Origin of the sequence: Staphylococcus caseorum (assembly GCF_049943195.1) — a bacterium.
GTDB lineage: Bacteria > Bacillota > Bacilli > Staphylococcales > Staphylococcaceae > Staphylococcus > Staphylococcus equorum_A.
The window spans coordinates 1-88597 of sequence record NZ_JBNFUA010000002.1 but is presented as its reverse complement, the minus strand read 5'-3'; the positions used below and the strand labels follow the sequence as shown (position 1 = coordinate 88597).

The following is an 88597-nucleotide window of genomic DNA, read 5'->3' as shown; positions in this document are numbered from 1 at the left end:
AATAAAAACCTCATTTCCGTTTATTTAGAAGTTGAGGCAATAAAACAATTTTTACGTAAGTTACATGTTTTGTGCTTGCACTTAGATGATTAGATATATATAATACAAGTATCAAAAAAATATATAAACAAACGAATGCGAATCGTTTTATTACCAAGAGCCGATGCTACGCCAATAGCATTGGTTCTTTTAATTTTCATAAAGTAATATTAACACTTTTAAACACGCATATAAAGCGTTTTAAAAATCGTTAGGATAATATTAAGGACCGGAAACCTTAGAATAGATTTATTTGGTGCCTAATTAACTAGCAAAAAATAGTTAGTAGGCGCCTAATTAGGTGCTTAGGTACTAAATTAGTCGGTAAAATTAGGTAGTAAAAGATGAAAATTTTATTGTTAGGTGGTAAAATTTAGGTACCTAATTTAGTGCCTAAGGATGATTTGTATGAAAACTATTAAAATACTTGCTGATGAATTGAATGTAACTAAACAAACTATTGTTAATAATGCTAAAAATTTAAATATTACTTTTTCAAAAGAGAATGGTATTAATTATATTAGTGATAATGATTGTTTGAAAATTATAGAAAAAATAACAAAAAAAGAAAGTACTGTAGAAAAAAGGGAAACAGTTAAAAAAGAAATACCTAATGAAAACACTCCCGAAACTAAAAATGCAGAGTACAGTAATTTCGGTACTTCTGAGACATTAAAAACAAAAGTAAACGAATTAGAAAAACAAATAGAAATCTTTAAAACCCGAGCTGAAAATGACGAAAAATATATTAAGAACCTAACAAAACAATTAGATCAACAGAATAGTAATGTTAATACATTAAACAAACTATTGGAAAATCAACAAATATTGGCTTTAGAAAGTAATAAAAAAATTCAAAAACTAGAAAACCAATTAGAGGAAGAAAGACAGCTTAATTATTCCTTTGATACATCTTCTAATGATAGACAAAATGTTAATGCACAAGAAGCAAAGTTTACCGAAGAAACTAAAGATTTTAATCAACAAGCAGAAAAGGAACAGCCTACAGAGTTACAGCGTAGAGATATACCTGAAGAGAATGAAGATGAAAATCTCAACGACGAACGATCCACAAAAGACGATAAACAATTCGAAGAAATAGATAATGAATACGAAGATAAGGAAGAAAAAACACCTAAAAAAGGTTTCTGGAGTCGGTTGTTTGGTAATTAACACAATAAAAAGCGCTACAAGCTTATGAACTTGTAGTGCTTTTTTATGCCATAACTTCTGATAATCATCGATTATGTTAATTCTAAACTCCAATAATTACTCAATATGCCAAAAATTAAAAATTAAAATGATTTAATTTAGCGTCTATTACGTGATTAAACATATTGCATCACTATATCTAATAAAACGTATTTCTTAACTTGACTTTAGGGAAGCCTAATATTATAATTAGGGTATGTTAATTATTTAACATATATAATCTTTACTGTATTGAAAAACTTTGGATGAGTTACTTTGATACAGTTCTCCTAATTAATAACATTTTGTCTGAGAATGATCTCAAATATTCCCTTTGCACATTTTGAATACGTTAAAGTTTGTTATTAAAAACACTGGTTTAATTTTTAATTAAACCAGTGTTTATTTATGATTCGTATTCTTATTTTGAGGGCTGGGAGAGAATAATTGTTGCTTTGTACTGTACTTTTTATTAAAAAGCTTCATAGTTAATCATCCTTTTTAAAATTGTTTTGTTCTTAAGTATTCAGATAAACGTTGAACAAATTTATCTGATACGTGATTTTCGATTAAATCAACCTCTTGGTTAACTTCAGAAGAGTTGATATTTAATACTTTTATGAAAAACTCTTTAATAATCTCATGATTGTTAGTCATTCCTATCGTATAAGTTAATCCTTTCTTAGTTAACATAACACCACGATAATGTTCACTTTTGACAAAACCTGCTTCGGTTAGTCGATCTAACATTTGGCTAATTGAAGGGGGCGCTGCTCCTAACTTTTTAGATAACATTTTATTAGACACTAGCTCAATGTCTCCACCTAATTGGAAGATAATTTTCAAATATTTCTTTTGCGCATCAGTAATCATGATCCCACCTACAATTTTGATTTTTTAAGCAGAAATAGTTAGCCAAACTTCAAATGTTCATTTGACTAAATAATATATTTAGGATATCCTAAATATATTATTTACGCAAGTGAAGAAAGAAGGGATAGCGTGTTAGATGTACAAAACTTGTCAGTGGTTTATGATAATCAAACCCAAGCTTTACAAGATGTTTCTTTACAAATGATAGAAGGACAAATTGTTGGGATTATTGGACCAAACGGAGCTGGTAAGTCAACTTTGATTAAGGCGATGATTAACTTAATATCGCATAAAGGACAAGCATTTTTAAATGATCAACCAATACATAAACAACTTAAAAATCTTTCATATGTCGAACAAAAGAGTAATATAGATACAACGTTTCCTATCAAAGTTTTAGATTGTGTCATTTTAGGTATTTATCCTAAATTAAAACCATGGCAGTTACCTGGAAAAAAAGAAAAAGAAATGGCAGTGAAAGCACTTAACAAAGTGGATATGTTGGGATATGAAAATCGACAAATAGGGGAGCTATCTGGGGGGCAATTCCAACGTGTTCTAATTGCTAGAACATTAGTTCAGAAAACAGATTTGATATTACTTGATGAACCTTTTGTTGGCATCGATATTACAAGTGAAAATATCATTGTTGATTTATTAAAAGAACTAGCTAAGTTTGGAAAAACAATTTTAATTGTTCATCATGATTTATCCAAAGTAAGTAAATATTTCGATAGCCTTATTCTTTTAAATAAACATTTAATCGATTTTGGTTCTGTAGAAAATGTGTTTACGGGAGATAACTTAGCACAAGCCTTTGGCACAAATATTTTGATCCCTTCTGAAAGTGGGGGTAAAAATGATTAGTCAATTTATACATGAGCTATTTCAGTTTAGTTTTCTTCAAAGAGCACTTGTAACTTCTGTTGTCATCGGAATCATCTGCGGCGTTATTGGTTGTTTCATCGTATTAAGAAGTTTGGCGCTAATGGGAGATGCTATCTCACATGCGGTTCTACCTGGTGTAGCTATTTCTTATATGATGGGCATTAATTTTTTCTACGGTGCGGTAATCTTTGGGATTATGGCAGCTTTAGGAATCGGTTTCGTTAACCAAAACAGTAAAATCAAAAGTGATTCAGCGATAGGCATTGTGTTTTCTGCCTTTCTAGCTTTAGGGGTTTTACTTGTTACGAAAGCGCAATCCTCCATAGATTTAACGGAGATTTTATTTGGTAATGTACTGACAGTTAAAGAACAAGATCGAACATTAACATTTATTGTCGCTGCGATTGTCTTAATTATTGTAGTGATCTTTTATAAAGAATTTTTATTATCAACGTTTGATCCAACCATGGCTGCAGCTTCAGGTTTACCAACAAAATTCATCCACTACACAATCATGGTGTTATTAACGTTAGTAACTGTTGCCTCATTACAAACCGTCGGTGTTATTTTAGTTGTTTCTTTATTGATTACGCCAGCTTCAACAGCTTATTTACTGACTAAAAGACTATCAACCATGATTCTTTTATCAGCGTTGATAGGCGCTATTTCATCTGTTATTGGGTTGTTCTTTAGTTTTACACTTAACTTACCTTCAGGTGTGGTTATTGTATTAGTTATTACAGCTATATTTATTATCACATTCTTCTTAGCACCTAGAAGTGGGCTATTGTGGAGAATAATTAAATATTAACTTAGGAGGATTTTTATAATGAAAAAAATGATATTATTTTTATTCACTATTACACTTTCTGTTGTTTTAGCAGCTTGTAGTAATGGAGATAAAGACGGGGATTCAGGTAAAGAATTAGAATCAGTAGATAAAGATAAAATCAAAGTGGTCACAAGTTTTTCTATGATTGATGATATGGTTAAAGAAATTGGCGGAGAGCACGTTGAAGTTAAAAATTTAGTGCCTACAGGCACTGACCCGCATGATTACGATCCTAAACCAGATGACGTTAAACATATCTCGAGTGCCGATTTGGTTTTCTATAATGGGTTGAATTTAGAAGGCGGCAGTAAAGGTTGGTTATTTAAAGCTTTAGAGTCTTCTGATTTTTCAAAAGAAAATGCGATAAAAACATCAGAAGGTGTTAAACCTAAATACATTAAAGATGAAGATGGCAAAAAAGAAGTGAACCCCCATGCATTTATTGATCCGAATGTAGGAGAAAAAATGGTTAAAAATATCACGAAATCTTTATCTGAAAGAAATCCAAAAAATAAAGATTATTATAAAGAAAATGAAAAAGCATATTTAAAAAAATTACATAACATCGAAGATGATTATGAAAAACAATTAGGCGATATTCCTAAGAAAGATCGTGTTTTTGTAGCGAGTGAACAAGCTTTCCAATATTTAACAGATCAGTATGACCTAAAAGAAGGTTATATTTGGGCGATAGATACGGATGAAAATGGTTCTCCAGAACAAATCAAAGACTTAGTGAAATTCATTGATAAAAATGAACCATCTCATTTATTTGTAGAATCAAACGTAGATAAGCGTCCAATGGAAACCGTATCTAAAGAAAGTGGCGTATCAATTTACAAGAAACCAATTTACTCTGATGAAATTAGTAAAAAAGGTGGTGTAGCTGATACTTATCTTAAATATTTAGAGTATAATTTAGATGTTTTAACCAATGGTTTAGAAAAGTAAAAATTTTAAAAAAGCAGAGCTATGTCTTTATAGACAATAGTTCTGCTTTTTATCATTTATAAAAAAATATATTTTAAATTTTACGAAATAGTATAATGTTACTAATATTTTCAATCCTCAAATGAGAATGAATATCCTTTGATAACGGTATTTAAATTAGATTAAAAGGGATCTATATTATATTGTAATTTAGATTTATTATAATTTGTTGGGGAGGCTTTATATGTTTAGAAAGTATAAACAACATGCTGCACTAATCAATACTATAATATGTGCATTTTTAATTTTAGTAGGAATTATTTTAAACTCATTAGATTTATTTACTTATTCTATCAAAATTTATTTATTACCTTTTATCATTGGAGGATTCTTAAGTGCAAAAGAAGGGTTGAATGAATTAATTAAAGACAAACTGTAACTTTACTTGATATATGAGAATTACTTTACCTAATAAATGAGAAAAGGATAGCTCTGTCACTTTGCTTGATATATGAGAATTATTTAACATTATAAATGAGAAAAAAGCAACGCACTTTAAATAAGATACGTTGCTTTTTCGATTGATGAATACCTATAATTAAACTATTCATCTATTATTTATGATTTTTTGTATATACAAGATGTCTAGTTTGTTAAAGAGAATTAAGAAAATAAATCTCGAAAATAATAGAGGGAAAATCAGTTTTTGATATCAAAATTATACATGTCAACGATATTACAAAATATAATACAAACTATAAGATGATATCAGTATTTGTTATGCATTTAGAATATTAAAATTCCTTCATTACACTCTTGGCGGTTTCACTTATCAACTTATCATTTGGCTTATCACTTTTATTGTCTTTATTCGTAAAAATGACTAAAACAATAGGTTCAGATTGGCCCTTAGGATAAACAAAAGCAACATCATTTCTAGAAGCATATGTTATTGCTTGACCACTTTTATCAGCAACCTTATAGTCTTTTGAAACACCGTCTTTAATTAAAGTATCTCCGCTTTTATTATTTAACATTAAATCAAGTAAGAATTTTTTGTTTTCTTTGCTTAATTTTCCATTTGCGATAAGTTTATTTAAAGTCTTACCGAAAGCAGCAGGTGTTGAAGTATCTCTTTTGCTCTTTGGTGAATAGTAATTTAATTCTATCTCATATCTAACTGGATTTGTTACTTTATCTCCTAGTTCTTTTAGACGTTGTTTAACTTTTTTGATTCCACCGATTTCTTTTATAATTTTATTGTTTGCTGTATTATCACTATATGTCATTGAAGCCTCAATAAGTTCTTTTAAAGTGATATCTTTTCCTACATATTTTTCTAAAATAGGAGAATAAGCAACTATATCATCTTTGTTAATATGTACTTTTTTATTTAACTTATTATAAGGTACTTGTTCTAACAAAATAGCACTATTTATCGCTTTTGAAGTCGAAGCATAGGCAAATCTCTTATCTGAATTAAATTTTACTTCCTTACCACTTTTAGTATCTAAAGCATAAACACCAATATGAGCATTATATTTTTTCTCTAAATCATTTAACTCTTTGGCATGTGAACTATTTGAATTACATGCACTTAAAACTAAAGCAATTGCAATTAAAAATATTAACTTTTTCAAAATAAACCCTCCGATATTACAGTTGTAATCTTTATAAACTAATAATATTACAATTGTAATATTATTAGTTTATTATAAATATTTGAAAGAAGGTGTCAAAATGGCTAAATTACTAATAATGAGCGTAGTAAGCTTTTGTTTTATATTTCTATTGTTATTATTTTTTAGGTACATATTAAAACGCTATTTTAATTATAGTTTAAATTATAAAGTTTGGTATCTAACTGTGCTTGCTGGATTAATTCCTTTTATCCCAATTAAATTCTCTTTTATAAAATTTAATAATGTGAATAATCAAGCGCCCACAGTTGAAAGTAAGTCACACGACTTGAACCATAACATAAATACCACCAAACCTGTTCAAGAGTTCACAACTGATATCCATAAGTTTAATTGGGATTCAATTGATAATATCTGCACAGTTATTTGGATAGTTTTAGTTATTATTTTAAGTTTTAAATTTTTGAAATCCTTATTATATCTTAAATATTTAAAGAAACAGTCACTTTATCTAAACGAAAATGAAAAAAATAAAATAGATACGATACTTTTCAACCATCAATATAAAAAAAATATTGTGATTCGAAAAGCAGAGACTATTCAATCTCCAATAACTTTTTGGTATGGGAAATATATTATTTTGATTCCTAGTTCATATTTTAAAAGTGTAATTGACAAAAGACTAAAATATATAATATTGCATGAATATGCTCATGCTAAAAATAGAGATACTTTACATTTAATTATCTTTAATATCTTCTCTATTATTATGAGTTACAATCCATTAGTACATATTGTAAAAAGAAAGATAATTCATGACAATGAAGTAGAAGCCGATAGATTTGTCCTTAATAATATTAACAAAAATGAATTTAAAACTTATGCGGAATCTATTATGGACTCCGTATTAAATATTCCATTTTTTAATAAAAATATATTAAGCCATTCATTTAATGGTAAAAAGTCATTACTCAAAAGAAGATTAATTAATATAAAAGAAGCCAATCTGAAAAAACAGTCCAAATTAATTCTAATTTTTATTTGTATTTTTACTTTTTTGCTCATGGTAATTCAAAGCCAGTTTTTGATGGGGCAATCCATAACTGATTATAATTATAAAAAGCCCTTACAGAACGATCACCAAATTTTAGATGAAAGTAAAAATTTTGGTTCAAATAGTGGATCTTTCGTCATGTACAGCATGAAGAAAGACAAATACTATATTTATAATGAAAAAGAAAGTAGAAAAAGATATTCTCCTGATTCAACTTATAAAATTTATTTAGCGATGTTTGGCCTTGACCGTCATATCATAAGTGATAAAAATTCACGTATGTCATGGAATCATAAACATTATCCTTTCGAGTCTTGGAATAAGGAACAAGATTTAAATACAGCAATGCAAAATTCAGTTAATTGGTACTTCGAACGTATTAGTAATCAAATACCAAAGAACTATACTGCGGCTCAACTCAAGCAATTAAATTATGGTAATGAAAATTTGGGAAGTTATAAAAGCTATTGGATGGAAGATAGTTTGAAAATATCTAATCTTGAACAAGTAATAGTTTTTAAAAATATGATGGAACAAAATAACCATTTTAGTAAAAAAGCAAAGAATCAATTATCTTCTTCATTATTGATTAAGAAAAATGAAAAGTATGAACTGTATGGGAAAACAGGTACAGGTATAGTAAACGGGAAGTATAATAATGGGTGGTTTGTAGGTTACGTAATTACAAATCATGATAAGTATTATTTTGCTACACATTTATCAGATGGAAAGCCGTCTGGGAAAAATGCTGAATTAATAAGTGAAAAAATATTAAAAGAAATGGGTGTTTTAAATGGCCAATAAGCAAGTTGAAATATCTATGGCTGAATGGGATGTTATGAATATAATATGGGATAAAAAATCAGTATCAGCTAATGAAATTGTAGTTGAAATTCAAAAATATAAAGAAGTTAGCGATAAAACGATTAGAACATTAATCACAAGACTATATAAAAAAGAGATTATAAAACGATACAAATCAGAGAATATTTATTTTTACTCATCAAATATTAAAGAAGACGATATTAAAATGAAAACTGCTAAAACCTTTCTTAATAAACTGTATGGAGGGGATATGAAAAGTTTAGTGCTGAATTTTGCGAAAAATGAAGAATTAAATAACAAAGAAATTGAAGAATTGCGAGACATTTTAAATGATATTAGTAAAAAGTAATTAGAGGTATGTTTCAAACATAATACATATGTAAACTATGCTTGACTCTTATTAAATTAGTTTTGTTAATGACATTTAAAATATATTATTAAAGATGAGAGTGTACAGAAAATAACCATTTTCTGTACACTCTCTTTTTATGTCGAAATAAGTGAGTATTACATATATTTGTGTGTTCAAAAACCCAACAAAAAATCTATGTTCACAAAAGACCTTGGAATTAAGTTATGGTACACTGGATATGTATATAGGAGGTTTGTATTTTGAAAATAGGTTATGCAAGAGTTTCAACTGGATTACAAAATTTGAATTTACAGGAGGATCGATTAAACGCATATGGTTGTGAAAAGATATTTAGCGACCATATTAGTGGTTCAAAAAGTAAAAGGCCTGGTTTAGATAAAGCAATTGAATTTGCGAGATCAGGAGACACGATTGTTGCTTGGAGACTAGATAGACTAGGACGTAACATGGAAGATTTAATCACATTAGTTAATGAACTTAACGAACGAGGCGTGAGTTTTCATAGTTTAGAAGAAAATATAACTATGGATAAATCAAGTTCTACAGGACAATTATTATTTCATTTATTCGCAGCGTTTGCAGAATTTGAACGTAACTTAATTTTAGAACGTTCTTCGGCTGGTCGAATTGCAGCTCGTGCCAGAGGACGTTATGGTGGAAGACCTGAAAAATTAAGCAATCAAGATTTGAATTTACTCAAAACACTTTATGATAATGGTACACCAATTAAGACAATTGCAGAACAATGGCAAGTTTCACGCACAACAATTTATCGTTACCTCAATAAATTGGAGGAAAAGGAAGATGAAAAACAAGGAGAAATACCTCACTAATTTTTCTGAAACCAAGCGTAAAGAGGCTATACAAAAGTACGATGTTATTAAACCTTTTATATTAGGAAACAAATCCTTATCGAGTATTTCTAAAAATACAGGCATTGCGTTAAGTACACTTTATAGGTGGAATAAGTTATATAAAGAACAAGGACTTAAGGGGCTAATTTATACGACAAGAGCCGATAAAGGGACACGTAAAATAGAACCAAAGATAATTGATGAAATTGAACGCCTTGCACTTAAAAATAAAAGAAATAGTATTGCTACAATTCATAGGAAAATCGCTAATTATTGTAAAGAGCATAATTTTGATACACCAAGCTATAAACAAGTTTATAGTGTTATTAAAGCAATGCCTAAATCTGTGATTGATTTTTCTCATCAGGGTGAAAAATACTATCACAATAAGTACGATTTAATACAAATAAGAGAATCATCAAGACCAAATGAAATATGGCAAGCCGACCATACTTTGCTAGATGTCTATATATTAGATCAAAAAGGTAACATCAATAGACCGTGGTTAACCATTATTATGGATGATTATAGTCGTGCAATTGCAGGCTACTTTTTAACATTTGATAGTCCTAATGCCAAGAATACTGCCCTAACACTACATCAAGCTATTTGGAATAAGAGTGATACAAGATGGCCAATATGTGGGATTCCTGAAAAGTTCTATACTGACCATGGAAGTGACTTTACTTCACATCATATGGAACAAGTCGCTGTTGATTTGAAAATTAATTTAATGTTTTCAAAAGTTGGCGTGCCACGAGGTCGTGGAAAAATAGAAAGATTCTTTCAAACAGTCAATCAAACATTCCTAGAGCAAATTCCTGGATATATAAACAATAACGATGAGTTTAAAAATTTACTAGAATTTCAAGAGTTCGAAGAAAAATTACGCCAATTTTTGATTGAAGACTATAATCACAAAGAACACAGTTCTATTGGTTGTTCACCAACAAGTCGATGGAATAGTAATCTCTTTTTCCCCAATATGCCCAGTAGTTTAGAACAACTCGATTTACTCTTACTAGAGATTCCTAAATCTAGAAAAATCCATTCAGATGGTATTCATTTTCAAGGATTTAGATATAGTAATACGAATTTAGCAGCTTATGTAGGTGAATATGTACTGATTCGTTACAATCCCAATGATATGGCTGAAATACGCGTGTTTTATAGAGATGAATTCCTTTGTACAGCTATATCTCCTGATTTATCTGATTATTCAATTGATATAAAGGATATACAACATGCTCGTAGTCAGAGAAGAAAGCACTTGAAACAAAACGCTATTAGCCCTAGTACGACTGACTTAATAAAAGAAGAAAAAAATCAAAGTTATTCACCTCACAAGATAGACAAAAATGTCAAAAAGCTAAAGAGGTATCATAATGACTAAAAAACAGAAGTTCATTGAAACAAAAGAGTACAAACGATTTGCTGAATTTTGTGATGCTTGTATTAAATATCAGTATATTGGTATATGTTATGGTCAACCAGGTGTGGGTAAAACATTATCTTCACGATATTATACCAATTGGGATATTATTGAAAACCAGGTTAACCATAGGGGCTGGAAAGATTTAGCTAATAAAACAACGGACGATATATTATCTGTAGACAAAATATTTTATACTGCACCAGCAGAAAAGCAAACAAGATTGAGTAGTGACTTACACAGTATTAATGGAAGTATTGATTTGGGTCAAAAATTACATGTTTTAAATAAATACGAGCATGAACATAGTGAAAATTTTAGTGATGCATTCCAAGACATTGAACTCATTATAATAGACGAAATTGATAGACTTAAAGTGCAACATTTAGAGCAATTAAGATCTATCTATGATGAACGTGACCTAGCAATGGTATTCATTGGTATGCCAGGTATTGAGAAAAAACTATCTCGTTATCCTCAACTATATTCTCGTATAGGTTTTGCACATGAATTCGATAATTTAAGCAAAGATGAAACACATCATATATTAGAGTATAAGTGGCAAGATCTAGGAGTTGATTTAAAACTTGAAGACTTCACTGACTATGAAGCTATAACAACTATTATTAAAATCACTAAGGGTAATTTTAGACTTATTCATCGCTTGTTTGCGCAGATAGATAGAATTATGGATATAAATGGCTTAGATAAAATCAGCACCGAGGTTGTAGAAACAGCAAGAGACAGTTTGGTCATAGGTATACGATAATAGAAAAAGCAACGTACCATATTAAAGTACGCTGCTTTTTCTCATTTATTAAGTGAAATTATTCTCATATACCAAGTAAAGTGACAACTTAAGCCAGAATCACAGTTCAAACAAGGGTATACAGGATTTTCTTGGATCTTCTTCTTAATGATTATTCAAGCAGCAACCATAATCACTATGGAATTCCACTATGGTACAATTAAGAACTTACTTTATAGAAACTACTCAAGAATGAGTATTATTTTAAGTAAATTTAGCGCTTTATTTATTTATTCATTAGTATTATTTATTGTTACTACTTTGATAAGCTTAGGTTTAAAATTAGTGCTATTTTCTGATATGGATATTTTAAAACAATCTGGTGACAATTTATCACTGTTACAAGAGCACTTGTTAACTGCTTTAGCTACTTATATTGGTATGTGGTTAATATTGAGTTTAACATTATTAATTTCTTGCCTTTTAAAATCACCAGGTGTTTCGATTGCTGTAGGAATTGTCTTCTACTTTGCTTCTTCTGTTATTTCAGGCATACTCTTTGCGGCAATTGCTCAATGGGAATGGTTAAAATGGAATCCTATCAACATGTTAAATTTAAGTACACAAGTATTAGATAACGAAGTATTCAAAAAAATGACTAAACTAGAGTTACATGAACTATATATTGGGAACATTGTTTATATTATTATCTTTTTAGCATTAGTTATTTTCGCTTTTAAAAAGAAAAATGTATAATTTTAGATATGCGATTTTGCATTCCTAACCACTATGATGTTATAATGTATTTAACAAAAAGTAGTTCCATTGGAACACCGAACCCCCAACCTACTGGAATAGGTTGGGGGTTTTTTTGGTGGGCTATGTCGCCTTATTATTTATTGCGGTTGTTTAGCCAAAACGTAAAACCCGCAATTATGCATCCTGAAACAACAGGTGCAATTATACTAACAAAAAGTAGTTCCACTGGTCTCACCTCCTTCCGTCGAATATATCGCCGGAAGTTAAGACGACTCTGTTATTATATCATTTGTGAATTGTTAAGCATATGCACTTCCGATAAGTTGAATTATGTAAAAATCAAACTTATACCCCATTATAGGCCATAACTTTACGTACGTTTTTAAGTACGTTATAATATAGAATAAAGAAAGGACGTGACTAATAATGAATATTAAAACGCCTACTAATGCGAGAAAAGAATTCTATGAACTACTTAAACAAGTTAATGATAGCCACGAACCCGTTATTATAAGCAGTTCTAAGAGTGAAAATAACGCCGTAATCATAAGTCAGAAAGATTGGGATAGTATTCAAGAAACGTTATATCTTGAAACAACAGGGACTATGGATAAAGTACGAGAGCGTGAAAAGGATAACAGTGGCTACACTAACGTTGATGATTTAGACTGGGATAACCTCTAAATGGATAATTACAGTATTGCTATTAAAAATTCAGCAAAATCTGATTTAAAGAAATTTAAACAATCACAGTTGAAAACACAATTCTTAAAAATTGTAGACACGTTAAAAGAAGACCCTTATTTTCCGAGCCAATCTTTTGAAAAGTTGCAACCTAAACACTTAGGGCGCTATTCAAGAAGAATAAACCATCAACATAGAGTGGTTTACGCAGTTGATGAAGATGATAAGGAAGTTTTTATCCTTTCTGCATGGTCACATTATGAATAAAAGCAGCTAATTTTTAGTTATGGGTTATATATTAAAATAGCATATTGGGATTTATGTAATACAATATTATTATTAATTTGTATAGAAAAAGGACAACATACTAATGTATGCTGCCCTAATGATCCCGTTAAAAAGACGGTGGCTTGTCAGTAAATTAATGAATAACTATTCTACCTACTCGGTCAAAAGTTGGGAATGGTTATTTTTTTGGTCTTTATTACTAAATAATCACTTAGTAAATAATAAATCGAAATTTAAGATATGAAAGATTAATTAATCATGTTGATGTATTTGATTATATATCATTACTAAATTGGTTGGATAAAATAAATATAACAAAACCATATGTTATAATCAGAAAAATAAAAAGTGGTTTCCATTCATATATGAGTGTTAATTTTAAAAATGATGCAGTAAAACAAATGTAACGAATTGATGAAATTATTTAGGGAACTATTAATATAGTTCTCTTTTACCTACAAGTGATATAAAAGATGCAGTAAGTTAATAACGTATATTTCAAATATCTTTAGAGGAATTTATATTATGTATAGATTCCTCTTTTTTATAACATTTAATTAGTATTTCAAAAACTAAACCTCCTGCATTAACTTATAACTAAGTTTAATTGCATTTAATAAATCAAAAATAAAAATGTAGTTATTTGATTTCGCCGATTGTAAAATTAAGCTAGACACATAAGAAAAGCCACTCGTGATACACTCAAAATTAATTTCCAACCAAAGAAATCATAGGAGTGATCACGAATGACCTACACCCATCTTAGCACGGATGAATTGATAATAATAGAAGCCTATTTCCATCAAAATAGCTCTGTCACAAAGATTTCAAGACAGATGGGCCGGGCCCGTCAAACAGTGCACAATGTGGTGACTTTTCTGAAAGACGGGCACACGGCACTGGATTATTACAAGCGCTATAAGCAGAACAAGAAACGCTGTGGTAGAAAACAGACTGTACTACCCGCCGATCAACATCTCTATGTTGAAGAAAAAGTCGCTCAGGGCTGGACCCCCGATGTGATTACTGGTCGCGAGGAACACCCAATTAATTGTTCGGGACGGACACTGTACCGGCTATTCAAACGTCAGCAGTTTGATATTTCTACACTGCCGATGAAAGGCAAGCGAAAACCAAACGGTCATAAGGAACGCCGGGGCAGACAGACATTCAAACGGAACATTTCTGAAAGAGAGACGGATTATCCGGCATTCAACGAAGAATTTGGTCATCTTGAAGGCGACACGATTGTCGGTGTCCACCATAAAAGTGCCATCATTACATTGGTTGAACGCCTGTCAAAAGCCATCATCACGCTAAAACCCGAAGGCAGAACAGCGAAGGATATCGAAACCACGCTCAACACATGGTGTCATCAGGTGCCCAGAAACCTGTTCAAATCCATTACATTCGATTGTGGCAAAGAATTCTCGAATTGGCGGTCAATCAGTAATCAGAATGATCTTTCCATCTATTTCGCTGATCCGGGCACCCCTTCCCAGCGCGGGTTGAATGAACATTCCAATGGGTTATTGCGGACAGATGGATTGCCTAAGGGGATGGATTTCAATCAGGTGGACCAGCGGTTTGTTTCCTCCGTCTCTACCAGAAGGAACCATATCCCCAGAAAGTCATTGAATTATCAAACCCCGTTGGAAGTATTTATGAGTTACATGGATGTAGGTAAACTGTCTAGCTTATTTTGACAAACGAAGCTTTAATTAAAAAGGGAGAGAACATCATGCTTACTGTAGCTTTAGCGAAAGGAAGATTACTAAAAAGCTTCATTGCTTATTTGAATGAAGTAAATGAACAAGAACTTGTACGCGCATTGGAACAGAGAGAGCGTCAGTTACTCATCTCTGTAGGAGAAATCCAATTTGTTTTAGTTAAAGGGAGCGATGTACCTATTTATGTCGAACAGGGCGTTGCAGATGTAGGCATCGTAGGTAGTGACATTTTAGAAGAAGGTAATTACACAATCAATAATTTACTTGATTTGCCTTTTGGTGCTTGTCACTTTGCATTAGCAGCTAAACCAGATACAACAACTTTTACGAAGGTAGCTACCTCTTATACTAAAACAGCTAGAAAATATTTTGAAGCTCAAGGATTAGACGTAGAATTAGTAAAACTATCTGGTTCTATCGAATTGGCATGTTTAGTCGATATGGTCGATGGTATTGTAGATATCGTCCAAACAGGTACCACTTTAAAATCGAATGGCCTAGTTGAAAAAGATACAATTAAAAACATTAATGCCAAATTAATTACAAATAAACAATCTTATTTTAAAAAATCAGCCGAAATAGACGATTTTATACAAACATTGGAGGTGTCTCTCATTGATTATAAATAAAGCTACATTTTTAAAGGACTATTTAAATCAATCCGCATTAAATGAAGGGTTATATCCTCTAGTTAAGGATATTTGTGACAATGTAAAGCTTCAAGGTGACCAAGCTTTAAAAGCTTATAACCAACAACTTGATCACGTAGAGACATCAGAACTTGAAATTCCTTATGAAGCTTTAGAAACGGCTTATAATCGCATTGACGATACATTACGTGATGCGCTTCAGCAAAGTCACTCACGTATTAAAGCTTATCAAACTTCTATAAAATCTACAGCACAACAAGGCTCAAATGAATGTTATGAAATGTATCATCCATTAGAACGTGTCGGTGTATATGTACCGGGCGGTAAAGCAAGCTACCCTTCTACTGTGTTAATGACTGTCACATTAGCTAAGGTAGCTGGCGTTAAAAATATATTTGTTGTCACACCACCGCAAGCCCAAGGACTACCTGATATTGTTTTAGCAGCTTGCTATATTGCAGGTGTCGATAGAGTATTCCAGGTTGGTGGCGCACAAAGTATCGCAGCGCTTGCTTATGGTACAGAAACAATTCCAAAAGTAGATAAAATTGTAGGTCCCGGCAATCAGTATGTTGCCTACGCAAAAAAATACCTCTTCGGTCAAGTAGGTATTGATCAAATTGCTGGTCCAAGTGAAATCGCCTTAATCATAGATGAGACGGCTGATTTAGATGCTGTAACTTACGATGTATTTGCTCAAGCAGAACATGATGAACTTGCGAGAACGTTTGTGATTAGTGAAAATAAAGCGTTATTACAACAACTCGAACAACGCATCCAACAAACTTTAAGCCAAATAGAACGTCAGCCTATCGTTGAAGCAAGCTTAACAAACAATCATTTTTTAATTTCAGTAGATAATTTTAATGAAGCATGTGATTTAATGAATCAAATCGCCCCAGAACACGCATCAATTCAAACAGCTTCACCACGTGATTATCTAAATCATGTGCGTTATGTGGGCGCACTATTCTTAGGACATTATTCTCCAGAAGTTATCGGTGATTATGTAGCGGGACCGAGTCATGTCTTACCGACCAATCAAACTGCGAGATTTACCAATGGTCTATCCGTTAATGACTTTTTAACACGTCATTCTGTGATTGATTTATCTGAATCTACATTTGAAAAAATTGAAGGTTCTGCACGTAAGCTCGCTCATACAGAACAACTTTTTAACCATGAACAATCTATAGAAATCAGATCACCAAAGGAGCCACGTAATGATTAGAATCAACAAAAATGAAAGTCCACTTCGTCCATTATCTGATTCACAATTGGCAACAATTATTCAGGAAGCAACATTTAATTTCTATCCAGATGACGAGTATGAACGTTTTAAAGCAGCTTACGCAAATTATTATAATCTTTCAGCTGAGCAAATTATTGCAGGTAATGGTTCTGATGAATTAATTCAAAAATTAATGCTGATTATGCCAGAAGGCCCAGCACTTACATTGAACCCAGATTTTTTCATGTATCAAGCCTATGCTTATCAAGTTGATCGCCCAATTGAATTTGTAAATGCTGAACCAGATTTATCATTCGATTTGGAACGTATTTTGCAACGTATAGATGAAGTTCAGCCAGCGTTCTTTATCATGAGTAATCCGCACAATCCGTCAGGCAAGCAATATAGCCTGACGTTCTTAAAAGCAATTGGAGATAAAATGAAAACATTAGGTGGTTATTTCATCATAGATGAGGCTTATTTAAATTTTGGTAATACTTATCAAATAGAAATGCAGCCCCACATTTTACAAATGCGTACACTTTCAAAAGCATTTGGCATCGCTGGCTTAAGATTAGGCATGCTTATTAGTACGTCCGAAACAATACAAGAAATTAAAAGGATTGAACACCCTTACCCATTAAACACAATTACATTGCATATTGCTTTATATATGTTTGAACATACAGAAATGCTGAACAATTTTATAAATCATCAAAGACAACTTGCTATAAAATTACGCAATATGTTTGATGACTTAGTATCAGATATCATGGTCGTATTTCCTTCCTCGACGAACTTTGTTTTAACAAAAGGAACTGCAGCACAAAGTTTGGGCGCATTTATTAAAGCGCACGGTTTCCTACCTAGAGTCTATGACGAAAACGAAATGGCTGATTATGTTCGTTATTCTATAGCTACAGATGAACAGTTAGATGAATTAGCAGCAATCATTAAAAATTGGAGGTCTCAATATGATTTATCAAAAAACACGTAACACTGCCGAAACACAATTAAGTATTTCACTTGCAGATGATCAACGTACAAGTAAAATTGATACGGGTGTGGGTTTTCTAGATCATATGCTTACCCTCTTTACTTTTCACAGCAAATTGTCAATTACAATAGAAGCGAATGGTGATACGGAAGTCGATGATCACCATGTGACTGAAGATATTGGTATCGTACTTGGTCAATTATTATTAGAATTAGTTAAAGAACGCAAAAGCTTTCAACGCTATGGCGTAAGTTATATTCCTATGGATGAAACACTTGCACGCTCAGTTATAGATATCAGCGGCCGTCCGTATTTATCATTTAATGCAGACTTAAGTAAAGAAAAAGTAGGTACCTTTGATACGGAACTTGTAGATGAATTCTTTCGTGCATTAGTGATTAATGCACGATTAACAACACATATCGATTTATTACGTGGCGGTAATACGCACCATGAGATTGAAGGCATATTCAAATCATTTGCACGTGCACTAAAAGAAGCTTTAGCAAGTAACGATTCAGAAGGCATTCCCTCTTCTAAGGGTGTGATTGAATGATTGCTATCATAGACTACGGTCTAGGAAATATTAAAAATGTACAACGTGCAGTCGAACATTTAGGCTATAAAACGATACTGACAGATAAGCAAAGTGAAATAGAAGCTGCAGATATCATCATATTACCTGGTGTGGGTCATTTTAAAGATGCAATGCAAGCGATTCAAACACGTGGTTTAGCAACAGTGTTACAGTCAATTACAGATAAACCAATTATAGGCATCTGTCTTGGCATGCAACTCTTATACGATTGGAGTGCAGAAGGAAATGTTGAAGGTTTAAAACTTTTCCCAGGAAATATTGTTCCGATTCAAACACCCTATCCTGTGCCACATTTAGGCTGGAATAATTTAATTAGCAACCACCCTCAATTGGCACAAGATGTATACTTCGTACATTCATATCAAGCTGAAATGTCTGAACATGTTGTAGCTTTCGCTGAATACGGTGATCCCATTCCAGCAATTGTTCAATATAAACACTATATCGGCATTCAATTTCATCCAGAAAAAAGTGGAGCCGATGGATTAGCAATACTCAACCAAGCATTGAAAGGCGGTTTCTTATTATGATTAAACTCTGGCCAGCAATTGATTTAATCAATGCTACAAGTGTGCGACTAACTGAAGGTAAATATGATTCAGAAGAAAAAATGCCACGTAGCGCTGAAGAAAGCATCAAATTTTATAACCAGTTTAAGTGTGTTGATCGTATTCACATTGTCGATTTAATCGGCGCAAAACAGCAATCATCTATTGAAAGAAATTATATAAAAGAGTTAAGACAACTTACTGACAAACCAATGGAAGTTGGTGGTGGTATTAGAAGCATCGACACAATAGAAGCATATTTCAATGACGGTATTGATTATTGTATTGTTGGTACGAAAGGGATTCAAGATTTAGCATGGTTAGAACAAATGGCAAATCAGTATCCAAATCGTATATACATTTCTGTTGATGCTTATCGTCGTGATGTAAAAATCAATGGTTGGGAACAAGACGCTCAACTAGATCTATTTGATTTAGTTAACAAAATCGAACACTTTCCACTTGGTGGCATTATTTATACAGACATTTCTAAAGATGGTCGACTTGAAGGACCTAACTTTGAAATAACAGGACAATTAGTTGAAGCATCTGACAAACAAATTGTCGCTTCAGGTGGTATACGAAACCAACAAGACTTAACACAGTTAGAATCACTAGGCGTCTATGCTGCAATCGTCGGTAAAGCAGCGCACAATGCTGATTTTTGGGAGGGATTATCATGATTAAAAAGAGAATTATCCCCTGTTTAGATGTAAAAGATGGTCGCGTAGTTAAAGGGGTTCAATTTAAAGGGTTACGAGATATTGGCAATCCAGTAGACTATGCACTTTATTACAATGACCAAGGTGCAGATGAGCTTGTCTTTTTAGATATTTCTCGAACTGAAGCAGGTCATGATCTTGTACTTGATGTCATTGAGGAAACTGCCGAAAAATTATTTATTCCACTTACGGTTGGCGGCGGGATCGCTACTTTAGATGATATCTCACAATTACTTAATCATGGTGCAGACAAAGTTTCACTGAATTCAAGCGCACTTAAAAATCCAGAGTTCATTAAACAAGCGAGTGAAAAGTTTGGAAGTCAGTGCATTTGTATCGCTATTGATAGCAATTATGATGACGAACTGAACGACTATTATTGTTATACTCACGGTGGTAAACAACGTACTGATAAGCGTGTATATGATTGGGTCCAAGAAGTAGAAGCATTAGGCGCAGGTGAACTACTCATCACAAGCATGACACACGATGGTATGAAACAAGGCTTTGATGTGAAACATTTACATGACATTGAACAACTTGTAAATATTCCTGTCATTGCTTCAGGTGGTGGCGGAAAACCAGATCACTTTGTTGATTTATTTAAACAAACAGATGTCTCTGCAGGTCTTGCGGCAAGTATATTACACGATAAAGAAACCACTGTAGATGAAATAAAACAAACGATGGCACAAGGAGGTATTCCCATTAGATGACACAACAACCTGATTTTAGTAAAGGACTCTTACCAGCAATTTTGCAAGATGTTGATACAAAACAAGTGCTCATGCTTGGCTATATGAACGAAGCAGCATATAACAAAACTTTAGCAGATGGCATTGTTTGTTTCTATTCTCGCTCTAAAGAACGTTTGTGGACCAAAGGCGAATCTTCTGGACACACGCAAGTAGTTAAAAATATTCATTTAGACTGCGATCAAGATACACTACTCATCGATGTTGTGCCAAATGGTCCAACTTGCCATACTGGGAGCCAAAGTTGCTTTAATACCGACGTTCCTTTTAATATCCAACAATTAGAACAAACTGTAACTTCAAGTGCACAATCCAATAAAGAGAACTCATATACACAATATTTGTTAAATGAAGGTCTTGAAAAAATTACCAAAAAATTTGGTGAGGAATCGTTTGAAGTTGTTATTGGCGCGATGAAGTCTGATCGTCATGAAGTGACAAATGAAACTGCAGATTTAATGTACCATCTATTCGTATTATTACATGCTTTAAATATTAAATTTGAAGACGTCGAAGCTGTATTAGCACAACGTCATCAGACCTCAAATAACTTCAAAGGCGAACGTAATGATATAGACAATTGGTAAAAACAACACTTACTTTACTTCGACGTGAATCCTATTTAATTTTGATAACGTAGCAAGTTGATTGCTACCATTCGATTTTAAATCATAAAAAAGAGAGCGGTACAGAAATCAAAATTTGATTTCATATTTCCGCTCTCTTTCACTTTATATTTTATTTGTTTTTCAAAAGTTCTTTTTTGAAAAATTCTGCTTGTTTTTCTACTGAGATCAAATCAGCATAAATGGCTTCATCCATTGAATAATAAATCACATTGTCATTTTGTACAGCTTCGTTATTATGCCATATGTTCGACTTAACAAATTCATTGTTCAGTTTCCCACCATCTTTTGTTGGTAAAAGTAAATAATCGCCTGAATAGTCATTGAATTTTTCTTTAGGTACTTTCATGAATTTTTCTTTTGGCATCGCTTCTTTAGCTTCAGGATCTTCTTTTAGTTTAAACCCTTCGTAAATTGCTTCACTGCCTCGTCCAAACCTAGGTCCAAATTGATAAATATCTTTTGCTTGAATATCCATAATTGAAAAAGTTTTATCTTCCCCAATGGCTTTTTTAATTTCTTCACCATCTTTTGCTAACTTTTTAGATAGTTCATCAGCTTGTTTCTTAGCTTTGCTTTCTTTGTTTACTAACTTACCAATTTCAATATGAGTATCTTTATAGTCCATATTTTGTACTTTTATAGGTACTGTTGGTGCTATTTTAGATAATTTTTTATTATTTTTATTTTCTTTATATGTAATAATCAAATCTGGTTTCAACTTAGCAGCAGCTTCTACATTTTCTGGATTAATTTTCTTAACTTCCCCCATGTCTAAATACTTAGAGTCTGGAAATACATTCGTAATACCAACAGGTTTAACACCTAGTTTTTTTAAGTTCCCGTAATTTGCTGTTAAAACTAAGACTCTCTTCGGATTTTTAGGTATTTTAACTTTACTACCATCCTCAGTAGTATAAGATTTCATACCCTTATCATCTTTTGCATCTGATTTATTAGATTCATTGCCACTACTACATGCCGCTAAAAATATTATAAAACATAACATTAAACATAGTATTTTTTTCAAATTAATAACCTCTCCCATTGTATACTACCTTCATTATAATTGAATTGATTATCAATTGCAATTTAATTATACTTTTACAAGAAATAAATATATACTTTATTTAATAGGATAAATAAAATTACTGCTCTTTTAATTATCTTTTGATATCGCCGATTGTAAAATTAAGCTAGACACATAAGAAAAGCCACTCGTGATACACTCAAAATTAATTTCCAACCAAAGAAATCATAGGAGTGATCACGAATGACCTACACCCATCTTAGCACGGATGAATTGATAATAATAGAAGCCTATTTCCATCAAAATAGCTCTGTCACAAAGATTTCAAGACAGATGGGCCGGGCCCGTCAAACAGTGCACAATGTGGTGACTTTTCTGAAAGACGGGCACACGGCACTGGATTATTACAAGCGCTATAAGCAGAACAAGAAACGCTGTGGTAGAAAACAGACTGTACTACCCGCCGATCAACATCTCTATGTTGAAGAAAAAGTCGCTCAGGGCTGGACCCCCGATGTGATTACTGGTCGCGAGGAACACCCAATTAATTGTTCGGGACGGACACTGTACCGGCTATTCAAACGTCAGCAGTTTGATATTTCTACACTGCCGATGAAAGGCAAGCGAAAACCAAACGGTCATAAGGAACGCCGGGGCAGACAGACATTCAAACGGAACATTTCTGAAAGAGAGACGGATTATCCGGCATTCAACGAAGAATTTGGTCATCTTGAAGGCGACACGATTGTCGGTGTCCACCATAAAAGTGCCATCATTACATTGGTTGAACGCCTGTCAAAAGCCATCATCACGCTAAAACCCGAAGGCAGAACAGCGAAGGATATCGAAACCACGCTCAACACATGGTGTCATCAGGTGCCCAGAAACCTGTTCAAATCCATTACATTCGATTGTGGCAAAGAATTCTCGAATTGGCGGTCAATCAGTAATCAGAATGATCTTTCCATCTATTTCGCTGATCCGGGCACCCCTTCCCAGCGCGGGTTGAATGAACATTCCAATGGGTTATTGCGGACAGATGGATTGCCTAAGGGGATGGATTTCAATCAGGTGGACCAGCGGTTTGTTTCCTCCGTCTCTACCAGAAGGAACCATATCCCCAGAAAGTCATTGAATTATCAAACCCCGTTGGAAGTATTTATGAGTTACATGGATGTAGGTAAACTGTCTAGCTTATTTTGACAAACGAAGTTTATTAAAGTATATCTAACGTTCTTAATTAGCGTCACATTTTATATACATTAATTGGTTGTTTATTAATAAACGAACTCAATTAAGATGCTTAAAGTTTATTAATATAAAACTTATAACATTATATTAATGGTAATTAATAGAACAACTTATATTGTTTATTCTTACCTATTAAATATATCAGCGACTCCTTTTAGACTCCCTGATAACAGGATAAGGAGGAACAATGCCATGGCCATGGCACCCAGCATAGCTGGGGTTCTCTAAACATATCCTTTAACACTATAAATGCTGATGTGATAGTGTTTATATAATAATTTATAACGCGACAACAATAGATCTTGTATATTTTTACATGGCATTTTTATGAGAATTTATCGAACGGCATATCCCTTGTCCCACAAGAGGTTTAAAAACGAGGACTCTTTAGAGTCGTTATAGACTCCCTAAAGGAGTCTGGATTTTATGTATTTTATTTAAATTAACGACTATTTGTGAAATACTTAACATGTATTATTTACATAATTTATTCGTCTTAAATTAACCTTTGAAATTATTTTTATGTAGTAACTTATGTTGATACATTAACGGTACCAGAATAAAAAAGTGTTCAGTTAAATATTTTAACTGAACACTTAATGTTTAAATAAATGTATTTATATCTTCATTTATTTGGTTACCTTTATTATTGTCATTAGTTATTGATTTGTTTGTATCATCGTCATTGATTAACTGTTTTATGAATTGATCATTTTCTCAGTAATTTGTTGTGATAGATAATCTTCTTTATAACGTATTATTTCGTTTTCTTTATCTAATATAAAGTTTGAATTTTCATCAATTTTAACTTCTCCATAATTCAATTCTTCAAAGTTAATGTTTTTATATAACTGATTTAGTTTCTTTTATATACCTTCTATTTGTTTAATTTTTCTAGGCACTACCATAATAAAATGGTCCTTCCTATTTTGGTTTGTCGTTTGATTTGATTCCAGTCTTACTACTTATTGATGATAATTCATAAATTTTATCAGTACTAAAATGATTAAGTTGTTTTTGCTGAGCTTTTAGTCCTTCTTGAATATCATTTTCTTATTCTATTTCACTATATAATTTTACACATCTACAGTATCGTTTCTTATATTTTCAATATCAGTATTTGAAATGTCTGTACTTTCACTTGGTGCGTTATCTAAATCAGTCATTGAAATAGAATTACTAGCTCTTTTTTCGTCATCTTCATCTAAAATAATCGAATTTATAACTAGGGAAAATTACAGAATTTAGTGAATGAGAAAGCCCACGGTTTTAACCGTAGGGATGAGAACGAAAATTTCAAAATGTAATATAACTTATATTCGTATGTTTTATATCTTTGAAAAATTAAATCAGTTTTCAAAAAAGGATTTAATAGCATCCCTAATATCTTCTTTAAGCTTTTCATCATTTTTATATCCATTCAAATTAATATATTCCGCATCCTCTTGTACATACTGTAAGAACTGCTTAAACGTATCAATATAAGTTTTATAATGTTCACATTGTGCTTCTAAAAGCTCAACATCTTCTTTTGGTACGCTTGTCTCTAAAGCCATTTCAAGTTTTTGTTTTTCTTTTTTTAACTGTTCAGTATGCTCATCTGTGTTATAGACAACTGTAGGTTTGATACGATTACCTAAAGCCGCAAGCCGTGTATAAGCTGTTGGATTTAAATCTCTATCTTCTGCTAATGCTTTTACCTTTTTATATTCTTCTTCAGTCAAATTGATATTGATTGTTTTAGCTTTTCTATGACTTTTATTAGTCATTTTTGACCCCTCCACAACTAAGTAATCACTCATTTATTCATTCAATAATATAGTTAGTAATTACTCAATATTTTTATAAAAAATAAACTAAGCAAATACTTATCTATTTTAACAAGTTATTAGCTTAGCAATTACTTAGTTTTACTTTACCATATTTAACTAAGTAATTACTAACAAATTATAGAATGAAATGTTGCTTAATTTAGAAGGGAAACAAGGAGTCCTTTAGGGAGTCTCTAGAGACTCCAAAGAGTCCCTGCTTCGAAATCCCTTGCGCCCCAAAGGATAAAAGCATTGTAATTTTCCAACGAAAATGCCATGTAAAATTTCATCGATTCCTTTGTGTCCGTCATTAAACATAATGCATAAATACTGTAATATCAGCGTTCAGAGTCTTTAAGGATAAGTTTAGAGTGCCCCAGCTATGCTGGGTGCCATGGCAATGGCATTGTTTCTCCTTATCCTGTTGTCCGGGACTCCTCCGCGACTCCTTTGGTTAAAGTCTTAGTCAACATAAATTCATTTTCAACGCTCTAAAAACTTAATTTACTCTCTTTCATCAAATGTGTGTTAAACTTCATTTTTCATCATTACAGACTCCACTAACAAACTTCCAATAAAAAATGACCTACTGCATTAATTCTTAATACATGTAGGTCACTTTTTACTCACATTATTTATTTATAAAATTCGAACACTATGTTGGTTAGCTCAGATTCAATATTTAAACCTAACAATAAAATACTGCTTACTAATATCATAAATTAAAGTTTTTTTATTTGTTCTTTAATTCCTCTCTTTTATATTTAAGCAATTCTTTATTAGCATCTAATTGTAGTTTTTGTTGTTGTTTGAAGAGTATCATCAAATCTTCAATCAAGTTTTCTTTCTTACTAATGTCCCTCTTAAGATATTCATTATTTTTTCTAATTTCCTTGATCCTTTTCTTTAGTAAATCTTTTTCCATATGAAGAACGTTAATTTCTTTCTCTTTACCTTTTAAACCTCCATTTGATTTTTTTAATAGTCTCTCTCTTATAAAGTTTTCTACGTCTATATCAATTTTATAGACATTTTTTTCTTTAATTACTGATAAGTTCTGAGGTAGGTTTTGTAAATAATTCCAAATTGTTGTTCGTGATACATTTAGTTCTGTCGATAATTGACTTATACTTTTCATCATGAAAAATCTCCTTTTTGATTTTTCACTACTTCTATTTTAACTTTTTACCACCTAGTGTGATTTTAACAGTTATCAAATTGATAGTCGTATAAACAATATCAAAAAAACATAAAAAGAACGCTATTTCTATATAGTATCAAGACAAGAAGAAACTCGTTTCACTCGTTTCAAAAACCCTCCTGATTTTTAGAGAAAAACTCTCTTATTTCATCGTCTTTAATAAAATAATATGCCATCTTTCCATCTTTATAAAAATCAAGTACCTCATTTTTATATAAAAGCCTTAAATGATGTGAAGTTGAAGCAACACTCATTTTCAATATCAAAGAAATATCACAAACACACAACTCATCTTCTTTAATCAAAGATAATATGATTTTCAATTTCTTCTCATCACAAATTTTTTCTAAAATGTTAAGTAATTTCTTAGATTTATCATCTTCTAAAAAACTTAAAGCATTGTTAACTTTATCCTCATGTACACAGATCACATCACAAGCATTTTCATAACTCATATAAAATCACACCCTAAATTAAAATATAAATCCTAAAATTGTTTGAATAGTGTCATTTTCAATAATAATAAATAAACCTAAAGCTATATAAATAACAGCCATAATCCAACGACTAAATTTCTCAACAATTTCTCCAACTCCTGGAATATTAGCTAATTTTTGTGCAGTAAATACCAAGAAGAAAATTAAAATTAAAAAGACAAACAGAGTAATTAATAAATTAGTAACACTTAATGTCACAAAATACGGAACAAATAAACCAATATTATCAGCACCACAACTTGCTATCGTAACAATTGCAACCGTACCAACTAATTTAGACAATCCTTTTTCATTCAATTCTTTTTTAGCTCTCTTTTCTCCTTCACAATCATCATAAATAGCTACTTTAATTCCTAAATAAATCGGTATTAACCCTAATAATCCTAATATCCATTTTTCAGGAACATAATTTAAGACAAAGGCAAAGAATAAACTTACGACAATCAATGTCACAGATCCTACATATTGACCAATATAAATATCTCTATATTCTTTTCTAGTCTTTGCTCTAGCAAAAAATATTAATAAAATTACTAATAAATCAACTGCTGTAGCAATATAAAGAACAGCAGCAGTGACAACCGTTTGAATCATACATACACCTCATTCAAAAATATTTTTGAATGTATTATAACTAATATTTTTAAATAATCATAGGTGCTTTATTCCAATTGCTTTATTGACGTTGAGCCTCGGAACCCTTAACAATCCCAAAACTTGTCGAATGGTCGGCTTAATAGCTCACGCTATGCCGACATTCGTCTACAAGTTTAGTTAAGGGTTCTTCTCAACTTCAATAAATTTTCTCGGCATAAATGCGTGTCTAATCTTTTTTAGAACGACTAATCAAAAAATAATCTAAAAAATCACAAACCAAAATTTAAAAAATAAAAAAGCCTAAATACTCTCTCGATTTGTGAGAAAGTATTTAGGCTTTTTGAATTAATAAATTTCTTACTTCTTATGTTTATTTAACAATTAGTACTGGGACAGAACTTCTTTTAGCAATCTTATGTGTAACATCTCCTAAAACATGTTTAATATTCCAATCGACTCTATGATTACTCATAATTACTAAATCAAATTCACCATTATTTATATCTCCAGAAGTAATTTTTTCTAAGATTGTATCTTTAATATGCCCAAAATCTACATCTATTTTATATTGAATATCTCTTTTTTCTAATTCACGTAAAAATGGAGTAAGTTTTTTTTCTTTTTCTCTAATAATATCTTTTTTATGCTTATTATAATATTTGACATTAATTGCAAGATCATTTTCTGTTACAACGTGATAAATTACAACAACTGAATCTTCATCGGTGGCTTTTTCTAAATAGTCAGGGATAGCACTAAAATCATTTTCGAAATCATAGGGTAATAATATATTTTTGAACATCTACACCAGCCTCCTATTACTTATTATTTAGATGTCTATTACTTATATATACCCTGAATATATATGCTTATTCTGGTTCTTTTGCAAAGTAAAAAAATATAGCTAACCACTAATTTATCATGTCAGTGTTCGCTTAACTTGCTAGCATGATGCTAATTTCGTGGCATGGCGAAAATCCGTAGATCTGAAGAGACCTGCGGTTCTTTTTATATAGAGCGTAAATACATTCAATACCTTTTAAAGTATTCTTTGCTGTATTGATACTTTGATACCTTGTCTTTCTTACTTTAATATGACGGTGATCTTGCTCAATGAGGTTATTCAGATATTTCGATGTACAATGACAGTCAGGTTTAAGTTTAAAAGCTTTAATTACTTTAGCCATTGCTACCTTCGTTGAAGGTGCCTGATCTGTAATTACCTTTTGAGGTTTACCAAATTGTTTAATGAGACGTTTGATAAACGCATATGCTGAATGATTATCTCGTTGCTTACGCAACCAAATATCTAATGTATGTCCCTCTGCATCAATGGCACGATATAAATAGCTCCATTTTCCTTTTATTTTGATGTACGTCTCATCAATACGCCATTTGTAATAAGCTTTTTTATGCTTTTTCTTCCAAATTCGATATAAAATTGGGGCATATTCTTGAACCCAACGGTAGACCGTTGAATGATGAACGTTTACACCACGTTCCCTTAATATTTCAGATATATCACGATAACTCAATGCATATCTTAGATAGTAGCCAACGGCTACAGTGATAACATCCTTGTTAAATTGTTTATATCTGAAATAGTTCATACAGAAGACTCCTTTTTGTTAAAATTATACTATAAATTCAACTTTGCAACAGAACCTTCTATAAATCACTTAAAGGTAAACAGGTATTAGTTTATTCAGGATTATTTAAAGAGGCTAAAAAGAAATTAAAAAATGGGGATTTAGATTATTTAAAAGAAATTGATCCAACCGAATATATCTATCAAATTTTTTATATTTGGAAACAAAAAGAGTATTTAGCTAGTGAACTTTATGACTTAACAGAACAAGAAAAAAGAGAAATCAATCACAAAATGATAGACGAAATCGAGGAAGAACAATAACAAAATATAAGTGCTAACAGCTGACCTCCCGATAACACCATGTAGTTATTGGGAGGTCAGCTGTTGAATTATGCACGAGTATTTTAAAAGTTATTGTGATGACGACGATAAACGATTATCAAAAGTATAATGTTAAAATGCTTTATTATACTAACGTTATATAAACATTATACTTTCGTTATACAAATTTTAACCCTGTTAGGAACTATAAAAAATCATGAAAATTTTAATTTGCATGTAACTGGGCAGTGTCTCAAAAATTCGACACTGGTTTTGCTCGAATTTTAGTTTGTGAAATTAAGATATATTTATTTGGCTCATATTTGCGTTTTAAAAGCTTATGTAGATTTTTAGGCATAAAACTATATGATTTACCCCTAAATCTTTAAAATGCCCCCTTAAAATTCAAAATAAAGGTATTTAAAATTTAAATAGTTCTTATGATAAAGTTTGCTAAAAAGGAGTGATTCTATGGCTGCTATGTGGTTATCGATTATAGGTATGTGGTTTTGTATTGGAATGGCATTTTTTGCTATCAAAGTGAGTAAGAATAAAAAGTAGACCACGCATTTATGCCGAGAAAATTTATTGATGTTGAGAAGAACCCTTAACTAAACTTGCAGACGAATGTCGGCATAGCGTGAGCTATTAAGCCGACCATTCGACAAGTTTTGGGATTGTTAAGGGTTCCGAGGCTCAACGTCAATAAAGCAATTGGAATAAAGCAATATTTATTTAGTTGTTAATTTTGAAATTAGTAAAAATATTATCCAAAATGCTACTCCGAAGCTTATAAATATACCAAAAACTTTTAAATAGTCTAAAAAAACATTTAATTTAAACCATCCACTGAGGAGTAAAATTGGATAGATTGTAACAAGCATTAGAACGAAATGAACAATGGTTTTTTGTTTCAAATTTAGCGTATTAATTTCGTATATAAAAGAGCTTAATCCTAAAATTAATATTATAAGACTTGTAATAAATGTACCTTTTGCTTGGTAATTTTTTTCTTGTAGCAATAGAATTAAGGAAATAAAACTCATTACAGCAAAGGGAATTATAGCTCTATAAAAAATTTGTAGAATCATAAAATCAACTCCGTTTTTTTGTTTTTTTTAAAACGAGTGAAACGAGTTTCAAATACCTTTTAAATCTCCGCCTTATTCTTATTAATCTTAATCGCTTTAATAAATAAATAAACAGCATTTATTCCCATCAAAATAACATATGGAATGAATATGTATAAATTTTCCGAACCAGATATAAAAACTAATCCAATTAAAAAGAAAATATTTAAAATAGTTGCTATAACGTAGCCTTTATCTAACACTGTGTTTCTATTCAAAAAAATCACTCCTCTTTATTTTTTATGTTACTAAACATAATTGCTTTATTCCAATTGCTTTATTGACGTTGAGCCTCGGAACCCTTAACAATCCCAAAACTTGTCGAATGGTCGGCTTAATAGCTCACGCTATGCCGACATTCGTCTGCAAGTTTAGTTAAGGGTTCTTCTCAACATCAATAAATTTTCTCGGCATAAATGCGTTTCCTAATCACAATATGCTTTTGTACCTTGATGAAAATATAGTTTCCAATCTTTTTAATAAAAAACCCATATTGAACTTCTAACACTTTTAGAATTAGAAGTTTTATCTAATAGAATATATTTACATAACTTAGTTTGAGTAGATAAATCAACAACAACAAAATCCTCAATTTCATAAATATTAGAATCTAAATCAGTATTACAAAAATCTCCTTTTTTAAACTTCTTACCTGATTGACCAAATTCTTCAAAATCAGGATGAAGAATTTCTAAAAAATTTCCGTTCTTACGATTTTCGGAATCCAAATGAAAATATTCATATTCAATCATAAACAGACACCCTTTGGTTCTGTTGCAAAGTAAAAAATATAGCTAACCACTAATTTATCATGTCAGTGTTCGCTTAACTTGCTAGCATGATGCTAATTTCGTGGCATGGCGAAAATCCGTAGATCTGAAGAGACCTGCGGTTCTTTTTATATAGAGCGTAAATACATTCAATACCTTTTAAAGTATTCTTTGCTGTATTGATACTTTGATACCTTGTCTTTCTTACTTTAATATGACGGTGATCTTGCTCAATGAGGTTATTCAGATATTTCGATGTACAATGACAGTCAGGTTTAAGTTTAAAAGCTTTAATTACTTTAGCCATTGCTACCTTCGTTGAAGGTGCCTGATCTGTAATTACCTTTTGAGGTTTACCAAATTGTTTAATGAGACGTTTGATAAACGCATATGCTGAATGATTATCTCGTTGCTTACGCAACCAAATATCTAATGTATGTCCCTCTGCATCAATGGCACGATATAAATAGCTCCATTTTCCTTTTATTTTGATGTACGTCTCATCAATACGCCATTTGTAATAAGCTTTTTTATGCTTTTTCTTCCAAATTCGATATAAAATTGGGGCATATTCTTGAACCCAACGGTAGACCGTTGAATGATGAACGTTTACACCACGTTCCCTTAATATTTCAGATATATCACGATAACTCAATGCATATCTTAGATAGTAGCCAACGGCTACAGTGATAACATCCTTGTTAAATTGTTTATATCTGAAATAGTTCATACAGAAGACTCCTTTTTGTTAAAATTATACTATAAATTCAACTTTGCAACAGAACCATATAATTGATGTTGATAATATAAAAGTAAAAACTTTAAATTTCTTCTTCATATTCTCATCTCCAATCTAATATTTTTATTCAACACTGAAAATACACGTAGATATTTTTAAAAAAAACACCCCACAAAAATGTGAGATGCTAATTGTATTTTCCGAAAAATAAGATATTACATATAACTATTAATATCTTATTTCATGCATATACCTATGAGTTTTCTTCTCATCTTTGGATATATCATTTAACAAACCTTTATTATCTTTTAATAAGTTTTTATGTTCTTTTAACTTTGTGTCATCTTTTTTAGATTTATCTTCAATAATGTCATTTTTAAGGTCATGTATTTGTTTCTTAACCATTTGTCCTTCGTGTGTTTTATTATCAGCAACTGGTTTTTCATATTTCACATCAAAAAACACTTGATTTCCTAGATCTTTCTTTAAGTCAGATTTAACATTTTTATCGTCTTCGTGTTTGTAAGACCATAAAATATAATTATCTGAATAATGACTAACTTTGCCCTTATCTGTTACATCAACTAATTTGTTATTTTCTTTCTTATAAATTCTCATTGATGTTGGCTTTACGAGTTTATTATTTTTTTGCAAGGGTCTCATTGTAATTGTATACCCTTTTTGATTTTTTTCGATTTTATCAATATTCACTTCATTTTTTCTTTCCCAAGATAGTTTTTCAAGTTTCTTTTGCTCATCACTTTTGGCTTGTACTTCTGAATCTTTGAAAATAAAAAAGCTGAATATCATACTGAATATTAAAACAAAAGCAACAATTGTAGATGCTTTAATAGAATTATATCTATTCAATAATTTTGCCATGTAATAATCTCCTTTACTAATCAATTAAATATTTTATTAAGATAAAATATTATATCCATTAACTCCTATACCTATATACTAATAAACTTTAATTATATAGGTAACGTTAAATTAGTCTTCTTTTTTCCAAACATTATCATCTTCATCTTTTAATTTATCTCCATTTACTTTAAATTTTATATCCTCATCATTTTCTAGTTTTACAGAAAATGTATCTTTTTCAACGTTTTTAACTTCCCCCTCAACCATCAATCCCATCGATTTTATCTCTGCATCATCATCTTCTATTCTTAGCGTCATTTTTGTACCATCTTCTTTATATGACCATTTACCTTGTGCTTTGTCTTGAGCATTACCACAAGCAGCTAGTGTGAAGCCTAATACAATAACTAACGATAATAACAATACTTTTTTCATAATATCCTCCTTGATTTAATAATTATTTATATCTACAATATATTCTTTATAGTATATAAAACTTTAAAAACGGAGGAATCAAAATGGAGAAGGTCAAAAATTTTTTCAACAAATTTAAATGGTACATACTAGCTGGACTCGTTCTTTTAATTATTATTATTGTTGTCATTACGCTTTTGGTAAAAAATCACAAAGTGAGTGTTGAAGATGATGTAAAAGTTAATTTTGAAGGTTATAATAAATCGGGTACAGCAGAAATTACAGATGACTCATACGATAAAGTAATGAATAAGCTTACAGTACGAGCATTAAAACAATCAGGTTTTAAGAATAAAGAAGTAATAGAAAAAATAAAAAATAATAATGACGAAGATATAGATATTGATGATTTCAATTATGATCAACAAAAAAAATAGAACATGCCAAAAAAATTATGGAACATGTAGATTTTGATATATATAATGATAATAATCTAAAAAATGGTGATAAAGCTAAAGTTAAATTAGAAATTGACAAAGGATCTTCTAAAGATTACCAACTAAAAGCTAAAGAGTTTACTAAAGAATTTAAAGCCCATGGGTTGAAGGAACCTAAGACTTTAACTGCAAAAAGTTTAATTAAAGCTTTAAACCCAAAATTCACAGGTGTTAATGGTTCAGGTTCTCTTAATTTAATAGATAAAGATATACCTAAATCATTAAAAGAATTATCAATTTCAGATTATGAGTTCACTGTACCTGATAATGGGAACTTAAAAAATGGTGATTCAGTTAAAGTAACAATACCTCAAGATTTAATAGATGATATTAACAAAAATGGTTCTAATGTATTTAAAGGTAAAAACACTGATGAAATTGAAGTAGATGGTTTGGATGACTTAAACAAACTAGATAATCTCGATGATATTGTTGAAAGAAACAATAAGTTAGCAAAAGAGGGACATAAAAATACTAAATACACTAAATATCAAAATGAACCTCTAGATAACTATTATAAAGTTAATTATGAAACTTCTAATGATGACTATTTTGATTCCAGTGATGAAAATTCTACAGAAAAAGTTTCACCGTCTTCTGACGTTGATCCTGCATATATAACTTTAGTAACTACTTATAAAGTGACACAAACTTTCGATGATGAAGATTCAGACATTAATTACACATATGAAGGATATCAAGATTACACTTTAGAAGACAATAGACTTGTAAAATCATCTGCAACAGATAAAGTAGGTAATTCAGTATCTAAAGATAAATTAAGTGAACTAAATGATGAACTACAATCTGAGGAATATTCAAAAATCCAATAACAACTTGATATAAAAATGGTCTAATAATTTAAATTAATATTATTAGACCATTTTTAATTGATATAGCCACTCAAAACATCTTATGTATAGTTATAAATACAAGAAGAATAAATAGCTCAATCACATTGTTCGTTTGCTACAGCATGAATATAGAGGTCGAACTAAAGATTCTGACCTATATTCACGCTAAAAATTCCCTCAAAAGCAATATAACTAATTTTAATTATTCTTTATTCTTGAGGTAAATGAATAAAATTGGTCGTATAAGCAATTGAATGTTTAGGAATGAGCGTACGTTTCTCTAATTCATTATCTTTTGGATCTTTGATGCCATCGCTTTTCACTAATAATATTTCGTAAGTATATTCTTTAACAATGTACCCCGTAAATGATTCTCCATTATTCAAAACGATTTTTACTTTTTTATTATTAAAAAACATATATGGTTGTTTTGGATAATCATAGTCTTTGTAATGTTTTAGTCTCGCTTTTTGTTTATTATTCATCATTTTATTCCCCTTTGTATTAATAATTTAATAGTTTTCTCTCTATACTTAGAATACCAATAATTTCCCTTTCTTGGCTATATTACTAGCAGCTACAATATCATTATTTTGATGCCTGAATCCACATTTTGTACATTTAAACTTATTTTTATTAGTTCTGTTGTACTGATTTCTATTATGGCATATTGGACATTCAATAGACGTGAAACTTTCATCAACGATCAGTATTTCGTCATTTTCATTTTTTCGCTGCTTAATCGCAAAATAAGTCAAGTCAAATACCAAACTAGGAAAAGATAAATGGCTTGAACCATGATCACCTAATGCAAAGACGGTTTGAAAACGATTGGACGTTTGTTCTAACATTTCGTTAACTACTTGATTGATATGGCTTTTAAGTCCTGTTTTCAGTTTAGAATAAGCTTCGCTATTATCATATTGCTTATTAGCAATACGTCTCTCGTATTTTCTAAAAAGATGGAAGAGCGTGTTATGTTTATCGACAAAAACAAAAGATCGATCTATATTTGACGCTGTTAAATAATGGTATTTACCTAAATCGATACCAATAATATGAGCTTTTTCTTGTTTTATATAATCGTTAATCGCTTTGATATGCTTATATTTACAGTTTTCTAGCTTTTCTGGAAAACGTCTATAATAGCTTAAATACCAATTCGGAACTTGAATGACCCTCATATCCTCTTTTGTCATGTGAGGTAAAAAACTTTTAACTAACGAAAAATTCATCGCCTATCATCCCCCCCTTTTTTCTTGTATTTTATGTTTTAAATACGTTGAGTGGACTGTTTTCAAAGTTTTTTCTACGCATATTCGTTGAGTGCATTTCTTCTAATTCGGACAAAATAGAGCGCATTAAATATCCTTGCATGGCTTCAACAGTTTCTTGTTTTTTAACCATTGTGCCTTTGAATCTTTTAAGTACCATAAATAATTCATCATCCATATCTTCCAACATATACACTTCACCATACAAATCATTAAACGAACGCTTAGCTTTTAGTATAACTGATTTAATGATTTGTATTTCTTTAGCACTAAAGTTATTCATGTATCTCTTTGTGTCTTCGGGCATTTCCTGAAGTTCTAAATGTTTTAAAGCTTCTTCATCGGATTGTTGTTGTAAATGATCTGTATGATTTGGATGATTAGGTTTTGTATCTTCTATATTTGCTCCTCTTATATCATTCGTATCATTCATATCACTAGAATCAATATCACTAATATCAGTGTCATTAAGTTCAGTATCATTAGTGTCCGATTTTGGGATTTCTAGAGGTTCTATTTTGGGATTTCTTGAAATCCGATTTTGGGATTTCTTGAAATCCGATTTTGGGACGTCATTGTTATGACAAGGTTCACAGGTTGTTTCTTCTTGATTTTTAATTTCATAAATATCATCTTTAGTAATTGATGGATTCTTCAAATATAATTTATTTGGTTTACCTTGCCCACATCTAATTTGATCTAATAGACCAGATTCACTTAGTTCTTTTTTTATTTTCCCTAATTTAGTGTTGTGAACATTTAAAATACCTTTCAATTTTTCATTTGTGAAAATGAAAAATATATCGCCATTATCATCAAACCAATTGTTTTTTATTGATAATTCTAATCTGTCTTTTAACAAAGCATACGCAATTTTTGCATCATTACTTAATTGCATATATTTCTCATTAGTAAAAAACACTTTTGGGAGTTGATAAAATTTTTCTCTATATTGTTGTTGGATATTAAATCTTTCTTCAGTCATAATAAAAAACCTCTTTCCATATTTTGATTTGGTAAGAGGTAATAAAACGCTTTTATATATATTTGTGTTTATTTACTAGTTTCAATACTTGCACTAAGTAATCATTCATTATATAATACAGGTATCAAAACATTATAGATAAATAAACGAGCGCAAATCGTTTTATTACCAAACATTTAAGGGCAACTACTAGCAATAGTTGCTCTTTTTATTTTGTTATAAATTAATATTAACACTTATATACCTATAGAAACAATTTATTTTGTAACTTTTTATGAGTAACATGTTACATGTAACAAACAACACAAAGAATATATAAGAATGAATTAAGAACAATGAGATTATGTAGGAGGGTTATTTTGAATATAATAACAGTTGGAAATTTTAAAGGTGGCGTAGGTAAAACTACAGTATCTACATTACTTTCTTATATTGCATCTGAAAACTATAACAAAAAGGTTCTTTTAATAGATTTTGATCCTCAAGGTAACGCTACTCAAATTATGAAAAGAACTTATCCAGAATTTAAAGAGGAATCACTTTCATTCATAAATATGCTAAAAAGTGGAAATATAGATGAAAGTATCATTAGATTAACTTCTAATTTATCATTATTGCCCGCTGATTCGTCTTTGGCTAATTTATCCGATATTATTTCAAAAACAGACATTTTGAAAAAAAGATATATTTTAAAAAATGTGGTAGAAAAAATTGAAAAAATTTATGATTTCGATTATGTATTTATAGATGTGCCACCTACTATAAATTCAGATTTTACTAATAATGCTGTTTACGCAAGTAATTATATTTTAATGGTATTTCAAACACAACAATCAGCTTATGAGAGCAGTCTTTCTTTTGTTAATTTTCTAAGAGATAGAAAAAAAGAGTCAGATTTACCATTTGAATTAGTTGGTGCAGTTCCAGTATTAATAAAAAAAAATGGACGAGTAGATAAACAAATATTAGAGATGTCTAAATCTGCGTTTTCTGAAGCATTATTTGAACACCAAATATATCAAAGAGAAAGAATAAAAAAGTTCGCTGCTGATGGGATAAAAGATAAAGATATGCATGATAAAAAAGTCATACATATGTTCAACAAAGTATATGAAGAATTAGTTAGTAGAATTAAATTAATTGAGGAGGAATGAAATGTATGGCTGGATTTTTAGATAATATAGATACTTCGGAAGTGAAATACACAGAGAATTATAGACCTATATCTAAAAGTACAACAATGAGAGTAGATACTGATATTAAGAAAAGGCTAAACCAAATGGCGTTAGATAAAGATACGTCTATAAAATCAATAATTGATAAAGTTTTAGAAGAATTTTTAGAAAATAATAAGTATTAAAAAGTTAATTTATAGTAACTTTTCAAATAAAGAAAATGCTAAAATGCGTCACTATACTAGTGACGCATTTTTTGTAACTTCTGATAATCATCGATTATGTAAATTTAGGTTTAATTTAGATAAATTAAAGGTATTAATAAAATAAAGCTCCCCCATATAACTTTTTAATTACACACTTACTACAGTTAGAAATATTTCTAACTGTAGTTTTAAATTTAGATATGCGTATAAGATGATGTGATTAAATATATGATTCATATATTTAAAATCAGAAATGATAGTCTTGAGACTTGCATAAGTCTAAAAATAACTTTTTATGCAATCAAAGTTGTATTCATATTTACTATAAAACAGGAGAGAGTATAAATGGATATATTAATTAATTTAAGAAAAAGACATGAGCTAACACTTAAACAACTTAAAGATGAATTAAATAAAATTTCTGACTTATCATTTGATGAAAAAAGATTATGGCAATTTGAAAAGGGAGAAAAAACTCCTACAGAAATAGAAGCAGAAGTGTTAGGACATTATTTTAATTTGCCTTATGAAGAATTTATATATTTTAATTAAATATTAATATTATATAAAGATAATAAATTTATTATGTGGCTCAATAGGATATACACTACCAGCCACCCTTGGTATAAAAATTGCAGATAAACATCGTAGAAATGTGTTATTAATCGGTGAAGGTGCATTACAATTAACTGTACAAGCCTTATCAACAATTATTAGTGAACATTTAATTCCTGTTATATTTATCATTAACAATGATGGTTATAAAATTGATCGTAAGATTCATGGTAAAACAGCACTTTATAATGATGTTAAAACAAATAACGTCACAACTAGTTCAGAGTTAAAAAGGTATTAAATGAAATTAATGATACGCCAAATAAAATGCATTTTATTGAAGTTCACATGGATGTAAATGATGCACCAGAAAAATTAAATAAAGTAGCTCAAGCTTTTTCAAATCAAAATAGTTAACAGTTGAAAAATTTAATAAGTATTACCATATAAGTTATACTAAAGTAACAATAAGATAACTAAGCCACAAGAAGTTTTAAAACAAAGGAGAGATTCAAATGACAGTAGATATTAAAAATTATTTGGATGAGAATTATGGTTTGTTTATAAACGGAGAATTTGTGAAAGGGCATAGTGATGAAACACTAGAAGTTAAAAATCCAGCGACAGGAGAAACATTATCACATATTACCAAAGCTAATGAAAAAGATGTAGATACAGCTGTAGCAGCAGCTCAAGAGGCATTTGAGTCATGGAGTTTAACATCTAAAACAGAACGTGCTAATTTATTAAGACAAATTAGTAATAAAATGATGGAAAATAAAGAAAAAATTGCAACAATCGAAACCTTAAATAATGGTAAACCAATCCGTGAAACCTCAGGTATTGACATACCATACGCTGCAAGACATTTTAATTATTTTGCAAGTGTTATCGAAACACATGAAGGTTCAGTCAATGATATAGATAAAGATACAATGAGCATCATTCGCCACGAACCAATTGGTGTCGTAGGGGCAGTTGTAGCTTGGAACTTCCCGATGTTATTAGCATCTTGGAAGATAGCACCAGCAATTGCAGCAGGTAATACAATTGTTATTCAACCTTCTTCCTCAACACCCTTAAGTTTATTGGAAGTTGCTAAAATTTTCCAAGAAATTTTACCTAAAGGTGTAGTCAATGTAGTAACAGGTAAAGGTTCAGAATCAGGGAATGCTATTTTTAATCATGAAGGTGTTAACAAGCTTTCGTTTACAGGCTCAACAAATGTGGGATATCAAGTTGCTGAAGCCGGTGCAAAACGTATTGTACCAGCTACTTTAGAACTTGGCGGTAAAAGTGCCAATATTATCTTAGATGATGCTAATTTAGATTTAGCAGTTGAAGGTATACAACTTGGAATTTTATTTAACCAAGGGGAAGTTTGTAGTGCTGGATCTCGTCTGCTGGTTCAGGAAGGTATATATGATAAATTAATTTCACGTCTAAAAGAGGCCTTTTCAAATATTAAAATAGGCGATCCATTGGATGAAAACACACAAATGGGTAGTCAAACAAGCCAAGAACAGATGGAAAAAATCCAATCTTATATCACTTATGCAGAACAATCTAATGCTGAAATTCTTACAGGGGGTAAACGTATTACTAACGATGGTTTAGATAGTGGTTACTTCCTAGAACCAACATTAATCGCTGTTAAAGATAACGCTGATAAATTAGCTCAAGAAGAAATTTTTGGTCCTGTTTTAACAATTATAAAAGTAAAAGATGACGAAGAAGCAATTAAAATTGCTAATGATTCTGAGTATGGTTTAGCAGGAGGCGTATTCTCTCAAGATATTACACGTGCGTTGAATATTGCGAAAGCTGTAAAAACAGGTCGCATTTGGATTAACACATATAACCAAGTACCAGAAGGCGCGCCGTTTGGTGGTTATAAAAAATCAGGTATTGGCCGAGAAACATATAAAGAAGCCTTAAGTAATTATCAACAAGTTAAAAATATATTTATTGATACAAGTAATGAACTAAAAGGATTGTATTAATAAATTTGATTTTAACGCTCCAATCAAATAACCAGAGGGATTCTTTTAATTTGACTTTAGGTGAGCCTAACATTATATTTAGGATATGGTAATCAAAACATATTTAATATTTATTGTATTAAAGAACTTTGGATGAGTTACTTTAATACTTTTCTCCTAATTAATAACGTTTTGCAGGAAAGCTATATCAAACATTCTTTTATGTGTTTTTGAAAGAATTTAAAGATTGTAATAAAAAAGCACTGATTTAATCTCTAATTAAATCAGTGCTTTTTATTATTAGAATTTCTTTTGTTGAAATACGAGAAAATAATCGTTGTTGTTTACAATATTTTAATTAAAATATTTCATAGTTAATCATCCTTTTAAACTTGTTTTTAAATGTTTAGACAAACGCTGAATAAATTGTCGAAAACATTATTTTCTATCAATTCCACTTATTTGTTTACTTCAGATGTACCTAATTTCAAACAACATCTTATTAGACACTAACTCAATTTCTCTCCCTAATTCGAATACAACTATTAAATAATTCCTTTGCACATTAGTAATCATAATTCTACCTATAGTAGTGATTCTTAAAAGCAGAAATAGCTAGATAAACCACCAAATGTTCATTTGACTAAACTTTATTTTTAGGATAACCTAAATATATCACTGGAGAAGTTGAAGAAAGAAGGGAATATATTGTTAGAAGTGAAAAATTTGTCAGTAATATATGATAATCAAACACAAGCTTTAAAAGATGTTTCTTTACAAATTATAGAGGGGCAAATTGTTGGGATTATTGGACCAAACGGAGCTGGTAAGTCAACTTTGATTAAGGCGATGATTAACTTAATATCGCATAAAGGACAAGCATTTTTAAATGATCAACCAATACATAAACAACTTAAAAATCTTTCATATGTCGAACAAAAGAGTAATATAGATACAACGTTTCCTATCAAAGTTTTAGATTGTGTCATTTTAGGTATTTATCCTAAATTAAAACCATGGCAGTTACCTGGAAAAAAAGAAAAAGAAATGGCAGTGAAAGCACTTAACAAAGTGGATATGTTGGGATATGAAAATCGACAAATAGGGGAGCTATCTGGGGGGCAATTCCAACGTGTTCTAATTGCTAGAACATTAGTTCAGAAAACAGATTTGATATTACTTGATGAACCTTTTGTTGGCATCGATATTACAAGTGAAAATATCATTGTTGATTTATTAAAAGAACTAGCTAAGTTTGGAAAAACAATTTTAATTGTTCATCATGATTTATCCAAAGTAAGTAAATATTTCGATAGCCTTATTCTTTTAAATAAACATTTAATCGATTTTGGTTCTGTAGAAAATGTGTTTACGGGAGATAACTTAGCACAAGCCTTTGGCACAAATATTTTGATCCCTTCTGAAAGTGGGGGTAAAAATGATTAGTCAATTTATACATGAGCTATTTCAGTTTAGTTTTCTTCAAAGAGCACTTGTAACTTCTGTTGTCATCGGAATCATCTGCGGCGTTATTGGTTGTTTCATCGTATTAAGAAGTTTGGCGCTAATGGGAGATGCTATCTCACATGCGGTTCTACCTGGTGTAGCTATTTCTTATATGATGGGCATTAATTTTTTCTACGGTGCGGTAATCTTTGGGATTATGGCAGCTTTAGGAATCGGTTTCGTTAACCAAAACAGTAAAATCAAAAGTGATTCAGCGATAGGCATTGTGTTTTCTGCCTTTCTAGCTTTAGGGGTTTTACTTGTTACGAAAGCGCAATCCTCCATAGATTTAACGGAGATTTTATTTGGTAATGTACTGACAGTTAAAGAACAAGATCGAACATTAACATTTATTGTCGCTGCGATTGTCTTAATTATTGTAGTGATCTTTTATAAAGAATTTTTATTATCAACGTTTGATCCAACCATGGCTGCAGCTTCAGGTTTACCAACAAAATTCATCCACTACACAATCATGGTGTTATTAACGTTAGTAACTGTTGCCTCATTACAAACCGTCGGTGTTATTTTAGTTGTTTCTTTATTGATTACGCCAGCTTCAACAGCTTATTTACTGACTAAAAGACTATCAACCATGATTCTTTTATCAGCGTTGATAGGCGCTATTTCATCTGTTATTGGGTTGTTCTTTAGTTTTACACTTAACTTACCTTCAGGTGTGGTTATTGTATTAGTTATTACAGCTATATTTATTATCACATTCTTCTTAGCACCTAGAAGTGGGCTATTGTGGAGAATAATTAAATATTAACTTAGGAGGATTTTTATAATGAAAAAAATGATATTATTTTTATTCACTATTACACTTTCTGTTGTTTTAGCAGCTTGTAGTAATGGAGATAAAGACGGGGATTCAGGTAAAGAATTAGAATCAGTAGATAAAGATAAAATCAAAGTGGTCACAAGTTTTTCTATGATTGATGATATGGTTAAAGAAATTGGCGGAGAGCACGTTGAAGTTAAAAATTTAGTGCCTACAGGCACTGACCCGCATGATTACGATCCTAAACCAGATGACGTTAAACATATCTCGAGTGCCGATTTGGTTTTCTATAATGGGTTGAATTTAGAAGGCGGCAGTAAAGGTTGGTTATTTAAAGCTTTAGAGTCTTCTGATTTTTCAAAAGAAAATGCGATAAAAACATCAGAAGGTGTTAAACCTAAATACATTAAAGATGAAGATGGCAAAAAAGAAGTGAACCCCCATGCATTTATTGATCCGAATGTAGGAGAAAAAATGGTTAAAAATATCACGAAATCTTTATCTGAAAGAAATCCAAAAAATAAAGATTATTATAAAGAAAATGAAAAAGCATATTTAAAAAAATTACATAACATCGAAGATGATTATGAAAAACAATTAGGCGATATTCCTAAGAAAGATCGTGTTTTTGTAGCGAGTGAACAAGCTTTCCAATATTTAACAGATCAGTATGACCTAAAAGAAGGTTATATTTGGGCGATAGATACGGATGAAAATGGTTCTCCAGAACAAATCAAAGACTTAGTGAAATTCATTGATAAAAATGAACCATCTCATTTATTTGTAGAATCAAACGTAGATAAGCGTCCAATGGAAACCGTATCTAAAGAAAGTGGCGTATCAATTTACAAGAAACCAATTTACTCTGATGAAATTAGTAAAAAAGGTGGTGTAGCTGATACTTATCTTAAATATTTAGAGTATAATTTAGATGTTTTAACCAATGGTTTAGAAAAGTAAAAATTTTAAAAAAGCAGAGCTATGTCTTTATAGACAATAGTTCTGCTTTTTATCATTTATAAAAAAATATATTTTAAATTTTACGAAATAGTATAATGTTACTAATATTTTCAATCCTCAAATGAGAATGAATATCCTTTGATAACGGTATTTAAATTAGATTAAAAGGGATCTATATTATATTGTAATTTAGATTTATTATAATTTGTTGGGGAGGCTTTATATGTTTAGAAAGTATAAACAACATGCTGCACTAATCAATACTATAATATGTGCATTTTTAATTTTAGTAGGAATTATTTTAAACTCATTAGATTTATTTACTTATTCTATCAAAATTTATTTATTAGCTTTTATCATTGGAGGATTCTTAAGTGCAAAAGAAGGGTTGAATGAATTAATTAAAGACAAACATTTCAATGTTGATTTATTAATGATTTTAGCTGCAATTGGTGCGTCAGTAATTGGTTATTGGATGGAAGCAGCTTTGTTGATATTTATATTCTCCTTAGCTGAAACAATGGAAAAGATGGCTGAAGAAAAAACAAAAAATACAATAACTGAACTTTTAAAAATCACACCAGATCTCGCTAGACACATAAGTACAGATGGAACAATTGATATTATTTCCACACAAGAGTTGGAAATAGGTATGTTTGTTCAAGTGCCAAAGGGAGAAACTATTCCTATAGATGGTGAATTAACTTCTGAATATGCTGTCGTTAATGAATCGGCTATAACTGGAGAATCTATTTCTATTGAAAAAAAGAGCAAGGAAAATTTAATCGGAGGGACTCTCAACGAAGGTGAAACTTTTGAGATGCAAGTTACAAAAAATATCGATAATACATTGTTTTCAAAAATAATTCGACTTGTCGATGAAGCTCAATCTTCTCCTTCACATACTGCAAGTTTTATAGAAAATATAGAAAGTATTTATGTCAAAACAATACTTCTTAGTGTGCCATTATTTATCTTATTGACTCCATTTATATTGAACTGGAGTTGGGAACAAGCTTTTTATAGGGGCATGGTTTTATTAACTGTTGCATCGCCATGTGCACTGATTGCAAGCGCTACCCCCGCAACATTATCTGCAATCAGTCGTGCTACAAGACGAAATATGCTATTTAAAAGCGGAAATGCAATAGATGTACTCAATCAAGTTAAAGCAATAATATTTGATAAAACAGGAACACTAACAATAGGACAGCCTACTGTTCAGGAATCATTTTATATGTCTAATGTCGAACAAAAAGAATTAAAAAAAATATTAAAATCAGCAGAAAACGAAGCAACACACCCTATAGCTCAAGCACTTGTAAAACATTTAAATGACGTTGACATAATACCTCTTGATTATGTAAATAATATCACAGGAAAAGGATTACAAGTTTATTATAATAATCATGAATGGCGCATTGGTAAATTGGAATTTGTCACAAACAGGGTATTGGATTTAGATATACAACAAAAAATAAATAGCATTCCCCCAGTTTCAACACAAGTCTATGTCTCTAAAGATAATAAGTTAGAAGCTTATTTTTCACTATCAGATCAAATTAAAGATGATACTATAGATGCTATTTCTAAGTTGAATAAAATGAATATACACACAATTATGGTTACAGGGGATAATTTTCAAACAGCAAATGAAATTGCAAGAACTATTGGAATTAAAGAAGTTTATGCAAATAAACTTCCTCAAGAAAAAGCGGAAATTGCAAAAAAAATTAAAAATGAATATGAAACTATAGCTGTGGTTGGAGATGGGATTAATGATGCGCCAGCTCTTGCAATTGCCGATGTCGGATTTTCAATGGGAAATGGTACAGATATTTCAATGGAAACTTCAGACGCAATTCTTATGCAAAATGATTTAATTCAAATCCCTTTTTCAATAAGCCTATCATTAAAGTTAAAAAAAATTGTTAAAGAAAATATTATTTTTTCATTAAGCATTATAGTAATATTGATTTTCACCAATATTCTTCAATTAATTAATTTACCTCTTGGTGTTATAGGACATGAAGGCAGCACGATTCTTGTAATTATAAATAGTTTAAGACTCTTATATTTTAAAGATGATTTTAAGAACTTTAGTTAAAGAATTAAATAGTATAACAATCATTATTAAGAAAGAATTTGATTTTGAAATGATTAATTGTCTTTTTTCAAAAAGGTCTATTTTATAAATATATATAGATATATTTTCAATCTTAAAATCTATTAATAATTGAAATAGCATAGAGCTTCCTTCTCTCTTTCAACTTAAAAAGACTAATAGTATGAAATACTAATAAAGTAGCGTTGTACGATATCTAATTACCAGCCACCCTCAAAAGAGTTTCTATAATTAGGAGTTGGAGAGGATTGCCGACGATATTGATGTCTCATAGGCCAAGCCGTCCAACCTTGGCTACCTTATCCATAAAACCTATTAAAAATAGACTAAGCAGAAATGACTGGTTAATCTTATAATACGAACAGGTCAATTCATTAGAAAATAGAGTTTTTATTAAATTACCACTTTAAGAATTTAGTGTTGTTCGTAAGGGACTCCTTAATATCATTATCTAATAAAGTGTCAATTTTGAAAGGTTTTTGTAAGGAAAATCGATGTTGCTTTTTTATTTTCTTTATTATAATTGAATTATAGTTAATTAGAGAGGATTGTTTTTATGAAAAAATTACTTGTTGTAAGTGTAGGATTTGCCATATGCTTATTAACTGCGTGTTCGCCACAGACATTGCAAACAATTGGTTCAACTAAATATTATGTAAAAATTGTTGATGATGGTGAGAAATATAAAGAATCAGGTTATTCCAGATATAAATATAATATGACGGGTTTTGATGAAAATGGAGAGTTAAAAAGACTCTCTTTTACAGCTGAAAACCAAGTTGAAAAAGAGTCTTATTTAAAAGTTTATTACAAGAAAGATGAAGTGATTACCTATGAAGAGGTAGATGCTGATAACGTCCCTAAAAAGGCACAGGAGTTATTGGAAAGGAAGGGAACTAAAAGTTCTCTTTAACAAAAGACCTAATCTCTGACTATATCAAACTAATATTATTAGATAAAGCTAGTAATATTAGTTCAAAAACACTTCGTTATTAAGATGGAATTTGATTATGAAATGATTAAGAGACACCTTTTTCAAGGCACTGAACCCTTAAGATGGGAATTTAATAAAAACACTATTTTCTAAGCTGCTGATTTCCTGAATTCTATAGGAGCTAAGTAGCCTAGTTTTTGTTGAATTCTAACTTTATTATAGTTTTCAATGTAATTTTCGACAATATCTATTACAATGTTATTAGAGCTCTTGAGCTCTTTGTTTAAGTAGAATGTTTCAGACTTTAGTGAGGAATGAAAACATTCGATCGGGGCATTATCGGCTGGCGTTCCCTTACGGGACATGCTTCTGGTAATGCCTTTTTCTTTGCACAATTCATAATATTCATACGACGTATAAACACTACCTTGATAACTATGAAGAATACAACTATCTGGAATTTCTAATTGGTTTGTTATTAAGACACATTTTGATTTTGAAATGTTTAAGCCACTTCCTTTTAAAAGAAGTGGCTTTTATTATTGTTTCTTATTAGGAAACTTTGTTTATGTAAGTTGTCACATGGGAAATATACCTTCTATGGATTTTCTAGTATCATTAAATGCAAGAGGTGTTATTAATGATCCAAATAGCAAAGACAATTAAAAAAGAGCGATTAAGACGCGGAATGACCCAAGAAGCATTAGCTGAATATCTTAATACAACGAAAACAACTATTTCCAAATGGGAAAACGCATCACTTTATCCTGATATTACAATGCTACCTAAATTAGCAAAAGTATTTAATATTTCAGTTGATGATTTGCTCAATTATAGTACTACAATGACTGATGAAGAAATTAAAAAAATCTCGATATCACTATCTAAAATGATTAATCACACAAGTTATCCTGAATATTTAGCTACTGTGAGAGAATATTATATTACGCATTGTAATGAATTTAAATTTCTGAATTCGTTATTAGGCATTTTATTAAACAATATTTTATATTGCGAAAATAAATTACAACTAAAGGAAACAGCCTCACTAACACATGAAATTATTAAGACTACAGAGGATAATTCAGACTCAATTCATTTGAAAAAACATGCACAAGGCTACAAAACATTGCTATATATGTTTGAAGGTGATTACTCTTCTGTTATAGAAAATACACCAGATTTTGATTTGAAAATCGGAGAGAATGCAACATTAGCCATAGCTTATTTGCAAAAAGATAATATTTCAAAAGCTAAAAATGTGATCCAAACGGATATGTATCAATCTTTAATGATTTTCATGCATGATTTTGCTTTGATGCTTTCACGTGACTTACATACTGTTTCGATAGAATCATTAGAATCAAAACTTTACCATTTAAATCAGGCTTTTAACGTGGACTACTTATACCCACATCTAAGTATTAATTGTTATTATCAATTCGCCTTATATTACGTCGAGAAGTCTGATAGTCGTGCTATTGATTATTTAAAAAATTACTGCAAATGCTTTGATTATTTAGTCAGTGATTTTGTATATCAAAAAGATGATTTCTTTAATGAAATTGATGAATGGTTAGATACACTACCCCTAGGAGAACGATTACCAGCTAATTACGAAAATACTTTGAGTGTTATGTATTCACGAGTTTCGGAAAACGAGCACTTTAATACTTTAGAAAATTTTAAATATATAAAGAAAGATTTGCTTAGAATTTATAACAAAAAGGATGAATCTAATTGATACATAAGAAAAAGATAATGCTATTACTATTAACATCATTAATCACTTTATCCGGTTGTGACTATTCAAAATCAGAAAATAAAGATGGTTTTTTCTATAGTACATTTGCAGTACCTATGGATAATCTTTTACATTGGTTAGGTTCAATATTTGATAATAACTATGGTTTATCAATCATTACAATCGTACTGATTGTTAGACTCATCATGTTGCCATTTATGTTAGCTCAATCTAAAAATGGACATTTCATGCGTAAGAAGATGGATATCGTAAAACCAGAAATGACTAAAATACAAGAAAAAATTAAAAATGCCAACACTCAAGAAGACAAAATGACTGCAAATCAAGAAATGATGGAAAAATATAAAGCTTATGGCATGAATCCTATGAAAACGATGCTTGGATGCCTACCTTTACTTATACAAATGCCCGTCTTATTTGGGCTATATGTTTCACTAAAATGGCCCTCAAGTGGTGGTTTAACCGAGCATGCCAATTTTCTTTGGTTTAATTTAACACAGCCTGATATTTGGATTACTATAATCGCTGGTATTCTATACATCATCCAACCACTAATAAATCTTGAAAACATGCCAAAAGAACAACGTTCGATGGGTTATATGATGGCAATCATCTCTCCAATATTTATCATGTATATATCAATCACATCAGCTTCCGCCTTGGGATTGTATTGGACAATTAATGCTGCATTTTTAATCGTTCAAATGTTCTTTTCGAATAAGTATTATTCTAAATTAGCGAAAGAAGAAGCTAATCAGTTAGAGAAAAAAATTCAAAGTAACAAAACAGTGATTAAAGATTCTTTATAGTTCAATTAGATAGTATTTAATAAAATAAAAATAATTTAAGGAAGATGATTTTACTATGAGTGTTTTCTATTTTATAGGTTCAGCTATTTTTTTATTTTTTATTCTTTGGGTTACTATAAATTCTGAAAAAGATAAAAAATAGTATCTTAATAATCTTCTTTATTGAGACGAAATTTGATTATGAAACGATTAAGAGACTCCTTTTTTCAATAAGGTGTCTCTTTTTACATGCCTTTTGATAACCATAGATTATCTGAATAATAAAATTATATAATTAGATCTTGGAGTGTAAAATACTTAACTATATTTTTTATATTTAAATCAAATATTTGCAATATTAACTTTTTATTGATTTTAAAATATTAATAAAACACCTAATTTTTCAGGCAAAAAAGGCCTTATGATAGCTATATCAAGTTGTATTATGTAATAAGCTTTGTTATTCTGTTTAAATGTTTGAAAATACATAGGGAGGTTTTAATTTGGAATCTAAAGAACAAAAATTTAGTGGAAATAAACTTTCTTCTGTTTTCACTTATAGTATTATTCTTATAGCGATTGTAGTTTTATTAGGAGCACTATTTCCTAATCAATTCAATACGATTGGTACAAATATCACGGGATGGATTACAAAGTATTTCGGTTGGTATTACATGGTAATTGTTGCCATGATGATATTTTTCTGTGTTTTCTTAATGTTTAGTCCTATTGGGAAATTGAAATTAGGAAAACCTGATGATAAACCTGAATTTAATACTGTGTCATGGTTTGCAATGTTATTTAGTGCAGGCATGGGAATTGGTTTAGTTTTCTGGGGAGCTGCTGAACCAATTAGTCATTTTGCTTCACCTCCAACAGGAGATCCTAAGACAGCACACGCTTTTACTGAAGCTTTAAGAGGTGCTTTCATGCAATGGGGATTCCATGCATGGGCGGTTTATGCTGTAGTTGCATTGGGTTTGGCATATTTTCAGTTTAGAAAAGGCGAACCAGCGCTTATCTCAAGAACTTTACGTCCAATATTTGGTAATAAAGTAGATGGATCATTAGGTACAGTTATCGATGTAATATCGGTTTTTGCTACTGTAGGCGGCGTAGCTGTTTCTTTAGGTTTAGGAGCAATGCAAATAGCTGGTGGATTAAATTATTTATTTGATATCCCAAATAATATTCTCACACAAGGTATTATTATTATTATTGTAACTATCCTATTTCTTGCTAGTGCTTGGTCAGGCTTGAGTAGAGGTATCCAATATTTAAGTAATGCTAATATGGGACTAGCAGGGCTCATTTTACTATTTGTCTTAATTGTAGGACCTACGCTTTTAATTTTAAACATGCTTACAAGTTCTACTGGCGAATACTTAAACACATTATTGTTTAATATGTTTGATACTGCACCGTTAAATCCACAAAAGAATGAATGGATGACGTCATGGACATTTTTCCAATTAGCATGGTGGATTAGTTGGAGTCCTTTTGTTGGTATATTTATTGCTCGCGTTTCAAAAGGACGCTCAATTAGAGAATTTGTTTCAGGCGTAATGCTTGTTCCAGTTTTAGTAAGTTTGGTATGGTTTGCAGCTTTTGGTGTATTAGGTATCGAAACTGCTAAAGATCATCCTCAAATCTTCAATATGCCACCAGAAACAGCTTTGTTTGGTGTATTTAATGAAATGCCTTTAGGAACTGTAATGTCTATTATTACACTTTTCCTAATTGCGACCTTCTTTATTACATCTGCAGACTCAGCTACATTTGTTTTAGGAATGCAAACAACGTATGGTTCTTTAAATCCATCTGCAGTGGTTAAAGTTATTTGGGGTATTGCACAAGCTTTAATAGCATTTGTTTTGCTTTTCTCTGGTGGGGACAATGGTTTGAATGCACTTCAGAACATGGCGATTATGACTGCGTTACCATTCTCAGTAATTATTATCTTTATGATGATAAGCTTTTACAAAGATGCTAATAAAGAGCGGAAACTATTAGGATTATCTCTTACGCCTAATAAACATAGAATGGAAGAATACGTTCAAAGTCAACGCGAAGAAGCAAGGAAAGCAGAAAAGGCAGAGAAAGATTAATTTGATATTTTATTTCTTTGTGTTAGAGTAGTGTTTCATTAATAATAACTTTCTAGTTCTATCCTAAATTGAATTAGAAAATAAAAAGCAAGTGAAATTCATATAAATTTCACTTGCTTTTTTAATGTTCGATTTAGCAACAAGTATAATATCATCACTTATTCTTACATTTTTATTTTTCTTTTGGACAAGAAATGATAGATCCAATTAATTTTAAAATAAAAACTACTATTAGCATGAATTGCTAACAGTAGTAAGTGTGAAACAAAGAGTTAAGCCGAGGTGGCTATTATCTTAATACCTTTAATTTACTTAATTAAACTAATTAATACATAGAGGAGTGAAATATATGCTAACTGAAAGAATAAACTATCGATATGTTAAATTAGTTACCGATATTATTGGTATCTTTGCTTCTATAGGAATACTAACTATCATAGTTTTTAATTTTTATCTTAATATAGAGTCTAACGGGAGATCTGAAGTCGGTTTTAAAGTCACAGGATCTAGTATGGTTACTTTAAATATCTTAATAATGATTGCTATAGTAGCAACCATTGTCTCGTTCATTTAAAAAAAACAAAGAAAAAATAAAGCGATGAAGAGATACCAAAATAAAAAATTCAAAGAAAACACTTAATTCTAGGAGCTGTATATTACATTTTCCTAGCTATTTTATTAGCCATAAGTAAATTATATCTCTAATTAACAAAAGCTATATGCTTAATTAAGCATATAGCTTTTGCATCCATTTATTTTAATTAAATTGAAAAATTAGCATTACTTTTAAAGAACATTATTTCTATATAGTATCAAGACAAGAAGAAACTCGTTTTCAACTCGTTTCAAAAATCAAAATCAACTTAAATACAATTCCTTAATTTTTTCCTCATCAAAACCCTTACTAAAATCTAAAAAATAAGGAATTTGCCACTTCTGTGTACTAACAGCTGTTTTATTCAAATCCCTTTCCCAACTAGGATAAACACGAATAGCCATTTTACCTTTATGTTTTTCAGAACTAATAATTCCTTTTTTAAGTAATAACTCTTTAGGAAAAATAAATTGACCTTTTTTAGATCCATCTAAAATATTAATAATCAACTTATCTTTTGACTCCTTAAAATTAAAAGGTCTATTTTTATTAATCTCATTCTTGCACCAAAACGCAACAAAATAACCTACTTTTTTAGGAGTTTTTTTAGCCAATCTACTTTTAAATTTAACTCCACTAAACTCAAAATTAAAAGCCTCATATTCTTGATTCCATTGTTCAAATTCATGATTTATCAAAGAAAATTTATAATCAAACAACGGTATTTCATTTAAAAAATCGATAGAAACATAATTACTATTCATAACAAAACTCCCTTCTACTCAAAATAAATTATAAAGCAATATTGCTTTATTCCAATTGCTTTATTGACGTTGAGCCTCGGAACCCTTAACAATCCCAAAACTTGTCGAATGGTCGGCTTAATAGCTCACGCTATGCCGACATTCGTCTGCAAGTTTAGTCATGGATTGGCTTTTTATTTTTATATAGCCTCATTTAGATTCTAAAGGGGCATTTCAAAGGATTTAGAGTTACTTATATAGATTTATACCTAAAGCTTATATACGTTCTTAAAATGCAAATATGAGCCAAATAAACACATCTTAATTTCACAAACCAATTTTTGATACAAACGCGTTTTGATTTTTTAATGCGTTTAACTTTAACAAAGGATTAAGTATTTATATATACTCGATCCTTTAGTATTCACTTCTCAAAAGACCATAGATCAATGTATCTCTGTATCCGTCTTGCACTAATTTATCTTGTCTCAAAATGCCCTCTCGTTTCATACCTAACTTTTCCAAAACAATGCCGGAAACTATATTCCTTGAATCAATGGCTGCCCCTATTCTATTGAGTTTCAGTACTTTAAAGGCATATTTAATGATTGTTTTTGCGATATCCGTCGCAATGCCGTGGCCCCAATAATTTGGGTGGAGAATAAAGTTAATTTCAGCGCTTTGATTGACTTCATCTATGGCTAATTGTATCGTCCCTATGACTTTATCTGTATCAGGATCAACGAGGACATTGTAAATCCAGTTGGAATCTTTATCTAAAACCACATTAATGAATTGCTGAGTCTCTTCATAACTTTGAGGACCCCAAGTTTGATACTGAGTCACTTCTGGTAAAGTATATAATTCATTTAAATGATCTATATCTGTGTGCTTTAAGTCTCTAGAATAGAACTCCATACGCGCCTCCCTAAAAATTATTAATCCTATGTAATCCTTTATTTACTAGCTGCCTATGATATAAAGGACGTTTTTCTTAATTTAAATGTAAACGCCCGCCACATCTACTGATTAAAGATATTATGCTGTTTCATGTTTTGACGTCGCATATAAAGCGCATGTATTTCTTCAAATTCAGCTTTAATGGATTGCATTAAATACCCTTGCATAGATTCAACCGTTTCATTCTTTTGTAGCAGCATCGCTTTAAAACGTTTCAACACACTTACAATTTCAAACTCAACATCTTCTAAACGGTAATAGGTATCATGTGCATTATTAAATGATTTTTTACCTTTGAGTAATACACTTTTAATAATCCGAATTTCTCTAATTTCAAATTTACTTAAATAGTCTTGAAGTTGTTGCGGCAATTCTTCGAGTACTTGGAACTTAAGCGCATCATTATTAAATTCGGTTTGTTGATGATTTGTATGATTCGAATGATTGTTTTTTATTGGATTGTTGTATGTATCATTCATATCATGCGTATCATTATTCTCAGTCTTAATAAACTCAGTATTATTAAGTTCAGTATCATTAGATTTTGACTTTCGAAACTCTTGTTTTTTGATTTTCAAAATTCCAGAATTTTGATTTTCACTACTCTGGAATTTTGATTTTCGAAATTCCTTGTCCTCCATGCCTTCAGATGGTTTTTTAGGTTCTAATATATATATTTTATTTGGTTTATTTAAACCCATTCTTTCTTGTTCTAAAAGATTAAAACTTTCTAATTCTTTTTTTATTTTAGTTGCTTTTTGAGTACCACAATTTAAAAGCTCACACAAATCTTTGGTAGTAAATATTAAATAAACATTGCCATGTTCATCAACCCAATTATTCTTTTTAGATAGTTCAAAACGATCCCTAAACATACAATATGCAATTTTTGAAGAATCGCTAAGTGTTTTAAAATAATCATCTTCAAATAAAAATTTATATAACTTATAAAACCTTTCTTGCTCAAATTCTTGTATTGAAATTCTTTTGAAATCTGACATAATAAAAAACCTCTTTCCGAATTTTAATTTGGTAAGAGGTAATAAAACGCTTTTATATAGCTTTACATTTATTTAATGAGTTAGGTGCTTGCACTATGTAGTTATTCATTATATAATACAAGTATCAAATTAATATCAAATAAACGTCAGCAAACGTTTTATTACCTAAGAGCAACTACTTCCAATAGTTGCTCTTTTTTTATTTCTTATAAATTAATAATAACATGTTGTTGTTAATTGTAAAATTTAATTTTAAAACTTCTTAAACATGAACTAGTTAAACTACTCACATTCCCCTTTAATCTTTGCCACTTGCAAACAACATTGCTGTAAACATTATAGAAATCAAAGAAACCAATGTTCCTAGTAGAATAAAAATCGCTGATGCAATGTTCCAAATTACAAAAATTGTTTTCTTTACCCCACCCCGCCAATCCATTTTATCAATTAATTGAAGTGACAGACCTATTAGAATTAAAAATATAAGTGTACCTAAAACTATCTCTAATGATAGAAAATCCATCTACTCACCCCTTTATGTAAGGAATTTAATTATAATATAACATGAAATAAAAAGTGTGTATAATTATGTGTATAAAGGTGTTGATAGAAATAGTGATAAATATACACATAAAGGTAGTGGTTAAGGTAGTGATAAACATACACAACGAGGTGTTGATAAAGGTGTGTATATATGTTATATTTTAATTGGAGGTGGAAACAATGGAAATAATTACTTTTGCTGCTATAAAAGGTGGCGTTGGAAAAACAACTTTATCTTATAATTTCTCGGAATATTTAGCTTCTATTGGAAAAAAAGTTCTTCTTATTGATATGGATCACCAATGTAACTTATCTCAAATATTAAATGTGTACGACCAAAAAAATACTGTATTATCAATTTTTAATAAAATTGAGGCACTTAATATAAATGAAGAAGTTAAAATCCATGAAATTAAAGAGAATATAGACTTAATTAGCGGTTTTTTACGATTAGATGAATATGAAAAAGTTATGAGTACAGCAGATGGTAAAGATATGCAATTGTATATGTGGTTAGATGATAATTATGATAAATATAATATTGAAAAGTATGATTATATAATTATTGATACACACCCTGATTTTAGTACATCAACTAGAAATGCAATAGTTGTTAGTCATAAAGTCATATCCCCAAATAAACCTAGTGGATTTAGCGATGATTCAAATTCAAATATTGAATACAGAATAAATAAATTAAAAAATGATTTAATCGACTTTAAAACGAGAGAAAGTTATGTAACAGCTGAATTATATTATGTCGGAAACATGGTAAAACATAATACTAAATCATCTAATCAATTTATTGATGAAATGAATGAGAATAATAAATATATAACATATTTCCCTGATAAAGAATTAATTACTAAAAGTGTATTAGATAAAAAATCAATAGTCGAATTTTTAGAAGATAAAAATACCTTTAATAAAAACAAATTGTTCTTTAATGATTTTATAAAAAGTTGTGAAATAATAGAAGAAAGCTAATAATTTTGGTTTGTTGAAAATAAATAAAAATATGTATGTGTATGTACACATACATAACAACACCATGAACTTGATGCGCATACTTATCATGAAAGACGTGGGTATAAAGGTGTTTATATACACAACAACATCATGAATTTGATGTGTATATGTATCATGATTAACATGTGTATAAAGATGTTGAAAAACATACACAATAGCATCATGAACTTGATGTGTTTATTGATAATAATAAAAGACTATATAGTTTTAAATTAGGAGGGGTATTATGGCTTTTAACAGAGACAAAGACAAAAATGATAATGGGGAAAATATAAATAAAGCATTGGAAGAAGCAAAATCACCAGATTTTAATACTAGAAATTTAGGTATATTAAAACCAAGCAATAAAGAGAAGAAAGCAAGATTTCAATTTACTTTAGAACCATCTGTAAGAAAGAAAATAGAGAAATTAGCAAATGATAATGGATATTCTTCATCATCAGAATTTCTAAATGAGTTAATAAAAAACATATAAAAAGTACGAAAAAAGCCGTAGGTATTCTTGGCAGACCCCACGACTTATCTTAAGCATTTATAAAAACACTTATAACTATACAATAATTTATAAATGCCTATAAATCAATAGGAGGCGTTTTGAATGTTAAAAGAATACGTGAAATGGTTTTGTGAATTTATAGACGTTCCATATGAAGCAAATGAAACAATGAATTTATGGATACTGGATAAAAATCAGCAGTCGGAGTATGGGATAGGTTTAATACATTATGTAGAAAATAATTCAAAGCAAATAACAATATTCGACTATGATATTGCTATATAACCTAATGAGTGGAAGTGTTAACAGTGAGTAATAATATATTTAAAGCAGCAACTACAAAACAATACGAACTTGCTATACATATAAAGGAAAGAATAATTCATGATATAGATAACATGGAAGATATTAAGGAATTGAATGAATTAGCAAATACTAATATTAAAAAAGAAGAATTACTAAATTTCTTTATAGAAAAAAATGATTTTAAATATTTTATAGAACAAAATAACATTAATACTAATAGCGTAATAGTATCTGCAATGCTTAAATTAAGTAGATAACTAATAGAGAGGAACGAAAAATATGACGAATGATAGTAATATACAAGTTTTTATTTCATACGCACACACAAACGATATACATAAGAATAGGGTGAAGTTTATTGCTCATGAATTAAGGGTGCATTATGGTCTTGAAGTGATACTAGATGAATGGTCTTTTAGAAAGGGAGAAGATTTAAATAAAGCAATGGAAGAACTTGGTACAAAAAGCGATATTATATTGATAATAGGAGATAGAAATTACGTAGATAAAGCTAATGCAAGAAATGGTGGAGTAGGAAAAGAGTCTATACTTTTTAGTGATGCTTATATGCAAAATAGTGAAAAAGATAAATATAATATATTATATGCTTTTACAGAAACAGATGAAGATAATAGACCAGTTATACCAAAATATATGTTAGGGATTAATAGTTTTGATTTAACAGATGAAAAAAAAGATCTAGAAAAAATCAATGAAATAGCTAGAGAAATATATGGCGAACCTAAAGATGTTGCACCCCCTGTTGGTGCTAAGCCGGATTTTGCAAAAAGTAACCAAATGCAATCTATACGGAAAATGAAATTAGCAACCAATATAGACAATTCACTTCTTAAAGAGATAATTGAAGAAATAAAAGTAGAACTTGCAGAAACAGATGAAGAATATAAAAAGTATCAAGATGTAATTATAAGACCAGATTTTAGTAGAATTAAAATTTTGTTAAACTACTGGGATAATATAATAAAAAAAGTAAACAAGCCTAGTGATATAGCAAAAATATTGGAAGAACTATTAAACACGCTAGATTCAAGTGTAAGAAGTAATAATGATGCAACAAGAATTTTTATACGTATTTCCTTTATTTATACTATTACATATGCGATAGACACTGAAGATTACTCATTAATAGATGATTTAATTAAATACGACTATACAATTGATCGCATGGAATGTAATTATAATGAAATAAGCATTTTAGGTAATCCATATTTTATAGAAGTTGAGAAATATCAAAGAGGAATAGATTATAAAGCGCGTTATTTTGAAATTGAAGAAAAAATAATTAGAGACACAGAATTTTCCATTATTAATATAATTGAAGCTGATATTTTTATTGAGTTTGTAACTTTATGTATTAATCAAAGAGGAAGTTTTATTGGAAGATTTAATAAATGGACAATTTTAGATACTAATCTTTACTCACAAGTAACAAAATACAATGCCCAATTCAAATTTTTAAAAAGTTTTAAAAGAGAAAAAACTGTGAATAAGTTACTCACAATGTTAAATATGAATGATTTAATAGAATTTAAAAAGTTAATTGAAGATATTAATAATGCAAAATTATTTCAAATAATAGAAAAAGATAAAATAATAAGTCAAAAGTAAAAGGCGAATATACTGCCTTTTTTAAATTAAAATAATTGACTGATTAGGGTAAACTAACAATAATTAATTTTTTTCATTGTCTTTATCCTTTTCCTTGTATTTTATGATGTTTTAAACTAGTTCACGAAAAGTTATTGCTTTTAAAAACTAACCTATAGTTTAAGAACTATAATTTTCAGTTATTTAACTACTTTTCCCTTATAGCTAAATATTAACCAAAATCGTATTAAATGTATTTATACTATTTGTTAGTAATAAGTACTTGCGTAAGTGTAAATTAAAGTCCAAAATTGTATATAATTTTAATAGGGTGGCCAGGACTAAGACAAAGAGATCAAAAGAGAAAATAATCTGTATTGATTTTATCCAATTATGGTCTTTATGCTTTAAATTTATACATGTTTTTGAAATATGTGAGTTAAGAACAAGGGATAAAACAAATTATGGTTAAGGGGTGGTTTTATGAAGAAAAAAAACAATCAACAAAATATTTTAAACAATTACTCTGGTTCAAGAGAAGAAGTTGAAATCCACGAACAAAGGATTAAAGAATACCGTCAAAAGAATAAGAAAAAGTTGAAAAATAGAATTATAGTCTTTTCGGCTTTACTAATAACAGTATTAGCAATGGGTATTTATGTTATTAAGTATATAAATGGAAAAGAGGAAAAATAATAAATAGAAGAACTTTTTTGGATTTTGGAGAGTTAAGACACTTACAAAAATTTGTAAGTGTCTTTAAATTGTCTACGTTTTCCAATATGAAAATAGAGGTCCTTGTCCACCAAATATTGGATCATAATCTGGTAGAGGCGCGTTTTTGATGTTGCGTAAATTTTGGGGACGTTCACTTTCTTTGCCTACACATATATCATAAGATTGTCCGTTAGGATATGCTCCTTTAACAGTGAAATTTGAACTTTCGTTTAACAACTTGTGGCCAGAACCAGCTGGCAATATGAGTACATCACCAAATTTAACATCTACTTTAGAGCCTTTTTCACCTCCTAATTGAAGTTGTGCAGAGCCATCTACAATTAAAAGTACTTCATGAGAATTACTATGGTAATGATGGTATGAAAAAATGCCATTTTCCCAAGAATTTAACCAATTATTATTTTCTATAATATTGTCTAGCTTGTCATTGGTATCTGAGACATTTAAATATATTAATATTGGAAATGAAGGATTATTCGGTATTGAACCATCGTCTTCATATTTTAATGTCTTTATCTCTATATCTTTAATCGGTTTCATAAAATTCCTCCTTTGGAATAAAATGTATTTCGGTAAACTTTATATTACTTGTTGTTAGTTTTTTATTCGTAAAGTTTCGGTTATGTAGAAAGCGCTTACGTTAATACACTCATAAACAAACCTGAATATGATAAATAATAAAACTCTACTGTACTATTACCCATTAAATGATAGGACAAAAGAAAATATAATAACCTCATGTTTAGCAAAATTTTATGCATAAGCACCGCGACCTTGTTCTTTGACGCCCCATATAGGGCTCTATTACAATTGCAGAATTAGCTTTTCGTTATTAAATCTCTTAAAGCTACACGACTGATGTTTTTAATAACATTGTTTACTTGAACAGGTCAATCTCTAAAAATACGAAAAATAAAATAAAATAAAATATAAATAAGTGAGTATATTCTTTATAAGTATTGGTCTATTTATTTTAGTGCTTAATTTTTAATCATAATAGGGTATATATAACCGTGAGTTAAATTTGAAAGAGGGTAAGTTTATGGAACTACAGATTGGAGACACTTGGTATGGTAAGCAGGGAACGATTTATGAAAATATACAAGCGACTATTGATGATATCACAGCTCGTTATGTACAGGTTTTCTTTACACCTACACTTAACCATAGTGGTTACCCTGTGTGTGGCATGGCGCTGGGTAAACGTCATTTTCACAAGAATTTTGATGCTCAGCCGCCTTATTATCAGCTAACACTTTTTGATTATTTCAACGAATAAACAAGATGAAAACATATAGTTTTTCTCTTTTAAAATCAGTACTATAGTTACTATTTAACATCATAAAAGTCTCTTTGTTGAAAAGTTTCCTGTTTGAAGATAACCAAATACTCGTACTATTCTAATAATTTTTATTAACTTTGTCTACTTCACACTTTAGTTTATAGTTACTATAAACTAAAGTGTGAAGGGCCAAAAGAGTTAAGGAGTAGCATAGTTAGTTATGGAATTTTTTCCTAATACTGATAGTTATGTAATTTTAATCGTAAAAAGTGTTATACCAAGATAACTCCTCTTGGTATAACACTTTTCCTTTGATTGATTTCATTTTACGCAATTTCTTTACAAGCTTTCGCGCATTTGAAACAAGCCTCTGCGCATTTCTGACAGTGATTATGTTCATGTTTTTGGCATTCACTTCCACATGCTTCACAAATTCTGGAGCACACTTTTGCCAAATCAGGCGCAAATGAGGTGCTTCTCGTTAATGCATGTTCCAGAAATGCGCAAATTTCTGCACATTCACGGTCCAGCCGGATACATTCTGCCATCATTTTTACATCTTCTTCTTTCAAACAGGCGTAATAACAGTGATTACATGCTTCTACACATTCATGTAATGTTTGACTCAGCTGTTGGTGTTCTTCATCGACCATATACAAAAACCTCCTATTAATTTAAGTACTCTACATATAATAAATTCCCATTTCGTTTTGCACATAAACCGATTTTGTTAAATACTATAGAAACTACGCAAAATTCAACATTAAGATCTCATTTAGTTGTAGTTAAAAATTATTCTATCTTGCATTCTCCCATTGTCTTGGTATTTATGAATGTGGCAATAGAATATATATTTTTTAATTTTTAAAGTGATTTGAGACAGCAAAATATGTATCCTGTTTATCTTCAACATAGAATATCTCTTCAATCAATTTAAAAGACCAACAATTCCATTTAATAATGTATAGACATTAAATAAGCTTACGGATTCCACTTGATGTTATATAAATGGAACCCGTAAGCCTATCCAGGGTGAAAAGTCATATTTTAGTTAAGTCACAGAAATATAATTCGTACGTTTAATGAAATTAAAAATACCAATTGATAATAGTAAAAGTGTTTTATAAAACGCCTATAATTCTAAAATCATTAACAATTAAAAAAATTTTATTATCAAATATACTATTTTTATATGATTCAATCTCACTTTCAGAAAAATCTAATGTTTTTAATTTTTCTTTGATATTTTCGCTCTTATTCTCAAATGTATTATTACTATCAATTGGATAATAACTAATACTTGTAACATGTGTGTTATTAATTATATTAGTAATACACTCTGAGTTTTTTGTAAGAATGTAAATATTTTGAACATTCACGCCTTGGTCTTTTAACGCTTTGATATCTACTTCTAATTCATCAACGTTTATATATTCTTTTACAACAGGTTTCAAAGTATCCCTCCTCTTGTTAATTCAAATTCTATTATGATTTTTAGAATTAATTACTAAAGTAAAATAATGATTTTCAGTTATATAAAAATAAGTACTTTCTATAATCAAATCGAATAATTCAGCTCTATCGACATCTGATGACATTTTATATTGAGATTCTAATTTTTCTTGATATTCATAATCCACAAAAATTATTTGCTCTCTTTTAACAGTAATAGTTTTTTGTTTGTATATTAATTCAATGAGTGATTTTTTGTAATGTATTGCTTCAATCTTATCAATATCAAAAGCACTATAGACAAAATTTTTTACTCTTTGTTCCCTTTTACGTTTACTTTGTTGAACTTTAAAATCTTTAGTGTATTGATGTTTAACAAAAATATAAACTAACAACACTATTATTATGGCAATAAGAAAAAATACAGTAGACATCAGTTTACACCCCGTTTTATATTTTTCATGAACTCATTATAATTAATATTTCCTTAAAAATAGTCTTTAAACATTTTATTTATTTCATTTAATATAAAAAAATAAGGTATTAATACACTAAAGAGACCTCAGCATAAACTCTTTAGTTCACACACACTCGCTGCCATTAACATTTATCGTTAATGATAGCTTTAATTTTAAGGAATTTTATTATGGATCTTCACAACCAACTTGTCAGGACAACTTAAAACTTCTTGAGTTTTAAAGCACTAATGTCGTCCCAATATTTAAAATATAAATGACACTAATCCTTTTCTATAAGCATTTATTTATATAATGTGTTTTTCAATCGATTGTAAGTTAGAAAAAATTTGATTTTGAAACGATTGAGAGAGTCCTTATTCAATGAGAATTCTTTTTTTCGGAATGGCCAGCGATAGATTCACCTATAACAATTGCTATTTTATCATTGGGACAAGCGTTATTATAATACCACTTGAAACTTTTGCTCCAATATCTAGTGTTATTCGACCAATAAGTAGTAACGATTTACTAGTGGACATAATTTTAGCATTAGTATTAGAAAATCTATTCAATTGAGATACTATATAAGAGTAAAATGTTTATATTTGAGTATAAAAGGAAAAGAATAGAATGAGATTTTGGTTGTTTAGGCTTGAAGGGGATGAGAATAATGAAAAAAATAGCGGATCAACGTGTTGACTAACCATTTGTAGCCCAAAATTCAGTTGTTACTTCTCCTAATAATTTAACAACAATACATTTTAAACGCTAATGGGCCCTCTATGAACGATGTTAATAAGATTCCTATAAAGAGAAGGGTTCCCTGTAAATATACTACATAGATGCGAAGAAACTTCTAGGGTTTTTAAAGGTCGGGTCTCCCCTTATTTAGAAGGAGACATTTTTTATAATAAAGACTTATCTAACACATTCAAATCAAGCGTTGAAAATAGTAGTAAAGCTTTTTATGAAGGAGATATCGCTGATAAAATTGCTGAGTTTATGAAACAAGACGGGTGATTAAGGTGACTATTTTAACTATATTAAAATTGATGATAAAACCTATATTTGTAATATTAGGAGGTCAAAAAAGTGTCGAAATTTAAGTCTTTGCTTCTACTCTTTGGCTCGCTAATCCTGCTTAGTGGTTGTTCTAACGTAGAAGTTTTAAACCCAAAAGGGCCAATGGCAAGTAATTCGAAGTTTTTGATTATGTATTCGATCATCTTCATGCTTGCTATCGTTGTCGCTGTAATTCTCTTGTTCACAGTCTTTCTATACAAATATAGAATGGGCAAGACAGAGGAAACAGGAAAGATGCACCATAGTTTTTTACTTGAATCGATCTGGTTCATTATTCCAATAATCATTGTAATTGCTATAGCCATTCCAACGGTTAAATCACTTTACATGTATGAGGAAACACCAGATAAAAAAGATGACCCTATTGTAGTTTATGCTGCAAGTGCTGGTTATAAGTGGTTCTTTAGTTATCCTGAAGAAAAAATCGAAACTGTTAATCACTTAACTATTCCCAAGGATCGACCTGTTGTTTTCAAACTCCAATCAATGGATATGATGACAAGTTTCTGGATTCCACAACTTGGTGGTCAGAAATACGCGATGACAGGTATGACAATGGACTGGACATTAACATCCAGTGAAGAAGGCACGTTCCGTGGACGTAACTCAAACTTCAATGGTGAAGGTTTTTCTCGTCAAACTTTCGATGTTAACTCAGTAAGTCAAAGTGAATTTAACGATTGGGTCAAAGATGCTCAAAGAAAAAAAGAGTTAGATCAAGATACATTTGATAAGCAACTTTTACCAACTACTGAAAATGAAGAGTTAACTTTCAGTGGTACCCATCTAGCATTTGTTGATCCTGCAGCAGATCCTGAGTATATTTTCTATGCCTATGATCGTTACAATTACGTACAAAAAGATCCGAACTTTAACACTGAAGAAGAATTAACTGAAGATGTGTTAGATGAACCTGATCAACCTGCACGTAAACCGCAAATCACAAATGCGAACTATGAAAGGCATGGTATGAAAGCCATGATTCTTGGCAACGACGAGCCTTACGATAGTGAATTCAAAGACGAAGAATCACATAATATCGATGAAATGGACAAAATATCTGAAGGTGCAAAAGATGAAAAAGCATCTAAAATAGAGAAAAAAGACCATGAAAACGGAGGTGGACAGTAATGAATTTTCCATGGGATCAATTGCTCGTTCACGGTGATTGGATGATTACAATGACACAAATTGGAGCCCCATTCGCCGTCATCGCTGTAATTGCAGCAATTAGCTACTTTAAATTGTGGAAATATCTATACAGGGAATGGTTTACATCTGTTGATCATAAAAAAATCGGCATCATGTATTTAATCTGTGCTTTATTAATGTTTGTTCGCGGTGGTATTGACGCGCTAATGATGCGTACACAATTGGCTATACCAAACAATACATTCTTAGAAGCAAACCACTATAATGAAGTCTTTAGCACGCACGGCGTTATTATGATTATTTTTATGGTAATGCCATTCATTTTTGGTTTATGGAATGTCATTGTACCTTTACAAATTGGCGCTCGTGATGTTGCATTCCCTGTATTAAATAACGTAAGTTTTTGGTTATTCTTCTCAGGTATGGTTTTATTCAACATGTCATTTATAATCGGAGGCGCACCTGCGGCTGGCTGGACAAATTATGCACCGATGGCAGGAGAATTCAGTCCCGGACCCGGAGTCAACTATTACTTAATTGCAATTCAAATTTCTGGTATCGGTACACTTATGACGGGTATTAACTTCTTCGTATCTATACTTAGATGTAAAACACCTACGATGAAATTTATGGAAATGCCAATGTTTACAGTTACTGCTTTCATTACAACATTACTCGTTATCTTAGCATTCCCAATATTAACAGTCGCGTTAGCACTATTTACAACTGATAATATATTCGGTACAGCGTTCTTTACAGTTGCAAATGGTGGTATGCCAATGCTCTGGGCTAACTTCTTCTGGGTATGGGGGCACCCCGAAGTTTATATTGTTGTCCTTCCAGCATTTGGTATTTATTCTGAAATTATTCCAACGTTTGCGCGTAAACGCCTATTTGGTCACCAAAGTATGGTTTGGGCGACTGCAGGTATCGCATTCTTAAGCTTCTTAGTTTGGGTTCATCATTTCTTCACAATGGGTAATGGTGCATTAATCAACTCATTCTTCTCAATTTCAACCATGCTTATTGGTATACCAACCGGTGTTAAAATCTTTAACTGGTTGTTTACGCTTTATCAAGGTCGAATTACTTTTGAAGCACCCATGTTATTCGCACTAGCATTTATCCCTACCTTCCTAATAGGTGGCGTAACTGGTGTGATGCTTTCTATGGCAGCAGCCGATTACCAATATCATAATACTTACTTCTTAATTGCACACTTCCACTACACATTAGTAGCAGGTGTTGCATTTGGTTTGTTAGGAGCATTAATTTTCTGGTGGCCTAAGATGACTGGATTTAAGTTAAACGAAACGTTAAACAAATGGTGTTTCTGGTTATTCATTATTGGTTTTAATGTTTGTTTCTTACCACAATTCGTGCTTGGTTTAGATGGTATGCCTCGTCGTTTATACACTTATATGCCAGAAGATGGTTGGTGGTTACTAAACATAATCTCTACTGTCGGAGCACTAACGATGGCATTAGGCTTCATGTTCTTAATTGCAAGTATTGCATATAGTTTCTTCAAATCACCACGTGAATCAACTGGCGATAACTGGGATGGTTTAGGTCGTACATTAGAGTGGTCAACTGCTTCAGCAATGCCACCTAAATACAACTTTGCTATCACACCTGACTGGAATGACTATGATACATTTGTTGATATGAAAGCACACGGTCGTCACTACTTAGATAATCACAATTATACTGATATTCATATGCCAAATAACACGCCAGTTGGTTTCTTTATGGGGATTTTCTTCACAATTGGTGGGTTCTTCTTAATCTTTGAAACTATTATTCCAGCCATTATTTGCTTAATCGGCATCTTTAGTACGATGATTTTCCGCAGTTTCCAAGTTGACCACGGTTATCATATCCCAGCTTCTGAAGTAGCAGAAACCGAAAAACGTTTACGTAAAGCACGTGTAAAAGAAAAGGAGGCTGTAAGTCATGAGTCATAATGCAAACACAATTGATCAACGTTCGCATGAAGGTGAATTAAATAAACTTGGCTTTTGGATTTTCCTTACAGCTGAATTTTCATTATTTGGTACGTTATTTGCAGCGTTACTAACACTGCAACACGGTGGCGATTATGCTGGTAAAATGACGACTGAGTTATTTGAATTACCCCTAGTTTTAATAATGACATTTGCGTTATTAATTAGTTCTTACACATGTGGTATTGCAATATATTATATGAGAAACGAAAAAGAAAAATTAATGATGGTTTGGATGATTATCACTGTATTACTAGGTATCGTGTTCGTAGGTTTTGAAATTTACGAGTTCGCCCACTATGTAGGTGAAGGTGTTAATCTAACTATCGGTTCTTATTGGTCTAGTTTCTTTATACTATTAGGAACACATGGTGCCCACGTATCGTTAGGTATCGTCTGGATTATCTGCTTATTAATTCAAGTAGCTATGCGAGGATTAAATAAAGACAATGCTCCTAAATTATTTATAGTAAGTTTATATTGGCACTTTTTAGATGTTGTATGGATCTTCATCTTCACTGCCGTATATATGATAGGGATGGTGTTTAGCGGATGAATACAATAGTAAAACACACAGTAGGTTTTATTGCCTCAATCGTTCTAACGTTATTAGCGGTATTTGTAACTTTATACACATCTATGGCACTTAATGTGAAGATTACTATCCTCTTTGGTTTTGCATTTATACAAGCTGCAGTTCAATTATTAATGTTCATGCATTTAACTGAAGGTAAAGACGGAAACATACAAAGTTTTAAAGTTATATTTGCGATTATCATTACCTTAATTATCATAATTGGTACTTATTGGGTAATGCAAGGTGGACACTCAGCTCACTTATAATCTATAGAAAAGGACCTCTCTTCAGAAGAAGCTTTTGGAATGGCCCAATTAGTCAGAGGTGTTTTTTTAGAAAAAATATTAAACATATATAATATACTAAGCAACCCGTGATGACAGAAGATATTGTACAAACAAATGTTAACTTCACAAATTATCCCTATCTCTGTCGGAAATTCTCAGTAAGTAGGAGGTTATCATTGTTATACTGTTTCTATTTGTAGGATTAGTGACTATGAGAGGTTATTTAAAATAATCTGTATTGAGACAATATTTCATTTTGAAACGATTAAAGGACTCCTTATTGAATAAGGAGTCCTTTTTAATGTTATTCTGATAACCATAGATTATGTAAATTCAGGTTTAATTTAGATAAATTAAAGGTATTAATAAAACAGGGCTTCCCATATAACTTTTTGATTACACACTTACTACAGTTAGAAATATTTCTAACTGTAGTTTTAAATTTAGATATGCACATAAGATGATGTGATTAAATATATGCTTCATATATTTAAAATCAGAAATGATAGTCTTGAGACTTGTATAAGTATAAAAAAGGAGAGAGAATAAATGGATATATTAATTAATTTAAGAAAAAGACATGAGCTAACACTTAAACAACTTAAGGATGAATTAAATAAAATGTCTGACTTATCATTTGATGAAAAAAGATTATGGCAATTTGAAAAGGGAGAAAAAACTCCTACCGAAACAGAAGCAGAAGTGTTAGGACATTATTTTAATTTGCCTTATGAAGAATTTATATATTATTAAAATGTATTAATATTTAAATTAAATATTAATAATGAAGGATGGTTAATGTGACTGTTTTAACTATATTATAATTAATTGTAAACATTATTATTGTTTTAGCTTTACTTAGCGTGCTTTTAGCAGGCGCTCTGTTACTTTTTAAAGACAAAAGACAAAAACAACACAGCGTATTACGTAATTATCCGTTACTCGCGCATGTTCGCTATTTTTTAGAAAAAATAGGGCCTGAAATGCGCCAGTATTTATTTTTACAAGATACCAAAGGTAAACCATTCTCAAGAAATGATTACACTAATATTGTTGTCGCGGGTAAATACAATTCAAGAATGTCTAGTTATGGCACTCAAAATGATTATGAAGATGGTTTCTATATTCAAAATACTATGTTTCCCTTACAAACAGCTGAATTACATATCGATCAATCAACTATGATCTCTACATTTATTTATGAAGTCGATAACGAACGTTTATTTAACCGAGATGAACATATATCTAAAACTGAAATTGATCCGTACTTTTTGTCTGACGAGGACGCTATTATACTTGGAAAAGGCTTAGATTATCCTTTTAAAATTAAACGACTTGTCGGTCAATCAGGTATGAGTTATGGTGCCTTAGGTAGCCATGCTATTACAGCTTTATCCATGGGGTTAGGTCAAGCTGGAACTTGGATGAATACAGGTGAAGGCGGTTTATCTAAATATCATCTTAAAGGTGGCGCAGATATTATATTCCAAATTGGCCCAGGTTTATTCGGCGTACGTGATAAAGAAGGGGAATTCGATTTAAAAGAATTTCTCAAATTGGCAAACCGCGACAGAATTAAAGCTTTTGAAATAAAGCTAGCGCAGGGCGCTAAAACACGGGGTGGTCATATGCAAGGTAATAAAGTAACAGAGGAAATTGCTGAAATTAGAAACGTAGAACCATGGAAAACAATTAATTCTCCCAACCGTTTCAATTCAATTGGCAACCCCAAAGATTTATTAAATTGGGTAACGTTTTTACAACACCAAGGTCAGAAACCTGTAGGTTTTAAAATTGTAGTTAGTAAGGTATCAGAAATTGAAAAACTTATTAATACTATGATTGAAACTAACCAATACCCTGATTTTATCACTATCGATGGCGGGGAAGGTGGCACCGGTGCCACTTTCCAAGAACTTCAAGATGGTGTGGGTTTGCCATTGTTTACAGCCCTACCTATTGTAACAGCGTTACTTGAAAAGTATGATATTCGTCACCAAATGAAAGTCTTTGCTTCTGGTAAACTTATCACACCAGACAAAATTGCTATTGCTTTAGGTTTAGGAGCAGATTTAGTTAATATCGCACGAGGGATGATGATCAGCGTTGGATGCGTCATGAGTCAACAATGTCATATGAATACTTGCCCAGTTGGTGTGGCAACAACTGATCCTAAACGAGAAAAAGGTCTCATTATTGACGAGAAAAAGTATCGCGTTACTAACTACGTTACAAGTTTGCATGAAGGTTTGTTTAATATTGCTGCTGCTGTAGGTGTAAAAAGCCCTACCCAAATTTCAAAAGATCATATCATCATTAAAAAGAAAGATGGCACAGTGAAATCTATAAATGACTATAAATTAAAACTAATTAATTATAAATAAATCAAAAACTAATTGTAATAATATATATTTTTTAGTTTAACTTATCAAAAAATTAATATTTTCAATAATCCAACTTCCTATAAATTCAAAAATTTTTCAAGCATTGTATAATGAATCAGAGGTGGTTTTCCATGAAAGAAAGTACAAGAAGAGAACTAGAATTTAACTTTCTAGGTTTTGATGTAAAAATTGACGCGTTTTACAAACTCCTTTATCAAATTAACGATATAATGTTAGCTTTATTCTTCATTGTCGGTAGCTTCTTGTTTTTTAGTGAATCAACTACTTTCTATGGCACAGTCTTATTTGTTATTGGGAGCTTTGAGTTATTAATTAGGCCTATAATAACTATCTCTAGGGATATCCATATATATAAAATTAAAAAAGACAAAAACCTATAGGTCTGGACTGTATCCTGCCAAATCAATAATTATTGGTGATATAAATACAAGGAGCCGCACATAAATGCTTAATGAATGGAAGAAATATTAGAACAATAATGAACGTGGTTCTTCATGTTTATTGCAAAAGAAAGCGAAAATGTAATAGGAAGCGATGGCGCAGAAAAAATGGAATTTGTGAAAAAAACACTTTATTTTTTGTAGTAAGAACTGATAAGGGTAACTGGCCTTCTATAAATTTAGCTTACAGATTAGGATTTCAAAGAGATGCTAATTTTGATGATTTTACAGATAAAAGAGATATATTCTTTTTTAAAAATCTAATTTAGTGACTAAAATATAATAATTCATACCAAATTTTAAAACAATTAAGAGACTTTTTTTCTAAGAAGTCTCTTTTAATATGCTTTTTAGAACTATTTTGCTCATCTAGATTTTTTTCATGACTGACAATCATCATAACTTATCTCGTTGGCTTCTTTAGTATTTAGTTTTATTTAATTACTAAGTATTCAAAATGATACAGTACTTTATGTAATTATATTTTTTCAATTTTTTTGGATTTTTAGTATAAGAATAAGCATTATCTATTAATAATTAAATAAACCTAAAAGTTATAAAACAGGATTCAAATTATCATTTTATATTTTCAGAAAACAGTAACATTATATGCATGTTAAAGTAAATATGTAAGGGCTTTCTATAATTATTAAATGCATAGGAGAGGAATAGACATGATTTTTGAGAAAATGGAACAATCTGATTATGAGCAACTAGTATTTTGTCATGATAAAACAAGTGGCTTAAGAGCAATTATTTGTATTCATGACTCTACGCTTGGTCCTGCACTAGGTGGGTGTCGTTTCTGGAATTATGATACAGAAGAGGAAGCGATTGTAGATGTGATGCGTTTAGCAAAAGGTATGACGTATAAAAATGCAGCTGCAGGACTTAACTTAGGTGGCGCAAAAACAGTCGTAATGGGCGATCCAAAAACAGATAAGTCAGAAGCATTTTTTAGAGCATTGGGACGTTATATTAATAGTTTAGATGGGCGCTATATTATTGCAGAAGACGTAGGCACAAGTGTTGAAGATATGGATATGATTTATCAAGAAACACCTTATGTATGTGGTATAAGTGAGTCATTTGGTTCGGGTGGTAATCCAAGCCCAATGACAGCATTAGGTGTTTATTATGCTATGAAACGTACGGCAAAAGAAGCATTTGGTAGCGATACTCTTGAAGGTAAAACGGTCGCTGTACAAGGGGTAGGAAATGTTGCATATCATATGTGCAAATTTTTACATGAAGAAGGCGCTGATCTTATTGTAACGGATGTTAACGAAGAAGCTATAAAATGTGCTGTAGAGGACTTTAATGCTAAGGCAGTGAGTATCGAAGATATTTATGGTGTTGAAGCTGATATCTTCGCTCCTTGTGCATTAGGTGGTGTTTTAAATGATGAGAGCATACCAAAATTAAAATTTAAAATGATTTGTGGTAGCGCTAATAATCAGTTGTTAGACCAAGATAAACACGGGAAAATGTTAAATGAACGTGGTATTATCTATGCACCAGATTTTGTTGTAAATAGTGGGGGCGTGATTAATGTTTCAGATGAGTTACAAGGTTATAATAAGGAACGTGCAACTCAAAAAGTGAAAGGTGTATATAATCAAATAGGTAAGATTTTAAACATCGCTAATGAAAAAAACATCCTACCATTAGAAGCTGCAGAACATTTAGCAGAAGAACGTATTGAAGCTTTACTACGTGTACATGGTAAATTTTCGTCAAAAGCCAATAATCAAATTAATAAATAAATACATTTATTTTAGTCATAATTGTACCTCAAATAATCAGAAGTTAACGTATACAATTTTTAACAGTAATCGAAAAAGATTAATAAGGAAAAATTCAATTTCAAGATCTTTATTTTGTTAATTGAGTTATTTTTGTAGTGTTAATATGAGATTAAAGGAGAAATGATGAATGAAAAAAAGAGTAGGACAATATTTAATGGATTGTATCAGTACTGTGGGCGTTGACAAAATTTTTGGAGTTCCGGGAGATTTTAATCTTACCTTTTTAGATGACATTATTAACCGAGATGATATGGATTGGGTAGGTAATACAAATGAATTAAATGCCAGTTATGCTGCAGATGGTTATTCCAGAATGAAAGGTATTAGTGCTATGGTTACCACGTTTGGAGTAGGAGAACTCAGTGCTATAAATGGAATAGCAGGGGCTTATGCAGAACGTGTTCCTATCATAGCCATTACAGGTGCCCCCACACGCGAAGTCGAAAATGCTGGTAAATATGTACACCATTCGTTAGGGGAAGGTCGTTTTGATGATTACCGTAAAATGTATAAACACATTACTACCGCACAAGGATATATAACGCCTGAGAATGCAGAAGAGGAAATACCACGGCTAATTGATGCTGCAATAAATGAAAAACGTCCAGTTCACCTTCATTTACCAATCGATGTTGCAGCAGAAGAAATTGAAGTAAAAGCACCTTACCGTTATAGAAAACCCAACACACGAGACGTTTCTAGTTATATTAAAATGATAGAAGAAAAATTAAAAAATGCAAAAAATCCTTTGATTATTGCAGGCCATGAAATCAATAGTTTCAATTTGCATCAGCAATTAGAAAAATTTGTGAATCAAACGCAAATTCCAGTAGTTCAACTCTCTTTAGGTAAAGGTGCATTTAATGAAGAAAACTCATATTACATGGGTATTTATGATGGAGAGGTTGCAGAAGAACAAATTAAAAATTATGTAGATAAAAGTGATGTAATTTTAAATATAGGGGCTAAATTAACAGATTCTGCAACTGCAGGCTTCTCATACAACTTTGATTTAGAAAATGTAATAACGATGAATCATCGCAATTTCATAATAGAGGAAATCAAAGACTCGGAAGTTAATCTTCCAGATCTTTTAAAAGGCTTATTAACGATGAATTACGTTAGTAAAGCAAATTATCCAAGCTATCAAGGCTATCAAGATAACAATTTGAATATAAATGAGAAACCATTGACACAAGAAACTTATTTCAAATTAATACAAAGATTTATAAAAAAAGACGATGTTATTATCGCTGACCAAGGTACTGCTTTCTTTGGGGCTTACGATTTAACACTGTATGAAGATAATAAATTTATTGGCCAACCATTATGGGGCTCAATAGGATATACACTACCAGCGACCCTTGGTACACAAATTGCAAATAAACATCGTAGAAATGTGTTGTTAATTGGTGAGGGTGCATTACAATTAACTGTACAAGCCTTATCAACAATTATTAGTGAGCATTTAAAACCTGTTATATTTATCATCAACAATGATGGTTATACAATTGAGCGTAAGATTCATGGTAAAACAGCACCTTATAATAACATTCAAATGTGGGATTACAAAATGTTACCTTCAATATTTGGGGCGAAAGGAAATGACATTAAAATAAATAATGTCACAACTAGTTCAAAATTGAAGAAGGTGTTAAATGAAATTAACGATACACCAAATAAAATGCATTTTATTGAAGTTCACATGGATGTAAATGATGCACCAGAAAAATTAAATAAAGTAGCTCAAGCTTTTTCAAATCAAAATAGCTAACAGTTGAAAAATTTAATAAGTATTACCATATAAGTTATACTAAAGTAACAATAGGATAACTAAGCCACAAGAAGTTTTAAAACAAAGGAGAGATTCAAATGACAGTAGATATTAAAAATTATTTGGATGAGAATTATGGTTTGTTTATAAACGGAGAATTTGTGAAAGGGCATAGTGATGAAACGCTAGAAGTTAAAAATCCGGCGACAGGAGAAACATTATCACATATTGCGAAAGCTAATGAAAAAGATGTAGATACAGCTGTAGCAGCAGCTCAAGAGGCATTTGAGTCATGGAGTTTAACATCTAAAACAGAACGTGCTAATTTATTAAGACAAATTAGTAATAAAATGATGGAAAATAAAGAAAAAATTGCAACAATCGAAACCTTAAATAATGGTAAACCAATCCGTGAAACCTCAGGTATTGACATACCATACGCTGCAAGACATTTTAATTATTTTGCAAGTGTTATCGAAACACATGAAGGTTCAGTCAATGATATAGATAAAGATACAATGAGCATCATTCGCCACGAACCAATTGGTGTCGTAGGGGCAGTTGTAGCTTGGAACTTCCCGATGTTATTAGCATCTTGGAAGATAGCACCAGCAATTGCAGCAGGTAATACAATTGTTATTCAACCTTCTTCCTCAACACCCTTAAGTTTATTGGAAGTTGCTAAAATTTTCCAAGAAATTTTACCTAAAGGTGTAGTCAATGTAGTAACAGGTAAAGGTTCAGAATCAGGGAATGCTATTTTTAATCATGAAGGTGTTAACAAGCTTTCGTTTACAGGCTCAACAAATGTGGGATATCAAGTTGCTGAAGCCGGAGCAAAACGTATTGTACCAGCTACTTTAGAACTTGGCGGTAAAAGTGCCAATATTATCTTAGATGATGCTAATTTAGATTTAGCAGTTGAAGGTATACAACTTGGAATTTTATTTAACCAAGGGGAAGTTTGTAGTGCTGGATCTCGTCTGCTGGTTCAGGAAGGTATATATGATAAATTAATTTCACGTCTAAAAGAGGCCTTTTCAAATATTAAAATAGGCGATCCATTAGATGAAAAAACACAAATGGGTAGTCAAACAAGCCAAGAACAGATGGAAAAAATCCAATCTTATATCACTTATGCAGAACAATCTAATGCTGAAATTCTCACAGGGGGTAAACGTATTACTAACGATGGTTTAGATAGTGGTTACTTCCTAGAACCAACATTAATCGCTGTTAAAGATAATGCTGATAAATTAGCTCAAGAAGAAATTTTTGGTCCTGTTTTAACAATTATAAAAGTAAAAGATGACGAAGAAGCAATTAAAATTGCTAATGATTCTGAGTATGGTTTAGCAGGAGGCGTATTCTCCCAAGATATTACACGTGCGTTAAACATTGCGAAAGCTGTAAAAACAGGTCGCATTTGGATTAACACATATAATCAAGTGCCAGAAGGCGCGCCGTTTGGTGGTTATAAAAAATCAGGTATTGGACGAGAAACATATAAAGAAGCCTTAAGTAATTATCAACAAGTTAAAAATATATTTATTGATACAAGTAATGAGTTAAAAGGGTTATATTAATAAATAAAATGTTATACGACACATTGATATTGCAATTTTAAGAAACAAATAAATTAGGTCACAATATTCTACTTAAACTACGTTAGAACTCGAAATTTAAGTAGTGATTGAAAACCGATTTTTCATTTAGATAACTGTTATTTTATATCAGTTAAAAGACTCCTTATTTAAAAGGAGTCTTTTTATAATCATAAATTAATACATAAAAATCATATAACAGAAGATGATTAGTTAACATCTATTTAATTTCTGATATGTTAATATTTAATTATACTTAAATTTAATAGGGTGGAGCGATTAAATTGGGATACCAAAGTGAATATGGTTTAGAAGAAAATGTAGTTAAACAGCTACAAGATTTGGGGTATGAGCGTGTATCATTGCGCAACGAAACACAATTGAAAGAGAATTTTAGACGTATTTTAAATGAACGAAATGCAGATAAATTAGAGGGTACGCCTATATCAGATAGTGAGTTTAAACGTATCATGATTGATATCAGTGATAAAAGTGTATTTGAAAGTGCTCAAATATTAAGAGATAAATATGTACTAGAACGTGACGATGAAACAAAAGTTTATATTAGCTTAATGAATATAAAAAAGTGGTGTCAAAATACATTTCAAGTCACAAATCAAGTGAGTGTAAATGATACACACAAAAGTCGTTATGATGTAACTGTTTTAATTAATGGATTACCTTTGGTTCAAATTGAACTTAAACGTAGTGGCGTTGCGATTACAGAAGCTTTTAATCAGATTGAACGTTATCGCCGTCAAAACTATACAGGGCTATTCAGATTCATACAAATGTTTGTTGTGAGTAATAAAATGGAAACACGCTACTACGCGAATAGCGATCAAAAAATCATGAAAAGTCATATGTTTTATTGGAGCGATGAAAAAAATGAGCGCATTAATATGCTTAAAGATTTTATTGAATCTTTCTTAGAACCTTGCCATATTGCTAAAATGATTAGCCGTTATATGATTATTAATGAAACGGATAAAATATTAATGGCCTTGAGACCGTATCAAGTCTATGCTGTAGAGGCTTTGTTAAATCGTGCTATAGAAACAAATAACAATGGTTATATTTGGCATACGACAGGGAGTGGTAAAACCCTCACATCGTTTAAAGCGAGTCAAATCTTAGCGCAAGAACCAGATATTAAGAAAGTTATATTCTTAGTCGATCGCAAAGACCTAGATGGTCAAACTTTAGGGGAATTTAATAAGTTTGAGTCAGATTCTGTTGATAGGACGTTCAATACTAAAAAGTTACTCAAACAAATGGATGATCCTACACGGAAACTAATTATTACGACGATTCAAAAAATGGATAATGCGATTAAATCAGGACATCCAGTAATGGAACGTTATAAAGAAGATAAAGTCGTTTTTATTATTGACGAATGTCATCGAACACAATTTGGTTCAATGCACCGTATCATCAGACAACATTTCGGAAACGCCCAATACTTTGGTTTTACGGGAACACCTAGATTTGAAGAGAATGCGAGTCAAGATGGACGCGCGACTGCGGATATTTTTGGAGAATGTCTACACCATTATCTAATCAAAGATGCGATTAGAGATGGTAACGTGCTAGGTTTTTCTGTTGAATATATGAATACGTTTGACCGTAGTGAAAAAATTACCGAAGACGGTTATGTTAATAAAATTAATGATGCTGAAATATGGATGGCAGACGAACGTGTTCAAAAAGTAGCAGAACATATTATTGCGAATCATAATAAAAAAACACGTGACCAAATGTACACAGGTATGTTGACCGTTCAAAGTATTCCAATGGCAATTCAATATTATCGTGTTTTCCAAAAATTGAAGAAACAAGGTGTACATAATTTTAATGTCACGACAATATTCAGTTATCAGGATAATGAAGCCATAGATGATACGATGGATGAACAAACAAGAAGAGATATATTAGAAGATATCATTCAAACGTATAACGAGACCTTTGATAAAAATTTCTCAACGGATACGTTTGATGGTTACTTCAATGATGTATCAAACCGTGTCAAAAAAGGATTACCCGATCAAAAATTAGATATTCTTATCGTTGTCGATATGTTCTTAACAGGCTTTGATAGTAAAAAATTGAATACGTTATATGTTGATCGTAATTTACAGCATCATACGCTTATTCAAGCCTACTCACGTACCAATCGTGTGGAAGAACCAACGAAACCCTACGGAAACATTGTTGCTTATAGAAACTTAAAAGAAAAAACGGATGAGGCTATTGAGCTTTTCTCTAAAACAGACAATACAGATACGGTATTGAGCTTATCGTTCCAAGCGTACTTAACGAAATTTAAACAGGCTCTGATTGAACTATTTGAATTAGCTGAAACACCTCAAGCCGTAGACCAATTAGAAAGAGAAGAAGATCAACGTGATTTTGTTATTGCATATCGTGAGTTAGCGAAGCATATGCAAAAGTTAAAAACGTTTGATGAATTTGCATTTGATAAGGAAACATTAGGTATTGATGAACAAACATATGAAGATTATAAAGGTAAATATTTAGATATCTATGACAAAGTGATACGACCTGATAATGAAACAGTAGAGGGAGAATCTATATTAGACAATATTGATTTTAATATTGAGATTTTACGAAATGATTTGATTAATGTTCAATATATTTTAGATTTATTAAATCAAATTGATTTAAGTGATACAGAACAACAAGAAAAAGATATTAAAGAAATTCGTAAAGTGCTTGATAAAGCTGATGATGATCAATTGAGATTGAAATCCGATTTAATTCGAACATTCCTAGATAAAGTCGTACCGAATTTAAATGAAGGTGATTCAATTGATGATGCTTATTATAATTATGAATCGAAAGTAAAGGTCGGAGAGCTGGAACAATTTTCTGAGGAAACAGAATATCCATTAGAATTATTGAAATCACTAGTTAAGGAATTTGAATTTAGTGGTCAATTAAATAATAATTTAATTGAAGAAGGCGTTTCTGGCGGTCTTTTAATACGTACTAAAAAAATAAAACGTGTTAAATCATTTATTAAAGAGATGGTTAAAAAATATAGTGTTTAATGCAAAACAAGTGTAGTTTTCGAAAACTACACTTGTTTTTATTTTGAAATCATGCTATATTTGTTTTGTAGAAAAACACAACTACAGGAGGTTTGGTATGTTAAAAGATTATGTTAATTATCAAAGTGGCACATTAATACAGCGCTTAGAAGTTGATGAGAGTGACCTGGGGAATCGTTATATGGTATATGATCAAAATATGTTAGATATAGATTTAGGGTTAACCATAGATGATACATATCAACCTAGAGTCATAAGATTAAAAGATACATCAAGAGCAACCGTTGTACGTAAAGATGATATTGTCATAAGTATGATGACAGGTGAGTGTACCCTAGTGAGCTCAAGACACGACGGTTCAATTTTACCTTATAACTATACAAAAATTGAAGTTACTTCAGACTTATTGGAACCTGCTTTTTTAGTCTATTGGTTTCAACTAGCACCAGAGGTACAATCACAATATAAGCAATATATGCAGGGTGGCTCGACAATAAAAAAACTAACACATCAACAGTTAAAATCACTCTATATTACCTTACCTTCAATTGAACGACAACGGTTGATTGGGCAAATTGGTATTAAAGAAAAACAATTAAACGTATTAAAACAAAGACAAAGTCGATTAAAAAAGCAATTCTTATCCAACACTTTATTCAAGGAGGACAATTAAATGTCTATTACGGAAAAACAACGCCAACAACAAGCTGAATTACAAAAAAATCTATGGTCTATCGCTGATGACTTACGGGGCAATATGGATGCCAACGAGTTTAAAAACTATATCTTAGGTATGATTTTTTATCGTTTCTTAAGTGAAAAAATTGAAGAACAAGCACAAATACTCTTAGCTGAAGACAATATAGATTATGAAACTGCGATGGCAGATGAAGATTATAGACCTGTCTTAGAGCAAGAATTTATTTCACGTATCGGTTATGTGATTGAACCACAGTATCTATTTAGTCACTTAGTTAAAAAAATTGAGAAACAAGTTTTTGAAATGGAAGACCTGAGTAATGCGATTAAAAACATAGAAAATTCTACACGGGGTCATGATAGTGAAGATGACTTTATTCACTTATTTGATGATTTAGACCTTGTATCTTCACGTTTGGGTAACTCTAATGCTGCACGTACAAAATTGATTTCAAAAGTAATGATGAAGATATCTACATTACCTTTTGTTCATAGTGATATGGAGATTGATATGTTAGGTGATGCTTACGAGTACTTAATTGGTCAATTCGCAGCAAGTTCAGGTAAAAAAGCTGGAGAATTCTACACACCCCAACAAGTTTCAACGATTTTAGCTAAAATCGTAACAGCCAATAAAAAAGACCTCAAAAGTGTTTATGACCCTACATGTGGATCGGGATCATTACTCCTTCGTGTTGGTCGTGAAGCCGATGTGCGTCAATATTATGGTCAAGAATACAACAGTACAACGTATAACTTAGCACGTATGAACATGTTGTTACATGATGTCAACTATGCGAATTTTAAAATTGAAAATGGAGATACGATAGAAGATCCAGCCATTTCAGATGAACGTTTTGAGGCAGTGGTGGCGAATCCGCCTTATAGTGCGAAATGGAGCTCAGATCCACAATTCTTAGAAGATCCACGCTTTAGTAATTATGGAAAATTAGCCCCTAAATCAAAAGCAGATTTTGCATTTATTCAACATATGATCTACCACTTAGATGACAATGGAACAATGGCTGTCGTTTTACCACATGGTGTATTATTCCGTGGCGCAGCTGAAGGTGTCATTCGCGAATATTTAATTAAAGAAAAAAATTATTTAGACGCAGTGATTGGTTTACCGTCTAACTTATTCTTTGGGACATCGATACCAACAAGCATACTCGTCTTTAAAAAATGTCGTGAAGAAGATGACAATGTATTGTTTATTGATGCATCGCAATCATTTGAAAAAGGTAAAAATCAAAACCATTTAACAACTGAAGATGTTGAAAAAATTGTTGAAACTTATAAAAATCGAGAAACAATAGATAAATATAGTTATGCGGCAAGTTTAGAAGAAATTGCAGAAAATGATTACAATCTTAATATCCCAAGATATGTCGATACATTTGAAGAAGAAGAACCTATTGATTTGGAGCAAGTTCAAAAAGACTTAAATCAAATTGATGATGAAATTGTTGAAGTAGAACAAGAAATTAATAGTTACCTCAAAGAATTAGGAGTGTTAAAACATGACTAATGAATTAGCAAACGTACCTGAATTAAGATTTACTGGGTTTGAAGATAAGTGGGAAGAAACAAACCTAGGGAATATTGCAAATATAGTTGGAGGTGGTACACCTAAAACTGAAATACCAGAGTACTGGAACGGTGAAATCAACTGGTATTCTCCTGTGGAAATTGGGGACAGAAATTATGTATATGAAAGTAAAAATAAAATAACTCAATTAGGATTGAAGAAAAGTTCTGCTAAAATTTTACCTATTGGTACAGTTCTTTTCACAGCAAGAGCTGGTATAGGAAACACAGCTATTTTGAAAAAAGAAGGTGCCACAAATCAAGGATTTCAATCTATAATACCTAAAGAAGGAGTGTTAGATACCTACTTTATATTCTCAAGAACAAACGAATTAAAACGCTATGGAGAAATCCATGGAGCAGGTTCTACATTTGTAGAGATATCAGGAAAAGAAATGGCTAAAATGCCAATTTCAATACCAGTTATAAAAGAACAACAAAAAATTGGTGATTTCTTTAGCAAACTCGATCAACAAATCGAATTGGAAGAACAGAAATTAGAGAAGTTAGAAGAACAGAAAAAGGGATATATGCAAAAGTTATTTTCTCAAGAATTAAGATTTAAAGATCAAGACGGAAATGATTATCCAAAGTGGGAAAAGAAATTTATAAAAGATATCTTTATCTTTGAAAACAATAGAAGAAAACCAATTACTTCTTCATTAAGAGAAAAGGGATTATACCCTTACTATGGTGCAACCGGAATTATTGATTATGTAAAAGATTATTTATTCAATAATGAAGAACGATTACTAATAGGAGAAGATGGTGCGAAATGGGGCCAGTTTGAAAAGAGTAGCTTTATTGCTAATGGACAATACTGGGTAAATAATCATGCACATGTAGTTAAAAGTAATAATCATAATTTGTATTTTATGAATTACTATTTGAATTTTAAAGAACTGCGAACATTTGTCACTGGTAATGCACCAGCTAAATTGACTCATGCGAACTTATGCAATATAAATCTTGAAATTCCTTGTCTCAATGAACAAGGTAAAATAAGTGCATTGTTAAAATCTATAGATAAAAAAATGAATAATCAAATTAATAAAATCGTATTATTAAAACGACGCAAACAGGGATTATTGCAGAAAATGTTTGTGTAGTTCTGATAACGACCTATTATGTAAAGTAAAAACAGAACTTAAAGATTGTATTATATTTAATTGTGAAAAAATGGAGGAGGATAGAGATGACTATACCTGAGTCAAAACTAGAAACTTGGTCAAATCAAGGAGCTACACAAGCACCAAAATCTTTAAGAAAAAAATAGAAAAAGCCCTTACTGAGTATGAATCGAAAATCACAAGAAAGAGTCAACTTGAAATTTATCTTCAAGGCTCCTATCGAAATAAAACAAATATATTAGGAAATAGTGATGTCGATATTGTCGTTCAAAATAACGCTACTTTTTTTAGAGATATTTCAAAATTAAACAAATACGAGAAGAATATATATATAAATACTTTTAATGATGCTACTTATACTTGGCAAGATTTTAAAAGTGAAGTAATAAAGACACTTGAATGTGCCTTTGGTTCAGATAATGTAAAAATTGGTGATAAGTCAATAAAAATAGATGATGGAAATTACGAAGCTGATGTAGTTCCCTGTTTTGAGTACCGTAAATATGTTTCTTTTGGGAAAAGTGATGAATATAAAAAATATATCCCTGGGATTAAATTCTTTACCACTAACGAAAATCATAGTGTTGTTAATTATCCAAAAGAACATTATTCAAAAGGCGCTGATAAAAATCAACGAGTGAATAAGAGGTATAAACCAACCATAAGGGTGTTTAAGAATATTAAAAGTAAGTTGATTGAAAAAGAAATGATCAGCAAGGACATTGCATCTTCTTATTTTGTAGAGAATTTATTATATAACGTCCCAGATGAATGTTTTGATAATATAAAACTGTCGACTAGAGTTTATAGTGTGCTTAAATGGTTACAAGATAACAAGATATCATTTCCACAATTTTCATGTCAAAATGAACAAATTATGTTATTTGGTTGCGGCCAAGAACAATGGAATGAAAAAGACGCACGTACGTTTCTTTCACAAACAATTAAACTTTGGAATGAGTGGTAAATATGCATGAGTACAGTATTGATGTAGAACATAGTAAAATTCTTTTTTACTTATCATTATTATCGATTTTAATTTCAAGTACTATAACTACTATATTAAATACATTAATAGTAAAAATTCCTTACGTAGAATTTACTGTATCTTTTACTGCAATAGGTATTTTCGGTATTTTATATGCTTTGTTCAATAATTATATTTGGAAGTGGAATTTTCTTAAAGGAATAGTTAAAATACCCAATTTAAATGGGGTATGGAAAGGAGAATTTCAGTCTTCTTATCATAATTTTAACAAGAGCCTTCCAGTTGTTTTAATTATCGAACAAACGTGGTCAAAAATTTGTATTACAGGGGAATTTAATCACTCTAAATCTTCAAGTAATACAGCTTCATTAAAGATAAATGATGGAGGAGGAGTTAAATTACTCTATTCTTACTATAATGACAAAATTCCACAATATCATGAAATGGGTACTAGCAATCACAAAGGTTATGCGAATTTAGAAATAAAAAGAGATTCAATGGAAGGTAATTATTTTAATGACCCAACTAATAATGAAAACTTTGGGAAAATGAAACTGTTAAAAAAATCCTAGTTTTCAATAATCGTTGATATTGTACGTATTACCTTATGCTTAATTTGGGCTAATCATATTTGGCGCTTTAAAAGCATTTGATAGCTTAAGATAAAGTTAACCTATGAAGCTATTTTAAATTTTCAAATACCTATTTAAAATGTAAGGTGATACACAATAAAGACTTTTTTCTATTTGGAGAAAAGCTGTATAAATAACTATAAATCGAAAACGCCCAAAATATTTATTTAACAGTATTTTGGGCGTTTTATTCAGTTAACACAATTAAGCTAATAGGAAATATTAAATGAATAATATATATAATTCTTTAATTAAAACCACTAATAACGATGTTAACAAACTCATCAGAACTTAAATTCCCCTCATTTTCTTCAGAGTTTATACTTCTACTTTTAGTATCAGGGGCCCAAACCCAATTTGCTGCTGCTGCCACATTTGCTGCTGTAGCTACCGCAACGTGAGTTGCTGCTGCTACTGTAGTAAATGCAGCGCCAACATATACAACTGGTCCTACCGCTAACGTCCCCACCGCTCTAGTAGAAACATCATCTTCCTTTTCATTGTTATATTTTTCATCCACTTTTTTCAATGCTTTTTCAAGTAATGGATTTACGCTTTCTAAATGTTTTTTTAATGCTACATGATCTTTAGAATAAATAGTATTTTTTAATTTATCGAAATATTGGCTATCTTGCTTATTAATTTCCTTTACAATCATATCAGCACGTTCGTTTACATCGTCATTATCAATCTCTTTAACGACTTCCTCCGGCCAAATTTCAGGTATTTCTTTTTGTGCTCCTCCTACTCCAAAGGCAATCCCTTTAAATAATTCTTCTCCAGAATATTCTTTAGTTTTAGCTATCGCGATTGGTTCTAAATTTCCTAATACAGTAAACGATAATACAATTAAAGACATAAAAATCATACTAATTTTTTTGGTAGTTTTCATTTTTTCCTCCGGTAAGTTTTAATTTTTTATTGATAGGTATTAAATATAATATTAAAGCTCCCGCCATAGCTGCAGAAAAACTAAATAATCCTAACATTAACGCAAATATTTCATGCATGAATATCCCTATAATAAAATAATATTTCCAATGATTTTTTGGGGCAAACAAAGCCCCAAATAATAGTAATTGAACGATAAGGGTCCCCCAAGTCGGTATAACTACTAACCATGATTTAAGAATTGGGTCTAACATAGATAAAAAGAAATCATTTAATCCAAATAAAGGATCATGTAAATAATAATAAACAGCTGTACCATTAATCCATTCTTCCCTCGATATTTTCGCAAGAAAAGAATGAAGATATATTAAGGAAACTTGTAATCTAATCATATAATAAGGAACTATAGCTACTACTCTAGAAAAATTATTTGTGAAATTACTGTTACTCCAATGCCATTTCCTACCATCAACAAGTGTTATAGGTATTAATAAAAAAGTTAATGCTACAGCTACCTGATCTCCACCGTCAAGAGTGGACGCAGCAGTGTAAAAACTATATGAAATATACCAATGAATTATTCCTGTATACCTAGGTCGCCAACCTATTATAATTAGCAATAAAAATACTATAAAAGTCCATTTAACAATGGATAAATAAAAATAATTAGGAGGTACTATATTAAACAAACTTAATATCCCATTACCAGTAGGGTAACGATCAATACCTGACATTGGCGCAAACAATTCATGTACAGGGTTCAATAGTAATGTTAATAAAGTACTAAACGCGATTAAAGCTCTACCTAATCCATATACATTTGAAAGACAATTAAAATGTATGATTTTTTTTCAATTTGTTTCATAAACGTTCAACCTCATCACTTTAGAGGGCATAGCTCCCTTGTAATCGTTTGACCACGCCCAAGGCACTGGTTCTTCTTTGATTATAGCTATATCTCCTAAAATAGTTGGATACTTTTGATCATTCTCTACTTTGATTGGTTTCATTTTTCTCACACAATTTCCAGGCGTGTCTTGACACTCTTTCATGTTAGTTGGATTAGCTTTTTCATATAAACGTCCTAATTCAATGCCCTGAGCTCTGCCCTTTTTTTCAACCCATAGAAATTATCTAAAGTCATATTAGGCCACTTACCGACATATTCTCCAGTGTTTAAATCAATAGCATAGAATTTTTCATCTCTTGGATCTTTACTAAAAAAGCCCCAACCTTGAGTGAATATTTTGGAAACTTCAGCTTCGAGAGTAGCAGGTATTTTGATAGGGGTTTTTGTATAAGAAAACGAAAAAGAAATAACGAAGAGTAATATAAAAACAAAACTATATATAACAAGAAAGATTTTTAACGAATTATTCAATTTACTAATCCTTCCTAAATTTAAAATATAAATCTACAATTATTAATAGAAAAATCATAATTACTGGTAATGCAAATAAGACTGCTTCGTTGAAAATTATATTACTTCCATAAAGTACTCTATATACATAAAAATTACTAATGTACAAAAAGTAAAAGCTCAATGAATAATGTAAAAATAAATTAACTACATTTCTAAAATTATCTTTTTTTCTATATAAATACATAAGTAAAAAACTTAATAAACTTAAAAAAATAGGTAAGAAGATAATGGATTTTGAAGTATAAGTATTCCCATTATTCAAATGCATTGGCAAAGTACTAGGAAGAGTATTCCAATTTTTAAATATTACACATAAACTTATTATTAAAGTTATTAAATAAAAAAATAAAATTATTATTTCTTTAGTTTTTTTATATGTATCTCTCCTTTAATTTTTATTATAAGCGCTCACAACAAGAACAATAACAATAAAAAAATAAAAAAGAAAGATGTTTATTAATAATAATAATTTTTAAATACTAAAAATATTAAAATAAGTTATCAATCAACTTAAAAATATTATTTTTTTGTTAAATACCATATAATATATAAGCATAAAAAGTTATAAATTCTATAAGTGCCCTTATAGAATTGGGGAAATCAATTTGCGCAAAATCGCAATTGCCTTTCGTCGATTTTTTATCTTAGTTTTAAGTAATCGCTGTTATAGCACAAACGTAAAAATTAATACTAAATCAAAATTTAAGCTACTAGCAAAAACTAGTAGCTTTTTTGTTCCGTTAATTTTTAAATGCCTTTATTTTGAATTTTAAAGGGGTATTTTAAAGATTTAAGGATAATTTTATAGTTATATACCTCAATACTTACATAATCTCTTAAAAAGCAAATATAAGGTATATAAATATAATCTAATTTCATATACAAAAATTTTAAATTGCATTTGAATTATTGATTAAAGATATTATGTTTAGGTATATTTTGACGACGCATATTAAGTGCATGTATTTCTTCAAGCTCAGCTTTAATCGATTGCATCAAATAACCTTGCATAGCTTCAACCGTTTCATTTTTCTGTAGCAACATCGCTTTAAAGCGTTTTAAGACGTTGACAAGTTCGAACTCCACGTCTTCTAAACGATAATATGTATCATGGGCGTTATTAAATGATTTTTTCCCTTTAAGTAAAACACTTTTAATAATACGAATTTCTCTAATTTCAAAATTACTTAAGTAATCTTTGATTTGTTGTGGCAATTCTTCAAGCACTTGGAATTTTAAGGCATCATTATTAAATTCAGTTTGTTGATGATTTGTATGATTCGAATGAGCGTTTTTAGAAATATTGTTAGATGTATCATTCAAATCATTCGTATCATTATTCTCAGTATCATTATTCTCAGTATTATTTAAATTAGTATCATTAGACTGTGAATTCAACTGTTCAAGAACTTCCGAATTCACAGTTCCAGAACTTCCAAATTCATTGTTTTGGAACTGTGAATTTGGAAGTTCCTTGCTATGACTGGTTTCATTATTGTAATTTGGCTTTAATAGATATAATCTATTAGGTTTATTAAGCCCCACTCGCTCTTGAGTAAGTAAGTTAAATTTCACTAGTTCCTTTTTTAATTTTATGATTTTTTGTTCAGCATAACCTAAGTATTCACACAAATGTTTGTTACTAAAAATAAAATAAATGTTATTATTTTTATCTACCCATTCGTTTTGTATAGATAATTCAAAACGATCTTTTAATAATGCATACATAATTTTGGCCTCTGCTGACATTTTCTTGAAATATGCATCTTCAAATAAGTATTTAGGTAATTGATAGAATCTTTCAGTTTTCACTTGAGATAAATTATATTTCTCAAAATTTGGCAT

At 30.6% G+C, this 88597-nt stretch carries 91 protein-coding genes and 4 pseudogenes; 63 read left to right on the top strand and 32 right to left on the bottom strand.

Annotation, left to right across the window (positions count from 1 at the left end; genetic code table 11):
* Positions 1-447 precede the first annotated feature (447 nt).
* Positions 448-1212: a DUF536 domain-containing protein gene (locus ACP3TL_RS14880; protein WP_271399723.1), complete on the top strand. Its 765-nt coding sequence runs from the start codon at positions 448-450 to the stop codon at positions 1210-1212.
* Between the two features lie 519 nt (positions 1213-1731).
* Here the strand turns inward: ACP3TL_RS14880 and ACP3TL_RS14875 are convergent.
* Positions 1732-2103, bottom strand: coding sequence for a metal-dependent transcriptional regulator (locus ACP3TL_RS14875; RefSeq protein WP_285324510.1), 372 nt, complete (start codon positions 2101-2103; stop codon positions 1732-1734).
* 129 nt (positions 2104-2232) lie between these two features.
* Between ACP3TL_RS14875 and ACP3TL_RS14870 the strand changes: the two genes are divergently transcribed.
* The 4 genes from ACP3TL_RS14870 to ACP3TL_RS14855 all read left to right on the top strand — a co-directional run bounded on the left by ACP3TL_RS14870 (position 2233) and on the right by ACP3TL_RS14855 (position 5192).
* Complete coding sequence (locus ACP3TL_RS14870) at positions 2233-2970, top strand: metal ABC transporter ATP-binding protein (RefSeq protein WP_426406568.1); 738 nt, start codon at positions 2233-2235, stop codon at positions 2968-2970.
* Positions 2963-3802, top strand: a complete 840-nt coding sequence (locus ACP3TL_RS14865) for a metal ABC transporter permease (RefSeq protein WP_285327059.1) — start codon at positions 2963-2965, stop codon at positions 3800-3802. Before ACP3TL_RS14870 ends, ACP3TL_RS14865 begins: the two co-directional genes overlap by 8 nt.
* Positions 3803-3820: 18 nt before the next feature.
* Positions 3821-4774, top strand: a complete 954-nt coding sequence (locus ACP3TL_RS14860) for a metal ABC transporter substrate-binding protein (protein ID WP_285327057.1) — start codon at positions 3821-3823, stop codon at positions 4772-4774.
* 223 nt (positions 4775-4997) lie between these two features.
* On the top strand, positions 4998-5192 hold the full coding sequence (locus ACP3TL_RS14855; RefSeq protein WP_426406567.1) for a hypothetical protein: 195 nt from the start codon (positions 4998-5000) through the stop codon (positions 5190-5192).
* Between the two features lie 355 nt (positions 5193-5547).
* On the opposite strand, the gene blaZ is transcribed toward ACP3TL_RS14855, so the two are convergent.
* Complete coding sequence (blaZ, locus tag ACP3TL_RS14850) at positions 5548-6393, bottom strand: penicillin-hydrolyzing class A beta-lactamase BlaZ (protein WP_069819195.1); 846 nt, start codon at positions 6391-6393, stop codon at positions 5548-5550.
* Between the two features lie 100 nt (positions 6394-6493).
* Here blaZ and blaR1 point away from each other — a divergent pair, with 100 nt between their 5' ends.
* From blaR1 to ACP3TL_RS14820, 6 genes and pseudogenes are all read left to right on the top strand, one after another.
* The gene (blaR1, locus tag ACP3TL_RS14845; protein WP_069819194.1) at positions 6494-8251 is read left to right on the top strand and encodes a beta-lactam sensor/signal transducer BlaR1; all 1758 of its coding nucleotides are present in this window, start codon (positions 6494-6496) and stop codon (positions 8249-8251) included.
* Positions 8241-8621 (top strand): penicillinase repressor BlaI, encoded by a 381-nt coding sequence (blaI, locus tag ACP3TL_RS14840; RefSeq protein ID WP_001284653.1) that lies wholly within the window; start codon positions 8241-8243, stop codon positions 8619-8621. The genes blaR1 and blaI overlap by 11 nt, the downstream gene beginning before the upstream one ends.
* Positions 8622-8884: 263 nt before the next feature.
* A complete protein-coding gene (locus tag ACP3TL_RS14835; RefSeq protein ID WP_002508779.1) occupies positions 8885-9478 on the top strand; it encodes a recombinase family protein in 594 nt (197 codons plus the stop codon).
* Positions 9450-10892 (top strand): Mu transposase C-terminal domain-containing protein, encoded by a 1443-nt coding sequence (locus tag ACP3TL_RS14830; protein WP_069819312.1) that lies wholly within the window; start codon positions 9450-9452, stop codon positions 10890-10892. The genes ACP3TL_RS14835 and ACP3TL_RS14830 overlap by 29 nt, the downstream gene beginning before the upstream one ends.
* Positions 10885-11700: an AAA family ATPase gene (locus ACP3TL_RS14825; RefSeq protein WP_002508781.1), complete on the top strand. Its 816-nt coding sequence runs from the start codon at positions 10885-10887 to the stop codon at positions 11698-11700. The genes ACP3TL_RS14830 and ACP3TL_RS14825 overlap by 8 nt, the downstream gene beginning before the upstream one ends.
* 93 nt (positions 11701-11793) lie before the next feature.
* Positions 11794-12435: pseudogene (locus ACP3TL_RS14820) on the top strand (DUF2705 family protein); the annotation flags it as partial.
* 136 nt (positions 12436-12571) lie between these two features.
* On the opposite strand, the gene ACP3TL_RS14815 reads toward ACP3TL_RS14820, so the two are convergent.
* Positions 12572-12664 carry a type I toxin-antitoxin system Fst family toxin gene (locus ACP3TL_RS14815; RefSeq protein ID WP_107389233.1) on the bottom strand — a complete coding sequence of 31 codons (93 nt, stop codon included), beginning with the start codon at positions 12662-12664 and terminating at the stop codon, positions 12572-12574.
* A gap of 200 nt (positions 12665-12864) precedes the next feature.
* Between ACP3TL_RS14815 and ACP3TL_RS14810 the strand changes: the two genes are divergently transcribed.
* The 11 genes from ACP3TL_RS14810 to hisIE all read left to right on the top strand — a co-directional run bounded on the left by ACP3TL_RS14810 (position 12865) and on the right by hisIE (position 21228).
* Positions 12865-13122 carry a type II toxin-antitoxin system Phd/YefM family antitoxin gene (locus tag ACP3TL_RS14810; RefSeq protein ID WP_064209985.1) on the top strand — a complete coding sequence of 86 codons (258 nt, stop codon included), beginning with the start codon at positions 12865-12867 and terminating at the stop codon, positions 13120-13122.
* Complete coding sequence (locus ACP3TL_RS14805; RefSeq protein WP_069819203.1) at positions 13123-13389, top strand: Txe/YoeB family addiction module toxin; 267 nt, start codon at positions 13123-13125, stop codon at positions 13387-13389.
* 767 nt (positions 13390-14156) lie between these two features.
* Complete coding sequence (locus ACP3TL_RS14800; protein ID WP_040762886.1) at positions 14157-15116, top strand: IS30 family transposase; 960 nt, start codon at positions 14157-14159, stop codon at positions 15114-15116.
* Between the two features lie 35 nt (positions 15117-15151).
* Positions 15152-15769 (top strand): ATP phosphoribosyltransferase, encoded by a 618-nt coding sequence (gene hisG, locus ACP3TL_RS14795; RefSeq protein ID WP_002506734.1) that lies wholly within the window; start codon positions 15152-15154, stop codon positions 15767-15769.
* Entirely contained in the window at positions 15759-17021 is a 1263-nt protein-coding gene (gene hisD, locus ACP3TL_RS14790; protein WP_394802278.1) for a histidinol dehydrogenase, read from the top strand. The genes hisG and hisD overlap by 11 nt, the downstream gene beginning before the upstream one ends.
* Positions 17014-18018 carry a pyridoxal phosphate-dependent aminotransferase gene (locus ACP3TL_RS14785; protein ID WP_285324566.1) on the top strand — a complete coding sequence of 335 codons (1005 nt, stop codon included), beginning with the start codon at positions 17014-17016 and terminating at the stop codon, positions 18016-18018. Before hisD ends, ACP3TL_RS14785 begins: the two co-directional genes overlap by 8 nt.
* A complete protein-coding gene (gene hisB, locus ACP3TL_RS14780) occupies positions 17996-18574 on the top strand; it encodes an imidazoleglycerol-phosphate dehydratase HisB (protein ID WP_002506731.1) in 579 nt (192 codons plus the stop codon). Before ACP3TL_RS14785 ends, hisB begins: the two co-directional genes overlap by 23 nt.
* The gene (gene hisH, locus ACP3TL_RS14775; protein WP_301524307.1) at positions 18571-19146 is read left to right on the top strand and encodes an imidazole glycerol phosphate synthase subunit HisH; all 576 of its coding nucleotides are present in this window, start codon (positions 18571-18573) and stop codon (positions 19144-19146) included. Before hisB ends, hisH begins: the two co-directional genes overlap by 4 nt.
* Entirely contained in the window at positions 19143-19847 is a 705-nt protein-coding gene (hisA, locus tag ACP3TL_RS14770; RefSeq protein ID WP_069832714.1) for a 1-(5-phosphoribosyl)-5-((5-phosphoribosylamino)methylideneamino)imidazole-4-carboxamide isomerase, read from the top strand. The genes hisH and hisA overlap by 4 nt, the downstream gene beginning before the upstream one ends.
* Complete coding sequence (gene hisF / locus ACP3TL_RS14765) at positions 19844-20602, top strand: imidazole glycerol phosphate synthase subunit HisF (protein WP_069832715.1); 759 nt, start codon at positions 19844-19846, stop codon at positions 20600-20602. Before hisA ends, hisF begins: the two co-directional genes overlap by 4 nt.
* Positions 20599-21228 (top strand): bifunctional phosphoribosyl-AMP cyclohydrolase/phosphoribosyl-ATP diphosphatase HisIE, encoded by a 630-nt coding sequence (gene hisIE / locus ACP3TL_RS14760; RefSeq protein ID WP_069817068.1) that lies wholly within the window; start codon positions 20599-20601, stop codon positions 21226-21228. The genes hisF and hisIE overlap by 4 nt, the downstream gene beginning before the upstream one ends.
* 151 nt (positions 21229-21379) lie before the next feature.
* Here hisIE and ACP3TL_RS14755 read toward each other — a convergent pair whose 3' ends face one another.
* Entirely contained in the window at positions 21380-22297 is a 918-nt protein-coding gene (locus ACP3TL_RS14755; protein ID WP_426406565.1) for an ABC transporter substrate-binding protein, read from the bottom strand.
* A gap of 243 nt (positions 22298-22540) precedes the next feature.
* Here ACP3TL_RS14755 and ACP3TL_RS14750 point away from each other — a divergent pair, with 243 nt between their 5' ends.
* Positions 22541-23500, top strand: a complete 960-nt coding sequence (locus ACP3TL_RS14750; protein ID WP_040762886.1) for an IS30 family transposase — start codon at positions 22541-22543, stop codon at positions 23498-23500.
* Positions 23501-24897: 1397 nt separating this feature from the next.
* On the opposite strand, the gene ACP3TL_RS14745 is transcribed toward ACP3TL_RS14750, so the two are convergent.
* From ACP3TL_RS14745 to ACP3TL_RS14720, 6 genes are all read right to left on the bottom strand, one after another.
* Positions 24898-25317 carry a plasmid mobilization protein gene (locus ACP3TL_RS14745; RefSeq protein ID WP_069827550.1) on the bottom strand — a complete coding sequence of 140 codons (420 nt, stop codon included), beginning with the start codon at positions 25315-25317 and terminating at the stop codon, positions 24898-24900.
* Positions 25318-26092: 775 nt separating this feature from the next.
* The gene (locus ACP3TL_RS14740; protein ID WP_285324567.1) at positions 26093-26500 is read right to left on the bottom strand and encodes an HTH domain-containing protein; all 408 of its coding nucleotides are present in this window, start codon (positions 26498-26500) and stop codon (positions 26093-26095) included.
* Between the two features lie 167 nt (positions 26501-26667).
* Positions 26668-27015, bottom strand: a complete 348-nt coding sequence (locus ACP3TL_RS14735; RefSeq protein ID WP_002508637.1) for an ArsR/SmtB family transcription factor — start codon at positions 27013-27015, stop codon at positions 26668-26670.
* Positions 27016-27033: 18 nt separating this feature from the next.
* Positions 27034-27651: a cadmium resistance transporter CadD gene (gene cadD, locus ACP3TL_RS14730; protein WP_002512579.1), complete on the bottom strand. Its 618-nt coding sequence runs from the start codon at positions 27649-27651 to the stop codon at positions 27034-27036.
* A gap of 373 nt (positions 27652-28024) precedes the next feature.
* On the bottom strand, positions 28025-28456 hold the full coding sequence (locus ACP3TL_RS14725; protein ID WP_002512578.1) for a universal stress protein: 432 nt from the start codon (positions 28454-28456) through the stop codon (positions 28025-28027).
* A gap of 133 nt (positions 28457-28589) precedes the next feature.
* Positions 28590-29264 carry an IS6-like element IS257 family transposase gene (locus ACP3TL_RS14720; protein ID WP_001105999.1) on the bottom strand — a complete coding sequence of 225 codons (675 nt, stop codon included), beginning with the start codon at positions 29262-29264 and terminating at the stop codon, positions 28590-28592.
* A gap of 56 nt (positions 29265-29320) precedes the next feature.
* Here ACP3TL_RS14720 and ACP3TL_RS14715 point away from each other — a divergent pair.
* Positions 29321-29566, top strand: a pseudogene (locus ACP3TL_RS14715) (protein rep); the annotation flags it as partial.
* A gap of 731 nt (positions 29567-30297) precedes the next feature.
* Here ACP3TL_RS14715 and ACP3TL_RS14710 read toward each other — a convergent pair.
* The 6 genes from ACP3TL_RS14710 to ACP3TL_RS14685 all read right to left on the bottom strand — a co-directional run bounded on the left by ACP3TL_RS14710 (position 30298) and on the right by ACP3TL_RS14685 (position 33504).
* Positions 30298-30657, bottom strand: coding sequence for a DUF3021 family protein (locus ACP3TL_RS14710; RefSeq protein WP_037539689.1), 360 nt, complete (start codon positions 30655-30657; stop codon positions 30298-30300).
* A 59-nt stretch (positions 30658-30716) separates the two neighbouring features.
* A complete protein-coding gene (locus tag ACP3TL_RS14705; RefSeq protein WP_285327108.1) occupies positions 30717-30914 on the bottom strand; it encodes a hypothetical protein in 198 nt (65 codons plus the stop codon).
* A 258-nt stretch (positions 30915-31172) separates the two neighbouring features.
* The gene (locus tag ACP3TL_RS14700) at positions 31173-31448 is read right to left on the bottom strand and encodes a hypothetical protein (protein ID WP_426433222.1); all 276 of its coding nucleotides are present in this window, start codon (positions 31446-31448) and stop codon (positions 31173-31175) included.
* Between the two features lie 73 nt (positions 31449-31521).
* The gene (locus ACP3TL_RS14695; protein ID WP_001105999.1) at positions 31522-32196 is read right to left on the bottom strand and encodes an IS6-like element IS257 family transposase; all 675 of its coding nucleotides are present in this window, start codon (positions 32194-32196) and stop codon (positions 31522-31524) included.
* A 237-nt stretch (positions 32197-32433) separates the two neighbouring features.
* Positions 32434-33087 (bottom strand): hypothetical protein, encoded by a 654-nt coding sequence (locus ACP3TL_RS14690; RefSeq protein ID WP_070039650.1) that lies wholly within the window; start codon positions 33085-33087, stop codon positions 32434-32436.
* Positions 33088-33198: 111 nt separating this feature from the next.
* Positions 33199-33504, bottom strand: a complete 306-nt coding sequence (locus tag ACP3TL_RS14685; RefSeq protein ID WP_285327007.1) for a hypothetical protein — start codon at positions 33502-33504, stop codon at positions 33199-33201.
* Between the two features lie 83 nt (positions 33505-33587).
* Between ACP3TL_RS14685 and ACP3TL_RS14680 the strand changes: the two genes are divergently transcribed.
* Together ACP3TL_RS14680 and ACP3TL_RS14675 are read left to right on the top strand one after the other, a co-directional pair.
* Positions 33588-33920: a hypothetical protein gene (locus ACP3TL_RS14680; protein WP_285336885.1), complete on the top strand. Its 333-nt coding sequence runs from the start codon at positions 33588-33590 to the stop codon at positions 33918-33920.
* A 17-nt stretch (positions 33921-33937) separates the two neighbouring features.
* Entirely contained in the window at positions 33938-34813 is an 876-nt protein-coding gene (locus tag ACP3TL_RS14675; RefSeq protein ID WP_285336883.1) for a hypothetical protein, read from the top strand.
* A gap of 230 nt (positions 34814-35043) precedes the next feature.
* On the opposite strand, the gene ACP3TL_RS14670 is transcribed toward ACP3TL_RS14675, so the two are convergent.
* Genes ACP3TL_RS14670 through ACP3TL_RS14660 form a run of 3 tightly spaced genes read right to left on the bottom strand, consistent with a single transcriptional unit; the run spans position 35044 to position 37093 of the window.
* The gene (locus ACP3TL_RS14670) at positions 35044-35319 is read right to left on the bottom strand and encodes a hypothetical protein (protein ID WP_261660304.1); all 276 of its coding nucleotides are present in this window, start codon (positions 35317-35319) and stop codon (positions 35044-35046) included.
* A 48-nt stretch (positions 35320-35367) separates the two neighbouring features.
* A complete protein-coding gene (locus tag ACP3TL_RS14665; RefSeq protein ID WP_095312480.1) occupies positions 35368-36069 on the bottom strand; it encodes a zinc ribbon domain-containing protein in 702 nt (233 codons plus the stop codon).
* Positions 36070-36100: 31 nt separating this feature from the next.
* Positions 36101-37093: a replication initiator protein A gene (locus ACP3TL_RS14660; RefSeq protein ID WP_285336881.1), complete on the bottom strand. Its 993-nt coding sequence runs from the start codon at positions 37091-37093 to the stop codon at positions 36101-36103.
* Positions 37094-37452: 359 nt separating this feature from the next.
* Between ACP3TL_RS14660 and ACP3TL_RS14655 the strand changes: the two genes are divergently transcribed.
* From ACP3TL_RS14655 to ACP3TL_RS14610, 10 genes are all read left to right on the top strand, one after another.
* Positions 37453-38247, top strand: a complete 795-nt coding sequence (locus ACP3TL_RS14655; protein ID WP_002448023.1) for a ParA family protein — start codon at positions 37453-37455, stop codon at positions 38245-38247.
* 5 nt (positions 38248-38252) lie between these two features.
* Positions 38253-38453, top strand: coding sequence for a hypothetical protein (locus ACP3TL_RS14650; protein ID WP_002448025.1), 201 nt, complete (start codon positions 38253-38255; stop codon positions 38451-38453).
* Positions 38454-38819: 366 nt separating this feature from the next.
* Positions 38820-39026, top strand: coding sequence for a helix-turn-helix domain-containing protein (locus tag ACP3TL_RS14645; protein WP_002508708.1), 207 nt, complete (start codon positions 38820-38822; stop codon positions 39024-39026).
* A 13-nt stretch (positions 39027-39039) separates the two neighbouring features.
* Positions 39040-39330: a thiamine pyrophosphate-dependent enzyme gene (locus ACP3TL_RS14640; RefSeq protein WP_103301782.1), complete on the top strand. Its 291-nt coding sequence runs from the start codon at positions 39040-39042 to the stop codon at positions 39328-39330.
* A gap of 214 nt (positions 39331-39544) precedes the next feature.
* Entirely contained in the window at positions 39545-41032 is a 1488-nt protein-coding gene (locus ACP3TL_RS14635; RefSeq protein WP_426433221.1) for an aldehyde dehydrogenase family protein, read from the top strand.
* Positions 41033-41719: 687 nt separating this feature from the next.
* The gene (locus ACP3TL_RS14630; protein WP_069819183.1) at positions 41720-42457 is read left to right on the top strand and encodes a metal ABC transporter ATP-binding protein; all 738 of its coding nucleotides are present in this window, start codon (positions 41720-41722) and stop codon (positions 42455-42457) included.
* Positions 42450-43289: a metal ABC transporter permease gene (locus ACP3TL_RS14625; RefSeq protein WP_285327059.1), complete on the top strand. Its 840-nt coding sequence runs from the start codon at positions 42450-42452 to the stop codon at positions 43287-43289. The genes ACP3TL_RS14630 and ACP3TL_RS14625 overlap by 8 nt, the downstream gene beginning before the upstream one ends.
* 18 nt (positions 43290-43307) lie before the next feature.
* Positions 43308-44261: a metal ABC transporter substrate-binding protein gene (locus ACP3TL_RS14620; RefSeq protein ID WP_285327057.1), complete on the top strand. Its 954-nt coding sequence runs from the start codon at positions 43308-43310 to the stop codon at positions 44259-44261.
* Positions 44262-44484: 223 nt separating this feature from the next.
* Positions 44485-46368: a heavy metal translocating P-type ATPase gene (locus tag ACP3TL_RS14615; protein WP_069828399.1), complete on the top strand. Its 1884-nt coding sequence runs from the start codon at positions 44485-44487 to the stop codon at positions 46366-46368.
* A gap of 574 nt (positions 46369-46942) precedes the next feature.
* A complete protein-coding gene (locus tag ACP3TL_RS14610; protein ID WP_069819186.1) occupies positions 46943-47299 on the top strand; it encodes a YxeA family protein in 357 nt (118 codons plus the stop codon).
* Positions 47300-47469: 170 nt separating this feature from the next.
* Here the strand turns inward: ACP3TL_RS14610 and ACP3TL_RS14605 are convergent.
* Positions 47470-47793 (bottom strand): annotated as a pseudogene (locus tag ACP3TL_RS14605) (integrase core domain-containing protein); the annotation flags it as partial.
* A 167-nt stretch (positions 47794-47960) separates the two neighbouring features.
* Here ACP3TL_RS14605 and ACP3TL_RS14600 point away from each other — a divergent pair.
* The 3 genes from ACP3TL_RS14600 (at position 47961) to ACP3TL_RS14590 (ending at position 51981) form a co-directional block, all read left to right on the top strand.
* Positions 47961-49064, top strand: a complete 1104-nt coding sequence (locus tag ACP3TL_RS14600) for a helix-turn-helix domain-containing protein (RefSeq protein ID WP_285324563.1) — start codon at positions 47961-47963, stop codon at positions 49062-49064.
* Entirely contained in the window at positions 49064-49894 is an 831-nt protein-coding gene (gene yidC, locus ACP3TL_RS14595; RefSeq protein WP_081324893.1) for a membrane protein insertase YidC, read from the top strand. Before ACP3TL_RS14600 ends, yidC begins: the two co-directional genes overlap by 1 nt.
* Before the next feature lie 482 nt (positions 49895-50376).
* A complete protein-coding gene (locus tag ACP3TL_RS14590) occupies positions 50377-51981 on the top strand; it encodes a BCCT family transporter (RefSeq protein ID WP_285324562.1) in 1605 nt (534 codons plus the stop codon).
* Between the two features lie 858 nt (positions 51982-52839).
* Here the strand turns inward: ACP3TL_RS14590 and ACP3TL_RS14585 are convergent.
* The 4 genes from ACP3TL_RS14585 to ACP3TL_RS14570 form a co-directional block, all read right to left on the bottom strand.
* Complete coding sequence (locus ACP3TL_RS14585) at positions 52840-53340, bottom strand: MepB family protein (RefSeq protein ID WP_031912019.1); 501 nt, start codon at positions 53338-53340, stop codon at positions 52840-52842.
* Positions 53341-53736: 396 nt separating this feature from the next.
* Entirely contained in the window at positions 53737-54237 is a 501-nt protein-coding gene (locus tag ACP3TL_RS14580; protein ID WP_285324493.1) for a GNAT family N-acetyltransferase, read from the bottom strand.
* A gap of 104 nt (positions 54238-54341) precedes the next feature.
* A complete protein-coding gene (locus tag ACP3TL_RS14575) occupies positions 54342-55280 on the bottom strand; it encodes a replication initiator protein A (RefSeq protein ID WP_285324494.1) in 939 nt (312 codons plus the stop codon).
* A gap of 298 nt (positions 55281-55578) precedes the next feature.
* Entirely contained in the window at positions 55579-55803 is a 225-nt protein-coding gene (locus tag ACP3TL_RS14570) for a hypothetical protein (RefSeq protein ID WP_065339244.1), read from the bottom strand.
* 200 nt (positions 55804-56003) lie between these two features.
* Between ACP3TL_RS14570 and ACP3TL_RS14565 the strand changes: the two genes are divergently transcribed.
* The 6 genes from ACP3TL_RS14565 to ACP3TL_RS14540 all read left to right on the top strand — a co-directional run bounded on the left by ACP3TL_RS14565 (position 56004) and on the right by ACP3TL_RS14540 (position 59958).
* Positions 56004-56810, top strand: coding sequence for a ParA family protein (locus ACP3TL_RS14565; protein ID WP_065339245.1), 807 nt, complete (start codon positions 56004-56006; stop codon positions 56808-56810).
* 268 nt (positions 56811-57078) lie between these two features.
* Positions 57079-57327, top strand: a complete 249-nt coding sequence (locus ACP3TL_RS14560) for a ribbon-helix-helix domain-containing protein (protein ID WP_065339178.1) — start codon at positions 57079-57081, stop codon at positions 57325-57327.
* 123 nt (positions 57328-57450) lie between these two features.
* Entirely contained in the window at positions 57451-57633 is a 183-nt protein-coding gene (locus ACP3TL_RS14555; RefSeq protein ID WP_065339179.1) for a hypothetical protein, read from the top strand.
* Positions 57634-57656: 23 nt separating this feature from the next.
* Positions 57657-57911 carry a hypothetical protein gene (locus ACP3TL_RS14550; protein WP_285324495.1) on the top strand — a complete coding sequence of 85 codons (255 nt, stop codon included), beginning with the start codon at positions 57657-57659 and terminating at the stop codon, positions 57909-57911.
* A gap of 22 nt (positions 57912-57933) precedes the next feature.
* Complete coding sequence (locus ACP3TL_RS14545; protein ID WP_285324496.1) at positions 57934-59283, top strand: toll/interleukin-1 receptor domain-containing protein; 1350 nt, start codon at positions 57934-57936, stop codon at positions 59281-59283.
* Between the two features lie 462 nt (positions 59284-59745).
* Complete coding sequence (locus tag ACP3TL_RS14540) at positions 59746-59958, top strand: hypothetical protein (RefSeq protein ID WP_064263378.1); 213 nt, start codon at positions 59746-59748, stop codon at positions 59956-59958.
* Positions 59959-60030: 72 nt separating this feature from the next.
* On the opposite strand, the gene ACP3TL_RS14535 is transcribed toward ACP3TL_RS14540, so the two are convergent.
* Entirely contained in the window at positions 60031-60540 is a 510-nt protein-coding gene (locus ACP3TL_RS14535; protein ID WP_065339183.1) for a cupin domain-containing protein, read from the bottom strand.
* Between the two features lie 502 nt (positions 60541-61042).
* Between ACP3TL_RS14535 and ACP3TL_RS14530 the strand changes: the two genes are divergently transcribed.
* Complete coding sequence (locus ACP3TL_RS14530) at positions 61043-61279, top strand: hypothetical protein (RefSeq protein ID WP_002508631.1); 237 nt, start codon at positions 61043-61045, stop codon at positions 61277-61279.
* A gap of 329 nt (positions 61280-61608) precedes the next feature.
* On the opposite strand, the gene ACP3TL_RS14525 is transcribed toward ACP3TL_RS14530, so the two are convergent.
* From ACP3TL_RS14525 to ACP3TL_RS14515, 3 genes are all read right to left on the bottom strand, one after another.
* Complete coding sequence (locus ACP3TL_RS14525) at positions 61609-61935, bottom strand: four-helix bundle copper-binding protein (protein WP_065339184.1); 327 nt, start codon at positions 61933-61935, stop codon at positions 61609-61611.
* A gap of 468 nt (positions 61936-62403) precedes the next feature.
* Complete coding sequence (locus tag ACP3TL_RS14520; RefSeq protein ID WP_065339185.1) at positions 62404-62736, bottom strand: general stress protein; 333 nt, start codon at positions 62734-62736, stop codon at positions 62404-62406.
* A 21-nt stretch (positions 62737-62757) separates the two neighbouring features.
* Positions 62758-63168, bottom strand: coding sequence for a hypothetical protein (locus ACP3TL_RS14515; protein ID WP_065339186.1), 411 nt, complete (start codon positions 63166-63168; stop codon positions 62758-62760).
* 855 nt (positions 63169-64023) lie between these two features.
* Between ACP3TL_RS14515 and ACP3TL_RS14510 the strand changes: the two genes are divergently transcribed.
* From ACP3TL_RS14510 to ACP3TL_RS14430, 17 genes are all read left to right on the top strand, one after another.
* Positions 64024-64212, top strand: coding sequence for a gamma-glutamyltransferase (locus tag ACP3TL_RS14510; protein WP_155759075.1), 189 nt, complete (start codon positions 64024-64026; stop codon positions 64210-64212).
* 72 nt (positions 64213-64284) lie between these two features.
* Positions 64285-65406, top strand: a complete 1122-nt coding sequence (gene qoxA / locus ACP3TL_RS14505) for a cytochrome aa3 quinol oxidase subunit II (protein WP_037539660.1) — start codon at positions 64285-64287, stop codon at positions 65404-65406.
* Positions 65406-67394 carry a cytochrome aa3 quinol oxidase subunit I gene (gene qoxB, locus ACP3TL_RS14500; RefSeq protein ID WP_002508626.1) on the top strand — a complete coding sequence of 663 codons (1989 nt, stop codon included), beginning with the start codon at positions 65406-65408 and terminating at the stop codon, positions 67392-67394. Before qoxA ends, qoxB begins: the two co-directional genes overlap by 1 nt.
* The gene (gene qoxC, locus ACP3TL_RS14495; protein ID WP_002508625.1) at positions 67384-67989 is read left to right on the top strand and encodes a cytochrome aa3 quinol oxidase subunit III; all 606 of its coding nucleotides are present in this window, start codon (positions 67384-67386) and stop codon (positions 67987-67989) included. Before qoxB ends, qoxC begins: the two co-directional genes overlap by 11 nt.
* A complete protein-coding gene (gene qoxD, locus ACP3TL_RS14490; protein WP_002508624.1) occupies positions 67986-68276 on the top strand; it encodes a cytochrome aa3 quinol oxidase subunit IV in 291 nt (96 codons plus the stop codon). Before qoxC ends, qoxD begins: the two co-directional genes overlap by 4 nt.
* Positions 68277-68846: 570 nt before the next feature.
* Positions 68847-69050, top strand: coding sequence for a helix-turn-helix domain-containing protein (locus ACP3TL_RS14485; protein WP_002508623.1), 204 nt, complete (start codon positions 68847-68849; stop codon positions 69048-69050).
* Positions 69051-69124: 74 nt separating this feature from the next.
* Positions 69125-70681 (top strand): FMN-binding glutamate synthase family protein, encoded by a 1557-nt coding sequence (locus ACP3TL_RS14480; protein ID WP_285324497.1) that lies wholly within the window; start codon positions 69125-69127, stop codon positions 70679-70681.
* 131 nt (positions 70682-70812) lie between these two features.
* Complete coding sequence (locus ACP3TL_RS14475; RefSeq protein ID WP_037539657.1) at positions 70813-71082, top strand: YrhK family protein; 270 nt, start codon at positions 70813-70815, stop codon at positions 71080-71082.
* Between the two features lie 734 nt (positions 71083-71816).
* Positions 71817-72908 (top strand): Leu/Phe/Val dehydrogenase, encoded by a 1092-nt coding sequence (locus ACP3TL_RS14470; RefSeq protein WP_002508618.1) that lies wholly within the window; start codon positions 71817-71819, stop codon positions 72906-72908.
* A 169-nt stretch (positions 72909-73077) separates the two neighbouring features.
* On the top strand, positions 73078-74724 hold the full coding sequence (locus ACP3TL_RS14465) for an alpha-keto acid decarboxylase family protein (protein ID WP_285336866.1): 1647 nt from the start codon (positions 73078-73080) through the stop codon (positions 74722-74724).
* 98 nt (positions 74725-74822) lie between these two features.
* On the top strand, positions 74823-76310 hold the full coding sequence (locus ACP3TL_RS14460; RefSeq protein WP_145415474.1) for an aldehyde dehydrogenase family protein: 1488 nt from the start codon (positions 74823-74825) through the stop codon (positions 76308-76310).
* Between the two features lie 302 nt (positions 76311-76612).
* Positions 76613-79399 carry a type I restriction endonuclease subunit R gene (locus tag ACP3TL_RS14455; protein ID WP_285324503.1) on the top strand — a complete coding sequence of 929 codons (2787 nt, stop codon included), beginning with the start codon at positions 76613-76615 and terminating at the stop codon, positions 79397-79399.
* 97 nt (positions 79400-79496) lie between these two features.
* Entirely contained in the window at positions 79497-80072 is a 576-nt protein-coding gene (locus ACP3TL_RS14450; protein ID WP_285324504.1) for a restriction endonuclease subunit S, read from the top strand.
* Entirely contained in the window at positions 80073-81629 is a 1557-nt protein-coding gene (locus ACP3TL_RS14445) for a type I restriction-modification system subunit M (protein ID WP_285324505.1), read from the top strand. It abuts the gene before it with no gap.
* Positions 81622-82797, top strand: a complete 1176-nt coding sequence (locus ACP3TL_RS14440; protein ID WP_285324506.1) for a restriction endonuclease subunit S — start codon at positions 81622-81624, stop codon at positions 82795-82797. The genes ACP3TL_RS14445 and ACP3TL_RS14440 overlap by 8 nt, the downstream gene beginning before the upstream one ends.
* Positions 82798-82912: 115 nt before the next feature.
* Positions 82913-83785 carry a nucleotidyltransferase domain-containing protein gene (locus tag ACP3TL_RS14435; protein ID WP_285336870.1) on the top strand — a complete coding sequence of 291 codons (873 nt, stop codon included), beginning with the start codon at positions 82913-82915 and terminating at the stop codon, positions 83783-83785.
* A 2-nt stretch (positions 83786-83787) separates the two neighbouring features.
* A complete protein-coding gene (locus tag ACP3TL_RS14430; RefSeq protein WP_285324508.1) occupies positions 83788-84378 on the top strand; it encodes a Cap15 family cyclic dinucleotide receptor domain-containing protein in 591 nt (196 codons plus the stop codon).
* A 307-nt stretch (positions 84379-84685) separates the two neighbouring features.
* On the opposite strand, the gene ACP3TL_RS14425 is transcribed toward ACP3TL_RS14430, so the two are convergent.
* The 4 genes and pseudogenes from ACP3TL_RS14425 to ACP3TL_RS14410 form a co-directional block, all read right to left on the bottom strand.
* Entirely contained in the window at positions 84686-85330 is a 645-nt protein-coding gene (locus ACP3TL_RS14425; RefSeq protein ID WP_271399719.1) for a sporulation delaying protein family toxin, read from the bottom strand.
* Positions 85308-86174: a sporulation-delaying protein SdpB family protein gene (locus ACP3TL_RS14420; RefSeq protein WP_285324511.1), complete on the bottom strand. Its 867-nt coding sequence runs from the start codon at positions 86172-86174 to the stop codon at positions 85308-85310. The genes ACP3TL_RS14425 and ACP3TL_RS14420 overlap by 23 nt, the downstream gene beginning before the upstream one ends.
* Before the next feature lie 6 nt (positions 86175-86180).
* Positions 86181-86710 (bottom strand): annotated as a pseudogene (locus tag ACP3TL_RS14415) (SdpA family antimicrobial peptide system protein).
* Between the two features lie 948 nt (positions 86711-87658).
* Positions 87659-88597 carry a replication initiator protein A gene (locus ACP3TL_RS14410; protein ID WP_271399722.1) on the bottom strand — a complete coding sequence of 313 codons (939 nt, stop codon included), beginning with the start codon at positions 88595-88597 and terminating at the stop codon, positions 87659-87661.

What these genes read in the sequence shown, in the direction of transcription:
- blaR1 (WP_069819194.1), top strand. Translation starts at nt 6,494, where the DNA reads ATGGCTAAATTACTAATAATGAGCGTAGTAAGCTTTTGTTTTATATTT.
- ACP3TL_RS14440 (WP_285324506.1), top strand. Translation starts at nt 81,622, where the DNA reads ATGACTAATGAATTAGCAAACGTACCTGAATTAAGATTTACTGGGTTT.
- ACP3TL_RS14620 (WP_285327057.1), top strand. Translation starts at nt 43,308, where the DNA reads ATGAAAAAAATGATATTATTTTTATTCACTATTACACTTTCTGTTGTT.
- ACP3TL_RS14575 (WP_285324494.1), bottom strand. Translation starts at nt 55,280, where the DNA reads ATGTCAGATTTCAAAAGAATTTCAATACAAGAATTTGAGCAAGAAAGG.
- ACP3TL_RS14670 (WP_261660304.1), bottom strand. Translation starts at nt 35,319, where the DNA reads ATGAATAATAAACAAAAAGCGAGACTAAAACATTACAAAGACTATGAT.
- ACP3TL_RS14800 (WP_040762886.1), top strand. Translation starts at nt 14,157, where the DNA reads ATGACCTACACCCATCTTAGCACGGATGAATTGATAATAATAGAAGCC.
- ACP3TL_RS14615 (WP_069828399.1), top strand. Translation starts at nt 44,485, where the DNA reads ATGTTTAGAAAGTATAAACAACATGCTGCACTAATCAATACTATAATA.
- ACP3TL_RS14445 (WP_285324505.1), top strand. Translation starts at nt 80,073, where the DNA reads ATGTCTATTACGGAAAAACAACGCCAACAACAAGCTGAATTACAAAAA.
- ACP3TL_RS14700 (WP_426433222.1), bottom strand. Translation starts at nt 31,448, where the DNA reads ATGATTGAATATGAATATTTTCATTTGGATTCCGAAAATCGTAAGAAC.
- ACP3TL_RS14860 (WP_285327057.1), top strand. Translation starts at nt 3,821, where the DNA reads ATGAAAAAAATGATATTATTTTTATTCACTATTACACTTTCTGTTGTT.
- ACP3TL_RS14610 (WP_069819186.1), top strand. Translation starts at nt 46,943, where the DNA reads ATGAAAAAATTACTTGTTGTAAGTGTAGGATTTGCCATATGCTTATTA.
- ACP3TL_RS14560 (WP_065339178.1), top strand. Translation starts at nt 57,079, where the DNA reads ATGGCTTTTAACAGAGACAAAGACAAAAATGATAATGGGGAAAATATA.
- qoxD (WP_002508624.1), top strand. Translation starts at nt 67,986, where the DNA reads ATGAATACAATAGTAAAACACACAGTAGGTTTTATTGCCTCAATCGTT.
- ACP3TL_RS14675 (WP_285336883.1), top strand. Translation starts at nt 33,938, where the DNA reads ATGGAACATGTAGATTTTGATATATATAATGATAATAATCTAAAAAAT.
- ACP3TL_RS14665 (WP_095312480.1), bottom strand. Translation starts at nt 36,069, where the DNA reads ATGAATTTTTCGTTAGTTAAAAGTTTTTTACCTCACATGACAAAAGAG.
- ACP3TL_RS14585 (WP_031912019.1), bottom strand. Translation starts at nt 53,340, where the DNA reads ATGAATAGTAATTATGTTTCTATCGATTTTTTAAATGAAATACCGTTG.
- ACP3TL_RS14410 (WP_271399722.1), bottom strand. Translation starts at nt 88,597, where the DNA reads ATGCCAAATTTTGAGAAATATAATTTATCTCAAGTGAAAACTGAAAGA.
- ACP3TL_RS14450 (WP_285324504.1), top strand. Translation starts at nt 79,497, where the DNA reads ATGTTAAAAGATTATGTTAATTATCAAAGTGGCACATTAATACAGCGC.
- blaI (WP_001284653.1), top strand. Translation starts at nt 8,241, where the DNA reads ATGGCCAATAAGCAAGTTGAAATATCTATGGCTGAATGGGATGTTATG.
- ACP3TL_RS14710 (WP_037539689.1), bottom strand. Translation starts at nt 30,657, where the DNA reads ATGATTCTACAAATTTTTTATAGAGCTATAATTCCCTTTGCTGTAATG.
- ACP3TL_RS14685 (WP_285327007.1), bottom strand. Translation starts at nt 33,504, where the DNA reads ATGAAAAAAGTATTGTTATTATCGTTAGTTATTGTATTAGGCTTCACA.
- ACP3TL_RS14530 (WP_002508631.1), top strand. Translation starts at nt 61,043, where the DNA reads ATGGAACTACAGATTGGAGACACTTGGTATGGTAAGCAGGGAACGATT.
- hisH (WP_301524307.1), top strand. Translation starts at nt 18,571, where the DNA reads ATGATTGCTATCATAGACTACGGTCTAGGAAATATTAAAAATGTACAA.
- ACP3TL_RS14735 (WP_002508637.1), bottom strand. Translation starts at nt 27,015, where the DNA reads ATGAGTTATGAAAATGCTTGTGATGTGATCTGTGTACATGAGGATAAA.
- ACP3TL_RS14660 (WP_285336881.1), bottom strand. Translation starts at nt 37,093, where the DNA reads ATGACTGAAGAAAGATTTAATATCCAACAACAATATAGAGAAAAATTT.
- ACP3TL_RS14600 (WP_285324563.1), top strand. Translation starts at nt 47,961, where the DNA reads ATGATCCAAATAGCAAAGACAATTAAAAAAGAGCGATTAAGACGCGGA.
- ACP3TL_RS14485 (WP_002508623.1), top strand. Translation starts at nt 68,847, where the DNA reads ATGGATATATTAATTAATTTAAGAAAAAGACATGAGCTAACACTTAAA.
- ACP3TL_RS14470 (WP_002508618.1), top strand. Translation starts at nt 71,817, where the DNA reads ATGATTTTTGAGAAAATGGAACAATCTGATTATGAGCAACTAGTATTT.
- ACP3TL_RS14545 (WP_285324496.1), top strand. Translation starts at nt 57,934, where the DNA reads ATGACGAATGATAGTAATATACAAGTTTTTATTTCATACGCACACACA.
- ACP3TL_RS14725 (WP_002512578.1), bottom strand. Translation starts at nt 28,456, where the DNA reads ATGTTCAAAAATATATTATTACCCTATGATTTCGAAAATGATTTTAGT.
- hisF (WP_069832715.1), top strand. Translation starts at nt 19,844, where the DNA reads ATGATTAAAAAGAGAATTATCCCCTGTTTAGATGTAAAAGATGGTCGC.
- ACP3TL_RS14810 (WP_064209985.1), top strand. Translation starts at nt 12,865, where the DNA reads ATGAATATTAAAACGCCTACTAATGCGAGAAAAGAATTCTATGAACTA.
- qoxB (WP_002508626.1), top strand. Translation starts at nt 65,406, where the DNA reads ATGAATTTTCCATGGGATCAATTGCTCGTTCACGGTGATTGGATGATT.
- ACP3TL_RS14865 (WP_285327059.1), top strand. Translation starts at nt 2,963, where the DNA reads ATGATTAGTCAATTTATACATGAGCTATTTCAGTTTAGTTTTCTTCAA.
- ACP3TL_RS14540 (WP_064263378.1), top strand. Translation starts at nt 59,746, where the DNA reads ATGAAGAAAAAAAACAATCAACAAAATATTTTAAACAATTACTCTGGT.
- ACP3TL_RS14460 (WP_145415474.1), top strand. Translation starts at nt 74,823, where the DNA reads ATGACAGTAGATATTAAAAATTATTTGGATGAGAATTATGGTTTGTTT.
- ACP3TL_RS14515 (WP_065339186.1), bottom strand. Translation starts at nt 63,168, where the DNA reads ATGTCTACTGTATTTTTTCTTATTGCCATAATAATAGTGTTGTTAGTT.
- ACP3TL_RS14880 (WP_271399723.1), top strand. Translation starts at nt 448, where the DNA reads ATGAAAACTATTAAAATACTTGCTGATGAATTGAATGTAACTAAACAA.
- ACP3TL_RS14750 (WP_040762886.1), top strand. Translation starts at nt 22,541, where the DNA reads ATGACCTACACCCATCTTAGCACGGATGAATTGATAATAATAGAAGCC.
- ACP3TL_RS14475 (WP_037539657.1), top strand. Translation starts at nt 70,813, where the DNA reads ATGAAAGAAAGTACAAGAAGAGAACTAGAATTTAACTTTCTAGGTTTT.
- ACP3TL_RS14695 (WP_001105999.1), bottom strand. Translation starts at nt 32,196, where the DNA reads ATGAACTATTTCAGATATAAACAATTTAACAAGGATGTTATCACTGTA.
- ACP3TL_RS14565 (WP_065339245.1), top strand. Translation starts at nt 56,004, where the DNA reads ATGGAAATAATTACTTTTGCTGCTATAAAAGGTGGCGTTGGAAAAACA.
- ACP3TL_RS14430 (WP_285324508.1), top strand. Translation starts at nt 83,788, where the DNA reads ATGCATGAGTACAGTATTGATGTAGAACATAGTAAAATTCTTTTTTAC.
- ACP3TL_RS14805 (WP_069819203.1), top strand. Translation starts at nt 13,123, where the DNA reads ATGGATAATTACAGTATTGCTATTAAAAATTCAGCAAAATCTGATTTA.
- hisG (WP_002506734.1), top strand. Translation starts at nt 15,152, where the DNA reads ATGCTTACTGTAGCTTTAGCGAAAGGAAGATTACTAAAAAGCTTCATT.
- ACP3TL_RS14525 (WP_065339184.1), bottom strand. Translation starts at nt 61,935, where the DNA reads ATGGTCGATGAAGAACACCAACAGCTGAGTCAAACATTACATGAATGT.
- ACP3TL_RS14720 (WP_001105999.1), bottom strand. Translation starts at nt 29,264, where the DNA reads ATGAACTATTTCAGATATAAACAATTTAACAAGGATGTTATCACTGTA.
- ACP3TL_RS14425 (WP_271399719.1), bottom strand. Translation starts at nt 85,330, where the DNA reads ATGAAAACTACCAAAAAAATTAGTATGATTTTTATGTCTTTAATTGTA.
- ACP3TL_RS14680 (WP_285336885.1), top strand. Translation starts at nt 33,588, where the DNA reads ATGGAGAAGGTCAAAAATTTTTTCAACAAATTTAAATGGTACATACTA.
- ACP3TL_RS14830 (WP_069819312.1), top strand. Translation starts at nt 9,450, where the DNA reads ATGAAAAACAAGGAGAAATACCTCACTAATTTTTCTGAAACCAAGCGT.
- ACP3TL_RS14875 (WP_285324510.1), bottom strand. Translation starts at nt 2,103, where the DNA reads ATGATTACTGATGCGCAAAAGAAATATTTGAAAATTATCTTCCAATTA.
- ACP3TL_RS14855 (WP_426406567.1), top strand. Translation starts at nt 4,998, where the DNA reads ATGTTTAGAAAGTATAAACAACATGCTGCACTAATCAATACTATAATA.
- ACP3TL_RS14740 (WP_285324567.1), bottom strand. Translation starts at nt 26,500, where the DNA reads ATGATGAAAAGTATAAGTCAATTATCGACAGAACTAAATGTATCACGA.
- qoxC (WP_002508625.1), top strand. Translation starts at nt 67,384, where the DNA reads ATGAGTCATAATGCAAACACAATTGATCAACGTTCGCATGAAGGTGAA.
- ACP3TL_RS14555 (WP_065339179.1), top strand. Translation starts at nt 57,451, where the DNA reads ATGTTAAAAGAATACGTGAAATGGTTTTGTGAATTTATAGACGTTCCA.
- ACP3TL_RS14625 (WP_285327059.1), top strand. Translation starts at nt 42,450, where the DNA reads ATGATTAGTCAATTTATACATGAGCTATTTCAGTTTAGTTTTCTTCAA.
- hisB (WP_002506731.1), top strand. Translation starts at nt 17,996, where the DNA reads ATGATTTATCAAAAAACACGTAACACTGCCGAAACACAATTAAGTATT.
- ACP3TL_RS14785 (WP_285324566.1), top strand. Translation starts at nt 17,014, where the DNA reads ATGATTAGAATCAACAAAAATGAAAGTCCACTTCGTCCATTATCTGAT.
- ACP3TL_RS14645 (WP_002508708.1), top strand. Translation starts at nt 38,820, where the DNA reads ATGGATATATTAATTAATTTAAGAAAAAGACATGAGCTAACACTTAAA.
- ACP3TL_RS14690 (WP_070039650.1), bottom strand. Translation starts at nt 33,087, where the DNA reads ATGGCAAAATTATTGAATAGATATAATTCTATTAAAGCATCTACAATT.
- ACP3TL_RS14580 (WP_285324493.1), bottom strand. Translation starts at nt 54,237, where the DNA reads ATGGAGTTCTATTCTAGAGACTTAAAGCACACAGATATAGATCATTTA.
- cadD (WP_002512579.1), bottom strand. Translation starts at nt 27,651, where the DNA reads ATGATTCAAACGGTTGTCACTGCTGCTGTTCTTTATATTGCTACAGCA.
- ACP3TL_RS14465 (WP_285336866.1), top strand. Translation starts at nt 73,078, where the DNA reads ATGAAAAAAAGAGTAGGACAATATTTAATGGATTGTATCAGTACTGTG.
- hisA (WP_069832714.1), top strand. Translation starts at nt 19,143, where the DNA reads ATGATTAAACTCTGGCCAGCAATTGATTTAATCAATGCTACAAGTGTG.
- ACP3TL_RS14635 (WP_426433221.1), top strand. Translation starts at nt 39,545, where the DNA reads ATGACAGTAGATATTAAAAATTATTTGGATGAGAATTATGGTTTGTTT.
- hisIE (WP_069817068.1), top strand. Translation starts at nt 20,599, where the DNA reads ATGACACAACAACCTGATTTTAGTAAAGGACTCTTACCAGCAATTTTG.
- ACP3TL_RS14650 (WP_002448025.1), top strand. Translation starts at nt 38,253, where the DNA reads ATGGCTGGATTTTTAGATAATATAGATACTTCGGAAGTGAAATACACA.
- ACP3TL_RS14745 (WP_069827550.1), bottom strand. Translation starts at nt 25,317, where the DNA reads ATGACTAATAAAAGTCATAGAAAAGCTAAAACAATCAATATCAATTTG.
- ACP3TL_RS14535 (WP_065339183.1), bottom strand. Translation starts at nt 60,540, where the DNA reads ATGAAACCGATTAAAGATATAGAGATAAAGACATTAAAATATGAAGAC.
- ACP3TL_RS14570 (WP_065339244.1), bottom strand. Translation starts at nt 55,803, where the DNA reads ATGGATTTTCTATCATTAGAGATAGTTTTAGGTACACTTATATTTTTA.
- ACP3TL_RS14825 (WP_002508781.1), top strand. Translation starts at nt 10,885, where the DNA reads ATGACTAAAAAACAGAAGTTCATTGAAACAAAAGAGTACAAACGATTT.